The organism is Brevundimonas sp. FV2ps16 (genome assembly GCF_058681075.1).
The window spans coordinates 3198371-3309283 of sequence record NZ_CM178728.1; the positions used below are offsets into that span (position 1 = coordinate 3198371).

The following is a 110913-nucleotide window of genomic DNA, read 5'->3' on the forward strand; positions in this document are numbered from 1 at the left end:
CCCGTACGAGCAGGACTATCACTTCGTGGACCTGATGGCCCGGCGTCAGATCACGCCGAACCTGACGGCGACCTTCAAGGTGCAGAACCTGTTGGACAACTACACCTACTTCTACACCTTCGGTGAAGGAAAGGGCGGCGTCCGCGACTACATCGAGAACGGTCGTTACCTGAGCCTGAACCTGAACTGGCGGCTCTGATCGCGCCTGCCGCTCGCGGGAGATCTCCCGCGAGCGGCGCCTTTTCCTGACATCGAGGATACTCCATGCGCCTGTCCCTGCGCCTCGCCGCGACCCTGTCCTGCAGCGCCCTGGCCTTCGCCGCCATCCAGACCGCCCCGACGCAAGCCCAGACGCAAGCCCAGACGGCTTCCCTGCCCGAACGCGTCATCGTCAATCTGACCGAGACGCCGTCGACCAGCCTGGCCTTCAACTGGCGCGCCGAAGCGGGCGCGGGCGACGGCTTCATCGAATATGCGACCCTGACGCCGGGCCCCGCCTACCCTGCCCAGGCCGTTCGCCAGCCGGCGCAGCGCACGCCCGCCGCCTTCACGACGCGAGACGAACAGAACGTCGCCGCCGACTATTACAGCGTCCGTCTGACCGGCCTGACGCCCGACACCCAGTACGTCTATCGTGTGGGCAAGGAGGGATCCTGGTCCCCCTGGCGCCAGGTGAAGACCGCCGCCGCCGAGGGCCGTCCCTTCACCTTCCTCTATATGGGCGACGTCCAGAACGACATCCGCTCCATGGGCGGCCTGGCCGTGCGCCGCGCCCTGCGCCAGACCCCGGACGCGGCCTTCATGCTGTTCGCCGGCGACCTGATCAACCGGGCCGACAACGACGCGGAATGGGGCGAGTGGTTCGATATGGACGCCCACCGTCTGGCCGAGACCCCATCGCTGATGACGCCGGGCAACCACGAATACATGAAGCCCCAGGGCTCGACCCCGCAGCTGCTGGCGCCCCAGTGGCGGCTCCAGTTCACCCTGCCCGAGAACGGCCCGTCCGACACGCTGACCGAGACCGTGTATCGGGTCGATTATCAGGGCGTGCGCATCATCTCGCTCGACGCCGACATGATCGACGAAGACCCGCAGGCGGCACAGGATCAGGTGGCCTGGCTGGAGCGGCAACTGGCCGACAACCCGTCGCGCTGGACGGTCGTCTTCCTGCACTACCCCCTCTATTCCACCGCCCGGGGCCGCAGCGGCGAAGAACTGCGCGCCGTGCTGCAACCCCTGTTCGACCGCTATCACGTCGACCTGGTTCTGGCCGGCCATGACCACACCTATGGACGCGGCCGCCCCCACGATCAGGGCCCGGTCTATATGGTCTCCAACGTCGGGCCGAAGCAGTATCCGCTGGGCGACTTGAACTGGACGGAGCGCAAGGCCAGCGGCGTGCAGGTGTTCCAGCAGGTCGAGGTCTCTGCGGCCCGACTGACGGTGCGGGCCTTCACCATGGACGGCGCGCCGTACGACGCCTTCCAGCTGGACAAGCCCGGCGCGGGTCCGGCGCGTCTGACCGATCTGAAGCCGGCGACGCCGGAGCTGATCCTGCGGCGCGAGGACCAATAGTGATCGCGCGCACCGCGATCGTCGGGCTGCTCGCGGCATGGGCGGCGGGGCTGGCGGCGACGCCGGCCCTGGCCGATCCGGTCTGCGGGGAAACCGCCGTCATGTCGCGCCTTCAGGCCGAGCTGGCGAAGCCGCGCGGCGCCCTGCTGATCGCCGCGCACCGGGCCGGCCATCTCGAGGCGCCCGAGAACTCGCTGGCCGCCATCGACGAAGCCGTGCGGGCCGGCGCGGACATCATCGAAATCGACGTCAAGGTTTCGGCCGACGGCGTCCCCTTCCTGATGCACGACCAGACCGTGACCCGCACCACCGGCGGCATCGGCGAGTCCGAAAGCCTGACCTACGCCCAGGTGCGGGCGCTGCGGCTGGAAGACAGTTCGGAGCCGCCGCCGACCCTGGTCGAGGCGCTGCGCACCGCCTGCGGACGCGTGCTGGTGGATCTGGACCTCAAGACGGACCGCGTCGCCCCCATTATCGCTGCGGTGGAGGGGCTGGGCATGACGGACCAGGTCCTGTTCTTCGACTCCGACAGCGAAGTGCTGGCGCAGGTGCGGCGGTTGGCGCCGAAGGCCATGGCGATGCCGCGCATCAGCCGTCCGGACGGCCTGACGGCCGCCATGCGTGGGCTGGCGCCGGTGATGGTCCACGGCGATCCGGAGTCGCTGGCGCCGCAGTTGAGAGCGGACATTCGGGCCCTGCCAGCGCGCGTCTGGGTCAACAGCCTGGGCGATGTCGATACAGCCGTCGCCTCAGGCGCGCCCGATGTCTGCGCCCGACTGGAGGCTCTGCTCGGCTTGGACGCCAATGTGATTCAGACCGACCTGCCCCAAGACCTGCGACGCACGCTGTCGGCCTGCGGCCTGGAGGCGGCGCAGTGACGCGGATGTTCCAAGGCCGGGACATTCAGGCGGCGTTTTCCATCGAAGGTCCGTTCCTGTCTTGCGGCAGCCGGTCGCCGACGCCGCCCCTCCCCCTCGCGATCCAGGAAAGGCTCGATTTCGACCAGGGTCTTTTGATACTGGATATTCGCAATGACGGGCCGGACGAGGCGGTGTTCCACCTGTACGACGGCCTTGCGGTTTCGCCCCCGGCGCATCGCTATCGTCTGAAGGCCGGCAAGGCGCTGTCGCTAAGCTGGCCGGCCGACCCCTATGATCTTCACATCGTCGCGCCCGACGGCCTGTACAGGCGCTTCGCCGGCCGCTCGGCTGACGACGGCGCCACTTCGGCCAAGCTGGTTCCGGCGCGCCGGGGCCTGGGTCTGATCCTGGGCCTGACAAGTGCAGAGACCGCTTGGTTCTGCGTCATCGACGAGACCGGCGGGCGAGCGGCGCGGCGTTCGAGAATCCGCGCCGGCGACCGTCCCCATATCCGCGTGCCGGTGCAGCCGGACGGCTGGTACGACGTATCGATTTCACGGGTCGGCGGCGCTTTTCGCCGTCGTTTTGCGGGTCGGGTGCGTATGCCGCAGGACATCAGCGAGGCCTAGCGCCGCCGCCCGACGCTGGACGTATCGAAGGGCGGGGCCTTACGACCCCGCCCTCGAACCTTCGGTGAGCCTGGGCTCGATCAGAAGTAGAAGCGCACGGCTGCCGTGATCGTCCGGCCTGGCAAGGTGCGGCCTAGCGCAACGCCGGTAGCCGGCAAGGTTGGCGCGGCGACCTCAGTGAGCGCGATCTCATCCAGCAAGTTGGTCGCGTAGAGGGACACCACGACCCGCTCTCTCGGCCGCACTTCCATGAAAGCATTCACCGTGGTGTAGCCCGGCATGACCAGCTGGTTGACGTCCTGAGAGAAGCTCTCGGTCGTGCCGACGAGGCTGGCGCCGACCGTGAACAGGTTCGTCTCGTACTGCGGCATCATGGCGAAGATCATGTCCGCCTGACGACGCGGTGCATTTCCGATCAGGGCGGGATCCGCCGCTTCGGTGATCTCGGCGCTGGTCAGGGTCGCGCTGCCCGTCAGGCTGAAGGGGCCGCGCCGGATCCCGCCTTCAAATTCGGCGCCGATCGCCTCATAGCCCTGGGTGACAAGGAAGAACGCCGTCTGACCGTTGGCGTCCGGCCGCAGTTGTTGATTGGTCTCGCCGACTTCGGCCCAGAAACCGGTCAGGTTCGCGAAGAGCCCCGGGGTCCGGAACTTCACCCCGACCTCGGCCTGGTCGACCGGGTCGTAGGAGATGTCCGTATTGGTCAGACCGCCCGTCACCGGATTGATCGCCGTCGTACGCAGAATGCGCTCGCCAGCCGCTCGGCCACCGCTGCTGTAGCGGGCGAAGGCCGAGGAGCTCTGGGACAGGCGGTAGTTCGCGCTGATCGAGTAGGAGGTGTAGTCGTAGTCATAGTTGACTGGAATACGGCTGGCCGTCTGTCCGAAGGTTTGCTCGGCCTCGGAAAGCACGCCGTCGCCGTTGATGTCGATCGCCCGGGACGAGGTCGGGGTATTGCCGAAGGTCTCGCCACGCACTTCACCCGTCTCGAGCCGCACAGACCCCCCCAGCGCCAGTCGCCCGATGCGGTAGTTGAGCGACGCGTAGGGCGCCAGAATGCGGTACTCCACATCGGTCCGGGCATTGCTGGCCCAGCTATAGACGCCATCCTGAGTACGGCGAGTGCCGTCGGTATTGATGATGTCCACCAGCGCCGAGTTCCCACCGTCGACAACGTCCTGGAAGGCCGTGATCTGCTGGCGATCGAAGCCGATGTCCTGGGTGGCGTTATAGACGCCGAGGGTGGTGGTCAGGTCGCCGCCGCCGACGGCCCATACGCGGCTTGCGCGCAGGTCATTGGTGAAGTTGTTGAGGCTGTCGACCTCGCTATTGACCAGACTGGCGATGGCGATGAGGCCATTTCCATTCAGGCTCGCAGGATCGGAGATCGCCTGCCCACGCTGCGGGCCCGACGCATAGGCGATCGTTCCAGACCGGCCCCCGAAGGCCAGCGGCAGGGACGCGGCAGGGGCCAGCCCGGCCGGGAAGTTGAAGAACTGGTTGCCCGACTGATCCGAGAACCGCATATGTTCGGAGATCGTCCAACCGCCAAGATTGAAGCGGGTCTGGAAGCCGATTGACCGGACCAGAGCATGGCTGCCGTCTTGAATATCGGTTTCAGCCACCGTCCCGTCGGGGGTCATGTAGGGAATGACGCCGATGTTCCGCGACGTGAGAGTGCCCTCTCGGATCGAGAACCCCGGGAGATCGCCATAGGACGGATCGTCATTTGTGCCGCTCACCGCGATTGGAACGGACTGGTAGACGGGCACGCGGTCATCGAGCAGTTTGCCCTCGAGGCGGAAGAAGCCGCCGTCAAAGTCCTTGGTCACATTGAAGCGAAGTTGCCCGCCGCGATGGCCTTCAAAGCCGATGTCGCGAACTCCCTCGCCTTCGCGGTAAAAGCCCCCGACATGGAAGCGCAAGGTGTCGGAGAGGTGTCCGCCGTAGCTGAAGTCCACGCGCTGGCTGTCATAGTCCAGACCGGTCGAGACCTGCACCGACCCGCCCTCGACTTCACCCGTGTTCGAGATCAGGTTGATCACCCCGCCGGGTGCGTTGGAGGCGAAGGTCGAGGCCGAGCCGCCGCGGATCGACTCGATCTGGGCGACGTTGAAGTCGAAGCGCATGAAATGGTCGGGTGTGAACGCCACAATATCGCCAAGCTGAAGCACCGGCAGACCATCTTCCTGGAACTGCAGGTACTTGGCGCCGGTGCTTACCATCGGCAGCCCACGAATCGTGTAGTTGCCGAGCGTCTCGCCCGAGCCGGCCTCGGCCCGGATGCCCGGAATGGTGCGGAAGATGGCGTTGATCGAGGTATTGCCGATCCGCAGCACATCAACGTCATCAATGGAACTGGTGGAAGTGGCGCTGTCCAGACGGTCCCGCGCCTTGGCGACGCCGGTGACGACGAGGTCGTCATTCGCCCTAGTGCGACTGGCCTCCCAGGCCGTCTGGCGCGCCGGAGCCTGTTCAGTTTGGGCGAACGAGGGGGTAGCGATTAACAAGGGCGCCAGCGCAACGCTGAGATAGAGAAATTTCAAGGCGACTCTTCCCGTATTTATTGGACGAATATTTGGAATAGCATGCAGATCATTCAGTAACGTCAATTCGTAATCTGCGATCTTTAGCTTGGTCACTTAAATACGGCAAACTACCCTTCAGACCTTATAATGAGATCATAAGCAATTTTACTGACTGGATTAGCGGCCATATTGACGTGGCGGAAGCCCATCGTGGCTGCGACTCGAGGGTCGCATTTGTGAGATCGTCAGAAGCTGCGGCTGATCGCCAGCGTCACGGTCGGCCCGGTGCGAATATACTCGCGCAAGTTCTCAGAACCCGAGCCAAAGGTGTACCAATAGGTATGGCTGTTCAGGAGATTACGTATCTGGATTGACGCCAGACCGTCGTCGCCCAGCCGCCTGCGCAAGCTGACGTCCACGAAACTGTAGGGCTGCTCATAGGGATCGTTGGCGAAACTATCCATGCCCTCGAGGAAGCCGGCCTGGCGGCTCCAGCCAACCGCCGCCTCCCAACCGCCCCCCTGCCAGAACAGCTCGACGGCGGCCAAGGTCTCCGGGGTTTCCGTAAACGGAAGCACGTCGCCCGCGCGCCAGGAGATGTTGGCGTCGGCGCGACTAACCTGCCAGGTCAGATTGGCGGTGAAGCCCAGGCCGTCCAGCGGCGCCGGGGCCCAATCGAAGCCGTGGCGTATCGCCAGTTCCACGCCGCTGATCCGCGCCCGTCGTCCGTTGACATAGGCCCGAACCGGTACTCCGTCTTCATCGCCCCGATCCTCCAGGCCGCCATCCCGGATCGAACTGGTCGAGGCCCTGTAGAGGAAGTTGCGAATGTCCTTGTGGAACAGGGCCGCCGACCAGGCCGTCGATCGTCCGTAATGCTCAATTGAGAGGTCGTAGCCGATCGCCTCCATCGGCTGCAGATCGGGATTGCCCTCGCGAACCTCCAGCAGCACCCAGTCGGTCTTGGGATTGGTCTCGCCGTCGTCGTCGGGGTCCTGATCATAGACATACTGCCGCGCCGTGGTCATGCGGGCGATGTCCGGGCGGGCGAGACTGGTCCAGACGGCGGCGCGAAGCACGGCCTCGGCGCCCAGGGCGCGTCGCAGATGGAGCGACGGCAGGACATTGACGAAGCTGTTGCGGCGATGGGCTCGTCCGTCGCCGCGGATCGCGTCGAGAACCGGGAAGCCTACGTTCGAGCGGGTGTGCTCGACCCGCACCCCGCCCGTGAGTTCAGTGTCGGCCCAACGGCCCGTCGCCATCACATAGCCGGCCGCCACCTGTTCCTTCAGTCGGAAATTCTCGGGTTCCTCGTCCGCCTCGAACTCGGGATCGACAATGAAATAGGGGCTGTCGCCGCGATAGACGCGTTCAATCTCGGCCAGCATCCGACGGCTGTCCAGCACGACGCCGAGCTGATGGTCGCCGGTGTAGCGGCCGTCGAACAGATCGGTCACCGTCGCGCCGAACAGCCCCTGAAGGTCGGCCATTGTCTCGGGGCCGATCAGATCGGGACGCGCGCCGGCGGCGCTGCGGCGATCCGAATACATGTAGCGCCCGCCCAGCTTGACCGATTCCAGCGGTCCGCCGCCCGTGGCGTAGGCGAGGTCGAACTGCGCCTGCGCCAGGTTTTCCGAAGTCTGTTCCCAGCCGTTGGTCAGGTTTCTGAAGTCATAGGCGGCAGGATCCTGCACTGCGGCCAGCCCCGCAGAATTTAGCCCCCACAGCCGAAAACGCGGGTCGCCGGTCTCGATCACCTCGACGCCGCGGTTGCCCAGCCATTCGACGGCGTCGGTCCTGAATTCCAGGGTCGAGCCGTTGTCTAGATCGTCCTGTGATCGGGACAGAGAGAGGTCATAGTCGATCCGCCAGGGACCGCCCCAGCTTCGCCCGCCCAAGGTGACGGACGACAGCAGGCCGGATTCCTGCGTCGCCTCCCAGAACCGCCGGAGCCGGAACCCCATCGGATCCCACACGCCCGACGCGCCGGCCAGACTGTAGATCGAGCGGACGGCGCGATCCGCGTCGGTGATCCGCCCGTCCCCGTCAGCGTCCTTCACCTGAGCGGTCGTATAGCCGTAGATGCGGCCCAGTTCGGGATCGGACCCGACCACCATCTCGTCCGGTTGGGCCAGATCAGCCAAGCCGCTGTCCACCGGGACCAGACGCTCCGTCCCCGCCAGGCCGTCGTTGCGGAAATTCAGACGGTTCCGGTACTCGTCGCCTTCATAGCGATTGTACTGGACACGAAGGTGCAGGTCGTTTTGGGCGCCGCGCCAGTCCAGACTGCCGTTCAAGCCGAGGCGTCGGACCTGGGTTTCGCCGACGGCCAACTCCATGCCGCGCATGACGAAACGGTCGAAGTCCCACCCCGTCGAATAGGTAGTTTCGTACCAGACCGGCGGCAGGTCGTCGCTGTCGCCGCCGACCATCTCGAACTTGGATCGCGCATCGCTCCAGTTGGCGGAGAGGAACAGGCCCAGTCGATCCGAGAAGCGATGCGACACCGCCAAGGCCAGCTTTTCAGAGCCCGGCTGATCGAACCGCATCAGCCAGCCGGTCTCCGCCGAAAGCCGCACATAGTCGCGCTCGGCGTCGAACGCCGTGGGGGTCAGAATGTCGATGAGACCGCCCAAGGCGTCGCCGTCCAAATCAGGCGTCAGGGTCTTGCGGACGATCAGGCTCTGTACGCCCTCAGGCGGTAAATAGCTGAGGCGGACGCCGCGATAGAATTTGTCCGCCCGCGACCCCGCGCCGCCCAACCGCACGCCGTTGATCCGGTAGGCGTTCCACTCGGTCGACATGCCCCGGACCGTCAGGCGGTCGCCTTCCCCGGTCTGGTGGTTGCGCACGGCGTTGACGCCCGGCAGTCGCGCCAGGCTCTCGGCGATATTGCTGGTCGGCAGCAGGCCCTGGTCGTCGGCGCTGACCACGTCGCTGACGCCGTCATAGTCGCGCTTGATCTCCAGCGCCTCCTGGATCGCCCCCGGGCGGCCCAGAACCACGACCTCCTCCAGCTCGGCCGAAGGCGGCGGCGGCGAATCCGACGTCGGCGCGGCGCGCTCGACGATCAGGGTGTCGCCCACCATGCGACTGCGCAGGTCGGGATTGCCGGCCAGCAGACCGGCCAGGGCGGCCCGTGCCGTCGTTCGCCCCCTGACGTCGCGGGCTGTGCGACCGCGCACCAGGTCGGCGTCGGCGATGACCGCCACCCCCGACTGCCGCGACAGGTCGCGCAGCGCCTCCGCCAGCGGACCGGCCGAGATCTGGAATCGCCGCACCCCGCCCGACAAAGGCTCCGCCGTTGCGCTCGTGACCCAAACCGCCAAGCCCGCCAGCACCGCTGCGCCCAGAACAGATGCCCGCCCCGGTTTCACGCTCAGCTCACCGGTCGATCAGAAGACGGCCGGAGGCGTCCTTGCGCAGCGTCAGCCCCTGCGTCTCCGCAACCACTGTCAGCACTTTTTCAGGCTGGGCGGTCTCGAACCGACCGCTGATGCGGCGTTTGCTCAGGTCAGGATCGGCGAAATCCGCGCGGAATCTCGGCGACTGTCGCCTGAGCTCCACCAGCAAATCCGACAAGGTCATGTCTTCGGCGTCTATCCACCCCTGGGTCCAATCCGGCTTTGTGGTCGCCGGATCAAGGCGAGCGACGGCGACGGACCTCAGCCCATCCTGCTGCGCCAGCAGACGCCCGCCGGCGCTGAGCACCCTGCGCTGATCTGGGTGTTTCAACGCCGTAACCTCGACCCTCCCCTCCAGCACGCTGACCTCGACCGCCCCGCCGCTGCGTTCGTCGACATTGAAGCGCGTGCCGAGGGCCGTGATCCGGTGTGTCGCCGTAATGACCGAGAAGGGCCGCTTCGCATCCTTGGCGACCGAAAAGAAGCCTTCGCCCTTCAGATAGACTTCGCGACGGCCGGCGCCGAAAGCCGTTCGCACAGTGCTGTCGCCGTTCAGTTGCACCGAAGACCCGTCCTCAAGGGACGCCTGAACCGTTTGGCCCGCCGTCGCCGCAAGCGTCTCGTGGACAAAGCCCTTCTCCGAAGGCCAGACGAGCACGGCGACGATCGCCGCAGCAGCGACCGCGCCTAACCCCGTCGCCGCCCAGGCCGGCCGAGCCATTGGTCGCCAGACCTTGCGGGTTGGTCGCAAGCCGTCAACGGCCACTATCCGCATCGCAGCCGCCAGGGCGGGGTCGGCCAGCACCCTCCCATGCAGATCCAGCATTTCAAGGCGTTCCGGCCCGGCGGCAAGCCAGTCGTCGAGACGACGAGCTTCATCCGCATCAAGCGGGCCACGTCTAAGACGGTCCGCCCACAGCGCGGCCTGTTCCTCGGTTTCGCCCAATCCATCTCTCATCAGGCGCGCTCCGTATCCATGGCGCGACGCACGTCAATGACCGCCCTGCTGAAGTGTTTTTGTGCGGCCTCGACGGAGATGCCGAGGCGGTCGGCGATCTGCCCATAACTCAAGTCGGTGGATTGGCGGAGGACAAAGACCTCGCGCCTGAGACGCGGCATGGCCCGCAAGGCGCGGGCGTACTGGTCGGCTCTCTGCTTCATGTCCAGAACCTCGAACGGAGAGGGATCGGCCGAGGCCATGTCGTCGGCGATTTCCTCTTCGCCGCCTCGCGCGCCCGACCGCCCCTTGTCGCTGAGCAGATTGAGCGCGACGCGAAAGGCGTAGGCCACAGGGTCCTTCAACGGCGCGCCGCGAGAGCGCGCCAGGACGCGGGCGTAAGCCTCCTGGCTGATGTCGTCGGCATCGGCGTCGTTACGGACGCGGCTTCTGACGAAGGCGCGCAGCCGCGGGGCGTTCTTCGCCAATACGCCTTCTGCCCCTGGATCCTGAACCGCCATTCGCCCCCCGCTGGATGGGGCTTTACGGCTCAACAGTGACGTTCAGAAAACAGTCGTACGAAAAACCGAAGGACTCGCTGAAGAAACAACGCGGTTCTAGAGAGCGGCGATTCGAGCCGTATCTTTAGTTGCAGAACAAGCCTGGTGCGGGCGGCCGGGATCGAACCGGCAAGGACTTTCGTCCGGCAGATTTTAAGTCTGCTGCGTCTACCAGTTTCGCCACGCCCGCGAGCCGGTCCGGCTCTATAGCCAGAACCGACCCGCGGGGCCAAGCGGCTCAGTGCGCAGGCGCGGCCGTAGCGGGGCGCATCGCGCGGAAATCGACGTCGGAGTCGGCGATCAGCCAGACCAGGCCCGCCCAGGCGGCGACATTCTGGGTCAATTGGGCCGGATCGATCTTGTCCAGAGTGTCGTTGGCGGTGTGGTGCAGGTCGAAATAGCGGGTTCCGTCCTGGGCCAGGCCGAAGAACGGCACGCCGAGCGGGCCCAGGGGGCCGACATCGACGCCCCCAAAGGTCTCGATCCGGTCCGACGCCAGAACGCCAATCGGATACAGAACCCGATCAGCCGCCTTCTGGAATTCCGACCCCTGTGCGCCGGCCGGCAGTCGCAGCGCGTAGACCCGGTCGGCGCCGAAATCGCTTTCGCCGGCGATGATGTGCTTCTCCGCCGCCGCGCCCAGGCTGCGGGCGTAGACCCCGCCGCCGTTGCCGGTCTCAGGCGTCGGCTGGGCCACTTCTTCGGAGCCGTAGAAGATGACCCGGATGGTGCGGGCGGGACGGCGGCCGCTGTCGGCGATAGCCTTGGCCGCTGCGACCGTGATGGCGCTTCCCGCCCCGTCGTCGATGGCGCCGGTGCCCAGATCCCAGCTGTCCATGTGCGAGCCCAGCACAATAACCTCGTCCGGCCGGGTCGCGCCCGGCAGGTCGCCGATGACGTTCTGGCTGTGGGTCACATAGGTGTGGGCGGTCGAGGTCAGGCGCATTCTCATCGGTTCGCCCAAGGCGATCAGACGGCTGACCTGGTCGGCGTCCGGCGCGGACAGGGCGAAGGACGGGATGGTCGGCTTGCCGTCGACATAGCGGGTGGTGCCGGTGTGGGGCATGCGGTCCTCGTCCGAGCCGACCGACCGCATGACGAAGGCCGCCGCGCCCTTGGCCGCCGCCACGCCCGGACCGGCGCCGCGCACGCCGGTCTGGGGCCCATAGCCCGAACCGTCCTGCATGGGGTGCATCTGGCCCAGATCGACATAGACGATCTTGCCGCGAACAGTGGCGTCGGGCGCCGCCTGAAGGTCTTCAAGGCTGGAGAAACGGACGACGTCCGCCTCGACCCCGCCCCTCGGCGTGGCGGGCGAATGGCCCAGGGCGGCGGCGACCAGCGCCTGGGCGTTCTTGCCGACAATCGCGGCGGAGCCTTCGCCCCGCTCCCAGCCGACCAGCGGGAATTTCTCGACGCGGACGTTCTGGAAGCCGTGAGCGCGCAGATAGTCGGCGGCCCAGGCCGCGGCGTCCTGCTCGGACTTCGAACCGGCCGGCCGCGCGCCGAAACGGGTGGTCAGCTGGGTGACGTAATCCAGGGCGATGTTCGACGACAGGGCGGCGTCGCGGATCGCGATGGCCCGCTCCACGGTCACGGCGTCCTGGGCCGAAGCCTGGGGTGCGAGGGCGACAAGGCCGAGCGCGAGGGCGCTGACGGACAGCAGGCGAAGGGACATCGGCAGACTCCGGACTGGGGAAGGCCGCGACCCTAGAAAGACTTAGCCGTTCTGGAAATAGGGTTCGACCGGACCCTGCAATTTGACGGTCAGAGCCTTGCCCTTGCGGTCCACCCGATTGCCCAGCGCAAGCCGCACCCAGCCCTCAGAGACGCAATATTCCTCGACATTGGTCTTTTCCTCGCCCTTGAAGCGAATGCCGACGCCGCGTTGCAGCACGTCCGCATCATGGAAGGGGCTGGACGGATCGACGGAAAGGCGGTCGGGGGGCGTGTCGGACATGATCGTTCGGCGGCTCGAATATCGGGAAGGCGCGGTGATAGCCGCGCCCGGCCCGTATGCCAACCGAAACCGCCGATCAGCGGCCTATGACCATCTGGGTGGCCAGGGCCGCGAACCAATAGATCGCGCCGAACAGACCCATGATCAGGGGCCGCCGCAGGCGGTGAGCAAGATAAAGAAATTCGCCGATCATGTCGGACCATCCACCATGAATTCGCCCTCTGACGGGGCATAGGAGGATAATCCGCTAGAATGGTTAGCTTGTCGGTTAAGCCGGACTAGGGGTGAGTCCGGATGCGACCTATTGCACCGTCTGACGCGGCTGGGCGTTGTCCCCGCCGGGGGGCTGATAGGCCTGCGGCCCCGCAGCGGCGGGCGTTGCGGCCGGGGCCGCCGCAGGACGGGCGGGGCGGCGCGCCGCCGGACGGGGCGTCTGACGCGCCGGGGCTGCAGCAGGCGCAGCGACGGGCGTAGCGCTCGGGGCGGCCGTCTGGCCGGGGGCGGGGTTCTGGGCGTCATGTACAGCCGGCGGCGTGGCGGCTTCGGCGGCGGCGGCGCGGGCGGCCATCTGCTGAGCCTGGAAGCGGGCGGCCAGTTTTTCGGTCAGTTCCTTGGCCTGGGCCGGCGTCATCTGGGCCATAATGGCGGCCAGGGTGCGCGGGCGCATGGCGGCGGCGACCGGCAGGCGCACACGATCGTCCAGCGTCGCCAAGACCGGGGCGGCCTCCTTGGGTCGCATGGCGGAGTAGACCTGGACCAGGCGGTCGATCTCGGCCTTCTCGCGCTCGTCGACCTGCCCCAGCATCTGCTTCATCTCGGCCTTCAGCGCTTCAAGCGCCTTGACCTTCGCATCGAGCTTCTGTTCGGCGGCGACCATCAGCGGCAGGGTGGTGGCGAAGTCCTGATCGCGGGCGTCCAGCTCGGTGCGGCGCGCCGACAGCGACTGGATGATCTTCAGTTCGGCCGGGGAGATGCCCGCCTGCTGGGCCAACTGCTCCGGCGACAGGGCGCAGGTGCCCGGCAGGGCCGGCTTGGGCGGCGCGCCCGCAGCAGCCGGCGCGGCTTCCTCAGCCCAGGCCTTGGCGCCCTCAAACAGGCCCGGCGCGACGCCGATGGCGCGCACCGCGACGACGCCGCCAATGGCGACGGCGATCAGGGGCAGAAGGCGGGGGATACGGGCCATGGACGAGGGTTCCGGACTCAGGCGGCGAACAGATCGTCGTCGAGATTACGACGCGCGGCGTTGAGGCTTTGTTTTGCAGTGTGGTTAGCGGAGCCGGCGGCCGTCAGGGCCTGGACGATGGCGGCGACATTGTCGCGCCCGCCCGGCGCCGCCGTCCGCCGTCCGCCGGTTTGGGCTTTCGCAGCAGGCTTGGACATGCCCTGGATCCGATCGGCGAGCGCCGCCATGCGGCGGGCGCGTTCCTCGTCGTCATTGACCAGCGCGGTCGAGACGCCGACGGCCGGCGCCAGCTCCAGCTCCAGGTCGCGTTCACGCGCGAGGGCCGGCGCTTCAACCGGCGCAGAGACCGGCGCGCGGGCGATCAGGCTCTCCAGCTGTTGCTTGACCTCACGCGCCTTAATGATGCGGTCATGAAGGAGATCCGTCTCCTGACCCGAGGCGCGCAGGGTCGCCAGCGCCGTCTCGGCTCTTCCGGCGGCCGTGTTCAACTCGCTCACCGCCTGGGCGAAGGCGACCTGGCCCGCGCGCAGGGTCGCCAGCTTGCGTTCCAGCTTGATCCCATAGCCCACCGCAGCGACGAGCAGCAGCATCAGCACCGCATCCATGATCATTCCGGTCATCAGCGGGCTCCTCTTATACGGGCGGCGCTTTCGGGATTGACCGGCGCCTCGATACGCACCGCGATATGCTGGCCCTTTCGGCCCATGCGTCCCGTCGTCAATGGGATCGAGCCCGCCCGGATCGAGACTTCCGAATCCGGCGTGGCGTTCAGCATCATCGTGTCGCCGACCTTCAGGTTCAGCACGCTGGACAGGGGCATCATCTGCTCGTCCAGCACGGCGCGCACCTCGGTCTCGGTCGTCCAGAGCTCGGTGGCCAGGTGGCCTTCCCAGATGTTGTCGCGGCCGAATTTCTCGCCCATGAACTGCTGCAGCAGCATTTTCCGGATCGGTTCCAGCGTCGCATAGGGCAGAAGAAGCTCGATTCGGCCGCCGCGGTCTTCCATGTCGATGCGCAGCTTGATCAGAATGGCCGCATTGGCCGGGCGCGCGATCGCCGCGAACCGCGGATTGGTCTCCAGCCGGTCCAGGTTGAAGCTGACCGGCGTCAGAGGCTCGAACGCCTGGCGGGCGTCGTTCAGCACCACCTCGACCATCCGCTGCACCAGCACCCGTTCGATGGTGGTGTAGGGACGCCCTTCGATCCGCAGGGCCGCCGTGCCGCGACGCCCGCCCAGCAACACGTCGACGATCGAATAGATCAGGTTGGAATCGACGGTCAGCAGACCGTAGTTGTCCAGTTCCTCGGCCCGAAACACCGCCAGGATCGCCGGCAGCGGGATGGAGTTCAGGTAGTCGCCGAACCGGATCGACGAGATATTGTCCAGCGACACCTCGACGTTATCAGAGGTGAAGTTGCGCAGCGAGGTCGTCATCAACCGCACCAGGCGGTCGAACACGATCTCGAGCATCGGCAGACGCTCGTAGGAGACGAGCGCCGAATTGATGATGGCGCGAATGCCGGATTTTTCGTTGCCGTCGTCATCGCCCAGATCGAAACCCAGCAGGCTGTCGATCTCGTCCTGGTTCAGGACGCGTTCGGCGACGGCGTCCGCAGGATCACCCATGCCGCCGAAGGACTCGAGCGATGTGTCGGTCATGCCTACTGAACCAGCATTTCTTCGATCAGCACGGCGTCGACCTTGCCCGGCGCGGCGACCAGGTTGATGCGGCGCAGCAGTTCGGCGCGCAGCTGATAGGTGCCGGCCGAACCGCTCAGATCCTCGGGACGAAGCTCACGCACGAATCCGGTGAACATGTCCTGCAGACGCGGCAGTTCGGACTGAAGCTGGGTCGCCAGCTCGGCGTCATGCATCTCCAGCGTAAGCTTCAGTTTCAGGAAGGTCGCCTTCCCGTCGGGCGACTGAATGTTCATGACCATGTCCGGCAGGGTGTAGAAGGTGACGCCGTCGGGACCTTCGGCGATCTTGCCCAGGGTCGGATCGGGCTCGCCGCCTTCCGCAGGCGCGCCGTGCCCCCCGCCCTCTTCCTTCTTCTCTTCCTTGCCATGTCCGCCGGCCTCGGCCTTTTCCTCGCCATGCCCCGCCGCGGCTTCCTCGCCGTGACCTTCCGCCGGCGCTTCGGCTGCCGGCTTGGGCTTCATCATGAAGAAGGCTGCAGCGCCGCCTCCCCCCAGCACCAGCAGGGCGACCGGGGCGATGATGAACAGAATCGGCAGCTTCTTTTTCTTGGGCGCGCCCTCTTCGCCCTCGGCGCCTTCCGCAGCGGGCGCTTCGGCTTCAGCGTTCGGATCGCCCTTCTTCTTGCCAAACTTCAACATGCGCTCGCCCCGGAGAATCTCACTGGGAAGATCGACCCGGCTTGGTTAACGCCACGTTTACAAACGGCAGATTTTGCCGAGCTAAGGGGAGGCCCTTAGGGCGCAAACCCGCATTCCGCCTCGATTAACCCTATTGGCACGGCCGTTGCGAGGCGGATGGGCGAAGGAGCACGCCTCTCGTGGAAAACGCCGCCTATATCGGATTGTCTCGTCAGATGACGCTGCGCCGCGAACTCGACATCGTGGCCAACAACGTCGCCAACGCGAACACCACCGGATTCAAGGTCGAACAGCTGATGGTCGGCACGGAAGTGGGCCAGCGCGCCCGCAACGACTCCATCCGCCCCTCGGCCAGCTTCGTGCTGGACAACGGCGTGGGCCGCGACTTCGGTCAAGGCTCGATGTCCGAGACCGGCCGTCCGCTCGACTTCGCCATCGCCGGCGAAGGGGCCTTCTTCACGGTCCGCGACGGCGCAGCCGGCGAGGCCTACACTCGTGACGGCGCCTTCACCCTGGATGCCGAAGGCCGTTTGACCACCAAACAGGGTCAGGCCGTACTAGGCGGCGGCGCGGAAATCGTGCTCGACCCGGCGCTGGGCGAGCCTTCGGTCGGCGCGGATGGAACCATCACCCAGGACGGGCAGATCACGGGCCGGCTGTCCGTCGTCCGCTTCGACACGCTCGGCGTGCTCGAGAAGGGCGGCGACGGACTCTATCGCAATGGGTCCAACACTCAGCCGGTCGAGGCCAACGACGTCCAGATCCACCAAGGATCGCTCGAGGCGTCGAACGTCAACTCGCTGACCGAAATCACCAATCTCATCGAGATCAGCCGGGCTTACGAAAGCATCACGCGGATGATCGAAAACACCACCGACCTTAGCCGTCGCGCCGTAGAGCGCCTCGGCAAGGCCGCTTAAGGGAGAGCCGGACAATGCGCGCGCTCAGAACCGCAGCCTCGGGCATGGCCGCCCAACAGCTGAACGTGGAGGTCATCTCCAACAACATCGCCAACATGAACACGGTGGGCTTCAAGAAGCAGCGCGCCGAGTTCCAGGACCTGCTCTACCAGAACGTCGAACGGATGGGCGCCCAGTCGTCCAGCCAGGGCACCGTCGTCCCGACCGGCATCCAGATCGGCGCGGGCGTCAAGGCCGGGGCCGTCTATCGCGTGACCGAACAGGGCACGCCGGCCCAGACCGGAAACGACTATGACATGGCCATCGACGGCGAGGGCTATTTCCAGATCACCCTGCCCTCGGGCGAGATCGCCTATACCCGCGCCGGCAATCTGCAGGTCAACCAGGAAGGCCAGATGGTCACCGACGACGGCTATGCGCTGGAGCCGGCCATCACCATCCCGCAGGACGCGGTGGACGTGACCATCTCCAAGTCGGGCCTGGTCCAGGTGACCCAGGACGGTCAGACCGCGCCGACCACGGTCGGCCAGATCGAACTGGCCACCTTCTTCAACGAGGCGGGGCTTGAAGCCATCGGTGACAATCTGCTGCTGGAAACCGCCGCATCAGGCGCCGCCAATATCGGCACGCCGGGCGACGCCGGCTTCGGCAGCATCCTGCACGGCTACACCGAGGCGTCCAACGTCGACGCCGTGTCGGAGATCAGCTCGCTCATTATCGCCCAGCGGGCGTACGAGATGAACTCCAAGGTGATCTCGACCGCCGACGAAATGCTGTCGGTGACCGCTCAGGTGAAGGGCTAAGCCATGATCGCGATCCGCCGCACCCTTCTTCTCGCCGTCGCCTTCAGCGGCGCTCTCGCAGGCGCCGCCTGGGCCGGCACGGTCTCGCTGAAATCGAACCCGGTGGACGACGACGGCCGCGTCACCCTGGGCGACATCTTCGACAACGCCGGCGCGGCCGGCGATGTCGTGGTCGCGCAACGCGTCGGCCCCTCGGTCGTTCTCGAGGCCGGCCAGGTCCAGGCCCAGGCGCGTCAGGCCGGATTGAGCTGGGACAATCCCAATGGACTGCGCCGCATCGCGGTTCGACAGTCCTCCGGCCCAGTCCAGGCTATGCAGGTCGCGACGGCCAGCCAGCCCGCCTCCTCCCAGCTGCGTACGGCCGCTCCTCCCGTGGGCCAGCCGGTCATCGCCCGCAACGACATGGTGCGCGTCACCTACCAGGTCGGCGGCGTGAACCTGAGCGTCATGGGCAAGGCCATGCGCAACGCCGCCATCGGCGAACCCGTGGCGGTCCTGAACACCAGTTCCAACCGGATGATCGACGCCGTCGCTTCCGGCCCGGGACAGGCCGTCGCTGGTCCTGCGGCTGACATGGCCCGCGCCAACACCCACCAACTCGCCGCCCGCTAGGGAAACCTCGTCATGCGCAATATCCTGATCGTCGCCGCCGTCGCCGCCTCGCTGGGCGCCTGTTCCACCGCCGTCGAGGCCGTGCGGGGCCCGCAACTGGCGCCCATCGGCTATCCCGCCGCCCTGATGCCGGTTCAGCAATCCTATATGGCCGGCCCCGGAATGCGGGGCGAAGCCACCCCCGCCAGCGCCAACAGCCTGTGGCGGGTCGGCGCCCGCACCTTCTTCGGCGACCAGCGCGCGCGTCATGTCGGCGACATCCTGACCGTCAATATCGACATCGACGACAGCGCCCAGACCCAGAACTCGACCACGCGAGCGCGCTCGAACGACTCCTCCGCAGGGGTGTCCAACCTGTTCGGCCTGGAAAGCAGCCTGGGCCGTATCCTCCCCGGCGGGTTCAACCCCGCCAGCATGGTGAGCATGGAGGGCGAAACGAACGCCTCTGGTTCGGGCTCTGTCTCCCGCTCGGAAAAGGTCTCCCTGACCGTCGCCGCCGTGGTGACCGAGGTGCTGGCGAACGGCAATATGGTGATCCAGGGTCGGCAAGAAGTGCGCACCAACCGCGAGGTCCGCGAACTGACCGTCGCCGGGATCGTTCGGCCGGAAGACATTTCGTCGGCCAACGCCATCAACCACACCCAGATCGCCGAAGCCCGCATCTCCTACGGCGGTCGCGGCGACATCAGCCGGATGCAGGCGACCCCGGCGGCCCAGAGCCTCGTGGAGCGTTTCAGTCCGTTCTGACCTGATGCCCGTGATGCTGAGGCGCCACGGATGGAATTCGTTGAAGCGGAGCCGTGAACCCTTAACGTGTAACCGCGTTTGCTGGTCAGACGCGAGTACTGACATGTTCAAGGTTCTGATCCCCGCCGCCGCCTCCATCGCCCTGGTCGCCTTCGCCGCCAGCACCCAGTCGGTCGAGTCCGTCGCTGCCGAGGCAATGCCGGTGGCCTCCCCCGTTCAAGCCCCCGCCATGGGTTGGCATCTCAGCCATGAAGGCGCGATGGCGAAACTGGCCTATGGCGTGGAAAATTCCGACCAACTGGCCCTGATGGTCACCTGCTCGCCCGGCGACTCCACCGCTGTGGTCTATGGCGACGTCCAGCCGGACACGCCGCGCTTGATCGCGGCTTCGCACGGACCGACGCCGATCGATCCCATCAGCGGCGGGGACGCGACCGAAACTCGACTGCCTCTACGAGACGCCAGCCTCATGGGCCTGGCCTCGCAAGGCGTCCTGAACGTTCAGGGCGACGCCGGAACCTTCGCCCTGCGCGCCAGCGCCGACGAGCGTCGGATGATCGCAGGTTTTCTTACCTATTGCGGATCGTCGCGCGCTTGACGAAATGGATGGGGGCGCTGTTTCGCGCCTGACCGTCAGCGGGGGCTGATCGATGAGCTTCATCCTATCGGCCGCGCTGGCGCTTGGTCTTCAGTCCTCAGGGCCTCAGGCGCCTGCAGCCTGGACCTGGACGCTGTACGAGGGCGACGGTCCGATCGTTCTCGCCAACGAACGGCCCGACACCCCTGATCTGAAGGCCACCCTCCAATGCGCGCCGGGATCCAGCGTCGTCGATGTCGCGGTCTATGCGCCGGACGGCCGACGGTCCCCCGCCCCGTCCGGTTTCGCCCGCCTGACCTCGGGCGCCGTAACGACCACGAGCGAGGCCCGTGTCGGCAGGGGCGGTCGGGTGGAAATCACCTTGCGCACCGACCACCCCCTGTTCGCGGCCTTCGTCGGCTCGGGCGACATGACGGTCATGGCCGGCGACCAGACCCTCGCCGTCAAGGTGGACCGGCCCCATCTTGCCAAGCTGCGCCGCTTCGCGGATCGTTGTGCGGGATAGGGGAAACCGTTCATGCATTTATCGAAAATCCTGGCGTCGGCGTTCGCCCTGTCGGCCCTCGCCGCCTGCGCCACGCCAGGCGGCGCGCCTGACACGACGCCTGTAGTGAGCTCTGGGGCGCCGGCGCCTTTGCCGAACTACGACTGGCATCTCAGTCTTGAACCGCAGGAAGCGGGGCTGGCCTATGGCGTGGCCAACAGCGACGAGGTTAAGCTTCAGCTGCGCTGCGCCCCCGGCTCGGGCGCGCTCGACTTGGCCGCCCTGCTGGAAAAGCCCTCCCGCCAATTGCATCTCGAATCGGGCGGCGACACCGAACGCTATCCCGCTGAGTCCGAAGACGCCGGCATCACAGACGGCGCCTATACCGAGGCTGACGCCAAGACCAAGGATCCGGTCTTCCAACGCTTCCGCCGCTTAGGCTGGATCGCCGTCTGGGACGGTGAAACGCGGCGGACCTACGTCGCCCATCCGCAGTCGCAGGGCGACATCGAACGCTTCTTCGTCGCCTGCAAATGAAACGCGCGGCTTGACGCCCCCCTCCCGCTCGGCTTGCCTGAGCATTCTGTTCCGGAGGGGTGTCATGAAGTTCCATTATCTGGCCGTCGCGGCTGTCATCGCCGCCACGCCCCAGGCGGCGGCGTGGGCGCAATCGCGTCCCGCGACGCCCCCCGCCGCCGTCTCCGCGAACCCGGCCGAGCGGGCGCTGGACGCCGTGATCGCCGATTACGAGACCTATCTGAAATCCGTCGACCCGATGGCCGCCTCCAGCGAGGGCGACGTCGAGGCCATGGCGCGCGTCCCGGATCTGTCGCGGTCGTTCGAACTAGCCCAGCGCGCGCCGCTGCAAGCCTTCGTCGATAGGCTCAAGGCCATAGACCCGGCAGGTCTTTCCCAGGCTGCGGGCATCAACCACGCCTTTCTGCTCTACACCCTCAACCGCAGTATCGAGGGTCTGGACTACGACATTTCGCGCCTGGCCTTCGACAGCGAGGGCGGGCCCGGAACCTGGGCGCTGTACGTCGGGGGCGGCACGCGCTTGAACTCGGTCGCGGAGGCCGAGGCCTATATCCGGCGCATCCAGGGCTTCGGCGGCCTCTACGCCCAGACCACCGACAACGCCCGGCGCGGCCTGGCGACCGGCATGGTCCAGGCCCGATCCGTGACCGAAAGCGCCCTGGCCAATGCGCGTAACGACGTGGCGATCACGCCCGACGCCGAGCCTCTGCTGAAGCCTCTGACCACCCTGCCCCCGACTGTATCTCAGGCCGATAAGGACCGGCTGACCGCCCAGGCCGCTTCGGCCGTCGCCTCTGCCATCGTCCCGGCGCGTCGGGCCTGGCTGACCTTCCTTGAGGCCGAATACCTGCCCAAGGCCCCGGTCGAACCGGGTCTGGGGAACCGCCCCGGCGGCAAGGAAATGTACGCCTATCTGGTGCGGGGCCACACCACCACGGACCTGACGCCGGACCAGATCCACCAGATCGGCCTGTCCGAGGTCGCCCGGATCCGCGCCCGCATGGATGTGGAGATGAAGGCCGCCGGCTGGACCGGCGACTTCGCCGGCTTCCTGGCCTTCCTGCGCACCGACCCGCAGTTCTACGCCCCCACCCGCGAGGCCCTGATCGAAAAGGCGTCGGAGATGGCGAAACGCGCGGACGGCGGCCTGCCCGCCCTGTTCGCCACCCTGCCCCGCCTGCCCTATGACGTGCAGCCGGTCCCGCCCCAGATCGAGGAAAACTACACCACCGGCCGTTACAACGGCGGCTCGATGCAGAACGGCGTCGCCGGCCATTATGTGGTCAATACGTCGAAACTGAACCAGCGGCCCCTGTACGAATTGCCGGCCCTGACCCTGCATGAGGCGGTGCCGGGCCACCATCTCCAGATCGCTCTGCAGCAGGAGGCCGAGGGCCAACCCTATTTCCGTCGCCAGGCCAATGTGACCGCCTTCACCGAGGGCTGGGGTCTGTACGCCGAATATCTGGGCGAGGAGATTGGTTTCTACCGTACCCCCTACGAACGGTTCGGCCGCCTGTCCTACGAGATGTGGCGCGCCTGTCGTCTGGTGGCCGACACCGGCCTGCACTGGATGGGCTGGAGCGAGGAACAGGCCCGCGCCTGTTTCCGCGACAACTCGGCCCTGGCGCCCCACAATATCGAGACTGAGCTTCAGCGCTACATCGGCTGGCCGGGCCAGGCCACGGCCTACAAGATCGGCGAGATTCGCCTTCGCGAAATCCGCGCCCGGGCCGAGCGCGAACTGGGCTCCAAGTTCAACATCCGCACCTTCCACGACGCGCTTCTGACGGAGGGCCCGCTGCCGCTGGCGCTGCTGGACCAGCGCATGGACGGCTGGATTGCGATGGAGAAGGCGAAATAACGACAGCGGTTCCTCCCCACGGCGTGGGGAGGAACCGCTTGCCTGCACGCTCGGTGGCCGGCTCAGAGGTCGATGATCAGCTTGCCCTTGGCTTCGCCTGCTTCCAGCTTGCGATGGGCGTCCGCCGCCTCTTCCAGACCAAAGCGCTGCGGGTCAAGGCGAGGCATAAGCTTGCCCGCCTCAACAAGCCGGGCGATCTTTTCGAGCATTTCGCCCTGCTGCGGCCGTGCCGTGCCAAACATGATCGGCACGAGAACCAGGACCATGTGCAGGTTGGCGCCCTTCAGATAGAGCGGCGCGAGGTTGTGGCTGGCGGCGCCGACCACGGTCACTACGTCGCCTGTCGGCTTGACCATCTGGAAGGCTGCGTCGAGCGTGGCGCCGCCTACCGTATCGAAAATCAGGTCGAAGCCCTGACCATCAGTATGCTTTGCAACGATGTCTTGCGGGTTGGTGTCAGCCAGATCAACGCACGCTTGTGCGCCGGCGAGTATCGCAGCTTCGGCGCTCTCCGCTGACCGCGTCATGGCGACGACATGAGCGCCGGCAGCATGGGCGAGTTGTACGGCGGGATAACCGACGCCGCCCGCCCCGCCCGTGATCAGCACACGGCTGGCCGGCGTGATCTTCATCTTTTCGAACAGGGCGATCCAGGCAGTGGTCGCTGTGAGCGGCAGAGCGGCGGCCGTCCGGAAGTCTACATTTCTGGGCATCCTGGCGATGAGGTCCGCGTCCACCACCGCATATTCCGCAAGCGCGCCGGGAACATCGCCCTCGGGGCCGCGAAAGCCGCCGGCAAAGCCGTAAACATCATCCTCCGGACAAAAACGTGCGCCGCCTGGCCCGACGGCCTCAACGGTGCCGGCGAAGTCCGTGCCCAGCACCGCAGGGAAGGAGGCCGGCGTCATCGGCAGCTTCGCCTTTCGCACCTTGGTGTCGATCGGATTGACGCTCGTCGCTCGGATTCTCACAAGAACCTCGCCAGCGCCGGGTACCGGTTTCGGCAAATCGACGAGGCGAAGCACGTCCGGGCTTCCCTGTTCGGTCGCGACCACAGCCTTCATCGATTTCGCCTTTTCATTCTCAGATGACGGCAGATTATTCATCCATTCCGGGATAACAATGCGATTAAAATTCAGGAGACTTGTTCCGCATGGTCAGCAATAGGCATCTGCAGCACAAGACCTCCGGGATCGAGGAATTCCTACGCGTCGCAGAAGCGCTGAGTTTCAGTCGGGCTGCGAAATCGCTGGGACAGGCGCCATCCGCCACCTCGAAATCCGTCGCCCGGCTGGAAACCCGGCTTGGTGTTCGCCTGTTTCACCGCACCACACGCAGTGTGAAACTGACCGACGAAGGGGCCCTGTTCTACGCGCGGGCCAGCCGGTGGGCGGATGAACTCGACGATATGCAGAGCGCCCTTCTGAAAGACCCGGAAGAACTGAGTGGCGTGATCCGACTGGAAATGCCGGTATCGCTCGGGCGTGCGCTCATTCTTCCATTGCTGGGTCGCTTCCTTTCAGATCATCCGAAGCTCAAGGTCGAGGTCCGCATGAACGACCATCATGTGAATCTCATCGCGGAAGGTGCAGATATGGCTTTGCGGGTGGGGCGCCTTGCACGGGAGGATTTGGTTGCAACCCCGCTCGGTCGACTACGCCAGGGAACCTATGCCTGTCCCAAAAGCCTCTCACGCCATGGGCATCCCAGGGTTCCAGAAGACCTCCGCTCGCATCGGCTGATCGCCTTTCTGCCGCCCTTGGGCCGGCATAGACCCATGATCTATGCGAGCGCCGGAAACGATATTGCGATCGACACAAGCGCGGCGGTCGCAACCTTCACCAATGGCGAGGCGCTGATCGACGCAGCGATCGCGGGGATCGGCATCGCTCAAGCCCCACAGATTTATGCGAGAGATGGCGTGCGCGCGGGGGCGCTGGTGCAGGTCTTGACCGGCCAGGACGCGCCCGGCGCCCCGGTCCAACTTGTTTATCCGCCTCGAAGGCAGTTGCCCCGACGTGTCCGCGCCCTGATGGATTTTATCGTTGACGCGCTCGCAAACGAAAACGCTTCGGACGATGACCGGATATTGCTCGAACCCGAGCCTTTCGGTGAGCACGATGATGGCACGAAATCGCTGGTCTAGACCCACCCCGGAACCGGCAGTCCCTTCGACGTCAGGAACGCCGGGTTGAACAGCTTGGACGCATAGCGCGAGCCCGGATCGCACAGGCAGGTGACGATGGTCTTGCCCGGCCCGATCTCGCGGGCCAGCCGCACGGCGCCGGCGATATTGACCCCGGCCGATCCGCCCAGCGACAGGCCTTCGTACTTCACCAGATCGAACAGGATCGGCAGGAACTCCGCGTCCTCGATCCGATAGGCGTGGTCGGGTTTGAACCCTTCCAGATTGCCGGTGATCCGCGCCACCCCGATCCCCTCGGTGATCGACGAGCCCTCGCCCGTCATCTCGCCCTTGGTGAACCAGTTGAACAGGGCCGCGCCGGCGGGGTCGGCCAGGGCGATGGTCACCTCGGGCTTCTTTTCGCGCAGATAGGCGGCGACGCCCGAGATGGTGCCGCCCGACCCCACGGCCGAGACGAAGGCGTCGATCTTGCCGCCCGTCTGCTCCCAGATCTCCGGCGCGGTCGTCGTATAATGGGCGTCGCGGTTGGCGGTGTTGTCGAACTGGTTCGCCCAGATCGCCCCGGTCTCTTCGCTCTCGTTCAGTTCAGACGCCAGACGTCCCGAATAATGGACGAAATGGTTGGGGCTGGAGAAGGGGGCGGCGTCCACCTCGACCAGGCGCGCGCCCAGCGAACGGATGGCCGACTTCTTCTCCTCAGACTGGGTGCGGGGCATGACGATGACCACCGGATGGCCCAAGGCGGCGCCGACCAGGGCCAGGCCGATGCCGGTGTTCCCCGCCGTGCCCTCGACGATGGTCCCGCCGGGCTTCAGCGCGCCGGACGCCCACGCGCCCTGGACGATGGACAGGGCGGCGCGGTCCTTGATCGAACCGCCGGGGTTCATGAACTCGGCCTTGCCCAGGATTTCGCAGCCCGTCTCGTCGGACAGGCGGTTCAAGCGGACCAGCGGCGTATGGCCGATCAGGTCGATGACAGACGGTGTGACGGACACGTTTCAGCTTTCAGGCGAGGTCGAACGGGAGGGGGATCAGGCCGCGACCTGACGCTTGCCTAGGTGGATGCCGCACTCGACCTTGTCCATCCCCGACCAGCGTCCGGCCCGCGCCTCTTCGTCGTCCTGGACCGCGCGGGTGCAGGGCCAGCAGCCGATGGAGCGATAGCCCTGCTCAACCAACGGGTGACGCGGCAGGTCGTGCGCCTCCAGCCAGGCCTCGACGTCCTCGGCGTCCCAGTCCGCCAGCGGATTGATCCGCAGCACCCCGTCCAGCACCTCGAACGGCTTCAGCGTCGCCCGCGTGGAGGCCTGATAACGTTTGCGCCCGGTGATCAGGGCGTTGAATCCCGCCGTGGCGCGGGCCAACGGCCGCACCTTCCTCAGGTCACAGCAGGCGTCGGCGTCGGTCCGCCACAGGTCGTCGCGGGCGTCCAGGCTCGCCTTCTCATTCGCATCCGGCGTCACCAGCCGAACGTCGCTCAGGCCCAGGGCCTTGGTCAGTTGGGTACGATAGGACAGGGTCTGGAGGAAATGCTGACCCGTCTCCAGAAACACCACCGGCACGTCCCGGTCCGTCTCGGCGACGATGTGCAGCAGGGCCGCCGATTCCGCCCCGAACGAGGATATGGCCCCGACGCGCAGGCCCAGGGCCGGGTCCAGCGCCGCCTTCAGGATCTCCGACGCGTCCTTGCCCGCCGTCTCGCGGTTCAGCCGGTCGGCCAAACCTTGAAGGTCAGGGTCGTTCGACGCCGCCCGCCGTCTCTGCCAGATGGTCGGCGCCGGATCGACCGCCGGCTGATAGGACCCGCTGAACGCCTGATCCATCCGGGCCCAGGCCGCCGTGTCCGCGCCCGGCGCCAGCTCGACCGCGTCGAAGCCCGACCGCCGCAGATGCCGCGCCTGGTCCGGCAGGACCTTGCCCGCCGCGATCAGACGTCCGGCATAGCCCCGCTCGCGCAGCACCGCCGCCAGCGAAAAGCCGCGCCCGTCGCGAAAGGCGTCGAACTCCAGCACCAGGACGTCGGTCGCGGCGGCGGCCGCCTCGACCTCCTCCAGCGGCGTGGTGACCGACAGCCGCGGTCCGTTCTGAACCCCTTCAAGCGTTTGCAGCATCGAGCGTCTCATAGATGGCGTCGCGGAAGGGATCGGGACCGACGCGGCGCACCGTGTCGATGAACCGCTCGCCCTCGGCGCGGATTTGCAGATAGCGGTCCAGGGTCCGCTGGATGGCGGGCGCGACCTCGTCGGCCGGCAGGCTCTTGCCGACGATATCGCCGAGCGCCGCCTGTTCGTCGGGCGAACCGCCGACGGTGATCTGGTAGTATTCCTCGCCCTTCCGGTCGACGCCCAGCACGCCGATATGGCCGACATGGTGGTGGCCGCAGGCGTTGATGCACCCGCTCATATTGATCCGGACCGGCCCCAGCCGCTCCTGATAGTCCATGTCCGCCAGCCGCTTCGACAGGGCCTGGGCGACCGGGATCGACCGGGCGTTGGCCAGGCTGCAATAGTCCAGACCCGGACAGGCGATAACGTCGGTCGCCAGATCGGCGTTGGCCGTCGCCAGCCCCGCCTCCAGCAGCGCCCGCCAGACCGTCGGCACATCGTCCAGCTTCACATGCGGCAGGACCAAATTCTGCTCATAGGCGGCGCGCAATTCGTCGAAGGCGTAGCGCTCGGCCAGATCCGCCACCGCGTCCATCTGGTCCGCTGTGATGTCGCCCGGCACCCCGCCCACCGGCTTCAGCGACACCACCACCGAGGCATAACCCGCCTGGCGATGACGCCGCACATTGTTCCTCGCAAACCGGGCGAAGTCCGGGTCGGCCAGCAGGGCGCGGTCGAACGGGGCACTGGCCTTGGGCAGGTCCTCGAACGGCGGCGGGGCGAAATAGGCCTTGATCCGCTCGGCCTCGTCCTCAGGGATCCGCAGGTCTTCGTGGCGCAGGGTGGCGTAGTGCTTGTCCACCTCCTCGCGGAAGGCCTCCAGCCCGACCGAGGCGACCAGGATCTTGATCCGCGCTTTATGGATATTGTCGCGCCGCCCCAACAGGTTCCAGGCCCGCAGGATGGCGGTCAGATAGGCCAGCAGGTCGGCCGCCGGCACGGCTGAAGCGATCTCCTGGCCGATATGGGGCAGACGCCCCTGCCCCCCGCCGACAAAGACGCGGAAGGCGGTCCCGCCGTCCGCGCCACGCACGATCTGAAGGCCCACATCATGGGTCCGGATCGCCGCCCGGTCCTTCTCGGCCCCGATCACCGCGATCTTGAACTTGCGCGGCAGGAAGCTGAACTCCGGGTGGATGGTCGACCATTGGCGGATGATCTCGCACCAGGGACGCGGATCCTCGAGCTCGTCGTCGGCGGCGCCGGCGAAGACGTCGGTCGTGGTGTTGCGGATGCAGTTGCCCGAGGTCTGGATGGCGTGCATCTCGACCTCGGCCAGATCGCTCAGGATCGCGGGCAGGTCGGTCAGTGCCGGCCAGTTGTACTGGATGTTCGTCCGCGTGGTGAAATGGCCGTAGCCCTTGTCATAGGTGCGGGCGATATGGGCCAGCTGGCGCATCTGCCGACTGTTGAACGTCCCATAGGGAATGGCGACCCGCAGCATATAGGCGTGGAGCTGCAGATAGACCCCGTTCATCAGCCGCAGCGGCTTGAACTCGTCCTCGCTCAGGGCGCCGGACGCGCGGCGCGCCACCTGGTCGGAAAACTCCTCGACCCGTTCACGCACCAGGGCGTGGTCGAACTCGTCATAGCGATACATCAGGCGGACTCCCGCACCAGGCTGTTGCCCACGGTCGGTCCAGTCGCGCGGATACGCTCCTTCAGCCGGTCCCGGCCCGAAGGCGTATGGTCCTCAACCTCGAACAGATAGGGGTTCACGAAGATGTCGGGTCGCGCGGCGACCTCGGCCAGCACGATCTCCGCCGTCGCCTCATCCAGGACCGAGGCCTGGGCCAGTTGCTCCACCGGCTGATTGTCAGCGCCCGCATAGATGACGCGGCCGTCCGACAGGCGGTTCGCCGTTAGGATCTTCACGCTGCGACCTCGTCTCGCGCGTCGATCTGAACCGTCGAGAACGCCGCCGTCTCGCCGACGAACAGCAGAGCGGGCCCGCTCAGGTCTGCGCCCCGCACCAAGGCGCCCAGCCCGTCCAGCCGGCCGGTCAGAACCCGTTCGTCCGGCCGACTGCCGTTCTCGACGACGGCCACGGGGGTCGACGGGGACCGCCCGGCGGCCATCAGACGATCTGCCGTCTCTTCGGCCCGGTCCGTGCCCATATAGATGGCCAGGGTGTGGTTCGGCCCCGCCAGTCGCGACCAGTCGGCCTCGACCCCAGCGGGCTTGGCCTGAGCCGTCACGAAGGTCACCGCCTGGGCATGGTCGCGGTGGGTCAGCGGAATCCCCGCCGAGGCCGCGCAGGCCAGGGCCGCCGTCACGCCCGGCACCACGAAGACCGGCACGCCCGCCGCCCGCATGGCCTCCAGCTCCTCGCCGCCGCGACCGAAGACGAACGGATCCCCGCCCTTCAGCCGCACGACCCGGTGGCCGGCGCGAGCCTCCTCGATCATCAGGGCCTCGATCTGATCCTGGGGCACCGAATGTTCGCCACGCGCCTTGCCGACATACAGGCGTTTGGCGTCGCGCCGCGCCCGCTCCAGCACCGCATCCGGCACCAGACGGTCGTGAATAATGACGTCGGCGTCCTGCAACACTCGCAGCGCCTTCAGCGTCAGCAGCTCCGGATCGCCCGGCCCCGCCCCGACTATGTGGACCACGCCCTGTTCCGGCGCGGCCGAATTCAGCAGACGCAGCATCTCGCGCCGCGCCTCAGCCGTGCGGCCTGCCGCCGCCAGATCGGCCGCCGGTCCCCGGAAGGCCTTCTCCCAGAACCGCCGCCGGGCCATGAAGTCCGGCACATTGGCCTTGACCGTGTCGCGCAGCTCGCGCGCCAGCCGGGCGACATTGGCCAGACCGGCCGGCAGCACGCCTTCGATCCGCGAGCGCACGTCCCGCGCCAGTATGGGGGCCGATCCGCCGGTGGCGACCCCGATCACCACCTCGTCGCGGTCGATCAGGGCCGGGGTCTGGAAGTCGCTCAGATGGGGCTTGTCCACCACATTGACCTGAGCCCCCGCCGCCCGGGCAAGCGCGCCCAGCCGCGTCAGCTCATCCGCATCGTCCAGCGCCATGAAGACCAGCCGCGCGCCCGCCAGGTCCCCGGCGTCCGGCGACCGCAGCAGCGGCGTCGGCGCGGTCAGGGGCGTCTCCATCCGGGGCGGCGCCCCGTCCGGTGTGAACCACAGCAGCTCGGCCGGGGTGTTCAGAAACAGTCGCAGCTTCGCGAGCGCCGGCTCGCCGCCGCCGATGATCACGATCTTTGCGGCCTCCAGCGGGATGGCGGCGAGAAATACACGCATGGGTCTTGCTTTCAGGGTCGCCGGGAGAGGAAGAAGGGACGACGGCAGGACGCGAACCATCGGCTTCCCCGCCCAGACCCGCAAACCAGATTGCCTTTGGCGCGCTGATAGGATTTCTAACGGCGATGGCCCGTTCCCTGCTCCCGCTCAACGCCCTTCGCGCCTTCGAGGCCGCCGCGCGTCACCTGAACTTCTCGCGCGCCGCCGACGAACTGGCCGTGACGCCGGGCGCCGTCAGCCAGCAGATTCGCCTGCTCGAGGACATCGTCGGCGGCCCCCTGTTCGTGCGCGAGGCGCGCGGCCTGCAACTGACCGACCTCGGCCGCTCCTCCGTCCCCCTGCTGCGCGAAGGGTTCGAACGGCTAATGGACGCCTCGGCCCTGCTCCGCGAACCGCCGCGCCGTAAACAGGTCTCGATCAGCGTGGCGCCCGGCTTCGCCTCCAAATGGCTGATGCCGCGCATGGACGACTTCCACGCCGCCCATCCCGAGATCGAGCTGTGGATCTCGGCCGACATGGAGCCGGCCGACCTGACCGAGGGCAAGGTGGACCTCGCCGTCCGCTACGGCCCCGGCGACTATCCCGGCCTGACCGTGGACCGGCTGATGACCGAAACCGTCCTGCCCGTCTGCGCCCCGTCGCTGATGGACGGCGAACACCCGATCCGCACACCCGCCGACCTGATGCGCCACACCCTGCTGCACGACATGTCCAACGACGGCGACCCCAGCCGCCCCGACTGGGCCATGTGGCTGAAGGCGCGCGGCGTGCGCCACCCAGACCCGCGCCGGGGCTCGCGCTTCAACCAGTCGGGCCTGTTGATCGAGGCAGCCATGGCCGGCCGCGGCGTCGCCCTGGCCAAACGCACGCTGGCCCAGGCCGACCTCGCCTCCGGCCGCCTGGTCGCCCCCTTCCCCGACGGCTCCGAAGCCGTCGGCTTCGCCTATTCCGTCGTCCAACCCCGCGACCGCCGACCCTCGCCCAGCGCCACCGCCTTCGTCGCCTGGCTGAAGCGACAGGCCGTCGATCACGACAATACGATGGGTCAGCTCTAAGGGATCCGCCGCCTCGCCTCACCAGGCGGAGGGCCAGATCTTGTTGCTGCGTCGCCCCTCCCGATCGCTGTTGTCACCAACGCGCCAGCCCTTGGGACAGGGGCCGAGCCGCACGTATCGCCTCTGCTGGACGAATATCTCGGGCGGACGCGCATTCAGCCGTTCCGTGCGAAAATCGACGGTGAACCTGTCTGCGGAGCCTGTTTTGCGCGTTCGCACCAGGAATTTCTGGCCGGACAGGGTGCAGGTCTGGATCTTCCCGCCCTCGATCTCGACCGGCGCCCGCGTGATTTCACAGGCCTGCCCCTGAACCGAAGGCGTCAACTCGGCGAAACCGTCGCTGAGTTTCCGGTCGGCGCAGATCCGCACCGGCCGAGCGCCCCCGTCCGACGTCTCGACCTGCCACAGCGCCGGCGGATCCACGGCCGCCTGCCGGTCCAGCCAACGGTTGGTATCGGCCTCGCAGGCGGTCAGCATCAAGACCGCGACCAGGCCGCTCACACCACGTGTCGCCGCAATCAAACAGGCCTTAAGGCGCATGACACCCCCAATAAGTTACAAACGTAATTTGTTTTACATTTGTAGTTCAGTCAAGCCTGTCCTTTGCAGTTTCAACGCGTCTGCACCGGCGGCAACAGTCGAAGATTGAGCACGGTCTCCGGCCGCACGCGCTGGACCTCGGGCGTGGGCGGTTGCAGCCGCCAGGCCGCGCCCGCCGCAACCGCCAGCACCGCGACGGTGAACAGCAGTCCGGCGCTGGACGGCGACCAGCAACTGAGCCGCAGCGCCTGGAGTCGCGCCTCCAGCGCCGCGACGCCGCCCTGTGTCCACCCGCACCCGATCGGGCCGGCCGACGCCGATCCCGCCTTCAACAAGGCTTCCGCATAGAGCCGCCGTCGCCCGGGCCGTCCCGCCATCACCGTGGCGTCGCAGGCCAGTTCCTGGTCGAACCGCAGCAACCCGGCGCCGACATGGGCGAACGGATTGAACCAGAACAGACACACAAGCCCCGCGATGACGGCATTGACCCTCAAATCCCCCCGATCGCGGTGCGCCCGTTCGTGGGCGCGGATCAGGGCGACTTCGTCCTGCGACCATCGACGGTCCGCGTCGGCCGGCATGACCAGTCGCCCGACCAGCACGCCGACAAGGGCGGGGCCCGCCTCGCCTCGTCGCTCAAGCGCGGCGAACCGGCGCTGAGCGCTGACCATCGCCAAGGCGCTGACCAGAACGCCGGCGAACCAGGTCGACGCCAGACCGATCTGGACCTCCCGTACCGCAAACAGCCCCAGGCCCGCCGCCCCCGCAAGCGCGCCTTCCCGCGGAACACAGACCGCGACCAAGGCGACGGGAACCGCCCACCACAGTCCATAGGCGGCGCGGGGCCCGAACCGCCGGCGGAAACCCCCTCGAAGACAGACAACCAGCCCGACCGCGCCCGCCAGAGCCAGGTTCAGCTCCAGCAGCAGACCGATCAGGTCACGCATCGTCGTCCAGCCGGTCGATCAGCGCCTTCAACCGCTGACGGTCCTCGGCGCTCAGCGTCTTACGGTCTGCGAACTGGGCCACGAGCGGCGCGAGCTGCCCGCCGAACAACCGGTCCAGCAGGGTTTCGCTCTCGGCCTGCACATAGTCCGCCCGTTCCAGCACCGCCTGATAGCTGTGCCGCCCATTGGCTCGCTCGGATCGAATGGCGCCCTTTCGAAGCAGACGGTTGATCAGGGTCTTGACCGTCGCCTCGCCCCAGCTCGCCTCGGACAAGACCGCGGCGATCAGATCCTCTGCGGACAGCGGCTGGCCCCGCCACAAGGCCTCCATGACCGTGAACTCGGCGTCGGTGATCTTCATAGTCGCAGGGCTCTCGCGTGAATGTACGTTTGTAATACAGCTTTCAGCAAGCCGTGCAATCAGACTTGAGCAGGCTAACATCCTGCGCAGCCCAAATGGGACGGCTTTGTGGCGCGGGTCTTGATAGAAGGCTTGGCGCAATGCGGCGTCGCCGCTTAGAACGTCCCATAATGTTACAACCGTCTCGCAGAAGATCGAAGATCAAGAAGGCCGCCCCCCGGAGCGGTCGCTGGTTCGCGCCGGCGATCCTGGCCCTGGGCGCCGCGGTTTCCGTCTGCGCTGCGCTCTTGGCCGCCAGCCTGACCTGGCCCGCCATTCCTTTTCCGTTCGGACTCGCCGCGCATCATGAAAAACGCGCCGACCTGGCCTTGAACTCAGTCGGGGCGAGGCCGCTCGCTCTGGAACGCGCCGCCTTTGAGAATGAGCGTACGCTGGCGTCCTCGCCGGCGACCGCGACCGCCTGGCTGCGCGCGGCCTATATTCGCCAGCAAAGCTCGGGTACGCTCGACGCCGACAGTTTGCGATATATCGAGACCTCCTATCGCGTCGCTCCCCTCGGCCCCGGCGTCAGCCCCTGGAGAGTGCTTTTCGTCTTCGAAAACTGGGAGTTGATGACGCCCGGCATTCGGTTGGCGGCGCTGGCGGAAATTCGGACATTCGCCGCGTCCAACAAAGGCGCGCGCGCCCTCGTCGATACGATCAGGAGCCCGGCGGGGCGCTTGGCCGCCAGACTTGCGATCCGCAAACCTTACTACAGCCAAGCTAAAACGCAGCGTTATGCGAGCTCTACGCTGCGGTAGACCGACGAGACCGTAACATCGATCTTTAACTGTGGCCTTTTGCCAGAATAAACGTTATATTCACCAACAATGAACGCGTAGACCGCTCGCGGCTCACGTGTGAAGGGGATAGTCATGAAGAAGTTCAAGCTTGGCCACGCCGTGATCGCGGTTGCGGCATTGGCCCTGGTGGGCGGTCCTGTGACCGCCGCCGTCTGGAGCGCCGCTGCACAGGACGCCCCGCCCGCCGCCGTGTCGGCGGCCGAGCTGACCGTTCAGTTGAAGGCGGCCGTGACGCAGACGACCGCTGGCTTGGCAGGTCGTACGGTCACCCCCGCCGAGGCTCAGGCAGCCTACTCCACGGCGCTGGAGGGCGTGGTCATCGCCAGCGGCGCTGCGCCTGAAGTGGTGGTTGAAGCAATGGAGGCTGCTCTGGCCGAGCTTCGCGCCGCCGGAGCCCTGCCCCCCGCCGCAGAGGCTGCGGTTCGCCAATCGCTTGAGCGTATCCGCGCTGTAATCCAGAACGCGCCTGCAGCCACCGGCGCCGAAAATGGTTTGCCCGCCTTCGGCGCGCCCCCGGTTTCGGGTGCGGGCGGCGGCGGTCCGGATTACAGCTCTGCAGCCTAAAACGGCTGAAAACTAGACTTCAGCCGACCCTCCCCGGTCTGGCGACCTCAAGGACCTGAAGATGACGCGCATCAAAAGCAGCCAAGCCTTTCTGCGCGCCGGCGCGGCCTCGATTGCGGCCCTCAGCGTCGGCGCCGTCGCCACCGATGCGGCCGCGCAATCGGTAGCGGCCGCCCAAGCGCGGTCCGCAGACATGTTCGCGCGTGATCGCGGCGTCGGCGTGCGCGAACGCCCGAAGCCCGAATATGAAGCTCTGGGGATCAACTCCGGCGCCTTCGTGGTCTTCCCGAAGATCCAGTTCGACGCCGAGTACAACAACAACATCTTCGCCTCGGGCACGAATGAACAGGACGACGTAATCTTCCGCATCCGGCCGGAAGTGTCCGCCGAATCCGACTGGTCGCGCCACTCGCTCCAAGCCTATGCGCGCAGCGTGATCAGCCGCAACGTTGATTTCGACAGCGAAGACACGACCGACTGGACCGTGGGGGCCAGAGGCCGCCTTGATGTGGTGCGTGGCTCGTCCATAAGCGCCGGCGCCGACTATGGCCATTTCACAGAGGCTCGCACCTCCACCAACACCGCTCAGTCGTCCGCCAGTCCGATCGAATACGACCTGAGCTCGGCCTATGTCGGCGCCGTGCGCGCCAAGGGCCGTGTGCGCGTGTCCGGACGCGCCGACGTTCGCTCATGGGAATATGAAGACGGTCAGACCGCCGCCGGCGACATCATCGACCAGAGCGCACGCGACCGCACCGCCTTGTCCCTGGCGGGACGGCTTGATTACGCCCTCAGCCCCGCCACTGCGATTTTCGGCCAGATCACCGGCAACGAAAAAGACTACGACACCGGCACCGTCACCACTCCGGCGCGCGACTCGTCGGGTTATGAGGCCCTGGTCGGCGTCAATTTCGAGCTGGGCGCCGTCAGCCGCGGCGAAATCGCGGCGGGCTATATCAGCCAAAGCTACGACGACGCCGCCTATTCGGATATCGACGGCTTCGGCGGTCGCGCCCAGCTCGAGTGGTTCCCGACCGAGCTGACCACCGTCACGGCCTCAGTCTCCCGTACGATCGAGGACGCCGGAATCATCGGCTCGGCCGGCTACCTTAGCTCGGAAGTCGGCGGCAAGGTTGATCATGAACTGCTGCGCAATTTCATCGTCACCGGGCAACTCACCTACAGCGAAGACGCCTATAATGTGATCGATCGCGACGATCAGCGGCTGAACGCCTCCTTGGCCGGAACCTATCTGATCAACCGCAACTACGGCGTCACGACCACCCTGTCCTATCTGGACCTGAGTTCGGACGGCGCCCTGGCCGGGCCCAGCTATGATGTGACGCGTCTGTTCGTCTCGCTGGTCGCCCAGTTCTGACATCTGAGAACGGCGCGGGGATGGAAGCCGACATCGCTGTCGCGTCCGAAGACGGCCCTCCTCGCAATCGCACCCGGCGACGACACAGTCGCCCCCGCCCAGCCGCCTCTACGGCTGGGCGTCGCGCGGCCAATCTACGGCCGTCCGACTATTTTCTGCTGGGCGCCCCCCTCCTGATATTCAGCATCGCCCACCTTGTCGGCGGCGCGGCTGAACCAACATCGGCCTTGTGGTTCACGGCGATCATCGCGCTTCTGCTGCCTGCGACAGTCCTTTTGGGCGAGCGTCGGGATGAACTGGAGCTGATCTGGCCCGGCCGCACCATGGTTGGGCTGTTCCTCCTGGTTTTGGCCGTGGCGATCTGGACTCTTGTCGCTCCGGCGCGCGGCGCCTCGACCCCATGGGCGGTCATCAACGGCTCCGGCGCGATCACCCTGGACAAGTCCTCGACCACGGTCGAAATCATCAAGCTTTGCGCCCTGGCGAGCGTCTTCTGCCTCGGCTGTTTCGAAGGCGTTCGCAAACGCCGGGTCACGGGCGCGGTCCGCGTCATCATCGCGGTTGGCGCGGCATGGGCGGCCGTCGGCGCCGTCGTCATGCTGGCCGGTTCTACCGGCGTGCTGGGCGACCTTCATCTCAGCTCCGGCGGTCGTCTGACCGGCGGCTTCATGAGCGCCAACAGCGCCGCGACGGTTTACGGCGTTCTGCTGGTCCTCTCTGTCGCCAGTCTCGCCAGAGCAACCCGCAATTTCCGGCTCGGCCGGACCCCGCGGCGGACGTTCGCGCTCGGCGCCGCCGTGTTGTGCATTCTGCTCTTTACGACCTGCCTCCTGTCTACCGCATCCCGTATGGGCGTGGCGGCGACTTTAATCGCCGTTGTGGTGCTTCTCCTTTGGGAAACCCTCAGCCGAAAGGAAAAACCTTCGCGGCGACTGATCTTGCTGGCTCTGGCCGGCGCAACCGCCGCGGTTCTCGCGATAGGCGGCGCCGACGCCCTTTGGACCCGTCTCGAGAGCGTGGACTCCGACGCAGCAACACGCGGCGTGATATTCTCAGTCCATTGGAACGCCTTTCTTCAGTCCCCTCTGTTCGGGCACGGGCTGGGCAGTTTCAGCGCCATCAACGCCCAGCAGATGACACCCGAGAATTTCGGCGCCCTGCGAACGATCGGCGCCACCCACAATGTCTACATCCAGTGGCTCGAGGAAGCAGGCGTCCTGGGCGCTCTGCCGATGTTCGCCCTGATCGCCCTGATCATCGCCACGGCCATACGACGCTCGTCCCTGCAGGATACCGGCGCCACCCTCCAGCGGGGCCTGATCGCCGCCAACCTGGTCCTGCTGATCCATGGCGCGACGGACTATGCGATCCAGGTGCCGTCTATCGCCGCCTTCTGGGCCTATCTGCTTGGGCTGCAGTTCGCCTATGGCAAGGCGCGCACGGGCAAGTCTTCCGCCTGACACGAACCGACTGGGGCCATCCGGCTTGAAATCAAGGTTTTTGCGGGCGCCGCCGCCATGAACCTTGACTCCCGCCCGCCCCGGACCGACACGACCGGCCCATGATCACCCGCTATTCCCGCCCCGCCGCCGCCGCCATCTGGTCGCAAGAGACCAAGTACAAGATCTGGTTCGAGATCGAGGCCCATGCGGCGACCAAGATGGCCGAACTGGGCGTCATCCCCCAGGACGCGGCGGACGCCATCTGGGCCAAGGGCAAGGACGCGACCTTCGACGCCGACCGCATCGACGAGATCGAACGCACCACCAAGCACGACGTCATCGCCTTCCTGACCCACGTCGCCGAGATCGTCGGTGACGAGGCGCGGTTCCTGCACCAGGGCATGACCTCGTCCGACGTGCTGGACACCTGTTTCGCGGTCCAGCTGGCCCGCTCGTCGGACCTGCTGATCGACGGCGTGGACCGCGTCCTGGCGGCGCTGGAGACCCGCGCCAAGGAGCATAAATACACCCCGACCGTCGGGCGTTCGCACGGCATCCACGCCGAGCCCGTGACCTTCGGCCTGAAGCTGGCCGGCTATCACGCCGAATTCCAGCGCGCCAAACGCCGCCTGATCACCGCCAAGGAAGAGATCGCCACCTGCGCCATCTCCGGCGCCGTCGGCACCTTCGCCAATGTCGATCCTGCCGTCGAACAATATGTCGCCGACAAGATGGGGCTTCAGGTCGAGCCGGTCTCGACCCAGGTCATTCCGCGCGACCGCCACGCCGCCTTCTTTGCGGCCCTGGGCGTCGTCGCCAGTTCGGTCGAACGCCTCGCCGTCGAGATCCGCCACCTGCAGCGCACCGAGGTGCTGGAAGCGGAAGAGTTCTTCGACAAGGGCCAGAAGGGCTCGTCGGCCATGCCGCACAAGCGCAACCCGATCCTGACCGAGAACCTGACCGGCCTGGCCCGTCTGGTCCGCTCCGCCGTGACCCCGGCGATGGAAAACGTCGCCCTGTGGCATGAGCGGGACATCAGCCATTCGTCGGTCGAGCGCGGCATCGGGCCCGACGCCACCATCCACCTGGACTTCGCCCTGCAGCGCCTGGCCAATGTGGTCGAGCGGCTGAACGTCTATCCCGAGAACATGCAGGCCAACATCGACCGCCTGGGCGGTCTGGTGCATTCGCAACGGGTCATGCTGGCCCTGACCCAGGCCGGGATCTCGCGCGAAGCCGCCTATGCCGCCGTGCAGGAGAACGCCATGAAGGTCTGGCGCGGCGAAGGCGCCTTCCTGGACTTCCTGAAAGCCGACGAACGCGTCACCCTTCCGGCCGAGCAGCTCGAAGCCCTGTTCGACCTCGGCTATCACACCAAGAATGTGGACGTCGTGTTCAAGCGGGTGTTCGGCGAGGGGTGAGCCCCCAGCCGCAAGACGACCGCCGCATCGGCTTCCTCCCTGTCGTCGATGCGGACACCCGCCTGCTGATCCTCGGCAGTCTGCCCGGCGACGCGTCTTTGAAGGCGGCGCAATATTACGCCCATCCGCGCAATGGGTTCTGGCCCCTTATCGGCGGCTTGCTGGATGAGCCCATGGCCGCCCTGCCCTACGCCCACCGGCTGGACCGGCTGAAGGCGCGCGGCGTCGGCCTGTGGGACGTGATCGCCTCGGCCCAGCGATCCGGCAGTCTGGACGCGGCGATCCGGTCGCACGAGGCGGCGGATCTGCTCGGTCTTGTGGAGAGCTTACCCGAACTGAGGGCCGTGGCCTTCAACGGCGGTCTCGCGGCCAAGCTGGGACGGCGAATCCTAACGGGCCTCGACGGCGTCATCTTGGTCGATCTGCCGTCTTCCAGCCCCGCCCATGCAATATCCTTGTCGGCAAAGGCGGTGAGCTGGGCCATACTGGGCGACTTTCTCCCGGATAAGCCTGCCGCCTGATGATCCTGACCCTTTCCTGCCCCGACCGCCACGGCATCGTCGCGGCCGTTTCCGCCTTCCTGCTGGAGCGAGACGCCAATATCTCGGACGCCCAGCAGTTCGGCGACGCCTCCAGCGCCACCTTCTTCATGCGCGTGGTGTTCGAGCCGCGCGAGGGCGACGCCCATGAGGCGATCCACGCCGCCTTCGCGCCCCTCGCGGAGCGTTTCGCCATGGACTGGACCCTGCGGGGCCCTGCGCCGCGCAAGGTGATGATCCTGACCTCGCGCTTCGACCACTGTCTGGCGGACCTGCTGTACCGCTGGCGGATCGACGAACTGCCGATGCAGGTGACGGCCGTCGTCTCCAACCATCCGCGAGAAATGATCGGCCATGTCGATCTTGGCGACCTGCCCTTCCATCATCTGCCCGTCAGCGCCGCCGACAAGCCGGCGCAGGAGGCGGAACTGCTGCGCCTGATCGAGGAGACCGGCACGGAACTGGTCGTTCTGGCGCGCTATATGCAGATCCTGTCCGACGACCTCAGCAGCCGCCTGACCGGGCGGTGCATCAACATCCACCACTCCTTCCTGCCCGGCTTCAAGGGCGCCCGCCCCTATCACCAGGCTCATGCGCGCGGGGTGAAGGTGATCGGCGCCACCGCCCACTATGTCACGCCCGACCTGGACGAGGGCCCGATCATCGAACAGGACGTCGAACGGATCAGCCACCGCGACACCCCGGAAGATTTGATCCGTAAGGGTCGTGATATCGAGCGTCGCGTTCTGGCTCGAGCGGTTCGTCGGCACCTCGAGGATCGCGTTTTGCTGCACGGCACAAAGACCGTCGTGTTCGAAGACTGAATGGCCAAGCTGCGTCCTCTTGTCACGCCGCACGCATCCTTTAGGTGAACTCGAACGTAACCTTGTCGTGACCGCCACAGCGCGGGCCAACAGGGAACGAAACACCATGACAAATCTTCGCACGCTCATGCTCGTCGCCGTATCCGGCGGGGCGCTGATGGCGCTCGGCGCCTGCAACAACAACGAAACCACCACGCCCGCGGACTCCACCGCCATGGCGCCGGCCGAAGGCGCGGCCATGGCCCCCATGGGCGCCGACCCGATGGTGGGCGGCGCGGCCATGAGCCCGAACGAGACCATCGTCGCCAACGCCTCCAAGGCGTCGAACCTGTCCACCCTGGTCGCCGCGGTCCAGGCCGCAGACCTGGTCGAGACTCTGCAGGGCCCCGGCCCCTTCACCGTCTTCGCCCCCGACAACGCCGCCTTCGAGAAAATTCCTGAAGCCACCCGCACCGCCCTGCTGCAACCGGCGATGAAGGACGACCTGACCAAGATCCTGACCTATCACGTCGTCGCCGGCCGTCTGACCGCAGCCGACATCGCCAGCCAGGCCCAGGCCAACGGCGGGACCGCCACCCTGGAGACGGTTCAGGGCGAGGAACTGAAGGTCGCGGCAGGTCCGAACAACACCTGGGTCATCACCGACGCCAAGGGCGGCACGTCCACCATCACCCAGGCCGACGTGGCCCAGTCGAACGGAATGGTCCACGTGATCGACACGGTGTTGATGCCGTAAAAAAATATCAGTCCGGTCGGAACGGGCTGAAACCAAATCGGGCGTCTCGTGTTCTTCAAGGGCGCGAGACGCACAGTACGCCGGGTCAGACATCCCCCAACGTCCCCGGCAAAAAGAAAGGGCCGCACTTTCCCCCGGGTGCGGCCCTTTCGACGTCTGGCGTTCAGGCCCGAAGGCCGATGTCTCTGATGATTATTCGCTGCGCGGCTCGCCGGCGCGAATCTGCTCGCGGGCGATGGAGGCCAGCTCGTCGATCTTGGAGCGGATCTCGCCTTCGGACACCGACAGGCCCGAGGCCTTGAAGTCGCCGGCGACCTTGCGGAACACGTCCTCGTCGCCCGGCTGCTCCATGTCGGCGCGCACGATGGCGGCGGCGTACTGGTCGCTGCTTTCGGCCGACAGGCCCATTTTCTCGGCAGCCCACAGGCCCAACATCCTGTTGCGCCGGGCGATAGCCTTGAATTCCTGCTCCTGATCGAGGGCGAACTTGGCCTCGAAGGCCTTTTCCCGATCGTCGAAGGTCGTCATGTCGCCAGCATAGCTCCGCACGCCCCGCTAACCTCGGGGCAAGCGCCGTCTATAGCTGGACCGCGCCTGAACGCAACATGACTTCCGTCGCACCCTCGCCGATCGGCTTTCCGGCTCCGCCTTATTTGTATCGGGAGCCGCCTTAAGCTAAGGAGACCGCGAACGAGATTGACTGCCCGAACGATTCCGAAACGCGCCGCCAGGACCGGGTCTTCCCCTTTCCACCATGGCCGCGCGATTTTTGTTTCTGGAGGGCGCCCGTAAGCCGGGACCGGATTATGAACAGCAAGCGCAAGAAGATTTACGAGGGCAAGGCCAAGATCCTTTACGAAGGACCCGAGCCCGGCACCCTGATCCAGTACTTCAAGGACGACGCCACCGCGTTCAACGCTCAGAAGAAGGCGGTCCTCGAAGGCAAGGGCGTGGTCAACAATCAGATCAGCGAATTCATCATGTCGCGCCTGAACGGCATCGGCGTGACCAACCACTTCATCAAGCGCCTGAACCTGCGCGAGCAGCTGATCCGCGAAGTCGAAATCATCCCGCTGGAAGTCGTCTGCCGCAACATCGTCGCCGGCTCGATGAGCCAGCGCCTGGGCATCGAGGAAGGCACGCCCCTGCCCCGCTCGATCATCGAGTTCTACTACAAGAAGGACGAGCTCAACGACCCGATGGTCACGGAAGAGCATATCACCGCCTTCAACTGGGCCTCGACCCAGGAACTGGACGACATCCTGGCGATGACGGTGCGGGTGAACGACTATCTGTCGGGCATGTTCGGCGCGGTCGGCATCACCCTGGTCGACTTCAAGATCGAGTTCGGCCGCATCTGGGAAAACGACTTCAGCCGCGTCATCCTGGCCGACGAAATCAGCCCGGACAGCTGCCGCCTGTGGGACGCTACGACCGGCGAAAAGATGGACAAGGACCGCTTCCGCCGCGACCTGGGCAATGTCATCGAAAGCTACACCGAGGTCGCGCGTCGCCTCGGCATCATGAAGGGCATGCCGACGGTGATTCAGGGCGGCCTGCACTAATGACGGGCGTCGCGGAAGAAGGCGGCGAGTTCCGGCGGGCCATTGATCTGGCCGGAACCAGCCGCTTTCGCCGCATCGCAGGCGTCGGGCCGGTCTATGAGGTGACCGCCATCATCGGAGACCGCGTCAGGGCCTGTATGATCGACAACGACGAGGCCTTCGACTATCCGCTGGCCGACGCCGAAAACGACCCCCTGGCCTGATGTTCGCTATTTCCTTCGATCTGGACCTCAACGAGACGACCGCTATCCATCCCGCCGGGGTGAGGCAGGCGTATCGCGAGATCGAACGGACCCTGAAACGCTATGAGTTCCACCGCGTCCAACAGAGCGTCTATCTCACTGAGATCCCGGACCTCGCTAATCTGACCCTGGCCATGACCGCCCTCAAGGCTCTGCACTGGTTCCCCCAATGCGTGAAGGACGTTCGCGGCTTCCGCGTCGAGAACTGGTCCGACTTCACTCCCTTCATGAAAGGCAACGGCTGATGGCCAAAATCAAGGTTCACGTCTTCCTCAAACCCGGCGTCCTGGACGTCCAGGGCAAGGCCGTCGAAGGAGCCCTGCAAGGTCTCGGCTGGGCCGGCGTGTCCAACGCTCGCGTCGGCAAGCTGATCGAGTTCGACCTCGCCGGCGCTGAAGACCCCCAGGCCGAGGCCAAGAAGATGTGCGAGCAGCTCCTGGCGAATACGGTGATCGAAGGCTACCGCATCGAGGCGGCCTGAGACGCACAGGACTAAGGTCCGACCCTGCGCCGCCGGCGCTAAGATACCGAACAATGACAACTTGAGGTTGACCCAACCTCAATTAAAGATCATCGTTCTCTCAATCCTTGGGAGAACAACCAATGACGTTCACCGATATCCAACAGGCCCTGAAATCTCAGGGCTTCGATCCCGGTCCGATCGACGGCGTCTGGGGGACGCGGACCGCCGCGGCGGTTCGCGCCTTTCAGGCCAGCAAGGGCCTGACGGTCGATGGCATAGTCGGCCCGCGCACAGCTGCGGCCTTGGGGCTCGACGCCACGGTGACCAACCCCCTGGTGGACCCGTCGCTGGTCTGGTTCCAGGCCGCTTGGCGTCTGCTCGGCACAAAGGAAGCGCCGGGGACCGCCAACAATCCCGACATCCTGCAATGGGCGTCGGCCCTGGGCATCCCGTACAAGGGCGACGACGTCGCCTGGTGCGGTCTGTTCGTCGCCCACTGTATCGGCTCGACCCTGAGCGCCGAACCCCTGCCGAACAACCCGCTCTCCGCCCGCAACTGGTTGAAGTTCGGCGTCCAGACGACCGGGCAAACCGGGGCCGTCGCCGTCTTCTATCGCGGCGATCCGAACGGTTGGCTGGGCCACGTGGCCTTCTACATGGGTCAGGACAATGAGGCCTATCATGTCCTGGGCGGCAATCAGTCGAACGCCGTCAGCGTGGCCCGTATCGCCAAGGATCGGCTCCTGGGCTTCCGCTGGCCTTCGACGGTCCCGCCGGGATCCGGCAAGCCCGTCCTTCTGACCCCCGGCGGGCAGCTGTCGACGAACGAGGGCTGAGCTTTCCGTTCGGGATCAGGATGACTAGGTTTGGCCTCCCTATCGGAGCGCCCCATGACCTTCACCCTCACCTCCACCGACATTCAGGACGGCGGCGTCCTGCCCGACGCCCAGGTCCACGCCAAGGGAAACACCTCGCCCCACCTCGCCTGGTCCGGCGCGCCCGAGGGCACGAAGAGCTACGCCGTGACCTGTTATGACCCCGACGCCCCGACCGGTTCGGGCTTCTGGCACTGGACGGTCGCCAACCTGCCCGCCGACGTGACCGAACTGGCGACCGGCGCCGGTTCGCCCGACGGCCACCTCCCGCTCAGCGCCGTCCAGGGACGCACCGACTACGGCAAGGCCGGCTTCGGCGGCGCCGCCCCGCCTCCGGGCCACGGCCCCCACCGCTACATCTTCACCGTCTTCGCCGTGGACGTGGACCGGCTGGACGTGACCGCCGACGATTCCGGCGCCGTCTTCGGCTTCAACCTGCATTTCCACACCCTGGCCAAGGCCTCGATCACGGCGACCTACGAAAACCTGGGCTAATTCGTCGGTCGTCGCCCTTGTGGCGACACGAACCCTGACTATGTTGCGGCGCACAATGACAGACGCCGCACTCTCCCACGCCCCGCCCGCCCGTTCGCGGGCGGCGGTGGCCCTGGTGCTGATCGCCCTGGCCATGGGCGGGTTTGCGATCGGGGTGACCGAGTTCGCGGCCATGAGCATCCTGCCCGACTTCGCCGCCGGCCTCGGCGTCGACGCCCCAACGGCGGGCCATGTGATCAGCGCCTATGCCGCAGGCGTCGTGGTGGGCGCTCCGATCCTCGCGGTTCTGGGCGCGCGCAGCCCGCGCTGGCTGCTGCTGATCGGCTTCATGGCCCTGTTCGCCATCGGCAACGGCCTCTCCGCCCTCGCCCCGACCTATGAATGGATGCTGGTCTTCCGCTTCCTCAGCGGCGTGCCGCACGGCGCCTATTTCGGCGTGGCGGCCCTGGTGGCGGCCTCGGTCGTACCCCTGCACCTGCGCACCCGCGCCGTCTCGACCGTCCTAATGGGATTGACGGTGGCGACCGTGATCGGCGTGCCCTTCGCCAATCTGATCAGCCAGGCCTTCGGCTGGCGCTGGACCTTCGCCATCGTCAGCGTCCTGGCCGTCGTCACCATGGCTCTGGTCGCCCTGTTCGCCCCGCGCGATCCGGCCCACGCCGACGCCAGCCCGATGCGCGAACTGGGCGCCCTGAAGCGGAGCCAGGTCTGGCTGACCCTGGGCGTCGGCGCCATCGGCTTCGGCGGCATGTTCGCCGTCTACGCCTATCTGGCCTCGACGCTTCAGGCGGTGACCGGCGTGGGGCCGGAGATCCTGCCCTGGGTCTTCGCGTTCTTCGGCGTCGGCATGTTCCTGGGCAATATCCTGGGCGCCTGGGCCGCCGACCGGATCGGCTTCCCCGCAGCGGGCGGCCTTCTGCTCTGGAGCGCCGCCGCCCTGGCCCTCTACCCGTTCGCCGCGCCGCATCTGTGGGGGGTCATGGTCGTGGTCTTCCTGATCGGCGGTGGCGGCGGCCTGGGCTCCATCCTCCAGACCCGGCTGATGGACGTCGCCGGCGACGCCCAGACCCTTGCGGCCGCCCTGAACCACTCCGCCTTCAACACCGCCAACGCCATCGGCCCCCTGCTTGGCGGCATGGCCATCGCCGCCGGCTACGGCTGGACCTCGACCGGCTGGGTCGGTGTCGGCCTGTCTCTGGGCGGGTTTGCGATTTTTGTGGCGGCGTGGGTGGTGGGACGGAGACGCGCCGCGTCCGAGCGTTTGGCGTAACCACAGTTTATGGTAGTATGGGCTTATGGCCGACGTCACCAACGACCTCATCTACGAAGTGCTGAAGTCCATGCAGACGCGCCTGGACCGGATCGACGGCAACATCGCCGACGTGAAGGGCGAACTTCAGGCCATGCGCCTCCACCTCAACGGCCTGAACCAGGACGTCTCCAACCTGTATCAGGTCGTTGATCGCCAGGACGCCCGTCTCGGCCGGATCGAGACCCGCCTCGGACTTCTTGAACCCGCGCACTGACATTTCCTGAAAACGGTGCTAGAGGCCCGCGCCATGAGCGCAGCCGTCATCGTCTTCCCCGGTTCCAACTGTGACCGCGACTGCAGGGTCGCCGTCGAACGCTCCACGGGCGAGCCCGTCTCGATGGTCTGGCACGCCGAGACCGAACTGCCCCAGGGCCTGGACCTGATCGTCATCCCCGGCGGCTTCTCCTACGGCGACTATCTGCGCTGCGGCGCCATGGCGGCCCAGTCGCCGGTCATGCAGGCGGTCAAGAAGGCCGCAGACGACGGTGTCGCCGTGGTCGGCATCTGCAACGGCTTCCAGATCCTGTGCGAGGCAGGAATGCTGCCCGGCGCCCTGCTGCGCAACAAGGGGCTGAAATACGTCTGCAAGCCCATCGCCCTGACCGTCGCCAACGGCCAGACCCGCTTCACCGCCGGCTATCAGGGCCAGCGCGAGGTGACCATGACCCAGGGCAACGGCGACGGAAACTTCTTCGCCGACGCCGAAATCCTGGCCCGGATCGAAGGCGAGGGTCAGGTCGTGTTCCGCTATGTCGACAACCCCAACGGCTCGGTCAACGACATCGCCGGCATCCAGAATGCGCGCGGCAATGTCCTCGGCATGATGCCCCACCCGGACCGCGCTTTCGAGGCCGAACTGGGCTCCGCCGACGGCGCGACCCTGTTCCAGAGCATCTACGCGGCGGCTTGACCACTTAAAAACCCGCGTTCTCTCGCGCTTGTGACGCGCGATGATCGCGTTCTCCGCTAACCTGAAGATGCATCAGCGTCTTGGGGGCGATCATGGCGACTATTATCGACCCACTGCCCCAGGCGGTCCGCGACGACCTGGATCGGCTAAACGCCCTGCTCGACGCCGTGCCGCCCAAGACGGCCGGCGACAATCTGCTGATGGCCACCTGGAACATCCGGGGGTTCGGCAGTCTGACCGAGAAATGGGAAAGCGAGGAGGGCGACAGCCCCCGCCGCGACTTCCACGCCGCCGTCCTGATCGCGGCGGTGCTCGAACGGTTCGACGTCATCGCGGTGCAGGAGGTTAAGGCCAATCTGCGCGCCCTGCGCCATGTGCTCAAGAAGCTGGGGCCCGACTTCGGCTTCCTGATGACCGACGTCACCTACGGCGATCCCGGCAATGACGAGCGCCTGGCCTATATCTACGACGCTCGGCGGCTGAAGCCGTCCGGTCTGGCCTGCGAACTGGTGGTGCCCGAGGATCTGGACACGCCCTACGCCACCCCCGCCAACGCCTTTCAGCGCCAGTTCGTCCGCACCCCCTACGCCGTCAGCTTCAACGCCTCCGGCAAGACCTTCGTCCTCGTCACTCTGCACATCGTCTATGGCGAGAAGGGCGCGGACCGTGTCGCCGAACTGACCGCCATCGCCAAATGGCTGCGCCACTGGGCCGAGTCGATGGACGACTACGGCCAGAACCTGATCTGTATGGGCGACTTCAACATCGACCGCCACGGCGACCCGCTGTGGCAGGCCTTCACCTCGACCGGCCTCGTCACCGCGCCCGGTCTGGAAAAGGTGCCGCGCACCCTCAGTTCCTCGCTCGAGAAGCCCGACCTGGCCAGCTTCTTCGACCAGATCGCCTGGTTCGAGCGGCGCAAGGACGGCAGACCCTATCTGTCGCTGAAGTTCCGCAAGTCGGGCGGCCTGAACTTCCAGGGCGTGGTCCTGCCCCACCTGACCCGCACCCAGTTGTCCTGGCGAATCAGCGACCACTATCCGCTGTGGGTCGAATTCGGGCTGGACTGACTGCGCTCAGCGCCCCGACGTCAGGGTGCAGTCAAGCGCCGGGCTGTCCACCGGCGTCACTTCGTGTCATCGACGCCCTGAACGGCGAGGCTCTCGTCCAACTCGTCATCCTCATCCGCGATCGCGGATACGCCGTTCTCGAGTTCCTCATCCTCGTCGGCCGTAACGACGCCGCCCGGATCGCGTTGGGCCGCCAGTTCGCGGGCGCCCACGCCCTGACCCTGTTCTATCGCGTGATTGGCCTCGACCTCGTCGGTCTCGAAGCGGGGGGTGTCATCGTCACGGTCGGCCATTTCGGTCTCCAGTTCGTGCTGGTCTGACAACCAGCCGCCGCCCCGCCGGTTCCGCTAGCGACCGAAGAAGGGATCCAGACTTGCGCGCGACAGCGGACGAAACACCAGGAACTGCCCCGCGACGCTGACCGTCGCCTCATGCGCCTGCGGGCGCTGCAACACCGCCGGATCATCCAGCGACACCGCCCGCCCAGAGGCCAGGTCGCGCACATCCAGCGTCGGCATGACCGGCCGCCCATTCCCCGTCGCCAAGGCCGCCAGAAAGGCGCGAACCTCCAGCGCCTGTTGCTGCGGCGTCAGGGCCTGCCGCACCCGCCCCCACGCCGCCTGGGCCGACGCCGTCAGCACCACCGTCTGTTCGGTTGGTGTCGTGGTCTGGGCCCGCCCGGCCGTCGCGACCACGCACCCCGTCGTCGCGACCAGAACCAGGATCAGACGTGCGGTGGATTTCCTCATGCCCGCAGCCCAGCACGCCGACCGCGCTCACGGCAAGCTTCACATTTCACGCGATACGGTGAACCTTCCGGCTTCCCGGCGCGTACACTCAACCTGACCGCCGCCGTATCGGAATCCGCATGTCCTCGATCCTCCGCCCCACCCCCGCCCAGTGGACCCGCCGTCTGGTGGTCCTGGCCGCCACAGTCTTCGCCCTGGCCGTGCCTATGGTGCAGAACCTGGCCGGTCTGGGCCTGACCCAGGCCGAGTTCGCGGCGGATGGACACTCGACCCTGCGCGTCGCCGGCTACGCCTTCTCGATCTGGGGCCTGATCTATCTGGGCCTCATGGCCTACGCCGTCCGTCAGGTGCTGCCCCAGACGGGCGAGAGCACTCTGATCAACCGGATGGGCTGGCCGTCGGCCGTGGCCTTCTTCGGCATCGGCATGTGGATCGTCGTCGCCGCCCTGAACCTGAAGGCGGCCAGCGTCATCGTCATCTTCGCCTCCCTGATCGCCCTGCTCGCGCCGCTGGTGGCCTATTCCGGCTCCATCCGGGCGCTCAGCCGGACGGATCGCGACCGACTGCTGCTGGTCTGGCCTCTGGCGGCGCTCGCGGGCTGGCTGACGGTGGCGGCGCCGCTGAACCTGATCACCACCCTGACCGCCTTCGAGGCCCTGCCGGCCGCCCTGTCGCCCGAGGTATGGGCCATCCTGGCCATCGTCGTGACCACCGGCGTCGCCCTTGCCGTCACCGCCAGCCTCCGGACCATCGTCTATCCCCTGCCGACCGCCTGGGGCCTGCTCGGCGCCTTCGTCGCTGAACAGGCCGGCAAGCCCGCCGTCGCCTTCACCGCCTTGGCCGCAGCCATCGTCCTGCTGGTCGGAGGAGTGTTCCTGGCCTTCCGCCTGAAACCGGGGGTCGAGCGCTAGGAGTCCTTGGCCGGCGGCACAGGCGTATCGACCACCGCGTCTTCCCCGGCGCCGACGTCAAACGCGCCGGTCTCCTGAAATCCGACGCTGCCGATCCCGGTCGCCTGTCCGGTCAGCCGCTGCCGGCGGCTGATCATCGCCTGCTCGGGCGCGGCCTTGTCCATCTCGCGCGTCGTGGCCGGATCATTGGACCGATCCATCTGCTGGCCGGTGGCCGGCGTGACCTTTGTCGAGGGGGTGGAGGACATCAGATGCCCGCCCCTTCATCTTCAACTTCATCTTCATCTTCCTTCTGCGCCCGCTCGGCCATGGCCGAGGCGCCGGCGTCGTCGGCCGCAATCTCGGGCAGGTCTTCGTCTTCCGGCGTCGCGGCGGGGTCGATGGGGGTGTCGGTCATGGTGAACTCCGTGGTGGCTACACACGAAATGACGCCCAGCCTCTGGACGTTCCCCCCTACTCAGATCGTGATCGCCGCGTCCGTCTTCGAAAACTCCTCGCCCTTGAACAGCAGCGGTTCGCCACTGCTCAGGCTCAGCGCATAGGCGAAACAGTCGCCATAGTTCAGCCGCGCCGGATGACGCCCCTTGCCGAACCGCACCATGGCCTCGCAGCCGATCCGCATCTGCGCCTGATCGACGGGAACCAGGTCCAGCCGGTACTCCTCCGCAAGACGCCCGAGCACGGGCCGGGCGTCCACGCCGAGCCGGGACGTCAGCACCGCCGCCAGTTCCACCCAGGTCGCGACACTGACCCGGCGCGTCGTCGCCGAACGGATCCGCTCATCGAACGCGGCCGCTTCCGGCTCTCTCAGAACAATGGCGACGAAGGCGGAGGCGTCGATGACCATCAGCGCGGCAGACCGTGCTCGTCGTACATCTCATCGTCGATTTCCTGAAGAGAGCGGCCGTCGCCGGGCGGCAGGGTCCGCAGATAGGCGAACAGGGCCTCGCGCTTGCTCGCCCGCTCCGCCGCCGCCGCCTCATCGGCGGTCAATTCCTTCCAGGTCTTGTCCAGGGCGATGTCGATGGCCTCGGTCAGGCTGACCCCCAGCCGCTCGGCGACGGCGCGCGCCTTGCGCTCCGTCTCGGCGCGCTTGATGCTGAGGCCCATTCTAGAACTCTCAAAATGCTGTCTAGAATATAGCCTATCGGCCCATCACCGGCTAGAAGCCCCCGCCATGAGCGCTCCCCAGAAGACCCCCGCCAAGACGATGGCCGAACTGGCCGCCGAATACGGCCTGGCCCCAAACGAATATCAGGTCGTCCTCGACCGGCTGGGCCGCGAGCCCAACCATGTCGAACTGGGCGTCTTCTCGGTCATGTGGTCCGAGCACTGCTCATACAAATCCTCCAAGATCCACCTGGGCAAGTTCCCGACCACCGGCGACCGCGTCATCTGCGGCCCCGGTGAGAACGCCGGCGTGATCGACATCGACGACGGCGACGCCTGCATCTTCAAGATGGAGAGCCACAACCACCCCTCCTACATCGAACCCTATCAGGGCGCGGCGACGGGCGTGGGCGGCATCATGCGCGACGTCTTCACCATGGGCGCCCGGCCGGTGGCCCTGCTGAACGCCCTGCGCTTCGGCGATCCCAGCCACGAGAAGACCAAACGCCTGGTCAAGGGCGTCGTCTCCGGCATCGGCGGCTACGGCAACTGCGTCGGCGTGCCCACCGTGGCGGGCGAGACCAATTTCCATGCCGGCTACAATGGCAATATCCTGGTCAACGCCATGTGCGTGGGCCTGGCCAAGGCCGACAGCATCTTCTATTCGGCCGCCCCCTCGGCGGGCCTGTCGGTCGTCTATTTCGGCTCCAAGACCGGCCGCGACGGCATCCATGGCGCCACCATGTCCTCGGCCGAGTTCGACGACGAGTCGGAATCGAAACGCCCCACCGTCCAGGTCGGCGACCCCTTCGCCGAGAAACTGCTGATCGAGGCCACCCTCGAACTGATGGCCTCGGGCGCCGTCGCCGCCATCCAGGACATGGGCGCGGCGGGCCTGACCTCCTCCTCGGTCGAGATGGCCGGCAAGGGCGGCGTCGGCATCGAGCTGAACATGGACGCCGTGCCCCAGCGTGAAGAGGGCATGACCGCCTATGAGATGATGCTGTCGGAAAGCCAGGAGCGGATGCTGGCGGTCCTCAAGCCGGGCCGCGAAGCCGATGGCGAACGCATCTTCAAGAAATGGGGTCTGGACGCCGCCACCATCGGCGTCACCACTGATACCGGCCGTCTGGTGCTGAAGCATCACGGCGAGACCGTGTGCGACGTGCCCCTGGCGCCCCTGTTCGACGACGCGCCCTTGTACGACCGCCCCTGGGTCCAGCCTGAGTTGCAGCCCAGGCTGAACCCTTCCGACATTCCCGCGCCCGAAAACTGGGCCGATGCGGTGATGAAGGTGATCGCCTGCCCCGACATGGCCTCCAAGCGCTGGATCTGGGAACAGTACGACCGCCACGTCATGGCCGACACGCTGCAGGACTCGGCCACCGGCGCCGACGCCGGCGTGGTCCGCGTCCACGGCACGGACAAGGGTCTGGCCGTCACCAGCGACTGCACACCCCGCTATGTCCAGAACGACCCTTACGAGGGCGGCAAACAGGCGGTGGCCGAGGCCTGGCGCAACCTGACCGCCGTCGGCTCGCGTCCCATCGCCATCACCGACAATCTGAACTTCGGCAACCCGCAGCGCCCCGAGATCATGGGCCAGATCGTCCGCGCCATCGACGGCATGGCCGAGGCCTGCCGCGAGCTGGTCTTCCCGGTCGTGAGTGGGAACGTGTCGCTCTATAACGAGACCAACGGCGTCGCCATTCCGCCCACCCCGACCGTCGGCGCCGTCGGCCTGCTGGCCAACTACGACGTGGTGACCAACTTCTCGACCATGGCCGCGGGCGATGCTCTGGTCCTGATCGGCCAGACCGTCGGCGAACTGGGCGCCTCCATCTATCTGCGCGAGGTTCTGGGCCGCGAGGACGGCGCCCCGCCGCCCGTCGATCTGAAGCTGGAAAAGAAGACCGGCGACTTCGTGCGCGACCTGATCGAGGCCGGCGATCTGACCGTGGTCCACGACCTCTCGGACGGCGGCCTGATCGGCGCGGCCGCCGACCTGGTCCTGGCCTCAGACGTCGGCGTGACCCTCGACGCCTCCAGCGCCGCCCACGCCCACATCTTCCTGTTCGGCGAGGATCAGGCCCGCTACCTGGTCGCCGTGCCCGACGCCGACGCCCTGATCGCCAAGGCCCAGGCTGAGGGCCTTCACGCCTCGGTCGTCGGCCACGCCGGCGGCGACGCCTTCGGCTCGAAGGGCGACAAGGGCGAACTGTTCAGCATCCCCGTCGCCCATCTGCGCGAATGGCACGAAGGCTGGATGCCGGGCTGGCTCGGCGACGCCGCATGATCCGCACCGCCCCGCCGATCGCGTTGCTCCTCGTGCTAGGGGCCTGCGACGGCGGCGGCGATCCGGTGCAGCAGGCGCTGCGTGAAGCGTCGGCCGCCAACCAGGCGGCGGCGACCCGAACGACAGCGGAAATGCAGGCAGCGGCTCAGACTGCGGATCAGGCCTATGTCGCCAAGATGATCGCCCATCACGAAAGCGCCGTCGCCACGGCCCGGGTCGCCCTGCGCGACAGCCGCGATCCGGAAATCCGGCGCATGGCCCAGATGGTCATCGACACTCGAACGCGTGAGATCGCCGAAATGAAGACCTGGGCGCCGACCGCCCCTAAGGCGAACTGAACTTGGCTAAGGGATCCTATCCCGGCGGCGGAAAACGGGCGCGTCCTCCCGGTTCCAAAACTGCGCCGACGGGACGTCTTGCCGAGCGGAAGCCGGGCCGGCCTGCCGCACGGACGCCGTCCAAGCCTTCACAGATCACGAGAGACGAACTGAAGCACTTCAGTTTTCGCGGTCGATCCAAAGAGGCGTTTCTGGATGAGCTCGATCCGTGGCTCCGCGCCTGTTTCAAGAACGGCTTCACCCGGCCCAACGAGATCGCCGGCCTTCTGAACAAATTGCGGAAGACAACCGCCTGCGGCCAACCGTGGACGCCTCACCTTGTCTGGGGTCTGCAACGCTTTCTGTTCGAGCGGCGCGAAAAGCGCAGAGCCGCTCAATCGGGTGAAGCGGCCCCGGTTTTGAAGCCCGCAGCCTCAGGCCAGGGCTCGAAGGATTTGAGTGCTGAGGATATGGCGCGGCTGCTCGGCGCCATCGGCAGGGCGTCGCCTTCTCGTTGACGTCGTACTGGTCCACTATGCTTCATGAACGCTTGCACCAGATCGCACGTTTTAGGGACGACGCGCCCGGCTGACGGGCGATTTGAACAGGAGCGGCTTATGGACGCGACGACGGCCGACACCATCTTCCGCCCCGCCATCCCGCCCCGTCGCACGGGCGGTCCCCTGCCCCTGCTGCCCTTCCTTTGGATCAGCTGGCGCGACCCGATCCGCATGTGGTCAGAGCGGCATTTCACCGAGCCGCAGTTGCACGGCAACAGCGCTTTCGGCGAGATCCTCGTCGTCAGCCATCCCGAGGGCGTCCGTCACGTCCTGACCGAAAACGCCGCCAACTACGTCAAGGGCGACCTGCAACGCCGGGTGCTGGGCCCCATGCTGGCCGAGGGCCTGCTGCTGACCGAGGGCGACACATGGCGTCGCGCGCGCCGCATCCTGGCCCCCCTGTTCACCCCCGCCAAGATGGCCACCCTGAACGCCCGTATGGCCGAGGTCTGTCAGGCCCGCGTGACCGGCTGGTCCCTGTCCGCGCGCGGCCGGGTGCTGGATATCGACAGCGAGATGTCCGGCCTGACCTTCGACATCCTGTCCGCCACCATGTTCTCGGACGAGTTGGGCGGCGAGGCGCGCGGCTTCGAGCGCGCCCTGAACCAGTTCCTGGCCAATGGCGCGCGCATCGATCCGCTGGACGTGCTGGGCGCGCCGGACTGGGCCCCGCGCCTGGGCCGTCTGGCCAGTTTCCGCTCGGCCCGCTTCTTCGAGCAGCGCGTCACCACACTGGTCGAGGCCCGCCGCGCCCGGATCGAGGCCGACGCCGACGCTCCCGACGACCTGCTCAGCGCCCTGCTGCTGGCCCGCGACGAGAACGGCGGACCCGGCCTGTCTGACGAAGAGGTCGCCTCCAACATCCTGACCTTCATCCTGGCGGGACATGAGACCACGGCCCGCGCCCTGGGCTGGACCCTGCACCTGCTGTCGCGCCAGCCCGAATACCTGGCCCGCCTGCAATCCGAGGCCGACGCCTTCGACGTCTCCGATCCCAAATGGGCCGAGGCCCTGCCCTGGACCCGCGCCGTGCTGGACGAGACCATGCGCCTGTTCCCGCCCGCCCCGACCATGGCCCGCAAGGCCCTGGCCGACGACGAGATCGGCGGCCAGCCGATCAAGGCCGGCGCCACCGTCATCATCTCGCCGTGGATCCTGCAACGCCACAGCCTGCTCTGGGACGACCCCGACGCCTTCAAGCCGGAGCGTTTCCTGCCGCAGAACCGCAAGTCCATCGACCGCTATGCCTACATCCCCTTCAGCGCCGGTCCCCGCGTCTGCATCGGCGCCGCCTTCGCCATCCAGGAGGCGATGATCGCCCTGGCCTCCGTCCTGCGCGTAGCCGAGGTCGAGGCTCTGACCACGGTCGAACCCCGCCCGGTTCACCAGATCACCCTGCGCAGCCGCGAGCCCATGCGCCTGCGACTGCGCGCGCGACGGCGCTGACCGTAACGGCGGATCGGACCGACGTTACAAACCCATCGCGGAGGCGACGCAAACCGCCTATAGGCGGCGAAAGTCTCTTTTCGGAAGTCCCGTGCGCACCGCCGTCCTCCTGCCCCCCGGCTGCCGCTTTTCCGAAGCCCAGCCCAATTCGATGGAGACGGTGGTCCGGACCCTGCTGACCGCAGGAGGAGAAAACGAGACGCGGGTCTTCTGTTGCGAAGGCGACGAGGACCCGCCGCCGCCCGGCGTCGTCGCTCTGCCGGACAGCGGCCGTCAGCAGGCCCTGTTCACCGCCCTCAACGACTACAAGCCGCACCTGATCGAACACCACCAACAGGTCAGACAGGCCCTCGCCGTCTCCTCGCGTTTTCCCGACGCCGCCCACCTGCTGTACCGGCACAACGCCTTAAAGCCGGCCCGCCATATGCTGGACCGCTGGCGCTATGCCGCGCGCTTCGCCCGGATGGACGGCTTCATCTTCGTCAGTGTCGCCGAACGGGACGCCTTCGCCCGCGCCTATCCCCACCTCGCCGACCGCGCCCACGCCCTGCCTAACCCCATCGACGCCGCACCCTGGTTCGCCTCGCCCGACGATCGCCAGCCGGTGATCGCCTTCGCCGGCCGGGCCATGCCGGAAAAGGGATTGGACGTCCTGTGCGCCGCCCTGCCCGCCGTGCTCGACGCCCATCCCGACTGGCGCGCGGTGCTGATGTTGAACGACTGGGACAGGCACGCCGCCTGGGCCGGGCCGCATCTCGCCCCTCTGGCGCGCTACGGCGCTCGGGTCTCCGTCATTCACTCGGCCCCCCTGTCTCAGGTGCGCGACACGATGAAAATCGCCGCCATCGCCCTGACCCCCTCGGTGTGGGACGAACCCTTCGGTCTGACGGCGGTCGAGGCCCATGCGGCGGGCGCGGCCCTGATCTCATCCGGCCGGGGCGGCCTGCGCGAGGCCAGCGGCGACCACGCCCTCTATGTCGATGACGTCACGCCCGGAAGCCTGACGGCGGCGATGGAGCGCTTGATCATCCATCCAGAAGAGCGCCTGGCCTTGGCCCGCGCGGGTCAGCGCTATGTGATGGCGACTCACACGCCGCAACAGAGATCCGCTGAACTGGAACAGATCCGCAAAACCGTCCTCCTGTCGCGCCGCCGCCTCGCCGCCTGACCTGCGACACAGCGCCCCCGCGCCCGGCCGCGGCGGCTCGAAAATCTGTCACATCGCGGCGATAGAGCCGGGCTCCAGTTCGGGGATATTCGATGACCACGCTCGCCCTCTCGCGCCGTTCCATGTTGGCCGCCTTCGGTGGAGGCCTGGCGCTGTCGCCGACCGGCCCCGCCCTGGCCCAGGCCGTTTTCGACACCAACCCGTTCCGGCTGGGCGTCACGGCCGGCGACCCCCTGCCCGACGGCTTCGTCATCTGGACACGCCTGGCCCCTGACCCCGTCGCCTACGGCTCCGGCATGCCCCGTGCGCCCATCGCCGTGAAATGGGAAGTCGCCGCTGACCGCGGCTTCAACACCGTCGTCCGATCCGGCGAGGTGATCGCCCGACCCGAACTGGGCCATTCCGTCCACGTCGAGGTCGAAGGGCTGGAGCCCGCCCGCCTCTATTTCTACCGGTTCCAGTGCGGGACCGAGCGCAGCGGCGTCGGTCGCGCCAAGACCGCCCCCCTGGCCGGCGCCTCCGTCTCGGCGGTCCGCTTCGGCGTCGCCGGCTGCCAAGCCTATGAGAGCGGCTATTACACCGCCCACCGCAAGATGGCGGAAGAGGATCTGGATTTCATCTTCTGCTACGGCGACTACATCTACGAGGGTCGCGGCAACCCCATCTATCAGTCGGGCGCCGGCCCCCAGGACAATACCCGCGTCCACCTGGGCGGCGAAATCTACAGCCTCGACGACTATCGCCGCCGCTATTCCCAGTACACGATGGATGCGGACCTCCAGGCCTCGCGCGCCTCGGCCGCCTGGTTCTGCACCTATGACGATCACGAGATCGACAACAACTGGGTCGGCGACATCGATCAGGACGGCGTCTCGCCCGAAATCTTCAACCTGCGCCGCGCGGCGGCCATGCAGGCCTTCTACGAGTTCATGCCGATGCGGAAGTCGGCCTTCCCGCGCGGCGTCGCCATGCAGGCCTATCGCCGGGCCCAGTATGGCGACCTGCTGGACATCGCCTTCCTCGACACCCGCCAGTACCGCACGGACCAGCCATGCGGCGACCGCTACAACGCCACCTGCCCCGGCATAGAGGCGACGGCGGCCCAGGTTCTGGGCGACGCCCAGGAGGCCTGGCTGCTGACCAACCTCGACCGCTCGAAGGCCCGGTGGAAGGCCCTGGCCCAGCAGATCATGATGATGGATCTGAACCGCAACACCTCCGGCGGCCAGGGCGTCAACACCGACAGCTGGGCCGGCTACCGCGTGCCCCGCAACCGCCTGCTGCGCCACATCCGCGACCGCCGCATCGACAATGTCGTGGTCCTGACCGGCGACGAGCATCAGAACTACGCCGGCGGCCTGTGGCTGGACGGCAGCCAACCCGAAGGCGCCCCCATCGCGGTCGAGTTCGTCTCGACCTCGATCAGCTCGGGCGGCAACGGCTCGGATCGCGGCTCGGACTACGACCGCTTCCTGTCCGCCAATCCCCAGCTGAAGTTCCGCAACACCCAGCGCGGCTATCTGGTCTGCGAAGCCACCCCGAACCTCTGGACCACCCAGTTCAAGGTCCTGGACAAGGTCTCCGACCGTTCGGGCGAACTCAGCGTCCGTCAGACGATGGTGGTCGAGGCCGGATCGAACACCCTCACCGCCGCCTGATCCTTCAGGTAAAGCGCAAGGCGTTCGCGATCACCTTCGAAGAGACGATCGACGAACGCTTGAACCTCAAGCTCGAGATAGTTTGCTCGGCTCACCTGGGGAACATAGACCAGAATTCCTGACGTCCTGTCCGATCGGATGATGTCCTTGTGCATCAGCCGGTTCAGCAAGGTCTTGATGGTGGCGTCGCCCCACGACTGGTCGCGCCTGACTTCGTCCAGCAAAGCCTTCGGCGACAAAGGCCCCCGCCGCCAAAGCGCCGCCATGACGGCGCTCTCAGCTTCGGTGATTGCAATACGGAGCATCAGGCGCTCAGGACCGCGCGATCTATACGAGCATCGACCGCCCAGTTGCACGCCACCGCCACCACCCCGACGAGAAGCCCGAGCACCAGCACCAAGGTTGCCTCCGCAAGCCCCGGCGCCAGCACCTCAAATGGAACCGGGCGCCCGAGACCTGCTATGGCGAGGAATCCCCAGAAGGCATTCAGACCAGCCCCCAACAGACCCAACAGAGGACCGGCGAGACGCAGTGCGGACAGATAGGCGGAGCCGCCGCTGATACCCGGCGACAGCAGTTTGCGGCCCGCGATCAAGATCGCAGCGACCATCGACGCGCAAAGCATAACGATCATCAGCTTGATCGGAACCGCCGCATCGAAAAACACCGTCGCCGCCGTAAACTCAGAGGCCGCGAAGGCGGGCGAAGACAGGCCGATCAGCGGAAAAGAAGCCAGCAAAATAGGATAGGCACGAGACATAGCGCTCTCCAAGATTACGTTCGTAATCTTTTTAAACTACACTCGTAATCTGACCCGTCAAGCTACAAAACAGGCACTGCCTGCGACAGCCGCCCGCCGACCCGGATCGGCTCGACCCGCGTCGCCAGCCCCGTCCTGTCGTCCGTCTCCACGAAGACGCCGCACACCGTCGCCGGACCGGACGCGGGCGTATAGCGCCCACCCGACAGCCGGGTGGTGAAGCGGCGCAGCGGCTCTTCCTTCTCGTTGCCGATGACGCTGTCATAGTCGCAGCAGCCGCCGGCGTCGGTCTGATAGGCCGTGCCGCCCGGCAGGATCTGGCAGTCGGCGGTCGGGACGTGGGTATGGGTGCCGACCACCAGCGACGCTCGCCCGTCGCAGAAGTGGCCCATGGCCATCTTCTCGCTGGTCGCCTCGCAGTGCATGTCGACGATCACCGCGTCGGCCACAGCCCCCATGGGCGCCGCCGCCAGCTCGCGCTCCACGGCCCCGAACGGATCGTCCATCGGGTCCATATGCACCCGGCCCAGCACATTCATCACCAGGACGGTGCGGCCCGTGTCGGTCTCGAACAGATTGGCCCCCGCGCCCGGCGCATCCATCAGCCGCGGATAGTTGGCCGGCCGGATCAGGCGCGGCTCGCGCACGATATAGGTCAGGGCCTCGCGCTGGTCCCACGAGTGATTGCCCAGGGTCAGGCAGTCCGCCCCCGCCATGAACAGCTCGCGCGCCGTATTCTCGGTGATGCCGAACCCGCCGGCGGCGTTCTCCGCATTGATCACCACGAAGTCCAGCTTCAGGTCGCGCTTCAGGCCCGGAAGATGATCGCTGATCCCGTCACGGCCGGACTTGCCGATGACATCGCCGAAAAATGCCAGTCTCATTCGTGTACGCCTTTAGCACGATCCGACCAGTCCTCGACCCTCAGGCCGGGAACGCGCTCGAACTCGCCAGTGTTGCGGCTGACGACAGTCAGCCCCCGACTGCGAGCATGACCCGCAATCTGATAATCATAAGGTCCGATAGGGCGTCCTTGACGCTCCAAATCCGCGCGGATGGCCGCTGTATGCCGCGCCGCATCTTCGTCAAAGGCAAGAATATCCAGTCGCGCCAGAAACGCCTCGAGCCGTTCGGCGCGACGAGAGTCAGCCAGCTTGCTGGGACCGACCGCCAACTCCATGACGACCACCGTCGAAACGTGAAGCGGCTCGTGCTCGGTTCTTAGGCGCGCACCCAACGCGGCGCTGCGCCCCCGTAGAATGTCGATACAGATGCTGGTGTCCAGCATATAGCCGGTGCTCACCAGTCCTCCCGCTTCTGCATCTCGGGCTGATCGCGATCTGGCCAGTCCGAAATGCCGGGTTGGTCGAGAAAGTCGTCCCACAGCGCATCCACCGGCACCAGGCGCAAGCTCTTGCCCTCCTTGATGACGCGAAGCTCCTTCACGTCATCGGGAAAGGCCACGGCCTTGGGCAGTCGCACGGCCTGCGAGCGATTGGACTTGAAGACCGTGGCTTTCAGCGGGGCGCTCATGGCCTCCCTATCGGCTTGCCGCACGTATATGTCAACGGCATATCCCTCAGAACGCCCGATACCCGGCCTCGGTAAGCACCCCGTGCAGCCGCATGTCGTGCGCTTCCAGCGTAAGAACCTCGACCGCCTGTCCCGCATAGGCGAAGCCGATCCGGATCACATCGGGCCGCGCCGCAAAGGTGCGGTCGTAAAACCCGCCGCCCTGCCCCAGCCGCCCCCCGACCGCGTCGAAAGCCAGCAGCGGCGTGATGATCAGATCCGGCTCCAACACCTCGGCCAGCGGCAGGGGCGCGGGACAGCCGGCGGCGTCCATCTCCAGCGGCTCGCCCGGCGACCAGGCGCGAAAGACCATTGGCGCGTCCCGCTCCAGCACCACCGGCAGGCACAGCCGCCGCCCCGCCGCCTCTAGCGCAGCAGCCAGGGCCTCGGTGGCCAGCTCGGATCCCATGGCGCGATAGAGGGCCACGACCCGCCCGGGCGGCAGGGCCTCCGCATGATCGGCGGCGCGCCGGGCGGCCATCGGATCGGCCTCGGCCAGAGCCTTGCGCCGCGCGCGGGCGGCCGACCGGAGTTCATGCTTCTCAAGGGTCATGACGCGGGCTTACACGCCCCATCCGGTCCCGCACAGAGACCATGCACCTCGTATGCCCGACTCGCTCAAGCACCGCGCCGCCGCGCGGCGAGCGGCAGCGCAACAATCGCTCAAGCAGCGAGCGACCGCGTCGCGAGCGGTAGCGATAAAAATCGCTCAAGCAGCGAGCCGCCGCGCGGCGAGCGGTAGCGACAAAAAGAAAGAAGTTGGCGGCGCCGCAAGAACCGTGAAGGGCGTTTAAATCCTCTCGAACCTGGGTAGCCAGGTGGGCTCCATATGCCCAGGCCCTCGAGCCCGGACAGGGACAGATCCCTTTGAGTGAATTAAGGTCGCGAGGAAATGTATGCCTTCGACGAGGGCCGCAGCAGGACCCGCCGTCAAACAAGATAGGCGCTGCGCCCCGCCTTCTCAAGCGCCGGGATCAGATTGATTGCGCGATCTTCTCGATCCGCGCCGCCACGGCGTTCAGCGCCTCGGCCACCCCGTCGCTGGTCGGCGGCGCGGCGGCTGTCTGCGGCGCAGGACCCCCGCCCCCGTTCAGCCGCGCCTCGTGCAATTCGTCCGACAGGATCAGGGCCGACATCAGGAACAGCCGCAGGTCCCCCACATGACCCACGTCCTGGGCCACCTGGCGCACCTGGTTGTCGAACTGTTTCGCCAGGATGCGGACCCGCTCCTCCTGCCCGTCGGCGCAGCCCACCGCATAGGGGCGGCCGTTGACCTCTACCGTCACCGTCGCCATCAGCCGGCCTCGCTTTCGGTCTCGTCGTCGTCTTCGGTCAGGTCGTCCTGATCCAGCACCTCGCGCACCGCCGCCGCCGCCCGCGCCAGGGCCTGCGACGCCTCGCGCCCGGCGGCCTCCAGCTCGGCCACGCGCGCCGTATCCGCCCCGTTCCCAGCTCTGGGCGCGAACAGGTCGTCGTCGGCGATCGCCGGCGCCGAGGCCGGACGGGCCTTCAGCTCCAGGATCTTGCGTTCAAGTTCGGCCAGGGCCCGGTCGATACGGGCCCGTGCGGCCGTGGTGGCGTCTGCCATCGGTCGCTCCTTATAAATTCCGTATAGAACCCGAGGACGCGCCGGGGTAAAGCGGCGCGCTTCTGAATTTCCGCTTCCGCCGAAAGGTCTTCCCCCGTGACCGACGTCAAATCCGCCCCCAAGGCCACGCCCCAGCAGATGGCCAACGCCATCCGCGTCCTCGCCATGGACGGCGTCGAACAGGCCAAGTCGGGTCACCCCGGCATGCCCATGGGCATGGCCGACGTCGCCACGGTGCTGTTCTCCAAGTTCCTGAAGTTCGACGCCAGCCGCCCCGACTGGGCCGACCGCGACCGCTTCATCCTGTCGGCGGGCCACGGCTCGATGCTGATCTACGCCCTGCTGCACCTGACCGGCTACAAGGCCGCGACCAAGGAAGAACTGTCCAACTTCCGCCAGTGGGGCTCCAAGACCGCCGGCCACCCCGAATACGGCCACATGCCCGGCGTCGAGGTCACCACCGGCCCCCTGGGCCAGGGTCTGGCGACCTCGGTCGGTTTCGCGATGGCCGAACGTCACCTGGCCGCCAAATACGGCGACGACCTGGTCGATCACCGCACCTGGGTCGTCGCCGGCGACGGCTGCCTGATGGAGGGCGTGTCGCAAGAAGCCATCGCCCTGGCCGGCCGGTACAAGCTGAACAAGCTCACCGTCCTGTGGGACGACAACGAGATCACCATCGACGGCAAGGTCTCCCTGTCCGACGCCACCGACCAGAAGGCCCGCTTCAAGGCCGCCGGCTGGGCGGTCAAGGCCATCGACGGCCATGACATGGACGCGATCAAGTCCGCCCTCAAATGGGCGACCCGCCAGGACAAGCCGACCCTGATCGCCTGCAAGACCAAGATCGGCAAGGGCGCCGCCACCATGGAAGGCAGCCACAAGACCCACGGCGCCGCCCTGGGCGCCGCCGAGATCGCCGCCACCCGCCTGGGCCTGGCCTGGGATCACGAACCCTTCGAAATGCCGGCGACCATCGCCGACGCCTGGGCCAAGGTCGGGCGTCGCGGCTCCAAGGACCGCAAGAAGTGGGAGGCCCGCCTGGCCGCCTCCGGCCAGGCCGCCGACTTCACCCGCGCCATGAAGGGCGACCTGCCGGAGGGCGCCTTCGACGCCCTGAACGCCAAGATCGCCGAACTGATCGAGACCCAGCCCGCCCAGGCCACGCGTCAGTCCTCGGGCGCCGCCCTGGACCAGGTCTTTGCGTCCATCCCCGAACTGGTCGGCGGCTCGGCCGACCTGACCGGCTCGAACAACACCTTCGTCGCCGGCACCCCCATCCTGGACGCGCCGTCGTATGAAGGCCGCTACGTCAACTGGGGCATCCGCGAGTTCGGCATGGCCGCCGCCATGAACGGCCTGGCCCTGCACGGCGGGATCATCCCCTATGCCGGCACCTTCATGGTCTTCTCGGACTACAGCCGCCCGGCCATCCGTCTGGGCGCCCTGATGGGGGTCCGCGCCATCCACGTCCTGACCCACGACTCGATCGGCCTGGGCGAGGACGGCCCGACCCACCAGCCGGTCGAACACCTCGCCGCCCTGCGCGCCATCCCCAACCTGCTGGTCTTCCGCCCCGCCGACACGATCGAGGCCATGGAGTGCTGGCAGATCGCCCTGCAATCCAAGACCACCCCCTCGGCCATGGCCCTGTCGCGCCAGAAGACCCCGGCCGTCCGCACCGCCGCCTCGACCGAGAACCTCTCGGCCAAGGGCGCCTATGAGATCAAGCCCGCCTCGGGCGAGGCCAAGGCCACCCTGTTCGGCACCGGCACGGAACTGGCCCTGGCCCTGAAGGCCGCCGAAACCCTCGAGGCCGAAGGCGTCCCGACCCGCGTCGTCTCCGTCCCCTGTGTCGAACTGTTTGAACAACAGGACGCCGCCTACCGCGCCTCGGTCATCGGCCGCGGCACGATCCGCGTCGCCGTCGAGGCCGCCATCAAACAAGGCTGGGAAGGCTTCATCGGCGAGGACGGCGCCTTCATCGGCATGACCGGCTTCGGCGCCTCCGCCCCCGCCGAGGTTCTGTACGACAAGTTCGGCATCACCGCCGACGCCGTCGTCGCCGCGGTCAAGGCGCGACTGTAATCTTCGTCATCCTCCGGCAAGCCGCGAAGCGGCGCAGACCGGGGGACCCAGCGGCGCGCGAGAGCGCGAACCTGTCGCGCACGCTGGCCGTTGGTCTTGTTGAACCATTTCGCCTTCGGCGCCGCTGGGTCCCCCGGTCTCGCTGCGCTCGCCGGAGGATGACGAAAGGAACACGTCGATGAAACTCGGCACCCCCCTCTCCGACACCGCCGTCCGCGTCATGCTTCTCGGCTCGGGCGAACTGGGCAAGGAGGTCGCCATCGAGCTTCAGCGGCTGGGCGTCGAGGTGATCGCCGTCGATCGCTACCCCAACGCCCCCGCCATGCAGGTCGCCCACCGCAGCCACGTCATCCCGATGACCGACCCCCAGGTGCTGAACGGCGTCATCCTGGCCGAGGCCCCGCACATCATCGTGCCCGAGATCGAGGCCATCGCCACCGAGGTCCTGGCCGACATCGAGGCCGCCGGCTTGGCCGTGGTCATCCCCACCGCCCGCGCCGTGCAACTGACCATGAACCGCGAGGGCATCCGCCGCCTCGCCGCCGAAGAGCTTGGCCTGCCCACCAGCCCCTACGCCTTCGCCGGCAGCGCCGAGGAACTGGCCGCCGGCGCCGAAACCGTCGGCTATCCCAACTTCGTCAAGCCGGTCATGTCCTCGTCCGGCAAGGGGCAATCCTTCGTCGAAAGCCCCGACGAAATCGCCGACGCCTGGACCTATACGCAGGACAGCGGCCGTGTCGCCGGCGCCCGCGTCATCGTCGAGGGCCGTATCGACTTCGATTTCGAGATCACCCTGCTGACCGTCCGCTCGCGCGCCGCCGACGGCTCGACCCGCACGGACTTCTGCGCCCCCATCGGCCACCGCCAGGTCAAGGGCGACTATGTCGAAAGCTGGCAGCCCCAGGCCATGACCCCCGCCGCCCTCGCCGCCTCGCAAGACATCGCCGGCAGGGTCACCGACGCCCTGGGCGGCCCAGACAACAAGGGATGGGGCGTCTTCGGCGTCGAACTGTTCGTCAAGGGCGACCAGGTCTGGTTCTCCGAGGTCTCGCCCCGCCCCCACGACACCGGCCTAGTCACCCTGGCCAGCCAGACCCTGAGCGAGTTCGCCCTCCACGCCCGCGCCATCCTGGGCCTGCCCGTCGACGTCACCCAGCGCGAACCCGCCGCCAGCGCCGTCATCTACGGCGGCATGGAGGCGCAAGGGATCGCCTTCGAAGGCGTCGCCGAAGCCCTCTCCGTCCCCACCGCCGACCTGCGCCTCTTCGGCAAGCCCGAAGCCTTCGACCGCCGCCGCATGGGCGTCGCCGTCGCCCGCGGCGCCGACACGGACGAAGCCCGCGACCGCGCCCGCGAAGCGGCGAGCCGCGTGAAAGTCGTGCGAGGCTAAAACAGACCGCCACAGGTTCACCTCCCCGGTCGCGAAGGCGAACGGGGAGGACAGGCGGGAGCGTCAGCGAACGCCAGGCGGGGGCGACTCGGTGTCTGAAGCTGGTCCGGTCATCGCCCCCTCCTGGTCGCAAGCGCGACCTGTCCTCCCCACGCGCTCCGCGCGCGGAGAGGTGACGCCAGCCTCCCCCTCTTTCGTCATTCCGGGCGAAGCGCAGCGGAGACCCGGAACCCAGCGGCGCGCGAGAGCGCGAACCTGTCGCGGACTCTGGCCTTCAAGCGTCGTGCGGCGGCCGCATCGCCTTCGGCGCCGCTGGGTTCCGGGTCTGCGGGCCAAGCGGCCCTTCGCCCGGAATGACGAAAGATGGGATCGAGCGCGCACAATGACGCTGCCTCCCCTTCAACAATTCCAACCCCTTACAAGAATCTCACCCCCCTCTTCTAATCACTCCCCAAAACCCCCGCAAAATACCCCCGGTCTCGTCGCTAGGAGGGCTCGTAAGGCCTGCGACCTTGCGGCGGCGGGAGCGTAGGGATCAGGGGCGGGGGTGGGATCCCCCCGCGCCGCATGACGGTGCATCGGTGGGCTCATCCCGCGCAGAAACGTCGGCGGAGGACTCGGGGTTAGGAACCCGGTCGCACTCGGGACGGTCCTTCGCAGGGATCGCCGACCTGACGCAGGCCATGGGGAAGAGGCATCACAACTGCCGCTTCAACCTCCCCGGCCGGTAGAAACACCCTGCGCGCGGAGCGTCTGTCTTCGTCGAAACGGTAAAAACTATTCACTCCGGGCGAGGCCCGGCGCTCCGTCCCGCCCTCCGAACTTCGCAGCGAAAGCGCGTCGGCGCCGCCGCTTGACCTGTAGCCTTCCGCCGCCCGAACCCTTAAATGCCGTCCCCTGACGAAAGACCCGCACCGTGAGCCCCGACGACTTCGACCTCGATCTCCCGCAAGACCTTCAGGACGGCCTGATCGCCGTCGGCGAGGCCGCGCGCGATCTGGATCAGCCGTGGTGGATCTTCGGCGGGGCGGCCATGGCCCTGTACGGCCTGCCCGACCTGCATGTGCCCGACATCGACGTCCTGTGCGCTCCGCGCGACGCCCGCGCCCTGCTGGCGGCCCTGGACGGACAGATCGTGCCCGATCCGGGCGAAGGCCTGTTCCGCTCCACCGTCTTCGGCCGCGCCCCGGACCAGCCGATCCTGGTCGAGGTCATGGCCGGGCTCGAGACCCGCGACGGCGCCGAATGGCGGCCGGTCGCCTTTACGTCGCGCCGTCCGGTCTTCATCGACGACGTCCCGCTGTTCGTGCCCGACATCCGGGACCATATCGCCCTTTACCGCCTGTTCGGCCGCCCCAAGGATCTGGCGCGCGTCGAGCAGCTTGAACGACTGATCGCCTGATGCCCTTCCCCTTCGAGATTTCCGCCAAAGAGGGCCGCGCCCGCACCGGCGTGCTGAAGACCGCGCGCGGCGACATCCGCACCCCCGCCTTCATGCCCGTCGGCACGGCCGCCACGGTCAAGGCCATGACGGTGGATCAGGTCAAGGCGACCGGCGCCGACATCCTCCTGGGCAACACCTATCACCTGATGCTGCGCCCCGGGCCCGAGCGGATGGAGCGTCTGGGCGGCCTCCACAAATTCATGGGCTGGGACAAGCCGATCCTGACCGACAGCGGCGGCTTCCAGGTCATGTCCCTGGCCGGGATTTCTAAGGTGAAGGAAGAGGCCGTGACCTTCTCCTCCCATATCGACGGCTCCAAACACGTGCTGACGCCCGAACGCTCGATCGAGATCCAGGCCGACCGGATCGGCGCCGACATCTCGATGCAACTGGACCAATGCGTCTCCTGGCCGGCGGAACGCACCGCCGCCCAGAAGGCGATGGAGCTGTCGATCCGCTGGGGCGCCCGGTCCAAGGCCCGGTTCGGCGAGCGGGAGACCCAGGCCCTGTTCGGCATCCAGCAGGGCTCGACCTATGAGGACCTGCGCCGCCAGTCGTCGGACCAGCTTCAGGAGATCGGCTTCGACGGCTACGCCATCGGCGGTCTGGCCGTCGGCGAGGGCCACGACGCCATGTGCCGGGTGCTGGACTATGCGCCCGAAATGCTGCCCGCCGACCGTCCGCGCTATCTGATGGGGGTCGGCAAGCCGATCGACCTGGTCGAGGCCGTCTGGCGCGGCGTGGACATGTTCGACTGCGTCCTGCCCACCCGCGCCGGCCGCCACGGCCAGGCCTGGACCTGGGACGGTCCGCTGAACCTGAAGAACGCCCGTTTCGCCGAGGACCAGGATCCGCTGGATCCCGCCATCGACGGGCCGTCATCGCAATATTCGAAGGCCTATCTGCACCATCTGATCCGCGCCGACGAAATCCTCGGCAAGGTCCTGCTCAGCTGGCACAATATCGCCTTCTACCAGGCCCTGACCGCCGCCATGCGCGCCGCGATCTCGGAAGGCCGCTTCGAACAGTTCCGCCGCGACTTCCATGCGCGGCATGTGTCGAACTGACCCCCGGAACCATTTGATGCGTATCGAGAAGTCAGGCTTCCACGCCTACAACACCTATCTGGAGGAGCCGCCCCGCGACGCGGGGAACGAGACGGCCCTGCACCGCCACGTCATCATCATCGGCGGCGACAAATATTCCTTCTTCGCCCACTGGTCCGGCAAGTTCGCGCACAAGGGCGAACGGATCTCCTTCACCTGGGACTGGGACCGCACCGGCGAGTTCCGCAACATCGACAAATCCTCCTTCGAGGCCTTCGCCAAGGACGGCGCGGTTCAGATCAGAGGCGATCGCACCGACAAGCGCCGGCCTGCCGGCAGACGTTAGATCCTGTCGGTCGTGGGTCGAACGGCCGAGCCGCCCCTACCGCTTCGGCCGGAACCAGCTCGGCGCCGCCGGGGGAGCGCAGTTCCTCTGCATGCCGATCCCCTTCAGGAAGGCCCGCCGCATCCGCCCCGACTGGATGGTCGACTGGACATGACGACTATGCTGTTCGGCCCCGCTCAGTTGGCGAATCCAGCTGCGGCCCGGAATGAAGTCGGTGGTCGTGCCGCGGATGGCGTCCAGCGTCGCCTTGGCCGCCGCATCGGCCGCCTGTTCGCTGCGATAGGAGCCGTCCTGGCGCGGCGGTTCATCGGTGTCGGGCCCCAGGGCCTGGTCCAGCCGCGCCACCTCGGCGCCGATGGTGGTGCACTGGTTCAGATTGCGCAGATCATAGGGATTGGCCTCCGCCTGCAACAGCACCGTCGGAATCAACTGGCGCCGCAGATTGAAGTCTTCCAGCGGCGCGGTGACCGCTTCGCCAAATCCAGCGCCCACCTGTTCCGCCCCGCCCATGGCGGACCGACCGGCGTTGCAGCTGGACAGGACGAGGGCGGCCGCGAGGACCGGCAAGGGGATCGGCTTCATCCGGCCTTTAGAGCACGCAAGCCGCTCCGATCAAAACATCCGGGCCAGGCCTGCGACCATGACGCCCCAGGCGAGCAGGCTGAACACCAGGCCCAGGGCCAAGCCTCCCGCGAAGTCGAATTCGTGATGTTGATCGTGTCTCATACTCGCTCCCTAGGGTCTTTTTTGTTTATCCCCGGAGCTAATCCCAAAATGGGCCGATCTGCAATCAGGCTTCTTACGGATTATCCATCACGAAACCGTCGTCTTCGCCCGCAGTCGGCCCGGCAGGGGTCAATTCACCACATCCCGCGCCATCAGCATGGCCCCGTCCAGCCCGGCGTGCTCGCGCTCGGCGGCGACCAGATAGCCGCCCTCGCCCATCACGACCGCTGCGCCGTAGCCGTTCATCCGGCCTCGCGCCGCCGCCTCGACCTCGGCGATCAGCCCAGGCGTGGACATCACGCCGCCGCCCATGACGATTCGGTCGGGGGACCAGGCGAACACCAGGCCGGCGACCAGCTGCCCCAGATAATCGGCGGTCACGGTGCGGACCTCGTCCGCCTCTTCCAGCCGACGCCCCGCCAGCCGGGCCTGCACCGCCGGTCCCGCGGCCAATCCTTCGGCGCAATCGGGATGGAAGGGGCAGGCGCTGGGCTGGACGTCGCCCTCGGCCCGACGCACGAACATATGTCCGATCTCCGGGTGCAGCGCCCCCTTCAGGGTCCGGCCGTCCACGCACAGCCCGCCGCCGATTCCGGTCCCCACAGTGACATAGGCCACGGCCCGGGCGTCGCGCCCCGCCCCCAGTCGCGCCTCGGCGACGGCGGCGGCGTTGACGTCGGTATCCACGGCGAAGGGCGCCTCGAAACGCTCCGACAAGGTTTTCGCCAGATTGAACCCGGTCCAGCCCGGCTTGGGCGTCGCCAGCATCAGGCCCCGGTCAGGCGAGGCCGGATCGACCACCAGCGGGCCGAAACTGGCCACGCCCAGTCCCGCCACCGTCCGGTCGGCCACCGCCGCGATAAGGGCCTCCACTGCGGCCTCGGGCCGACCTGTGGCGAATCGTCCTTCATCCAGCACGGCGCCGGCCGCGTCCTCGATCCGCCATACGATCTTGGTCCCGCCGGTCTCGACCGCGAAGAAGACAGGCTGGCTCATCTGGGGCCCCAAAAAAGGAGAAAATGGTACGTCCTCTCGGGCTCGAACCGAGGACCCTCTGATTAAAAGTCAGATGCTCTAACCAACTGAGCTAAGGACGCACCGTGCGACGTCCGGGGCTGGCCCGAACCGTCGAAGGGCGCCTTCTGTTGCAATCCGCCCTTCCGGTCAAGACCAGGTCTGCTACTCGATGCATATGAAACCGCTGAACGGACTTCGCATCCTCGAATTCGACGGCCTGGGCCCCGTCACCTTCGCGGGCATGATGCTGGCCGACCTGGGGGCGGAGGTGCTGCGCCTGACCCGTTCGGCCTCGGCCGGCGCGTCCGCCTTCGACGAGGTCGGCGGGGCCCTGCTGCACCGGGGCCGGACCGCCGTTCCCGTGGATCTGAAATCCGAATCCGACCGCGCAGCCGTTCTCGCCCTGGCCGACCGCGCCGACGCCGTGATCGAAGGCTTCCGCCCCGGCGTCATGGAACGGCTTGGCTACGGCCCCGAGGCGCTCCAGGCGCGCAATCCGACCCTGGTCTACGGCCGGGTGACCGGCTGGGGCCAGACCGGGCCGCTGGCGAACCAGGTCGGCCACGACCTGAACTACATCGGCCTGACCGGCGTGCTGCACGCCATGGGCGAGGCCGACCGCCCCCCTTCCCCGCCGCTGAACCTGATCGGCGACTATGGCGGCGGGGCCATGATGCTGGTCGCGGGCGTACTGGCGGCCCTGCTTGAGGCGAAGACAACGGGTCGAGGCCGGGTTATCGACGCCGCCATGACCGACGGGACCGCCCTGCTGGGCGGCCTGTTCCAGGCCCTGCGCAGCCAAGGCGTCTGGAGCGACCGCCGGGGCGCCAACCTGCTCGACGGCGGCGCGCCCTTCTATCGCTGCTACGCCTGTCGGGACGGCGGCTTCGTCGCGGTCGCAGCGCTGGAGCCGCGCTTCTACGCCGCCCTGTTGCAGGGTCTGGACATCGAACCGTCCGCCGCCCCCCAGTACGACACCGCCGCCTGGCCTGCGCTCCAGGCCCGTTTCGCCGCCCTGTTCGCCACCCGCGACCGGGACGACTGGGCCGCGCATTTCGCGCAGACTGAAGCCTGCGTCACCCCCGTTCTCAGCTTCGCCGAGGCGCCGAACCACCCTCACAACCTGGCCCGCGCCACATTCGACCAGGGCCTGCCCGCCCCGGCGCCCCGCTTCGACGGCGCGGCGCCGCAGACCGCCGCAACGCCCCCTCTCGTCTCGCTGGACGACGCCCTGTTCGCCTGGCGCCCGGAGGCGGGATGACCCCCGGCGTTTTCGGCGCTATGGAACGAGACGACGCTCAAGGCGTTGAAACGGCCGACACCCCGGGGACCTGGTTTGATGAGACGCTCGATTTTCGTTCTGGCCGCGACCGCACTCGGCGTGCTGGCGCTTGCGGGCTGCGACGACTTCCAGTCGGGTTCGCAGGACGACTACGCCGATGTTCCGCCGATCGAAGAACAAGCCCCCTCTGCCGAGGACTCGGCCGAACCTGTCGTCGCCCCCGAGGTGACCGATCCCGCCCCTACGCCTACGACGCCTCTCCCGCCGGAAGAGCGGACGTCCGAACAGTCGGTTCAGCCCGAAAGCGAAACCTTGTTCTATTGAGGCGCGCCACGTCGTCGCCACATCGGCACGCCAGGGCCTATACCGGCGCCGACTTGGAGTCCGCGCCCTTGACGAAAGCTAGAGTTTGACGTTCCGGCCCACCCTGTTTCTCGCCGCCCTGGCGACCTGCAGCCTCGCCGCCCAGGCCGCCGCCGCCGACCCGCGCGCCGCCATTCGCGGCGACATGGACGCCGAACTGCGCCGTCTGCTGGAACGGGCGGTGGGCGAGGTGGACGGCGCGCCGGAAAGCCGCTTCGAAGCCCGCCGACGCGCCCAGGGAGCCCTGTCCGCCGCCGAGGCCTTGCTGCCCTCTGAAGCCTATTACCAGCCGGTGCTGGAAGATGTCGTCGAGGGCGAGGACCGACCGTCGGCCATCGTCGCCGTCCAACCCGGCCGTCGCTTCCTGCTCACACAGCCGACCATCTCCTGGATCGAGACCGCTCCCGACTCCGACAGCGCCGCCGACGCTCTGGAGGCGATCGGCCTTAAGCCCGGCGATCCCGGCCGTGCGGTGGACGTCATCGCCGGCGAGGGCCGGGCCGTGGCGACCCTATCCCGCAACGGCTACGCCGACGCCAAGGCCGAAACACGCCGCGTCGTGGTGGACCACGCGGCCTTCACCGTCGCCCCTGAATACCGCATCAACTCCGGCCGGCTGGTGCTGCTGGATGGGGTCGTCCTGCAAAGGGCCGGACGCACCAATTCCGCCTGGGTCGCCGGACTGGCGCCCTGGACGGAAGGCGAGCGTTACGACCCGGAAAAGGTCGCCGAACTGGAGCGCCGTCTGCTGGACACCGGCGTCTATGACGGGGTCGGCGTCGCCCTCAGCCCGATCGATCAGACCAATGCCGACGGCCACCGGCCCGTCATCGTCAATCTGACGGACCGTCCCCGGCGCGTCATCGAGGCCGGCGCCACCTGGTCGACGGCCGAAGGCGCGGGCGTCGACTTCATCTGGACCCGACACAATCGCTTCGGCCGTGCCGACACCCTGCGGCTCGAGACCCGTTGGGCCGACATCGACAGCCGCATCGGCGCCGACCTGTCCCTGCCCCACTGGCGCAAGCCTGGCCGGACGCTGAAGCTCAGCGCCGGCGTGGTCCAGGAAGACACCGACGCGTATGAACGCACCGCCCTGGTGCTGGCGGCGGAACTGCAACAGCGGATCGGCCGGACCTCCTACTTCAACTACGGCCTCGGTCTGGACGCCGGTCAATACAACGAGAACCGCTACGACTACACCTCGGTCCCGCCCAGCGCGGTGACCTTCGACCGCGACCTAGCCATCGTCACGGGCCGGACCAGCGCCTATATCGACAACTCGAACGACCCGCTGAACCCGACCAAGGGATGGCGAATGACGGTCTCGGTCCAGCCCACCGCCGTGGCGGGCGAGGACACCATCCTGTTCCTGCGCAGCGAGAGCCAGGCCACCGCCTATCTGCCGCTTCAGGACCAGGCCCGCACCGTCCTGGCCGGCCGCGTCCGCATCGGCGCCATCATCGGCGGCGACGAACTCAGCGTGCCGTCCGACCGTCTGTTCTATTCGGGCGGCGGCGGCTCGGTGCGCGGCTACTCCTATCAGGGCGTCAATCCGGAACTGCCGGACCAGACCCCTCGCGGCGGCCTGTCGCTGTTCGAAACCTCGCTGGAGGTGCGTCATGACATCGGCCAGAGTTTCCAGGCCGTCGCCTTCGTCGACGCCGGCGCCGTCGGCTTCCAGGAAACGCCGAACTTCAGCAATATGCGCTACGGCGCCGGGGTCGGGGTGCGCTACAAGCTGCCCTTCGGTCCGATCCGCGCGGACATCGCCGTGCCTCTGGACAAGCGCGACGGCGACTCGGCCTTCCAGATCTACATCAGCATCGGGCAAGCGTTTTGACCGAAGCCCCGCCCGAGACTCCGACTGAAACCGCAGCCGCCGTGCGCAAAAAGCGCAGCCTGGCGCAGCTGCTGGCCCTGATCGCCGGCGGCGTGGTCGGCGGCCTGCTGGTTCTGCTGGTCATCGCCCTGATCGGGGGCCGGATGTACATCGTCTCCGACGCCGGGCGCGAACTGGTGACCGGCTTCGTCCAGGGCCAGAAGATCAGCCGATATGGCCGGATCAACGTCTATGGGCTGAAGGGCGACCTGTTCGACGACTTCACGCTGGACCGGGTCACGGTAACCGACCGCGACGGGGTCTGGTTGGACGCCCGCAACGTCCGGGTCGACTGGTCTTACTGGCCCCTGATCACCCGCCGGTTCCACGCCACCGAGATCAGCGCCGGCGTGATTCAGGTGATCCGCCGCCCCATCCTCGACGCCCCCAGCGGCGAGCCCGGCGGCCCCCAGCCTATCGATGTCGATATCGACCGCTTCTCCGCCCGGGTCGAACTGCTGGAAGGCTTCTCCAAGGAATACGGCCGCTGGACCCTGGCGGGCGACGTCAGCCTGCCGCGCCGGGGCGCCAAGAGCGCGACGGTCAACGCCGATAGCCTGAACCGTCCCGGCGACTATCTGCGGCTCACGGCGACCTTCGGCGGCAAGCTGGAAGAAACCCGCGTCAACCTTCGCGCCAACGAGGCCGACGGCGGCCCCTTGGCCGGCGCCATGGGCTATTCGCCCGACGAGCCGTTCTCGGCCGTCGCCCTGCTGAACGCCGATATGGTCCACGCCAAGGTCCAGACCGGCCAGTTCGTCCCGCTGACCGTCGACGGAAAATTCGGCGAAAACGGCTCGCGCGTGTCCGGCTATTTCGACTTCAGCGGGTCGGACCTGTTCGCCCCCTTCATCGAACGCGTCGGCCGCACCGCCCGCTTCGACTTCACCATGACGCCCACCAGGGACGAGGCCTATCAGCGGGTGGGCTGGAAGCTGACGTCCGACAACATCGCCTCCGAGGCGAACGGTCTGATCCGCATGTCCGACCGCAGTTCCCCAGAAGGGATCCAGCTCGAGGTTCAGGCCGCCTCGCTCAGCAAGCTGGTCGGCTCGGACGTCGCCGGCCCCGCCGCCTATTCCGGCCTGTTCAAGGGCGACGCCGAGACATGGACCCTGCAAGGCCAGGCCACACTGTTGAACGCCAACCTGGCCAGCTATCGCGCCACCCGCATCGCCGGACCGCTGAACGTCCAGGTCAAGAAGGGCCGCATGGATCTGGACGGCGACATCCGCGCGAACGGCGGGTCGACCGAGGGCCTGATCGGCGGTCTGCTCGGCGCCGCCCCGCGCGTGCAACTCGAGGCCGCCCGGATGAAGGATGGGGCCATACTGCTGGAGAAGGTCGATCTGCAAGGCCAGGGCCTGACGCTGAAGGGCTCCGGCTCCCGCAACCTACTGGGCGGCATGGGCTTCCGCGGCGACGCCCAGCTGACCGACGCCTCGCGCGTTCTGTCGGACGCCAGCGGCGCCTTCGGCGGTCCAATCCGCGCTTCGTCAGCGAAGACGGGCGCGCCCTGGGTGCTGAACTTCGACGGTCGCGGCCGGAACCTGACCGTGGGTATGGATGAGTTGAACCGTCTGCTGGGCCGCACCCCTCGCCTGCAACTGGCCGGCAGGCTGAACGGCGGACGGATCGAGGTCGAACGGGGCGAACTGACCGGCGCCGCCGGCCGCGCCGGCGCCAAGGGCCTCATCCAAACCGACGGTCGGCTGGGATTGGCGCTGAACTGGAACGCGCGCGGACCGTTCGCGGCAGGCCCGGTCGAGATCGACGGCGACATGAACGGGCAAGGGGCCCTGACCGGAACCCTGTCCCAGCCGCGCGTCGATCTGACCGCCGGCTTCGACAAGGTCACGGCCGGCGGTCTGACCCTGACTGACGCGGACCTGATCCTGAGCTTCCGCCGCGGCGCCGACGCCTCCGACGGCCGGATCACCGTGACCAGCGGCTCGAACTATGGTCCGGCGCGCGCCTCGGGGAACTTCTTCCTGGGCGGCGACCGGATCCGGTTGACCGACCTCGACGTCAACGCCGGCGGCGTCACGGCCCAGGGCGCGGTGGCCCTGTCGGACAATATCCCCTCCAGTGCGGACCTGACCTTCACCGCCCGCACCGGCGCCTTCCTCGCCGCAGGCGAAGCCAATGGCCGCATCCGCCTGACCGAGGGCGGGGGATCGGACAGCGCCATTCTGGACGTCTCCGGTCGCAACATCCGTCTGGCCGGCCAGAGCTGGAACATCCGCACCATCGATCTGGACGGTCGAGGCACGCTGGACAACCTGCCCTTCAGCCTGGCCCTGGACGTCGGCGGTGCAAACCCGGCGCAGTTCAACGGCACGGGCGTCTATTCGCGGCGCGACGACGCCCAGACCCTGACCCTGCGAGGCGGAGGCCGGGTGCGGGAAGTGGCCTTCACGACCCGCAGCCCTGCGTCGATCATCCTGGACGGCGCCACGCGGACCGCCCACCTCGACCTCGGCGTCGGCAGCGGCGTTCTGCTGGCCGATCTGCGTCAGGACGCCCGCACCGCAATCATCCAGGCCGACCTGACCAGCGTCGATCTGCAGACCCTGTCGCCGCAACTGCGAGGCCGCGCCACCGGCCGCGTGGCGCTGCGCGGCGCTGGCGACGACCTGTCTGGGTCCGCCAATGTCACCCTGGAAAACGTCCGCAGCATCGACGCCCCGCGCGGTCTGGCCGTCGATGGCCGGTTGGACGCGACCCTGATCAACAACAGCCTGACCATCAAGGCGACGGCTACGGACGAGGATGCCGTCCAGGCTTCCGCCGACCTCGTCCTGCCGGTCGAAGCCTCGGCCGCCCCCTTGCGCCTGGCCATCGCCCGCCAGCGGCCGATGTCCGGCGCCGTCTCGATCAATGGCCAGATCCAGCCGATCTGGGACCTCTTCCTCGGCGGCGAGCGCAGTCTGGCGGGACAGGTGGCGGGTCAGGCCACGATCGCCGGCACCCTTGCGGCGCCGCGCCTGAACGGCCGGTTTGACCTGACCCAGGGCTCCTATCGTGAAAAGAGCGTAGGCTTGATTCTCGGCGACCTGAACCTGCGCACCAGTTTCGACGACACCGTCGCCCAGATCGAGACCTTCACCGCCAACGACACGGCCGGAGGAACCGTCACGGGCCAAGGACGCATCGGCCTGCGAGAAGGCTCTGGATCGACGGCGCGGCTGACGCTGAACCGGTTCCGCGTGATCGATAACGACATCGGCGAGGCGCGCGCCTCGGGCCCGATCACCATCGTTCGGGGCCAGGACGGCAATATCCAGCTGTCGGGCGAGATGACCATCGACGAAGCGCGTATCGAGCCTGAGGTTCCGGGTTCGACCGGGATCGTCTCCATGGACGTGGTTGAGATCAACCGCCCCGGCGGCGATCCGGAGGAGACGGTGACTCGCCGAACCGGTCCGCAGATCGGCATGGACATCAGCCTGCGTTCGACCGGCGGCAAGGTACGGGTCAGCGGGCGCGGCCTGAACGTCGTGCTCGACGTCAACGCCCGGGTGCGCGGCACCATCGCCCAGCCCCAGCTGAGCGGCACGGCCAATGTGGTCCGCGGCGACTACGAGTTTGCGGGCAAGCGGTTCATCTTCGACGACACCGGCCGTGTCACCCTGTCCACCGATCCGAAGCAGATTCGCCTCAACCTGTCGGCGACGCGGGAGGACACCTCCCTCACCGCCTCGATCAATGTGACGGGCACGGCGGACCAGCCGCAGATCGCCCTGACTTCGACCCCCGCCCTGCCCCAGGACGAAATCCTGTCGCAGGTGCTGTTCGGCCGCTCGGCTTCTCAGCTGTCGCCGTTCGAGGCGGCCCAACTGGCGGCGGGCGTCGCGGCCCTGGCGGGCGGCGGCGGGTTCGACGTGATCGGGAACCTGCGCGAACTGGCCGGGCTCGACCGCCTGTCCTTCGGCGGCGAGGCCTCGGCCGTGACCGTCGCGGGCGGCCGCTACATCACCGACGATGTCTATCTGGAGGTCATCGGCGGCGGTGAAGGCGGCGCGGCCGTCAAGGTCGAATGGCAACCGCGCCGCAACCTGGCCATCAGCTCGCAGTTCGGCGGCCAGGGCGACACCAGCCTGTCGATCCGCTGGCGCCGCGAAAGCCGTGAGGCCGGCCAGCGCGCTGACCGTCGCCCGAACCGAAACTAAAGCCTCAGCAGCCCGACGTGCCGCCCGCGACCTTCACCTTTGGCCCCGCGACGGCTAGGGTCCGCCGATGCGGATTCTGACCTCGGACCAGGCCGTCCTCGACCACGTCGCCGCGCGACGCGAGGCGATCATCGGCCGCACCATCGATTGGGCCAATATCAACTCCGGCAGCCGCAACGCCGCCGGACTGAACGCCGTGCTGAACGCGCTCGAGGCCGAGGCGAAGACCCTGCCCGCCGTCGTCGAACGCATCCCGACCCAGGGCTCGACCACCGTCGCCGACGACGGCTCGGTTCGGACCGAAGCCCACGCCGACGCCCTGAAGATCACCGCTCGTCCCGAAGCGCCGATCCAGGTCGTCCTGACCGGCCACTACGACACCGTCTTCCCTGCCGACAGCCGTTTCCAGACCGTCACGACTCGCGCGGACGGCGCCCTGAACGGCCCAGGCGTCGCCGACATGAAGGGCGGGATCAGCGTGCTGCTGGCCGCTCTGGAAGCCTTCGAGACCCACCCCGATCGGCACGGCGTCGGCTGGACCGTGCTGCTGAGCCCCGACGAGGAGATCGGCTCACCCGCCTCCGCTCCCCTGCTGGCCGAACTGGGCGCGCGCGGCCATGTCGGCCTGACCTATGAACCGGCCCTGGCGGACGGCACCCTGGCCGGAGCGCGCAAGGGCAGCGGCAACTATCACCTGATCGTCACCGGCAAGGCCGCCCACGCCGGCCGCGCTTTCGAAGAGGGCCGCAACGCCGTCGCCGGCGCCGCCATGATCGCCGCCGCCCTGCACGGGCTGAACGGCCAGCATGAAGGGGTCACCGTCAATGTGGCCAAGATTTCGGGCGGCGGGGCCCTGAACGTCGTCGCCGACAACGCCGTGGTTCGGTTCAACGTCCGCGTTCCGGACAAGGCCGCCGCCGACTGGATCGACGCCTCGGTCCGCGCCATCGCGTCCGCACCGCCGTTCGAGGGTCTGACCCTGGACCTCCACGGCGGCTTCACCCGCGCCCCCAAGCCCATGGACGCCGCCCAGACCGCCCTGTTCGAAGCGGTGAAACAAGCCGGAGCCCTGCTGGGCCAGCCCATCGCCTGGAAGCCCTCGGGCGGCGTCTGCGAAGGCAACAACCTCCACGCCGCCGGCCTGCCCAATATCGACACCCTGGGCGTCCGGGGCGGCGAGATCCATTCGGACCAGGAGTTCGCCTGGCCCGACAGCTTCGTCGAACGCGCCCAGCTCAGCGCCCTGATCCTGTGCAAGATCGCCTCGGGCGAGATCGACGCGGCCAAACTCAAAGCCCTGCGGATGGAAACCCTCTGAATGCTCGTCGTCCGTCCCGCCGGCCCTGCCGACCTCGACTATCTGCTGGAACTGGCCATCCTGTCCGGCCCCGGCTTCACCAGCCTGCCCGAAGATCCCGACGTCCTGTCCGATCGGCTTGAACTCAGCCAGGCCAGCTTCCGCGGCGAGGTCGCCTGGCAGGAGGCCTGGTACACCCTGATGCTGGAAGACGGCGACACCGGCGACATCGACGGGGTCGGCTCGGTCAAGGCGACGGTGGGCCTGAAACGCCCCTTCTTCTCGTTCCGCGTTGTGAACAACACCGCGTCCTCACCGTCCATCGGGGTCAAGCTGGATCACCAGACCCTGGTGCTGGTCAATGAATGCACCGGCTGGACCGAGGTCGGCTCGCTGTTCCTCAAGGCAGACCGGCGCAAGGGCGGCGCCGGCCGTCTGCTCAGCCAGTCGCGCTATATGCTGATCGGCGCCCAGCCTGAACTGTTCGCCGAGAATGTGCTGGCCGAACTGCGCGGGGTCTTCACCCCCGACGGCGCCTGCCCGTTCTGGGATCATGTGGCGCACAAATTCTTCCCGATGGAGTTCGACGACGCCGACCGGATGACCGGTTCGACGGACAAGCAGTTCATCCTCGACCTGGCCCCGCGCCACCCCATCTATACCGAGCTTCTGCCCGAGCCGGCCCGCGCCGTGATCGGCAAGGTCCACCCCCAGGGCGTGCCCGCCATGGCCTTGCTGGAGAGCGAGGGCTTCCGCCCCAACGGCCTGGTCGACATCTTCGACGCCGGTCCCACCGTGTCATGCGGGCGGGACAATATCCGCACTGTCCGCGACGCCCGCCGCCTGACAGTCGAGATCACAGACCGGGTCGAAGCGGAACTGCCGGCCCTGATCTCGACCGACAGCATCGCCGCCTTCCGCGCCGTCCGCGCCAAGGCCGACATCGACGGCGACATCGCCCGCCTGACCGCCGAAACCGCCGCCGCGCTGAAGATCAAGGCCGGCGCCATCGTCCGCGTGAAATCATGACACTGTTCAAATCCACCGACCCCGCCACCGAAGCGACCAACTGGGAGGGCGAAGCCGCCAGCCCCGCCCAGGTCCAGGCCGCCGTTGACGCCGCCCGCGCCGCCTTCCCCGCTTGGGCCGACGCGCCTCGGGCCGAGCGGATCGAGGCGGTCAAACGCTATCAGGCCGTGTTGAAGGACCGCGCGCCCCAGATCGCCGAGGCTATCGCCCGCGAAACCGGCAAGCCGCTGTGGGAAACCAAGACCGAAGCGGCCGCCATGATCGGCAAGGTGGACATCTCCATCCGCGCCTATGACGAACGCACCGGCGAACGGACCAGCGACACCGCCTTCGGCCGCGCGACCCTGCGCCACCGACCACATGGTGTGGCGGCGGTGCTGGGCCCGTTCAACTTCCCCGGCCACCTGCCCAACGGCCATATCGTCCCGGCTCTGCTGGCCGGCGACACCGTCGTGTTCAAGCCGTCGGAGGAGACACCCCTGGTCGGTCAGGTCATGGCCGAGGCCCTTGCCGCCGCCGACCTGCCGACCGGCGTGGTCAATGTCGTCCAGGGCGGCCGCGAGACGGGGGCGGCCCTGCTGGACGCCGGGATCGACGCCCTGATGTTCACCGGCTCAGGCGCGGCCGGCGCTCACTTCCGCCGCAAGTTCGCCGACGATCCGCACGTCATCCTGGCGCTGGAGCTGGGAGGCAACAATCCGCTGGTCGTCTGGGACGCCACCGACGCGCAGGCCGTGGCGGGTATCGCGGTGCAGTCCGCCTTCATCACCACCGGCCAGCGGTGTTCCTGCGCCCGTCGCCTGATCGTGCCGGAGGGCGCGCAGGGCGACGCCATCATCGAAGCCATAGCCGCCCTGTCCGACCGCCTGGTCTTCGGCCCGTGGGACAGCGACCCCGAACCCTACGCCGGACCGCTGATCTCGGCCCGCGCGGCGGAGGCGGCCTTGAAAGCGCTGCAGGAACGGATCGACGCCGGAGCCAAGGTCATCCGCGCCTCGGGTCCTGTCGCCAACCTGCCCGGCGCCTTCGTCAAACCGGCCATCATCGACGTGACCGGGATCGACGTTCCCGACGAGGAGATGTTCGCCCCCTTCCTGTCGGTAATCCGCGTCCCGACCTTCGACGCTGCGATCCAGGCGGCCAACGCGACCCGCTACGGCCTGTCCGCCGGTCTGGTCAGCGACGATCCAGCCAACTGGGACCACTTCATCCGCCGCATCCGCGCGGGCGTGGTCAACTTCAACCGTCCCACCACCGGCGCCGCCGGCGACATGCCCTTCGGCGGCCTGGGCGCCAGCGGCAACCACCGCCCCAGCGCCTACTACGCCGCCGACTATTGCGCCTATCCGGTCGCCAGCTTCGAGGCCGACGCGGTCGCGAACATCGAAGGCGAGATCAAGGGTTTACGGTCGTGATTCCTTCTCCCCTTGCGGGAGAAAGTGGCCCGCGCAGCGGGTCGGATGAGGGGTTTCTCCCTGCCGGCCGCCTGCGTGACCCATCACCCGCTCGCGCCAGGACGACGGCTTGCGCCGTCGTGCGCGATCTCCCTCTCCCGCAAGGGGAGAGGGCCGAATGACCCGCGCCGTCGAAGCCAATGCCGACGGCCTGATCGGGCCGACGCACTCCTACGCCGGTCTGTCGCCGGGCAATCTGGCCTCCAGTCTGAACAAGGGCGAGGCGTCGAACCCGCGCGCGGCGGTGCTGCAGGGACTCGACAAGATGAAGAGCCTGGCGGACCTGGGCCTGCCCCAGTTCGTCCTGCCCCCGCATGAGCGGCCCAACATTCCCTTCCTGCGCACCCTGGGCTTCACCGGATCGGACGCCCAGGTATTGGAACAGGCCTGGAAGGATGCGCCGTCGTTCGCCGCCGCCGCCTGCTCCGCCTCGCCCATGTGGGCCGCCAACGCTGCGACCGTGACCCCCAGCGCCGACGCCGCCGACAGGCGGGTGCATTTCACCCCCGCCAATCTGATCACCAATCTGCACCGGTCGCTGGAGCACCAACAGACCAAACGGGCGCTGGACGCCCTCTTCCCAGACGCCGACCGGTTCGCCGTTCACGACGCCCTGCCCTCGGTCGCGCATCTGGCCGACGAGGGCGCCGCCAATCACGTCCGCCTGTGCGCGGAACACGGCGCGGCGGGCGTCAATCTTCTGGTCTGGGGTCGAGAAGCGTTCACGCCTTGGGACGGTCCCTACCCCGCCCGGCAAACCCGCGAAGCCTCGCAGGTCGTAGGCCGTCGCCATGGGGCGAGCGGCGTCGTCCTGGCCCAGCAGTCGAAGGCCGCCATCGCCGGCGGAACCTTCCACAACGACGTGGTCTGCGTCGGGGCGCTTGACACCCTGTTCTTCCACGACCTCGCCTTCGAGGACACGGCCGCAACCCAGGACGCCATCCGCCGCGCGGCCGAAGGCCTGTTCGATCCGATTTTCGTCCAGGTGTCTTCCGCCGATCTGCCTCTGGCCGACGCCATCAGCTCCTACCTGTTCAACTCGATGCTGATCCAGATTCCGGGCGAGGATCGTCTGACCCTGATCTGTCCGACCGAGACCCGCGACAACCCGCGCAGCCATGCGGTGGCGCAGTCCTTGGCCGCCTCCAACGGTCCCATTGGTCAGGTGCGGTACGTCGATGTGCGCCAGTCGATGCGCAATGGCGGCGGTCCGGCCTGCCTGCGTCTGCGGGTCGTCTTGAACGAGGCGGAACTGGCGGCGACCAATCCGGCCATGCGCTTGACCGACGCTCTACACGCCGAACTCTCGGCCTGGGCGAACCGCTGGTACCGAGACGAACTGCGCCCTGCGGACTTGGCCGATCCAGCTTTGCTGGACGAAAGCCGAGGCGCGCTGGACGCCCTGACCGGCATCCTGAACCTGGGCGGCGGCTTCTATCCGTTCCAGAGGACTTAGGCCGCGAACCGCCCCCCCTTGGCCGCATAGGACTGAGTCCCACGCGTGAAGACCTGGTCGGTCGGCAAGACGGTCTCGATCGGCAGGTCCGCCTGACCCTTCAGGGCGTCATAGACGGGGCCGAAATCTCTCAGCGTCTCGTCCTTCAGCGCTTCCAGGCTGTCGATGACGAAATAGACCTGCTGGAAGTCGTCGATCCGGTACAGGGTCCGCATCACCCGCTCCAGGTCAAAGCCCAGGCGGTTCGGCGACGGGTCATCCAGGGCGAAGACGCTCTCGGTCGATGACGAGACGATGCCGGCGCCATAGATGCGCAGGCCGTCGGCCTCCTTCATCAGGCCGAACTCGACCGTGTACCAGTAGAGCCGCGCCAGGTTCGGCAGCATGCCCAGGCCGGCGGCGCGCTGTCCGCCCTTGCCATAGGCCTCCATATAGGCGGCGAAGTCGGGATCGGTCAGCATGGGCACATGGCCGAAGACGTCGTGGAAGATGTCAGGCTCTTGCAGATAGTCGAGCTGATCCGGCTTGCGGATGAACTGGCCCGAGACGAAGCGGCGGTTGGCCAGGTGATCGAAGAAGACCTCGTCCGGCACCAGACCGGGCACGCAGACCACGGTCCAGCCGGTCAGGGCCTGAAGCTTGGGATTGATGACCTCGAAGTCGGGAATGCCGCCGGCGTTCAGGTCCAACGAATCGAGCCCGCGCAGGAAAGCGTCGCACGCACGGCCGGGCAGGATCTTCATCTGACGGGCATACAGCGTGTCCCACGTCTGATGTTCAACTTCGGTATAGGCGGCCCAGTTCTGGGGGATGGTCCAGTCGGCGGCCGCGCCTTCGGGCGGCTGTTCGAAGACGTGTTCGAAGTCGGACATGGGACGCTCCTCTTTTGCCCCATCCTAACGCCCGGTCAGCGCCCATTCAAAGGCCTGGTCAGTGAATGGCTTCGTGCAGGGGGGCGTGATGGCCTTGAGCATCGATGGTGAACCAGCGTTGGGCGTCATCGGGCAGCAGGACGGATTGACCGTCCTCCAGCACGCCCTCAGCCGCATAGGCTACGAAGCCGCCGTCCTCGCCCAGGGCGAAGACGCGGTAGAAGGGTTGGTGCGGCGAGACCGCACCCGTGTCGATCGCCGGGCCGTCGTAGGCGGGGTCGACGTCCATCACCACGCCCCGGAAGGCGTCGTCGCGGTGGCGGACGATCTGGCCGATGGCGAAACGGGCTGTGTGAACCTGAGTCATGGGACCTTGATACGCCTGGCCCGATGACCCTGATCCACGCAGACCTGTTCATCTTCCTGACAGAATGGCTTGGCGCGGATGATCTTGGCGGGCTAGGTTGATCGGGACGGGCGCCGCTTTGGACCGCCCACATCGGAATGACGGCCCATGCCGGAGACCCACGGCGCGCCCCGAAGGCGCGACGAGCGGTCCCAGCCTTCCCGCGAGCGGGATGCGTCGGGTCGGGATGCGCAACTCTATGGCGCGCTCGATCTGGGGACCAATAATTGCCGGCTGCTGATCGCGCGGCCGTCCCGCGACGGCTTTCGGGTGGTCGACAGCTTCAGCCGCATCGTCCGGCTGGGCGAAGGCCTGTCCCGCACGGGACGGCTGGATCCTCGCGCGATGGACCGGGCCTATGACGCCCTGGCCCTGTGCGCCGACCGGATCGTCAGGAAGGGCGTGGAGTCGGTCCGGCTGAGCGCGGTCGCCACACAGGCCTGCCGGGCGGCCGAGAACGGGGCGGAGTTCATTGATCGGGTGCGTAAAGGCACCGGGCTGAGGCTGCGGATCATCGATCCGGCGGAAGAGGCGCGGCTGGCGGTCGAGGGCTGTCTGAACCTGATCGATCCCCGGGCCGAAGGGGTGGTGATCATCGACGTGGGCGGGGGGTCGACCGAACTGTCCTGGCTCAAGCGCGAGGGGTCGGACTGGAAGACCACCGGCTGGATGTCGGCGGCCCTGGGGGTCGTCACCCTGGCGGAGCGGCACCCGGAGCCGGAGGGCGCGGGCGAGGCCCAACAGGAGCAATGGTACGAGGCCATGGTCGCCGATATGGGCGCGGCCCTGGCCGGCGGCGGGATCGAGGACCCGGGCATGCTGGACCTGCTGCGGCGGGACCGGGCGCATCTGATCGGCACCTCGGGCGCGATCACCAGCCTGGCGGGCATCCATCTGAACCTGCCCCGCTACAATCGCGACCGGGTCGATGGCCTGTGGATGACGCGCGGAGACTGCGAGGCGGCGGCGGAGCGGCTGAAGGCCCTGGGGCCGGACGGGCGGGCCAAGGAGGCCTGTATCGGGCCGGACCGGGCCGATCTGGTCCTGGCCGGGGCGGCGATCCTGGAGGCCATCCAGCGGGCCTGGCCGTCGGAGCGGGTGCGGGTCGCTGATCGGGGCCTGCGCGAAGGTCTGCTGTTGCAGCAGATGCGTGAGGACAAGAAGCCGCCCAAACGGCGCAGGCGGCGTCGGGGTCGCGGCCGGGGACCGGCGGCGACCTAACCTACTGTTTGTTTAGATAATTCAGAAAAAATAAGGGCTCAGCCCGGCGTCGCCATCCGCACGGGCACGTCGATGTCGCAGACCGAGAAGTCTGCGCCCTTGGCCTGGCGCGCCTGGTCGATCAGAGCGCGGAAGGTCGGCGATGTCGTGTTGAGCATCTGCACCGCCGGGCGTTCGGCGGCGGGCAGGTCGGAGGCCAGGCGGACGCGGGTCATGCGGTCGGGGTCGGCGACGACGCCGCTGGGCTCGGGGCTGGCCTTCAGGGCGCGGACGACCTCGAGCCCCACGACCACGCGGCCCCAGACGGTGTAGCGCTTGTCCAGGGCGGGATAGGCCTGGCGCATCAGGAAGAACTGGCTGTTGGCGGTGTCATTGCCCTCGTCGCGGGCCATGCCGGCGACGCCGGGGCAATAGAGGCCCCAGCCGTGGACCTTGCGGTCGGCCGTGCCCGCCATAAGGGCGTCGGGCTGGGTCTGGACCGGGACGGAATGATAGAAGCCGATCAGGGCGCCGGCCGGCGCGGCGGCGGGGGTGAAGGCCATGTCCGGGCCGCGCCGGAAGGTGAACTCGGCCTTCAGATCGGGATACCAGCTCTGGCCGTCGCCGGTGCCCAGGGGGTCGCCCGTCTGGGCCATGAACCAGTCGATGACCCGGTGCCAGGCCAGATTGTCGTAGAAGCCGCGCGAGGCCAGAAGCTTGATCCGCTCGACATGGGCCGGGGCGATCTCGGGGGCCAGCTCGACCAGGATCCGCCCCTTGGTCGTGTCGATGACCAGCAGATTATCGGGGGCCACGGCGCGCCATTCGGTCGGACCGGGCGGGGGCGGCGGAACGGCCGCCTGCTGCGCCAGGACGGGGCCGGACACCAGAGCGGTCAGCCCCGCCGCGATCAGTGCGTTTCGAACCTTCATAGCCCCTGCCCCCTCATGAAATCCCTTAGCCGCCGACGACCTCGGCCACCGGCTGGACGTCGCAGATGCTGAAGCCGCCGCCGCGTGCGGTGCGGGTGGCGGCGATCCGTTCGGCGAAGGCGGCGCTGGCGGGGTTCAGCACCCGCACGGTGGGACGTTCGCCCTCCGGCAGGGCCGAGGCCATGCGGACCCGCGTCATGACGTCGGGGTTGGCGACCTTGCCGTCGTCGGCGTCGGAGCCCTTGTTCAGCTTGTTGACCACATCCAGGCCCGAAACCACACGACCGAAGGCGGTATAGACGCCGTTCAACTGATCCCGGTCGCCCATCATCAGGAAGAACTGGCTGTTGGCGGTGTCGGGCGCGCCGGCGCGGGCCATACCCAGGACGCCGGGGCAGAACAGGCCGTGGGCGCCGACCTTGAAATCGGCGGTGATCATCATCTGGGCGTCCGGCTGGGTCTCGACCGGCAGAACGCCGACCAGACCGCGCACGCCCTGTCCGGCGTTCGGGACGGCGACGAAACCGGCGTCGCGGCCGCGACGGAAGTTGAATTCGGCCTTCAGATCGGGGAGTTCGCTGCCGCCCTCGCCCGTGCCCTGGGGATCGCCGGTCTGGGCCATGAAGTCGGGGATGACGCGGTGGAACTTCAACCCGTCATAGAAGCCCTGGTTGGCCAGAGTGCGGATACGTTCGGCGTGGGCGGGCGCGGCGACCGGCGTCAGCTCGACCAGGATCCGGCCCTTGGGCGTGTCGATGACCAGCAGGTTCTCGGGCGCGACGGTGCGCCAGTCCGTAGCGGGAGCCTGAACCTGGGCTGGGGCCTTGGCCTGAGCCACAGCCGGAGCCGGAGCCTGGGTCGCAACCGACGCCAGAAGAGCGGCGGCGGCCGCCGCGATCACACCAAGACGCATTGACGCACTCATCCTCTGTTCTTGACCTTGTCCCGCACGCGCGCGGCGATGGCGGGGCTGACGAAACTGTCGATCGCGCCGTCCAGACGGGCGATTTCCTTGACCAGCCGCGAGGCGATGGCCTGATGCCGCGGATCGGCCATCAGGAATACCGTCTCGATGTCCTGATTGAGGCGCTGATTCATAGCCGTCATCTGGAACTCGTATTCGAAGTCGGCGACCGCGCGCAAACCGCGAATGATGACATTGGCGTTCAGCTCTTCCGCGAAATGCATCAGCAGGGTCGAGAAGGGCTGGACCACGATGTCGCCGCCCAAGTTCGCCACCTCGGCCTGGAGCATCTCGACCCGTTCGGCCGTGGTGAACAACGGCCCCTTGTCGTCGTTCTGGGCCACGCCGATAACCAGTCGATCCACCAGCTTCAGCGCCCGCTTGATGATGTCGGTGTGACCGTTGGTCACCGGATCAAAGGTGCCCGGATAGAGTCCGATGCGCATGGCGTGTCTCCCCAGCCTGTCGCCTGCTGTTCGGCGTGACTTAGCAGGTGCGAAAGGTTCGGCCTAGCAGCCGGTTGGCATAGTGGCGTGTCGCAAAAACAGGGTGACAAAGCGCCAAAGCGCCAATGCAGGCGGGTGGGACGGCGGGGCGGGTTTTAGCGTCACGTCTGTCATTGCGCGACTTTACACCCGCCGTAAACCCAGGCGCGCTGATTGCTGAGTTCGCAGACGGAGATGCTGAATTCGTTAAATTTTTCTTGCAGAATTAGGAGTTCTGGACCGTCAAAGGCAGCGGATCATTGGCGGCCCAGGCGGTTTCGATCGCCGTCAGCAGGGTCGGATCGACGGCGAAAACCGTGTCGTCAATTGCAGTGATGGGACATGCAGGCGTGGCGCTGTTGCACAGGAATGCGCCATCGAAGCCCGCCATTTCGGACACGTGCACCGGGCGGGTCTGCGACGATAGGACCAGCCCGGTCAGCCCCCGCGCGATCAGGACTTGGGTCACGCCCGCCAGCATCGGCGCCTGGGGCCAGACGATGCGGTTTCCCTCGATGAAGCCGATGTTCCAGGTGACGCCCTCGGACACATGACCCTGGTCATCAACGAACAGGGCGTCGTCGAAGCCCGCCGCCCGCACGGCCCGGCGCACGCGCGTCTGACCGAATGTGGCGACGTGTTTCAGGTGGGGCGTTTCGCGGCCATGAGCCACGGCCGTCACCCGCATTTGGGTCGCCAGCGGCGGCGGGGGCGGCGAGACGACGGTCATCACCTTGGGTCGGCCGACGAAGGACGGATTGCGATGGCCGATCTCGGGCGAGAACAGGCTGACGCGTATCCATGACTTGTCACGTCCCTCAACAGCGAGAGCCAAAAGACGCCGGAACTCGGCCTCGCCGGGGCTTTCGCCGAACAGTTCGACGGCGGCCTGGTCGAGGCGGGCGAGATGCAGGTCCAGGCCCCGGACCCCGCCATGCTCGACGCGGAAGGAGGTGTAGGCGCCGTAGTTGACTAGGGCTTGGTGCGCGAGGTCGTCAGGGGTGGCGGGGAGGCCGTCGATCAGGATCGACATGATCGGTATGTACCTATATATAAAGTTATATAACTTTGGAGTTGCCGATATGTCGGTTTACGCCCCTCTGGAATACCGCCTCGCTCAGACAAAGCAAAACGCCCTCACCCTGTCGTTCGAAGAGATCGAAGCCCTGCTGGGTCGGAAGCTTCCCCAATCCGCCTATGACGAGCGGATCAAGCGTCAATGGTGGGCCAATACCGACACCCATGTTCAGGCCAAGGCCTGGCTGAAAGCGGGCCGCAAAGCCAAGCTTAACTCCGCTCGGAACGAGGTCACCTTCGTAAAGGAACAGACCGACACTGTGGTAGAGGGCGCCCTTATATCCTTGGCGGCCCTGACGCCCGCTGCGCGCAGTTTAGTCGAGCGCACCTGTCAGGAGCGCGGCGTCGATCTTGGAACCGCCGTCACCCTCCTGCTGAATGAAACCGCACGAAGCCGGAACGAGGCGTTTCTGGACAGGATGGACCAGTCGCGCGGCCGCTCGACCTATTCCAGCGTCTCCAGCGTCGATCTGATCCGGGAAGATCGCGATGGCCGATGAGGTGGTGATCGACGCCTCGGTCTTTGCGGCGGCCGTGTTCGACGAGGAACATTCCGCCGCCGCCAGACGGTTTCTGGGCGATTGTGTAAGGACCGAGCGGATCATGATCGCATCCGACCTGATGCCGCTCGAAATCGCCAGCATAGCGGCGAAGAAGGTCTGGCGAGGCGAATGCTCGGAGCAACTCGGGGCGGAAGCCGTTGATACAGTGCGTGGCATGATGGCCATGCCGGTATCACTGCCAAACCTGTTGAAGCGCGCCTATGACCTGGCCGTGCGTCACAGGTTTTCCGTCTACGACGCGACCTATATCGCGTTGGCGGAAGGGCGAGACAGCCAGGTCGCGACGCTGGACGCACGACTGGTTCGACGCGCCGAGGCGGAAGGCTTCGCCGACCGCCTCGTCCTTGTCGCCTGATCAGTCCTCGCCGCCCTCTTCACCCGCGGCGTCCGCCTCATCCGAACCGCCGCTTTCCGGCAGGCGTTCGACCGAGACGACCTTTTCGTCCTTGCCGGTGCGGAAGATGGTGACGCCCTGGCTGGAGCGGCCGACGATGCGGACCTGATCCATCCGCGTGCGGATCATCTGACCGCCCGAGGTGACCAGCAGCAGGTCGTCGGTTTCCTCGACCGGGAAGGCCGCCGCCAGGCGTGTGCCGGCGCGACCGCCCAGACCGTGAGCCGTCAGGCCCTGGCCGCCGCGACCGGTGCGGCGATACTCGTAGGCCGAGGATCGCTTGCCGAAGCCGGTCTCGGTGACCGTCAGGATGAACTGTTCGGCGGCGCCCAGTTCGGCGATCCGTTCCACGGTCAGGGCGGCGTCGGCGACCTCGTCTTCAGCCTCGGCCGGAGCCGCGACATCCTCTTCCGCCTCCGCGCCGGCCAGGGCCTTGCGCATGGCGTTGGCGTGTTTGACGTAGGCGGAGCGTTCCTCGGGCGTCGCATCGACGCGGCCCAGGATGGCCATGGAGATGACCTCGTCGCCGTCTTGCAGGCGTACGCCCCGGACGCCGGTCGAGTCCCGGCCCTTGAAGACGCGCACATCGTCGGCCTTGAAGCGGATCGCGCGGCCCAGGGCCGTGGTCAGCAGCACGTCGTCATCGGCGGTGCACAGGCCGACGCCGACCATGCGGTCGTCACCTTCCAGCTTCATGGCGATTTTGCCGGCGCGGTTGACCGTGGCGAAGTCCGACAGCTTGTTGCGGCGCACGTCGCCCGAGCTGGTGGCGAACATGATGTCGTAGTCGCCCCAGGTCGTCTCGTCCTCGGGCAGGGGCAGGACGTTCATGATGCTGTCGCCCGGCTCGATGGGCAGCAGGTTGACGAAGGCCTTGCCGCGCGACTGCGGATTGCCCAGCGGCAGACGCCAGGTCTTCAGCTTGTAGGCCTTGCCGTTGGTGGCGAAGAACAGGACCGGGGTGTGGGTCGAGGCGCTGAACACGCCGGTGATGGCGTCCTCGTCCTTCATCGACATGCCCGAACGGCCCTTGCCGCCGCGATGCTGGGTCCGATAGGCGTTCAGGGCGACGCGCTTGACGTAGCCGCCGTGGGTGACGGTGACGACCATGTCCTCGCGCGGGATCAGGTCTTCGTCCTCCATCTCGCCGTCGCCTTCCCCGATCAGGGTGCGACGCGGGACGGCGAACTTGGCCTTCACGTCGATCAGGTCGTCGCGAATGATGGCCAGGACGTTCTTGCGGTCAGACAGGATGGTCAGGTGGCCCTGGATGGTGTCGGCCAGGCCGTTCGCCTCGCCGAAGATGTCGTCACGGCCCAGGCCGGTCAGGCGCGACAGGGTCAGGGCCAGGATGGCGCGGGCCTGTTCGTCGGTCAGTTGCAGGCTGTCGCCGTTGATGACGACGCTGCGCGGGTCGGCGATCAGTTCGACCAGGGCCATCATGTCGCCGACGGGCCAGGGCTTGGCCTGCAGGCGTTCGCGCGCCTCGGTCGGGTCGGCCGAGGAGCGGATGATGTGGATGACCTCGTCGATATTGGCGACGGCGACGGCCAGACCGACCAAGACGTGGCCGCGGTCGCGGGCCTTGTTCAGTTCGAACTTGACGCGGCGGACGACGACTTCCTCGCGGAATTCGAGGAAGATCTGCAGCAGGTCGCGCAGGCCCATCTGTTCGGGTCGGCCGTGGTTCAGCGCCAGCATGTTGACGCCGAACGAGCTCTGCATGGCGGTATAGCGCCACAGCTGGTTCAGGATCACGTCGCCGGAGGCGTCGCGCTTCAGCTCGATGACGATCCGCATGCCCTGGCGGTCGGATTCGTCGCGGACGTCGGAAATGCCTTCCAGACGCTTTTCGCGCACCATTTCGGCGATCCGCTCGATCAGGGTCTGTTTGTTGACCTGATAGGGCAGTTCGGTGACGACGATGGCTTCGCGATCCTTGCGGATCTCTTCGACCGAGGCGCGACCGCGCACGACGACCGAGCCGCGACCGTCGCGAAGCGCATTGCGCGGCGCGGTGCGGCCCATGATCTCGCCGCCGGTCGGGAAGTCGGGGCCGGGCACGATGTCCAGCAGGGCGTCGTCGGTGACGTTGGGATCGTCCAGCAGGGCCAGGGCCGCATCCACGACCTCCCCCAGATTATGCGGCGGGATGTTGGTCGCCATGCCGACGGCGATGCCGCCGGCGCCATTGACCAGCAGGTTGGGAATCCGGCTCGGCAGGACGACCGGCTCCAGTTCCTTCTCGTCGTAGTTCGGCTGGAAATCGACGGTGTCCTTGTCGATATCGGCCATCAGAGCGACGGCGGCCGGGGCCATCCGGGCCTCGGTGTAACGCATCGAGGCGGGCATATCGCCGTCGACCGAGCCGAAGTTCCCCTGGCCGTCGACCAGCATCAGACCCATCGAGAAGGGCTGAGCCATCCGCACCAGGGCCATATAGACCGAGGCGTCGCCGTGGGGGTGGAACCGGCCCAGCACGTCGCCGACCACGCGGGCGCATTTCGAATAGCTGCGCTCGGGCGTCATGTTCAAGTCGTGCATCGAGTACAGGATGCGACGGTGAACCGGCTTGAGCCCGTCACGGGCGTCAGGCAGGGCGCGGCTGACGATCACGCTCATGGCGTAGTCGAGGTACGAACGCTTCAGTTCGTCCTCGATCGTGATCGTGGAAATATCGGAGCCGCCGCCTCCCGGAACGATGGGGGTCGCGGCGTTTTCGTAGCTGTCGTCGGTCAATGAAGCGTGGCTTTATGCGGCCGGAATCGGAACGTGATCCGCTGTGACGATTTCTAGCATTCCAGGGCCTCGGTGGCAAAGCGACGTCGCCGTGAAAGCCCGTCTCTGAAAGGACTTTCCACATGCGCGCAAACCACATCGCCGCCGCCCTCCTCCTCGCCTCCCCTCTGGCCCTGATCGGGGCCTGCGCTTCGACCGCCGACGCGGCCCAGATGCAGGCCGAACGCGCCCCCGTCGGCGCCACCGGACAGGCCGTCCTGGTCAATGCCCAGGGCGCCAATATCGGCCGGGTCGATCTGCGTCAGGGCCCGACCGGCCTGGTGATCAAGGTCGAGGCCTCGGGCCTGACGCCCGGCTGGCACGGCATCCATATTCATGCGACCGGCGAATGCGCCGCGCCCTTCACCTCGTCCGGCGCCCATATCAACCACGGCGAACCCAAGGCGCCGCACGGCCTGCTGAACGCCGCCGGTCCCGATGACGGCGACCTGCCGAACGTCTACGCCGGCGCCGACGGCAAGGTGAACGCCGAACTGTTTTCGACCCGCGCGCGGATTTCCTCGGAAGGGCCCGGCCAATGGCTGTGGGATACCGACGGATCGGCGATCATTATCCACGCCAATCCCGACGACCACGCCAGCCAGCCCATCGGCGGCGCGGGCGACCGGGTGGCCTGCGCGGCGTTGAGCGCGAGCTGACGCCTCACTCTCTCCGTCATACTCGGGCGGGAATTCACCGGCACCGATTGCTCGCGGTGACGATCCGAATGTCTCGCTTCGGCACCTGCGTGATGGCAGTGCGCGACCCGTTTGCGAAGTTACAAGGGTCTGATTGTTGGGCGACGGCGTGCAACGATCCGTCCGCCAGACTGCTTGCGGGAAACCCTCGTCGCTGAGACTTTACCGCTTGCCCCGTCCTCAGGGTCCGATCCCACAGGAGGTGTGGTTTAGAGGAGGATAGCCTGACATTGCGTTGGTTTGGCCCGGCGGAAATGGCTGATCGGCTTGGAGGCGCAGGACATCGATACGCCGACGGACTAGCGGCTGGCCAAGGGGAAGATGCAGTTGGTCCCGCCGCCTCAGTAGGCCGCTTGGGCGTTGAACGCCCGCGTTTCCTCAACGGTCAGGAAGTGGGGATTGGTCGCGGAGTCGTACTGGAAGCCGGGTGTGACCCGCTCACCGACTTCCCCAAGCGCGTTGTTGCCGAAATCGGCCTGTATGTTGTGGAAGCGGATGGTAGGGGCGATCACATAGTGGTCGTCGAAAACGTAAGTCAGGTGTGAGTCGTCGGTCGGGCACATGACTTCATGCAGTTTCTCGCCCGGCCGGACGCCCACGACGTGCGTGGGCATGCCGGGGGCCAACGCTTCGGCCAGATCGGAAATTCTCACAGAGGGAATCTTCGGAATGAAAATCTCCCCCCCCTGCATCCGCTGAAAATTGGTCAGGACGAACTCGACTCCTTGACGCAGCGAAATCCAGAACCGGGTCATGCGCGGATCTGTGATGGGCAGGGACTCCACGCCTTCGGCGATCAGCTTTTCAAACAGCGGCAGGACCGAACCACGCGACCCCACCACGTTGCCGTAGCGAACCACCGAGAAACGCGTGCGGTGGCTGCCCGCCATGTTGTTGGCGGCGACGAAGAGCTTGTCCGAGACGAGTTTGGTCGCCCCGTAGAGGTTGATCGGGCTGGCCGCCTTGTCGGTCGACAAGGCGATGACGCTCTCGATGTCATTGGCCAGGGCCGCCGCAATGACGTTCTCGGCGCCGCTGATGTTGGTGCGGATACATTCTGTCGGATTGTATTCCGACGCCGGCACCTGCTTCATCGCCGCCGCATGGATAATGAAATCGACGCCGCGCGTGGCCTGTATCAGCCGATCCCTGTCACGCACGTCGCCGAGAAAGAAACGCATGCGCGGATCGGAAAACTCGTGCTGCATCTCGAACTGCTTCAGCTCGTCGCGCGAATAGACAATTACCCGCTTAGGATCGTAGCGCTCCAGGATGGTGCGGACATACATCCGCCCGAAGGAGCCCGAGCCTCCCGTGATCAGTACCGATTTGTCGTCGAACATGGCGATTTCTGGTGCCCTAAACTAATGCTGCGCGCAGACCGGCATCCGCAGCGCCGACGCGTCTGAAGAGCGCCCGGAAGGCTCTAATGCAAGTTTTCGCATGTCCTGAGCAGCATCAGCAACACTCTCCAAGGCGCCGAGAGCCTCCCGCGATCGCCCCATGGTCTGTCAGTCCAGCAATGACCAGACCAGCGGGGTGCCCTTCACAGCGTCCTGTCGCAATCTGCGCCCGAGGAGCTCGCGATAATGCCGGGGGTGGAGGCCGTCGCCGGGGCGGACGGAACGAAGGTTCTCGGGCGTCAAAGCCTCCCCCTTCTTCATGTCCATCGCGATAAACAGTGATCGGCCGAAGCGGCGGTTGACCAGGGCCTGGCCCGTGGGTCCAGACTGGACGCCGCCGATGGCTTGTTCCGCGATCCTGACGCCCTTGACCAGGCCGGCGAACTCGTCCGGCGTCAGCGAGAAGCTCGCGTCAGGCCCGCCGATGGCGCGGTCGAGAATGAAGTGCTTCTCGATTACCTGGGCCCCCAGCGCCACTGCGGCGATGGCGACCGCATTCTCGGTCGTGTGATCCGACAAGCCCATCCTGAGGCCGAAGGTCTTGGCCCAGACCGGTATCGTCGCCAGATTGGCGTCCGACGGCAGCGCCGGATAAGCCGAGGTGCATTTCAGCAGGGTGATGTCATGGTTGCCTTGCCGATGACAGGCCGCGATCGCCTCCTCGATGTCACCCATATTGGCGATGCCGGTGGAGATGATCATCGCGCGCCCCTTGGACGCCGCATGTTCGATCAGCGGGATGTCCGCGATCTCGAACGAGGCGATCTTGAAGATCGGCACGTCCATCTCATCCAGGAAGTCGACAGCCTCGAGATCGAACGGCGACGAGAAGAAGGTCAGACCCAGGCGATGGGCCTCCGCCTGGATCGGCGCATGCCATTCCCAAGGCGTTTGAGCCTCGAGATAGAGGTCGTGCAGGGTCGCGCCGTCCCACAGGGTTCCGTCATTGATCTGGAAAGGCGTCGTCTGGCAGTCAAGGGTGATCCCGTCCGCCGTGTAGGTCTGGACCTTGATCGCATCGGCCCCGGCGGCGGCCGCGGCGCGCACGGTCTCGAGGCAAACCTCAAGCGAACCGCCATGGTTGGCCGAAAGCTCCGCCACCATGAACACATGGTCCGGGTAGGTGAAGCTCATGCCGCATCTTCCTTGAATACGCTCGCCATCAAGGCCGCCCGATCAGAAGGCCAGTCGTCGGCCAACCGCGCCATACAGATGATATCCTGCAACTCGCCATCCTTCAGACGCGCTTTCGCAAGCAAGCCTTCGCGGGTGAAGCCAAACCGCTCGTGCAGCCGGACGACGCCGCCGTTGAAGGCGAACACCTCGCAGCACAGTTTGCGGATTCCGACCGGCCCGAACGCCTCGTCCAGCGCGAGCAGTTCCATGGCGGCGCCCGATCCGCGCGGCGTGTCCGTCTCACCCAGATAGAAGGCCCAGTTGGCGCCGCCATGGGTCCGGTCAATTTCGGTGAAGGATACGAAGCCGACCGGTCGGTCGCCGTATTCAAATATGCGATAGACGGCGGATCGGTCGGCCAGGCTCCGATCGAACCAACGGGCATGCTCGTCGACCGTGATGATGTGGTCGCTGTACATATTGGCGCGGATCCGATCCTGATTGCGCCACGACAGGACGAGGGCGCGATCCCCCTCCGCCATCGGCCGCAATCGGCAATCGGCATAACGCATCAGACGCGCTCCTGAACCATGGACCGTTCGAGATGATCGAACAGACGTCGAACCCCCTGCCCATCGACCACGCCTGCGGCTCTGGCGCCGATGTCTTGTCGCACGACGGGATCCCGCAGTTGAGCCATCGCCGCCTTCACGCGCGCCTCGAGGTCCGCAGCGTCCCAAACGCCCGCGACAATATAGCCGCACAAGGCCGGCCAGTGATCGAGATTGGCCTTCTGGTTGGCGGCGATTCCGACGAGGATGGCCGGCGTTCCACACCGGGCGAGTTCGAACACCGTCTGCCCCGCACCGCTGATTGCGATGTCCGCCTCCAGCATCAGGGACGCTATGGCGGCGGCGTCGATCGCCTGATGCACGGACACGCCGGGCATCACGGGCGGCGCCGGCTGGCCGGCGCCCAGCACCAGATCGATCCTCCCCGCAGGGTAGGCCTGCTGGGCCAAACGGGCCATGGGCACGCCGAGCCCGTGCAGGTCGCCTCCGCCGAAGATCACCAGAATCCTCTCGATGTCGGGCCGCGCGGGCAGGCGCTCCGGCAGATCCCAGAACGGCGGACGCAAAGGCTGCCACGACGGACCGTTCAGCACCCATTCGTTTTCGGAGGTCTCGGAGACCGGCCGATCGGGGGCCGGATGAACGACCACGCCCGACGGATAGGACGAGCCCAGGTCATCGATGAAGACTGTGACGTCAGAATTGGATGCGATCGTCTCCATAGCCTCGGCCGAGGCGGCATAGCTGTCGATCAGAGCGATGCCCGCCCGCAGACCGCTCGGGCTCTGCCCGTCCTCCTGCCAGCGACGCTGGATCACGTCCTGCCCGGAGCCGATCGCGGCGACAGCGACCGCGTCACCGTCCAGAATCCAGCGAACCTGTCCGCCTCGCAGCAACCAGCCTTCCGCATATGCGCTGCACCGACTGACGTGGCCGAGGCCCCGGACCCGATCGCCTTCGGTGAACACTATAAGCAATCCCGGCGTAGTCATCGCGATGCGCCGGAATGAGGCACACTTTGTTGGCGTTCGGTCAACCGCCAATCCACCTTGGCGTCCATGTCCTGAACCTCGATTTCGACGTGGGTCATGGCGTTAATGTCCCCGCGAAAAGGTTCGGCCGGGTTGTCCTCTCGCCTAGCTACGCGATTTGCCGCTGCGATGCACGACTATTGAACTGACAATACAGTCTCAATAAGCCATCGCGACGATCGAAGTCGCCGCACTAAGACTCTGACCATACAGTCGCCGCCTCCGAGAGAAAAATCGGGTCAAGAACTCGCACCTGCCAATCCGACTACGAGAACAGCTGCAACAGGCCTCAAATCCCTGGCCTCCGCCCAGCGATTCCTCACCACCCACGCCGCAGTCTGCAACACCTTCAACGTCTAGCGCCACCTGATCAGCCGCCCTACCCTTCGCCACTTACGCGCCGAGGCAGACACCGCATGGTCGGCAGCGACCGCTTAAATCGGCTGGGGTAGGGCGAACTTCATCCGTCGGCGATTAAGCTGACAGCGCCGACGGACGGCCTCGGCTCGCAACGGCCAAGTTGAACAATCGTGAGCTCAAGATGGTTGCTAATGATTCGATCCCGCGCGTGCTCGAGGCTGCTGCGCAGCCAAGTCACTGAAAGTGCGGATCTCATGCTGCGGTCCTTACGCTTTACTTGCCGGTTAAGTTGACCGCACCCGGCATCTAAAGTTAGCCTTCACGGTCGTTTCGTAAGCGACCGATTCGCGCGGAGTTTTAAGCATGGCGGGCGACAGTGGCGCATTTCATCTTGCCTCAGAAATCGTACGCGAGATCGTTCCCGCAGCGCGTCCCCGCCTCCCATCGGCGGACGCTCTTCTGCCCTATCTGCGGCGGATAGACGAGAGCCGCAACTATTCGAACTTCGGCCCTCTGCTGACCGCGTTCGAAACCCGATTGGCGGAGCGGTTCGAGGCGGACTCCCACGTCGTCACCTGCGTCAACGGCACCCAGTCCCTGACCCTGACCCTCCAGGCGCTGGACCTGCCGAACGGCAGTCTGGTCGCCCTACCCTCCTATACCTTCGTCGCCACCGCCCATGCCGTGATCGCCGCCGGGCTCGCGCCCTGGTTCCTTGATGTCGACGCCGAGGACTGGATGCTGCACCCTGAGACGGTGCGCGCCGCACTTGCCGCGGCGCCAGGCCCGGTCTCGGCGGTCATCGCCGTTGCGGCCTTCGGCGCCATGCCAGACCTCGACGGCTGGAGGGCCTTGCGCGACGACACCGGCCTGGTCGTCGTGCTGGACGCCGCCGCCGCGTTCGATCAGGCCCACGCGGCCGACATTCCCACCGTCGTCAGCCTGCATGCCACCAAGGTCGTGGGTATAGGCGAGGGCGGGTTTCTCGCAACCCTCGACGCCGATCTGGCCGCGCGGGTGCGTCAGCTGACCACCTTCGGCTTTCGCGGCTCGCGCGCCTCGCAAGTCACCGCCACCAATGCCAAGCTCAGCGAATACGCGGCCGCAGTGGGTTTGGCCGCTTTGGACAGCTGGGACGCCGACCGACTCCAATACCTCCGGACCGGGCGGCTGATGCGCGCCGCCATGACCTTCCTGCCCCAGGTGCGATTCCAAGCCGGATGGGGCGTCCAATGGGTCACCAGCGCCTGTTCGGTGCGCCTGCCGGACGGATCGGCCGGTGGGCTGGAAAAGGCTCTGGCGGCTCAGGATATCGCGACCAGGCGCTGGTGGGATCGGGGCTGCCACGCCAATCCCGCCTTCGCTCAGTGTCCACGTGGTGATCTGTCGGCGACCGACTTGCTGGGGCGCTCCGTGCTCGGCCTGCCCTTCGCCGTCGACATGGACGAGCGTCAAATTTCCCGCATCTCGTCGGCCCTCGCCACGGCGCTCGTGGACCTGTAACGCTGGCCAGCGAGTGCGCCGCCGCGACAGTTCGTCCTCATATTTCCGACGCTGTCCGCCGGACAGGTACACTGCGCCCCGTTCCCAAGGACGGTGCCGACGTGGCGACCGCGTGGCGTGGTAGACACCGCTCGCGGTCGCGTCGTATGCGATGACGGGATCACGATAGCCGCATGGGCCCGGCGCGTCATAAACTTTGTCTCGTTGGTGTGCGACTTCGACGAGTCCTATCGAACGTCCGCTCGACGCGACGGGTCAGGCGCGCCGAACGAAGAGGCATCCGCCCGCAACGAACGCGCGTGCGATGCTGCCGCCCCAACGCTCCAGTAACGCGTCCCCGGCGAGCTTGGGTCCATCGCCGTAGCGCCAGCAGTAGTCGTCGATCGCAACCCACCCTCCCGGGCCCACCAGCTGCGACCAGAGCGTAACGTCCTCCGCCGCGCAGGCCGCATCGTGATTTCCGTCGATATGTAGCAGGGCGATGCATCCCGAGGGCTTCAGCTCCGGACGTGACTTCAGGAGGCGCACCGCCTCCCCGTCCGCGTTCCCGCTGTAAATCGCGTGGCCCAAGACGGACGGTGTACGATAGGCTGTCATCGTACCCGGCGGGGCCAGCGCCGCGAATGTCGCTTCAAACGCCAGCGCGACACGTTCCAAGCTGGCCGCCCGCGTATAGTCCTGCATGATTTGCGGCAAATCCTTCTGCGCGCCGGCCTCCGTGCTCCACGGATCGAAGACGAACAGGGGCCGCTCTGACTTGCCCAGCGACCGGCCGGCCAGCAGAACGCTCGCGGAGCGGCCGAATAGCGATCCGATCTCGACGATGTCCCCTTGCGGCGCATCGAGCAGACAGGCCAACAGCGCAGCCAGCTTGTCGTCGTAGGATTCCCCGAACAGATCGAAGGCGATGCGGATGGTACCGGCCAAGAACGCCAGGTCCGGCAGAGCCTGGCCGGGTGCGACCTTGGCGATGAAGCGCTGCCACTGTTCGGCACGCGCGAAGATGTCGTCCCAGCGAGCGAACTCCTCCTCCAGGGCGGACCGATTGATGATCCGCAGGTGGGTCAAGTCATGTTCGCGCAGCACGTCGCCGAGCGCTGCATGGACCATGTGGGCCGAGGCGTGGATCTGAGTGACGCCGTGCGTCTGGACGAGGGCCAGGAAGGCGGCAGGGAATTCGGGATCGTGCACAAGCGGCAGCCGCGTCCAGGGCACCGTGCCGTCAGTCGGGTCGCTCGTGTCAGATGACGCGCCGACAACCCGCTCCCCCCGATCCAGCGCCTGTTTGAGGTAGGCGAGACCGCCCGGTGTCGATACCGGAAACACTAGGGTCACTGACATCTCGTTCATCCAGCAGCGCGGGGGCATATCTAGGAGCGACCATGGTCGGAAGATGGTAAACAGCAGCCTTAGATCATCCCCAGGCAGGCTCTCAACGTCGGCGGGCCGGGCAGGCCGCGCCGGACCCGTTAACCATTCGATGTTTTTCGCTCGATAGACTCTCAGTTCTGCGAATCAGGAGCACAGCATCCTCATCCTAGTCGCCAGTCTCGGCCTCGCTCATTCGCGCCTCCCAAGGTCGAAGCCCTGTCTCGGTGGCGGCGCACCGGATCAGCGAAGGGTGGAGCCTATGCAGTGACCAAGCAGAGACTGGTCGTCATAGGCCCTGGCCTGATGGGTCTGAATCACATCGAGCTGATCCTGAAGAACCCGCGCTGCGAGCTGGCCGGCATCGTCACGCCCGTGCGACAAGTCTTCAACGATGTGGGCCAGCGGCTGAACGTCCCACTGTTCCATGACCTGGAAGAGTGTCTGAACGCTCTCGCACCGTCGGGCGTGGTCATCTCTTCGCCCAACGAGTTCCACTACGATCAGGCCCGCCTGTGTGTCGAACGAGCCATCCCCGTGCTGATCGAGAAACCGATCACGTCGGACTACGAAGATGCCGTGCGTCTGGTGGATCTCGTCGAGCGGCGCAAGGCCAAGGCGATCGTCGGTCATCATCGGGCGCACAGCCCCCTGATGGCGAAGGCCAAGGCCATCATCGACGAGGGTCGGCTGGGCCGCCTTGTGGCCATCCAGGGCAGCGCGATTTTCTACAAGCCGCCGGAGTATTTCGACGCCGGCCCGTGGCGGCGTGAGCTGGGCGGCGGACCGATCCTGATCAACCTGATCCACGAAATCGGGATAATGAGAACGCTGTGCGGCGAGATCTCGGCCGTCCAGGCGATCATCTCCAATACACTGCGCCGGTTCCCCGTGGAGGACACGGTCGCGATCAATCTTCAGTTCCGGAACGGTGCGCTCGGAACCTTCGTCCTGTCGGACACCGGCGCCTCGCCGCGGAGCTGGGAACAGACCTCACGGGAAAATTCCATTTATCCCACCTATGCCGACGAGGACTGCTACAGCATCACCGGAACGTCAGGCTCGCTGGACTTTCCCACAATGCGACTAAAGTCGCACCCGGCTCCGCAAGCCGCCTCTTGGCATAGACCGCTCGTCGAGGAAGTGATCCCCGTGGTTCGAGAAAACCCGCTGGAACGCCAACTCGACAACTTTCTGGACGTGATCCTGGGCGTCGCCGCCCCCGTTGTGACCGTCTTTGACGGCGCGCAGAACATGAGGGTCGTGGAGGCAATCCGCCGCTCGGGCGAAACGAAGTCACTGATCGAGCTCAAGGACTAGAAGGTTCGACATGCGCTGCACGAAGGACCAGTCGGACGATGGATAGGGTCATCCTGCTCGACACCAATATATCATCGGCGCCCATCCACCAGTACCTCGTGGATGTGGGGCTTGAGGTCCATGTCGTCGGGCGCAATCAAGACGACTTCCTCGCCAAGACGGTGCCAAACTACATCAACCTCGACTATTCCGACGTCGAGGCGACGCGGATGCTCTTGGAACGGCTGGGGGCGAAATACCTGGTCCCCGGGTGCAACGACCTTTCCTACGACACCTGCGCCGCGATCAGCGCGGGCCGCCCGTTTCCGGGGATCGACCCGGTGGAGGTCGTCCGCACCCTGGGCAACAAGCAGGTTTTCCGACGTTATGCCGCGCTTCACGGCATTCCTGCGCCTCGCCAGATCGACGAGGCGGATGCAGTCGCCGGTCGACCGGTCATCGTCAAGCCCGTAGACGCCTATAGCGGTCGCGGCGTCACCGCCCTGAAGGCGCCGACGGTGGGCGAGATCGGCGCGGCGCTGGCCCTGGCCAAATCGTTCTCGGCGACCGGCGACTGCCTCATCGAGGAGTTCGTCGAAGGCCAACTCTACAGCCACACCGCCTTCCTGGGATCTGAGGGGGTGGTCGCCGAGTTCATCGTGGAGGAGCACGGATCCATCAATCCGTTCACGGTCGATACCAGTTGCCTAGTCCCTGATTTCGCACCGGCGCTGTTGGGCAGGGTGCGGGCGTCGATCGAACAGATCGCCCGCGACCTCAAGCTGACGTCCGGCCTGATCCACACCCAGTTCATCGCCGACGGCGATCAGTTCTGGATCGTGGAGATCACTCGCCGCTGCCCCGGCGACCTGTACAGCCTGCTGATCTCGCTTTCGACCGGCTTCGACTACGCGGAAAACTATACCCGACCGTTCATAGACAAGCCTTTCAAGGACAGCGCGCGGCGCCATGGCGCAATCATGCGCCACACCATCACATTGCGGCAGGCGCAGGTTTTCGGGTCGCTCCAGTTCCACCGGCCGATCCAGATCGAACACTTCTTCCCGCAAGCGCGCGTCGGCGACCACGTCGCACAGGCTCCGTTCGCCCGGATCGGCATTCTCTTCGCTCGAACCGCGACCGCCTCGGCGCTCGACGAACTCATGGCAAGCACTCTGTGCGGCGATCTCTACTCGGTTCTGAGCTAGGGGGCGGTGAAGCGATGACCAAACAGGATTTCAGGACAACCGTGAATGCCGCGATCAGCGCGGCGCCCGCCAACCTTCACCTGGCTCGGACGCTGCTGTCGGGCGCTTTCACAGGTCCGTGCTTCGTCGTTGGTCGAAACGAACAGGCCTTGGACCTGATCGGCAAACTCAGGCTGGACGGCGTGCTGGACGACTTCGCCGAGCCAGGGTCAGTCTGGCATGGTCTTCCTGCCGTCTCTACTGAGCAACTTCCCGCGGGTGCGATCGTCATTAACTGCTCGACCTCGATCAGCCCCGTCGCCGTCGAGCAGAAGATCAGGTCCGTCGGCCGCGTGTCGGTCGTCTCGATCCACGACCTCATCCACGCCGCTGGGGGCGCGATCGACCATCCCCAGTTCGTACGGGACCAACGCCATGACTGGCAATCGTTCGAGGCGGAATGGGCCGACATCTTCGACAGCCTGGAAGACGCGCTGTCTCGCCAGACCCTGCTGGATCTCGTCCGCTACCGCCTGACGGCAAACGTTGAGATCATGCGCGACTATGTGGTCCGCGTGAAGGACCAGTACTTCGAGCCGTTCATCCACCTGCGCTCTGAGGTTTTCGTGGACGCGGGCGGCTTTGACGGCGACACGACCGAGGAGTTCTGCCGCCGGTGCCCCGACTATCGGCGGGTGCATCTGTTCGAGCCGTCGCAACAGAATATGGGTGCGGCGAAGGTCAGGCTCGCGGGCTATCGGGACATCGTGTTCCACACACAGGGACTGTCAGACGCCGCCGGCAGCATGACGTTTAACGCCGGAGCCGGATCGGCGTCCTCTGTCACCTCCGGTATGGGTGAGGAGGTACAGATGACGACACTGGACCTGATCGTCACCGAGCCCGTGACCTTCATCAAGATGGATCTCGAAGGTTGGGAGCTGACGGCTCTGGCCGGATGCGAGCGGCGCATCCGTGCAGATCGTCCCAAGCTGGCCATCGCCGTCTATCACCGCGCCAGTGATTTCCGAACCGTGTGGCGTTACGCCCGCTCCATCCACCCAGATTACAAGGTGTATCTGAGACACTACACCCAGGGTTGGTCGGAAACCGTGATGTTTTTCGTCTGACGGCGCAGCACCGCCCTGGCCTCTCTTCGATCGGAACCGCCATGAACCTTGATCCTTCAGCGCCAACCCTCGGCCTCATCGAAAGCCCCGCCGAACTGTTGGCGCGCTTCGAAAGCCGTACGTCCGGCCTAATCGTGATCAAGCCCAAGGTCGTGTTCATGAAGATCGAGGCGAGCGATCCCATGCCCGTCTCGATGACGATCAACGTGCCATCGAGCGACATCGGCAGCGTCACCTTGCTAGAAGCCTCGGTCCTCGTGTCGCTGGTCAGGCTGGTCAAGCCGCGCAAACTGTTCGAGTTCGGGACGTTCCTGGGCTATTCCACCTCTCTGTTCGTCGAAAACTCAGCCGCCGACTGCACCGTCTATTCGCTCGACCTCGGCGATAACCATGTCAGCGACAAGCCGCTCGAGTCCTTCACCAGGGCTGCCCTGAGAAGCGACGGCAATATCAACGACGAATATCTACGCGGGGCCCAGGGCGCGCGTGGCCCCCACTACACCACCGCCCTCTCGGCCGCCGATCAGTCCAGGCTTCACCTTCTCCAGCAAGACAGCCGACAGTTCGATCCGGCCGCCCACGGACTGGAAGGCGCGGTCGACGTGGTGTTCGTCGATGGAGGACACGATACCGCAACCGTAACAATCGACACCGCGAACGCTCGCAAGATGGTCGGGGACAGCGGAATCATCGTCTTTCACGACTTCAGTTCGAACATCCACAGCGACGTGACGAGCTTCGTGAATGGTCTGGCCAGCAATGAGGTCGTTGTCTGTGTCCAACACACGATGCTGGCGATCTTGCTGATCGGGCCGCTAGGGCGCGATTTCCTGAAGATCGGCGCCTAGTCTCGATGGCCGACATCGACAGCGCAATCGACGCTCGAAAGCTCCTCGGTCGAGAAGCCTATCGAAGGCTGTCATCAAAGCGGGACGGACTGGCGGCCACACTTCTGCTGGCTCGAGCGGCTTACCACGTCACGCTTCTCGCGTGCGGCAATCTCCTGTTTTCGACAGGCCATGCCATCCCTGCCCTCCTGCTGCTGATCCCACACTTCATGGCCTGGTCTTTTCTGGGCTGGGCCGGGATCGGCCATGAGCTCTTTCACCGCTCCGCCTTCAAGACGCGATGGCTGAACCTCGCCCTATTCCGGCTCTTTTCGATCCTAACCTGGAACAACTACGGCTACTTCGAGGTCACTCATCCAGCGCATCACCGCGGCACGCTGCGGGACGGCGACCTGGAGGCCGACCCACAAGGACGGCTGACGCTACTCGAAACCTTGGCGTTGCTGACCGTGGACGTCGGTGCACTACTGCGCCGGCTCCGGATCCTGATACTAAATGCCGTCGGTGTCGCCCCGGAAGGCGCAGCCGGCAAGGTGTTTGTCCCCGGTAGCCAGGCGTTCGCCCAGCTGAGAACGGGCGCGCGCGCAGTCCTGGCTGGGCAGGCACTGCTGATAGCGACCTGTCTGGCGTTTCATTCGCCATTCCTAGCGCTGGCGATCTCGCTCGCGCCGTTCTGCGTGACCTTTCCCAACCGGACCTTGGCGTCGCTGCAGCACTTCAACCTGTCGGCGGACGAGACTGATGGGGCCTATGAAAACTCGACCCGCACCGTGGTGCTCGACCCGATCACCGGGTTCTTCTACGCGGACATGAACTACCATCTCGAACACCACTACTTTCCGGCCATCCCGCACTACAACCTGCGCGGTGTGCACGAGGCGTTTCGACGGGGCGGCAAGCACCGTCACATCGAGATCGGGTATTGGAGCGGGTTGAAACTGCTGGCGCGTGAAGGCTTTTTCACGGGCAGGACGACGCGCGTTCCCGGTTCGAAAGGCCTTTAGGCCGTGGTCGCCCAACGAGCGAACATCTCGCGGTAGGCGCCCTCCAGGATGCGCGTGAAGCCGGCTTCGTCACGGTAGGACGAGGCCTCGAACGCCGGGCGTATTCGCGAGCGCAGCTGGTCCAGAGCTTCAAAGTCGGCAGTCAGGTCGAGCGCGCGCTGGACGTAATCATCCCAGTCGTCGGCCACCAACTCGGGAATGCCCAAAGGCAGCACCGTACAGGCCCCGCTGCGTGCATAGTAGTTGTCCCCCATGTTCGACAGCACTGGCACGCCGTTGCCGAGCGCGTCATGGGTCGTGGCCCCACCGATGGCCGGCGAAGGATCAAGGGCCAGGTCGATGTCCTGGAACTCACGCAGGTAGTCGAGCCCCCTGCTCTCGCCCCGGAATTCCAGCTGGCCCGGGTTTGCCCCGTACCCGGCGAAGCGCGCCTGCGTCACTCTCTGAAGCACCGGGTCGATAAAGTAGCCGTATTTGAGGATCAATTTGGAGTCTGGCCGTTTCCGCAGAATCCGCGACCAGGCCGCGACCGTCTTCTCGTTCAGCTTGGCCGGGTTGTTGAACGATCCGAAGGTGACATAGCCGTTCTTAAGGGCGGGCGTTGGGATCGGATCCGGCCGGTCAGACGCCGGCCGGCTCGGACTCATCAGCTCCCCCAGGCTCCAGATCTTCTCGGTGAAAAACGCTTCCGTTCCAGGGACGGCCATTCCATCGCAATGGAAAACATAGTCCATGCACGGCAGGCCGGTGCTTTGTAGGAAATTGATCCAGGCGACCTGAATAGGAGCAGGGCGCAGCGAGAACACGGGCAGGCAACTGCCCGCGGTGTGACCCCAGATATCGACCAGGATGTCGATCTGGTCGTCACGGATCATCGCCGCAACATCCTCGCTCGGAAGTTTCCCGATCCTGCGCAGCTTGCAGGTCGCGGGAAGCGGCCCTTCGGTCTCCGGATCGGCGCAGTAAAGATGGACATCGACCGCCGAGGGATCGTGCGCCTCGATAACCGGCAACAAGAACTGGGTCACCTGATTGCGCGTGAAGGTCGGACCGATATAGCCGATGCGCAGGGGCCGGTCGATGTCGCGCGAGTTCGCGAAAGCGACAGAGTTCGAAGTCGCCGGGCGCGCATAGAGCTCGCCCCATTTGCGGGCTTCTTCGGCCATCTGCGCGAGGCTGAACTGGGCGATGAACACCGGACACAGCATGAACTCGTGGATGATCGGACTGGCGAACGTCTCGGCTGCGAGGCGAAAGACTTCCATCGCCCCCTCAAGCCGGCCCTGATGCTGCATGGAGAGACCGTAGCTGAGCATGAGGGTCTGATCGGGATTGTCCAAATCCAGCGCCGTGCCAAACGCCAGGGTCGCCGGCCCCATCAACTTGGCTTGATACAGCTGCATGCCCAGGGCCCCGCAATAGGCGGGATCGGTACGGAAGCGTTCCATGTCGCCGCCAACCGAACGGATCACCATCACCGCATGCAGGTTGCGGGCGTCGTCCAGGGTCGGACCCGCGATCTCAAGATGCCCGGACGCGACCAAGGCGCTGTAGAGCCAGTAGCGACTTTCGCAGTCGGCTGGCTTGGCCTGGCTGATGGCATAGAACAGTTCTACCGCCTCGCCCGCATCTCCCCGCGCCAAGGCGGCGCGCCCCTTTTCCATCGTCGGGATGTCGGCGAAAGCGTCGCTGGCATGAACGGCAGACATACGGGCGGCTCCGATTGAATGAGGAGAGACTGGGCTGCACCGCTGAATGAGGCGTTAACTAAGCCTGCCTTTTGGACCGACCAGTGATTTAACTCCGGTTAAGCTCTGCCCACGATCCTGTCGCAAATAGGAGAATCGGCATGTCCTTCGCGACCCGCCCAGGCTTGGTTCAGCAGACGATCACGAATGCCCTGGTTTCCGACGGGGCCTACCTGTTCGACACGCCGCTCGACCCCGCCGCAGCTAGCGATCTGCTCAACCGGATCAAGGCGGTCCGCAGGTTCGATCACAGCCTATTCCTCGACCAAGCCGCCTTCGATCACACCCCGCAGTACAAGGGTGTGAATCCGCGGCCCGGCCGCAATCTCCTGGATAGGTTCGAGCCGCAACTGGCCTTTGTCGAACACGATCCGCAGGTGGTCGCGGCGCTGACCGAAATCCTAGGCGGGGACTACTATGTCATGGACCGCAAGGTGGTGTGCGGCGTGCCCGTCCGATCAATCCCGGATTGGCTGAAGGCTCGTATTGACGGCCAGCCGGTCAATAATCTGGGCCCCTATGTGAAGCCCGAATATCGCGACGTCACCTATTTTTACGGGATCGACTTCCATCAGGATATCATCGACTTCAAGGATCGGGACGCCGATTTCCTGACCCTCTATGTCTACCTCCATCCGGTGGGTCGAATGGATGCACCGCTGTTCCTGCTGGAAGGCAGCCATAGTCTTGGTGCGACCATATTTCCGCATTCGCTCGAGCGCGCGAACACCGATACCTGGCGTTACCGGGGCCCCAACGATCAGGCGATCACCGTGCGCCAAAAGGTCTTGACCGGCGGAACGGGTTTCGCTGCCCTGTGGCACCCCTTTACCCTCCACGGCACACAACCTGATGCTGCGGATCATGAGCGCATCTCGCTGCGCTATCTGATCGGCCGGCGATCCGCCGGGGCGACTGGCTTGGACGCGGTCAACGCCACCATCCGCGGCCCCTTGCGGCTGCAGACAACCCGCGTGGACCTTGCGGCGAACGGCGCAGCTCAGATCAGGTCAAACGTGGTCCGCCAGGTCGATATCTGATCCGTTGAGGTGAGTGGTCCCCCATCGCGCTGCCAGGTTAGCTTCGCGAAGTCTAAAACGCCCTACCCTGCGCCATTAACGGAAAAGCCATCGCCCATGATGCTTGTCCGACGCCGACGCTGAGCGCTGCGCATCTTCAGAGTCCTCGTGACCAGATAGTCTAATCGCCCGCCGCTCCCTAGCAAGATTACCCGTTGCGCCGTCGCCGCACAGGGGTCGCTCGCAAGGCCGCCCGCCTGGTCCCGGAGGAATTGGCCGAGGCGGGGAAAGATCACGTTAACCCCGTTTTGCAACTATGTTCCGATCGAGGAGATAGTTGGTGAACCGGCTCAAAGATTCCGCATCACGACCGCGCCCGATCCTCGAAGGGCTTAAAGGGGATTCGGCTCTATCGGACTCCCTCGCCCGCCTCATAAAGGCGCAGGAAAAAGACAGCCGCGGCGGCGCCAAGCTTTCGGCCAAGGCGCAGGCGAGTCGGCGAAAGACCCTGATCCGGTTGAAGACCGGTCTGGAGGCGCTGGCTCGGCAGGACTATGTCACCGCCTCGACGCGTCTTCAGCAGGCGCTCGAGTTGGACGACAGCAATGCCTTGGCCTGGCGGATGCTGGCCGTGGCTTTCGACAAACAGGGCGAGTTCGCCAAGGCGTTCACCGCCTATGAAGCCGCCGCTCGGCTGGCCCCCGATGATCTCTCCGTGGTGCGCGAAGTGGGTCAGCTGGCCTATCGCCTCGGCAAGCTGGAGATCGCCGAGAGGCTGTTCCGACGCTTTCTGGCGGGCGAGCCAGGCAATGAAGAGGTCGCCGACGGCCTGGCCTGCGTCTTTCGCGACCAGAACCGATATGATGAGGCGTTCGCGCTGCTGCGCGACAGCATCAACGGCAATCCCGAACGCCCGGTTCTATGGAACACCCTCGGCACGGTGTTGAGCGAGAGCGGCGATATTGCCGGAGCGATGGTCTATTATGACGAGGCGCTTCGACTGGATCCAGGCTTCCACAAGGCCCGCCATAACCGGGCCTACTGCCTCACCGTTCTCGGCGAATCCGAAAGGGCGCTTCAGGACATGGACCTTGCCTCGCAAGGCCTGACCGACCCCCGCGAAATTGCCTCCATCCGCTTGGCGAAGGCCTTCACCCAGTTGCTGACCGGCGACCTGGTCGGCGGGTTCGACAGCTATGAGGCTCGGTTCGATGCGGCCTCGGAAGGCGCCTTTGTCTTCACCGAATTCGGCAGGCGGTGGGCGCTTGACGACGACCTGCGCGGCAAGAGCCTGCTGATTTACGGCGAACAGGGCCTGGGTGATGAAGTCCTTTTCGCCAATATCATAAGCGACACCCTGGACGCCCTCGGCCCAGATGGCCGGCTGATCATCGCTGTCGAACGAAGACTGGTGACCCTGTTCCAGCGCAGCTTTCCGCGGGCAGACGTGCGGCCGCACAAGACCGTCCGTCAGTTCAACACCCTGTTTCGGACGGTCGATCTGGGCGATCAGCCCGCGCCGATCGACTTCTGGACTCCCATGGCCAGTCTCTTCCGGCGTTTCCGGACCAGCCTCGCCGCCTTCCCCCGCGATCCGGGGTTCCTGGCCCCCGATCCGCAACGCGTGGCGCACTGGCGTCAGGTGCTCGAAGACAGCGGACCCGGCCCCTATGTCGGCGTGCTGTGGAAGAGCATGAAGATGGGCGGGTCGCGCCAGCGCCACTATTCGCCGTTCACACTGTGGAGCCCCGTTCTCGAAACGCCAGGCGTTCGGTTCATCAACCTTCAATATGCCAATGCCGAGGAAGACCTGGCGGCGGCCAGGGCGCGCGGGTTCGACATCTGGACGCCGCCCGGCATCGATTTGAAGATGGATCTCGACGACCTGGCGGCGCTCTGCTGCGCGCTGGACGCCGTCATGGGGCCATCCACGGCGACGACCAATATCGCAGCGGCGGTGGGCGCGCGGGTGTTTGTCAGCGCCGGTCCGGGTTCGTGGACGGGGTTCGGTTCGGATCAAGCGCCCTGCTATCCTTCCGCCCGCGTCTTCCACGCCACACAGTTCGATCAGTGGGAGCAGGTGATGCAGCAGATGGCCGAGGCCCTGAGCGAGGAGCTTCTGTCGGATCGCACGAG

Annotated in this window: 113 protein-coding genes, 2 tRNA genes and 1 other RNA gene (2 of these 116 only partly in view); 64 read left to right on the forward strand and 52 right to left on the reverse strand. The window is 66.5% G+C overall.

Going from position 1 to position 110913, the window contains the following annotated elements:
- The 4 genes from ACW170_RS15485 to ACW170_RS15500 form a co-directional block, all read left to right on the forward strand.
- A protein-coding gene (locus ACW170_RS15485) for a TonB-dependent receptor (RefSeq protein ID WP_492087516.1) crosses the window boundary here: on the forward strand, positions 1-199 show its end. 2702 nt of this gene lie to the left of the window's left edge; only the last 199 of its 2901 coding nucleotides appear in the window; the start codon falls outside the window, past its left edge; its stop codon occupies positions 197-199.
- Between the two features lie 65 nt (positions 200-264).
- On the forward strand, positions 265-1578 hold the full coding sequence (locus ACW170_RS15490) for a purple acid phosphatase family protein (protein ID WP_492087517.1): 1314 nt from the start codon (positions 265-267) through the stop codon (positions 1576-1578).
- Positions 1578-2456 (forward strand): glycerophosphodiester phosphodiesterase family protein, encoded by an 879-nt coding sequence (locus ACW170_RS15495; protein ID WP_492087518.1) that lies wholly within the window; start codon positions 1578-1580, stop codon positions 2454-2456. Before ACW170_RS15490 ends, ACW170_RS15495 begins: the two co-directional genes overlap by 1 nt.
- A 5-nt stretch (positions 2457-2461) precedes the next feature.
- Positions 2462-3067 (forward strand): phospholipase domain-containing protein, encoded by a 606-nt coding sequence (locus ACW170_RS15500; RefSeq protein WP_492089197.1) that lies wholly within the window; start codon positions 2462-2464, stop codon positions 3065-3067.
- Between the two features lie 80 nt (positions 3068-3147).
- Here ACW170_RS15500 and ACW170_RS15505 read toward each other — a convergent pair whose 3' ends face one another.
- From ACW170_RS15505 to ACW170_RS15555, 11 genes are all read right to left on the reverse strand, one after another.
- Complete coding sequence (locus ACW170_RS15505) at positions 3148-5613, reverse strand: TonB-dependent receptor (protein WP_492087519.1); 2466 nt, start codon at positions 5611-5613, stop codon at positions 3148-3150.
- Between the two features lie 227 nt (positions 5614-5840).
- On the reverse strand, positions 5841-8972 hold the full coding sequence (locus ACW170_RS15510) for a TonB-dependent receptor (RefSeq protein WP_492087520.1): 3132 nt from the start codon (positions 8970-8972) through the stop codon (positions 5841-5843).
- A gap of 7 nt (positions 8973-8979) precedes the next feature.
- Positions 8980-9957 (reverse strand): FecR family protein, encoded by a 978-nt coding sequence (locus tag ACW170_RS15515; RefSeq protein WP_492087521.1) that lies wholly within the window; start codon positions 9955-9957, stop codon positions 8980-8982.
- The gene (locus tag ACW170_RS15520) at positions 9957-10424 is read right to left on the reverse strand and encodes an RNA polymerase sigma factor (RefSeq protein WP_492087522.1); all 468 of its coding nucleotides are present in this window, start codon (positions 10422-10424) and stop codon (positions 9957-9959) included. The genes ACW170_RS15515 and ACW170_RS15520 overlap by 1 nt, the downstream gene beginning before the upstream one ends.
- Before the next feature lie 175 nt (positions 10425-10599).
- Positions 10600-10686, reverse strand: a tRNA-Leu gene (locus ACW170_RS15525).
- 48 nt (positions 10687-10734) lie between these two features.
- Positions 10735-12174 carry a M20/M25/M40 family metallo-hydrolase gene (locus tag ACW170_RS15530; protein ID WP_492087523.1) on the reverse strand — a complete coding sequence of 480 codons (1440 nt, stop codon included), beginning with the start codon at positions 12172-12174 and terminating at the stop codon, positions 10735-10737.
- 42 nt (positions 12175-12216) lie between these two features.
- Positions 12217-12456, reverse strand: coding sequence for a DUF3297 family protein (locus ACW170_RS15535; RefSeq protein WP_492026161.1), 240 nt, complete (start codon positions 12454-12456; stop codon positions 12217-12219).
- Positions 12457-12757: 301 nt separating this feature from the next.
- Positions 12758-13639 carry a MotE family protein gene (locus ACW170_RS15540; protein WP_492087524.1) on the reverse strand — a complete coding sequence of 294 codons (882 nt, stop codon included), beginning with the start codon at positions 13637-13639 and terminating at the stop codon, positions 12758-12760.
- 17 nt (positions 13640-13656) lie between these two features.
- Positions 13657-14259 carry a DUF6468 domain-containing protein gene (locus ACW170_RS15545; RefSeq protein ID WP_492087525.1) on the reverse strand — a complete coding sequence of 201 codons (603 nt, stop codon included), beginning with the start codon at positions 14257-14259 and terminating at the stop codon, positions 13657-13659.
- Positions 14259-15299: a flagellar motor switch protein FliM gene (gene fliM / locus ACW170_RS15550; protein WP_492087526.1), complete on the reverse strand. Its 1041-nt coding sequence runs from the start codon at positions 15297-15299 to the stop codon at positions 14259-14261. The genes ACW170_RS15545 and fliM overlap by 1 nt, the downstream gene beginning before the upstream one ends.
- A 2-nt stretch (positions 15300-15301) precedes the next feature.
- Positions 15302-15979, reverse strand: a complete 678-nt coding sequence (locus ACW170_RS15555; RefSeq protein WP_492087527.1) for a flagellar basal body-associated FliL family protein — start codon at positions 15977-15979, stop codon at positions 15302-15304.
- A gap of 179 nt (positions 15980-16158) precedes the next feature.
- On the opposite strand from ACW170_RS15555, the gene flgF reads away from it, so the two are divergent.
- The 8 genes from flgF to ACW170_RS15595 all read left to right on the forward strand — a co-directional run bounded on the left by flgF (position 16159) and on the right by ACW170_RS15595 (position 22544).
- Entirely contained in the window at positions 16159-16899 is a 741-nt protein-coding gene (gene flgF / locus ACW170_RS15560; RefSeq protein WP_492087528.1) for a flagellar basal-body rod protein FlgF, read from the forward strand.
- Between the two features lie 14 nt (positions 16900-16913).
- On the forward strand, positions 16914-17702 hold the full coding sequence (gene flgG / locus ACW170_RS15565) for a flagellar basal-body rod protein FlgG (RefSeq protein WP_492087529.1): 789 nt from the start codon (positions 16914-16916) through the stop codon (positions 17700-17702).
- Between the two features lie 3 nt (positions 17703-17705).
- Positions 17706-18314, forward strand: coding sequence for a flagella basal body P-ring formation protein FlgA (locus tag ACW170_RS15570; RefSeq protein ID WP_492087530.1), 609 nt, complete (start codon positions 17706-17708; stop codon positions 18312-18314).
- A 12-nt stretch (positions 18315-18326) separates the two neighbouring features.
- Positions 18327-19061 carry a flagellar basal body L-ring protein FlgH gene (flgH, locus tag ACW170_RS15575; RefSeq protein ID WP_492087531.1) on the forward strand — a complete coding sequence of 245 codons (735 nt, stop codon included), beginning with the start codon at positions 18327-18329 and terminating at the stop codon, positions 19059-19061.
- Positions 19062-19164: 103 nt separating this feature from the next.
- Entirely contained in the window at positions 19165-19659 is a 495-nt protein-coding gene (locus tag ACW170_RS15580) for a hypothetical protein (protein WP_492087532.1), read from the forward strand.
- Between the two features lie 52 nt (positions 19660-19711).
- The gene (locus ACW170_RS15585; protein ID WP_492087533.1) at positions 19712-20164 is read left to right on the forward strand and encodes a hypothetical protein; all 453 of its coding nucleotides are present in this window, start codon (positions 19712-19714) and stop codon (positions 20162-20164) included.
- A 12-nt stretch (positions 20165-20176) separates the two neighbouring features.
- On the forward strand, positions 20177-20680 hold the full coding sequence (locus ACW170_RS15590) for a hypothetical protein (protein ID WP_492087535.1): 504 nt from the start codon (positions 20177-20179) through the stop codon (positions 20678-20680).
- Between the two features lie 64 nt (positions 20681-20744).
- Complete coding sequence (locus ACW170_RS15595; protein ID WP_492087536.1) at positions 20745-22544, forward strand: DUF885 domain-containing protein; 1800 nt, start codon at positions 20745-20747, stop codon at positions 22542-22544.
- Positions 22545-22606: 62 nt separating this feature from the next.
- On the opposite strand, the gene ACW170_RS15600 is transcribed toward ACW170_RS15595, so the two are convergent.
- On the reverse strand, positions 22607-23650 hold the full coding sequence (locus tag ACW170_RS15600; protein ID WP_492087537.1) for a zinc-dependent alcohol dehydrogenase family protein: 1044 nt from the start codon (positions 23648-23650) through the stop codon (positions 22607-22609).
- Between the two features lie 47 nt (positions 23651-23697).
- Between ACW170_RS15600 and ACW170_RS15605 the strand changes: the two genes are divergently transcribed.
- Positions 23698-24690 carry a LysR family transcriptional regulator gene (locus ACW170_RS15605; RefSeq protein ID WP_492089198.1) on the forward strand — a complete coding sequence of 331 codons (993 nt, stop codon included), beginning with the start codon at positions 23698-23700 and terminating at the stop codon, positions 24688-24690.
- Here the strand turns inward: ACW170_RS15605 and ACW170_RS15610 are convergent.
- The 5 genes from ACW170_RS15610 to cysG are packed head-to-tail and all read right to left on the reverse strand — an operon-like array spanning position 24687 to position 30112.
- The gene (locus tag ACW170_RS15610) at positions 24687-25685 is read right to left on the reverse strand and encodes a cysteine synthase A (protein WP_492087538.1); all 999 of its coding nucleotides are present in this window, start codon (positions 25683-25685) and stop codon (positions 24687-24689) included. The genes ACW170_RS15605 and ACW170_RS15610 overlap by 4 nt on opposite strands.
- Positions 25686-25721: 36 nt before the next feature.
- On the reverse strand, positions 25722-26801 hold the full coding sequence (locus ACW170_RS15615; protein ID WP_492087539.1) for a phosphoadenylyl-sulfate reductase: 1080 nt from the start codon (positions 26799-26801) through the stop codon (positions 25722-25724).
- Positions 26785-28455 (reverse strand): nitrite/sulfite reductase, encoded by a 1671-nt coding sequence (locus ACW170_RS15620; protein WP_492087540.1) that lies wholly within the window; start codon positions 28453-28455, stop codon positions 26785-26787. The genes ACW170_RS15615 and ACW170_RS15620 overlap by 17 nt, the downstream gene beginning before the upstream one ends.
- Positions 28455-28730, reverse strand: coding sequence for a DUF2849 domain-containing protein (locus ACW170_RS15625; RefSeq protein ID WP_492087541.1), 276 nt, complete (start codon positions 28728-28730; stop codon positions 28455-28457). The genes ACW170_RS15620 and ACW170_RS15625 overlap by 1 nt, the downstream gene beginning before the upstream one ends.
- Positions 28727-30112: a siroheme synthase CysG gene (gene cysG, locus ACW170_RS15630; protein ID WP_492087542.1), complete on the reverse strand. Its 1386-nt coding sequence runs from the start codon at positions 30110-30112 to the stop codon at positions 28727-28729. Before cysG ends, ACW170_RS15625 begins: the two co-directional genes overlap by 4 nt.
- 125 nt (positions 30113-30237) lie before the next feature.
- Between cysG and gcvA the strand changes: the two genes are divergently transcribed.
- The gene (gcvA, locus tag ACW170_RS15635) at positions 30238-31167 is read left to right on the forward strand and encodes a transcriptional regulator GcvA (RefSeq protein WP_492087543.1); all 930 of its coding nucleotides are present in this window, start codon (positions 30238-30240) and stop codon (positions 31165-31167) included.
- Positions 31168-31185: 18 nt separating this feature from the next.
- Here the strand turns inward: gcvA and ACW170_RS15640 are convergent, their stop codons facing one another.
- From ACW170_RS15640 to ACW170_RS15650, 3 genes are all read right to left on the reverse strand, one after another.
- Positions 31186-31668, reverse strand: coding sequence for a hypothetical protein (locus tag ACW170_RS15640; RefSeq protein WP_492087544.1), 483 nt, complete (start codon positions 31666-31668; stop codon positions 31186-31188).
- Between the two features lie 110 nt (positions 31669-31778).
- The gene (locus ACW170_RS15645) at positions 31779-32654 is read right to left on the reverse strand and encodes a M56 family metallopeptidase (RefSeq protein ID WP_492087545.1); all 876 of its coding nucleotides are present in this window, start codon (positions 32652-32654) and stop codon (positions 31779-31781) included.
- A complete protein-coding gene (locus tag ACW170_RS15650; RefSeq protein WP_492087547.1) occupies positions 32647-33015 on the reverse strand; it encodes a BlaI/MecI/CopY family transcriptional regulator in 369 nt (122 codons plus the stop codon). Before ACW170_RS15650 ends, ACW170_RS15645 begins: the two co-directional genes overlap by 8 nt.
- 170 nt (positions 33016-33185) lie before the next feature.
- Between ACW170_RS15650 and ACW170_RS15655 the strand changes: the two genes are divergently transcribed.
- The 8 genes from ACW170_RS15655 to ACW170_RS15690 all read left to right on the forward strand — a co-directional run bounded on the left by ACW170_RS15655 (position 33186) and on the right by ACW170_RS15690 (position 40761).
- Positions 33186-33815 (forward strand): hypothetical protein, encoded by a 630-nt coding sequence (locus ACW170_RS15655; protein WP_492087548.1) that lies wholly within the window; start codon positions 33186-33188, stop codon positions 33813-33815.
- Between the two features lie 114 nt (positions 33816-33929).
- Positions 33930-34421 (forward strand): hypothetical protein, encoded by a 492-nt coding sequence (locus ACW170_RS15660; RefSeq protein ID WP_492087549.1) that lies wholly within the window; start codon positions 33930-33932, stop codon positions 34419-34421.
- A 61-nt stretch (positions 34422-34482) separates the two neighbouring features.
- Positions 34483-35799, forward strand: coding sequence for an outer membrane beta-barrel protein (locus ACW170_RS15665; RefSeq protein ID WP_492087550.1), 1317 nt, complete (start codon positions 34483-34485; stop codon positions 35797-35799).
- Between the two features lie 227 nt (positions 35800-36026).
- Entirely contained in the window at positions 36027-37259 is a 1233-nt protein-coding gene (locus ACW170_RS15670; RefSeq protein ID WP_492087551.1) for an O-antigen ligase family protein, read from the forward strand.
- A 101-nt stretch (positions 37260-37360) separates the two neighbouring features.
- Positions 37361-38662: an adenylosuccinate lyase gene (purB, locus tag ACW170_RS15675; RefSeq protein WP_492087552.1), complete on the forward strand. Its 1302-nt coding sequence runs from the start codon at positions 37361-37363 to the stop codon at positions 38660-38662.
- The gene (locus tag ACW170_RS15680) at positions 38659-39183 is read left to right on the forward strand and encodes a DNA-deoxyinosine glycosylase (protein ID WP_492087553.1); all 525 of its coding nucleotides are present in this window, start codon (positions 38659-38661) and stop codon (positions 39181-39183) included. Before purB ends, ACW170_RS15680 begins: the two co-directional genes overlap by 4 nt.
- On the forward strand, positions 39183-40025 hold the full coding sequence (purU, locus tag ACW170_RS15685; RefSeq protein ID WP_492087554.1) for a formyltetrahydrofolate deformylase: 843 nt from the start codon (positions 39183-39185) through the stop codon (positions 40023-40025). The genes ACW170_RS15680 and purU overlap by 1 nt, the downstream gene beginning before the upstream one ends.
- Positions 40026-40131: 106 nt before the next feature.
- On the forward strand, positions 40132-40761 hold the full coding sequence (locus ACW170_RS15690) for a fasciclin domain-containing protein (RefSeq protein ID WP_492087555.1): 630 nt from the start codon (positions 40132-40134) through the stop codon (positions 40759-40761).
- Between the two features lie 192 nt (positions 40762-40953).
- Here the strand turns inward: ACW170_RS15690 and ACW170_RS15695 are convergent, their stop codons facing one another.
- The gene (locus tag ACW170_RS15695) at positions 40954-41289 is read right to left on the reverse strand and encodes a DUF1476 domain-containing protein (RefSeq protein ID WP_492087556.1); all 336 of its coding nucleotides are present in this window, start codon (positions 41287-41289) and stop codon (positions 40954-40956) included.
- 278 nt (positions 41290-41567) lie between these two features.
- Between ACW170_RS15695 and purC the strand changes: the two genes are divergently transcribed.
- The 10 genes from purC to ACW170_RS15745 all read left to right on the forward strand — a co-directional run bounded on the left by purC (position 41568) and on the right by ACW170_RS15745 (position 47693).
- On the forward strand, positions 41568-42326 hold the full coding sequence (gene purC / locus ACW170_RS15700) for a phosphoribosylaminoimidazolesuccinocarboxamide synthase (RefSeq protein WP_008263270.1): 759 nt from the start codon (positions 41568-41570) through the stop codon (positions 42324-42326).
- Complete coding sequence (locus ACW170_RS15705; protein ID WP_492087557.1) at positions 42326-42529, forward strand: hypothetical protein; 204 nt, start codon at positions 42326-42328, stop codon at positions 42527-42529. The genes purC and ACW170_RS15705 overlap by 1 nt, the downstream gene beginning before the upstream one ends.
- Complete coding sequence (locus tag ACW170_RS15710) at positions 42529-42813, forward strand: virulence factor (protein WP_492087558.1); 285 nt, start codon at positions 42529-42531, stop codon at positions 42811-42813. Before ACW170_RS15705 ends, ACW170_RS15710 begins: the two co-directional genes overlap by 1 nt.
- Positions 42813-43049: a phosphoribosylformylglycinamidine synthase subunit PurS gene (gene purS, locus ACW170_RS15715; RefSeq protein ID WP_292123064.1), complete on the forward strand. Its 237-nt coding sequence runs from the start codon at positions 42813-42815 to the stop codon at positions 43047-43049. The genes ACW170_RS15710 and purS overlap by 1 nt, the downstream gene beginning before the upstream one ends.
- A 122-nt stretch (positions 43050-43171) precedes the next feature.
- Positions 43172-43867 (forward strand): NlpC/P60 family protein, encoded by a 696-nt coding sequence (locus ACW170_RS15720; RefSeq protein WP_492087559.1) that lies wholly within the window; start codon positions 43172-43174, stop codon positions 43865-43867.
- 54 nt (positions 43868-43921) lie between these two features.
- Positions 43922-44401 carry a YbhB/YbcL family Raf kinase inhibitor-like protein gene (locus ACW170_RS15725; RefSeq protein ID WP_492087560.1) on the forward strand — a complete coding sequence of 160 codons (480 nt, stop codon included), beginning with the start codon at positions 43922-43924 and terminating at the stop codon, positions 44399-44401.
- 55 nt (positions 44402-44456) lie between these two features.
- Positions 44457-45671 carry an MFS transporter gene (locus ACW170_RS15730; protein WP_492087561.1) on the forward strand — a complete coding sequence of 405 codons (1215 nt, stop codon included), beginning with the start codon at positions 44457-44459 and terminating at the stop codon, positions 45669-45671.
- Between the two features lie 25 nt (positions 45672-45696).
- Complete coding sequence (locus tag ACW170_RS15735; protein WP_492087562.1) at positions 45697-45927, forward strand: hypothetical protein; 231 nt, start codon at positions 45697-45699, stop codon at positions 45925-45927.
- Positions 45928-45960: 33 nt separating this feature from the next.
- Entirely contained in the window at positions 45961-46623 is a 663-nt protein-coding gene (purQ, locus tag ACW170_RS15740) for a phosphoribosylformylglycinamidine synthase subunit PurQ (RefSeq protein ID WP_492087563.1), read from the forward strand.
- A 92-nt stretch (positions 46624-46715) separates the two neighbouring features.
- A complete protein-coding gene (locus ACW170_RS15745; RefSeq protein ID WP_492087564.1) occupies positions 46716-47693 on the forward strand; it encodes an endonuclease/exonuclease/phosphatase family protein in 978 nt (325 codons plus the stop codon).
- Positions 47694-47749: 56 nt separating this feature from the next.
- Here ACW170_RS15745 and ACW170_RS15750 read toward each other — a convergent pair whose 3' ends face one another.
- Together ACW170_RS15750 and ACW170_RS15755 are read right to left on the reverse strand one after the other, a co-directional pair.
- Entirely contained in the window at positions 47750-47986 is a 237-nt protein-coding gene (locus ACW170_RS15750; RefSeq protein WP_492087565.1) for a hypothetical protein, read from the reverse strand.
- A 54-nt stretch (positions 47987-48040) separates the two neighbouring features.
- The gene (locus ACW170_RS15755; RefSeq protein ID WP_492087566.1) at positions 48041-48442 is read right to left on the reverse strand and encodes a hypothetical protein; all 402 of its coding nucleotides are present in this window, start codon (positions 48440-48442) and stop codon (positions 48041-48043) included.
- A 119-nt stretch (positions 48443-48561) separates the two neighbouring features.
- Here ACW170_RS15755 and ACW170_RS15760 point away from each other — a divergent pair, with 119 nt between their 5' ends.
- Positions 48562-49353 (forward strand): TspO-related membrane protein, encoded by a 792-nt coding sequence (locus ACW170_RS15760; RefSeq protein ID WP_492087567.1) that lies wholly within the window; start codon positions 48562-48564, stop codon positions 49351-49353.
- On the opposite strand, the gene ACW170_RS15765 is transcribed toward ACW170_RS15760, so the two are convergent.
- Genes ACW170_RS15765 through ACW170_RS15780 form a run of 4 tightly spaced genes read right to left on the reverse strand, consistent with a single transcriptional unit; the run spans position 49350 to position 50463 of the window.
- Positions 49350-49601 carry a Tat pathway signal protein gene (locus ACW170_RS15765; RefSeq protein WP_492087568.1) on the reverse strand — a complete coding sequence of 84 codons (252 nt, stop codon included), beginning with the start codon at positions 49599-49601 and terminating at the stop codon, positions 49350-49352. The two genes, ACW170_RS15760 and ACW170_RS15765, sit on opposite strands and share 4 nt — an antisense overlap.
- The gene (locus ACW170_RS15770; RefSeq protein WP_492087569.1) at positions 49601-49750 is read right to left on the reverse strand and encodes a hypothetical protein; all 150 of its coding nucleotides are present in this window, start codon (positions 49748-49750) and stop codon (positions 49601-49603) included. The genes ACW170_RS15765 and ACW170_RS15770 overlap by 1 nt, the downstream gene beginning before the upstream one ends.
- A 60-nt stretch (positions 49751-49810) precedes the next feature.
- On the reverse strand, positions 49811-50200 hold the full coding sequence (locus tag ACW170_RS15775) for a type II toxin-antitoxin system VapC family toxin (protein WP_492087570.1): 390 nt from the start codon (positions 50198-50200) through the stop codon (positions 49811-49813).
- On the reverse strand, positions 50200-50463 hold the full coding sequence (locus tag ACW170_RS15780; protein ID WP_492087571.1) for a type II toxin-antitoxin system VapB family antitoxin: 264 nt from the start codon (positions 50461-50463) through the stop codon (positions 50200-50202). The genes ACW170_RS15775 and ACW170_RS15780 overlap by 1 nt, the downstream gene beginning before the upstream one ends.
- A gap of 67 nt (positions 50464-50530) precedes the next feature.
- Between ACW170_RS15780 and purL the strand changes: the two genes are divergently transcribed.
- The 6 genes from purL (at position 50531) to ACW170_RS15810 (ending at position 57908) form a co-directional block, all read left to right on the forward strand.
- The gene (gene purL, locus ACW170_RS15785; protein WP_492087572.1) at positions 50531-52759 is read left to right on the forward strand and encodes a phosphoribosylformylglycinamidine synthase subunit PurL; all 2229 of its coding nucleotides are present in this window, start codon (positions 50531-50533) and stop codon (positions 52757-52759) included.
- Positions 52756-53097: a DUF305 domain-containing protein gene (locus ACW170_RS15790; protein WP_492087573.1), complete on the forward strand. Its 342-nt coding sequence runs from the start codon at positions 52756-52758 to the stop codon at positions 53095-53097. The genes purL and ACW170_RS15790 overlap by 4 nt, the downstream gene beginning before the upstream one ends.
- A 2-nt stretch (positions 53098-53099) precedes the next feature.
- Positions 53100-53594 carry a hypothetical protein gene (locus ACW170_RS15795; RefSeq protein WP_492087574.1) on the forward strand — a complete coding sequence of 165 codons (495 nt, stop codon included), beginning with the start codon at positions 53100-53102 and terminating at the stop codon, positions 53592-53594.
- Positions 53595-53693: 99 nt separating this feature from the next.
- A complete protein-coding gene (locus ACW170_RS15800; protein ID WP_492087576.1) occupies positions 53694-55082 on the forward strand; it encodes a cytochrome P450 in 1389 nt (462 codons plus the stop codon).
- Positions 55083-55173: 91 nt separating this feature from the next.
- Complete coding sequence (locus ACW170_RS15805) at positions 55174-56250, forward strand: glycosyltransferase family 4 protein (protein ID WP_492087577.1); 1077 nt, start codon at positions 55174-55176, stop codon at positions 56248-56250.
- Positions 56251-56342: 92 nt separating this feature from the next.
- Positions 56343-57908, forward strand: a complete 1566-nt coding sequence (locus tag ACW170_RS15810; protein WP_492087578.1) for an alkaline phosphatase D family protein — start codon at positions 56343-56345, stop codon at positions 57906-57908.
- On the opposite strand, the gene ACW170_RS15815 is transcribed toward ACW170_RS15810, so the two are convergent.
- The 9 genes from ACW170_RS15815 to ACW170_RS15855 all read right to left on the reverse strand — a co-directional run bounded on the left by ACW170_RS15815 (position 57860) and on the right by ACW170_RS15855 (position 61828).
- A complete protein-coding gene (locus ACW170_RS15815) occupies positions 57860-58213 on the reverse strand; it encodes a BlaI/MecI/CopY family transcriptional regulator (RefSeq protein ID WP_492087579.1) in 354 nt (117 codons plus the stop codon). The genes ACW170_RS15810 and ACW170_RS15815 overlap by 49 nt on opposite strands.
- Entirely contained in the window at positions 58213-58668 is a 456-nt protein-coding gene (locus ACW170_RS15820; RefSeq protein WP_492087580.1) for a hypothetical protein, read from the reverse strand. The genes ACW170_RS15815 and ACW170_RS15820 overlap by 1 nt, the downstream gene beginning before the upstream one ends.
- 62 nt (positions 58669-58730) lie before the next feature.
- Positions 58731-59552, reverse strand: coding sequence for a TIGR00282 family metallophosphoesterase (locus ACW170_RS15825; RefSeq protein ID WP_492087581.1), 822 nt, complete (start codon positions 59550-59552; stop codon positions 58731-58733).
- On the reverse strand, positions 59549-59971 hold the full coding sequence (locus ACW170_RS15830) for a type II toxin-antitoxin system VapC family toxin (RefSeq protein WP_492087582.1): 423 nt from the start codon (positions 59969-59971) through the stop codon (positions 59549-59551). Before ACW170_RS15830 ends, ACW170_RS15825 begins: the two co-directional genes overlap by 4 nt.
- Positions 59968-60201 carry a type II toxin-antitoxin system VapB family antitoxin gene (gene vapB, locus ACW170_RS15835; RefSeq protein WP_221205100.1) on the reverse strand — a complete coding sequence of 78 codons (234 nt, stop codon included), beginning with the start codon at positions 60199-60201 and terminating at the stop codon, positions 59968-59970. Before vapB ends, ACW170_RS15830 begins: the two co-directional genes overlap by 4 nt.
- A gap of 46 nt (positions 60202-60247) precedes the next feature.
- A complete protein-coding gene (locus ACW170_RS15840) occupies positions 60248-60793 on the reverse strand; it encodes a 5-formyltetrahydrofolate cyclo-ligase (RefSeq protein WP_492087583.1) in 546 nt (181 codons plus the stop codon).
- Between the two features lie 208 nt (positions 60794-61001).
- Positions 61002-61164, reverse strand: a non-coding RNA gene (gene ssrS / locus ACW170_RS15845) — 6S RNA.
- Positions 61165-61214: 50 nt separating this feature from the next.
- Positions 61215-61535 (reverse strand): cell division protein ZapA, encoded by a 321-nt coding sequence (locus tag ACW170_RS15850; RefSeq protein WP_008263136.1) that lies wholly within the window; start codon positions 61533-61535, stop codon positions 61215-61217.
- Positions 61535-61828, reverse strand: coding sequence for a hypothetical protein (locus ACW170_RS15855; protein ID WP_492087584.1), 294 nt, complete (start codon positions 61826-61828; stop codon positions 61535-61537). The genes ACW170_RS15850 and ACW170_RS15855 overlap by 1 nt, the downstream gene beginning before the upstream one ends.
- A gap of 138 nt (positions 61829-61966) precedes the next feature.
- On the opposite strand from ACW170_RS15855, the gene tkt reads away from it, so the two are divergent.
- From tkt to ACW170_RS15880, 5 genes are all read left to right on the forward strand, one after another.
- Positions 61967-63916 carry a transketolase gene (tkt, locus tag ACW170_RS15860; protein WP_492089199.1) on the forward strand — a complete coding sequence of 650 codons (1950 nt, stop codon included), beginning with the start codon at positions 61967-61969 and terminating at the stop codon, positions 63914-63916.
- Between the two features lie 178 nt (positions 63917-64094).
- Complete coding sequence (gene purT / locus ACW170_RS15865; RefSeq protein WP_492087585.1) at positions 64095-65306, forward strand: formate-dependent phosphoribosylglycinamide formyltransferase; 1212 nt, start codon at positions 64095-64097, stop codon at positions 65304-65306.
- Between the two features lie 916 nt (positions 65307-66222).
- A complete protein-coding gene (locus ACW170_RS15870) occupies positions 66223-66708 on the forward strand; it encodes a hypothetical protein (RefSeq protein ID WP_492087586.1) in 486 nt (161 codons plus the stop codon).
- On the forward strand, positions 66705-67817 hold the full coding sequence (tgt, locus tag ACW170_RS15875; protein WP_492089200.1) for a tRNA guanosine(34) transglycosylase Tgt: 1113 nt from the start codon (positions 66705-66707) through the stop codon (positions 67815-67817). Before ACW170_RS15870 ends, tgt begins: the two co-directional genes overlap by 4 nt.
- Before the next feature lie 16 nt (positions 67818-67833).
- Positions 67834-68142: a hypothetical protein gene (locus ACW170_RS15880; RefSeq protein WP_267515844.1), complete on the forward strand. Its 309-nt coding sequence runs from the start codon at positions 67834-67836 to the stop codon at positions 68140-68142.
- A 36-nt stretch (positions 68143-68178) separates the two neighbouring features.
- On the opposite strand, the gene ACW170_RS15885 is transcribed toward ACW170_RS15880, so the two are convergent.
- The 3 genes from ACW170_RS15885 to ACW170_RS15895 all read right to left on the reverse strand — a co-directional run bounded on the left by ACW170_RS15885 (position 68179) and on the right by ACW170_RS15895 (position 69965).
- Positions 68179-68724, reverse strand: coding sequence for a hypothetical protein (locus ACW170_RS15885; protein WP_492087587.1), 546 nt, complete (start codon positions 68722-68724; stop codon positions 68179-68181).
- 273 nt (positions 68725-68997) lie between these two features.
- On the reverse strand, positions 68998-69864 hold the full coding sequence (locus ACW170_RS15890) for an ROK family protein (protein WP_492087588.1): 867 nt from the start codon (positions 69862-69864) through the stop codon (positions 68998-69000).
- 24 nt (positions 69865-69888) lie between these two features.
- Positions 69889-69965: transfer RNA gene (locus ACW170_RS15895), tRNA-Lys, on the reverse strand.
- Between the two features lie 89 nt (positions 69966-70054).
- Here ACW170_RS15895 and ACW170_RS15900 point away from each other — a divergent pair.
- The 8 genes from ACW170_RS15900 (at position 70055) to astB (ending at position 82820) form a co-directional block, all read left to right on the forward strand.
- A complete protein-coding gene (locus ACW170_RS15900; protein ID WP_492087589.1) occupies positions 70055-71146 on the forward strand; it encodes a CaiB/BaiF CoA transferase family protein in 1092 nt (363 codons plus the stop codon).
- Between the two features lie 78 nt (positions 71147-71224).
- A complete protein-coding gene (locus ACW170_RS15905; protein ID WP_492087590.1) occupies positions 71225-71491 on the forward strand; it encodes a hypothetical protein in 267 nt (88 codons plus the stop codon).
- Positions 71492-71576: 85 nt separating this feature from the next.
- A complete protein-coding gene (locus tag ACW170_RS15910) occupies positions 71577-73373 on the forward strand; it encodes an autotransporter assembly complex protein TamA (protein WP_492087591.1) in 1797 nt (598 codons plus the stop codon).
- Complete coding sequence (locus ACW170_RS15915) at positions 73370-77584, forward strand: translocation/assembly module TamB domain-containing protein (protein ID WP_492087592.1); 4215 nt, start codon at positions 73370-73372, stop codon at positions 77582-77584. Before ACW170_RS15910 ends, ACW170_RS15915 begins: the two co-directional genes overlap by 4 nt.
- A 67-nt stretch (positions 77585-77651) precedes the next feature.
- A complete protein-coding gene (locus tag ACW170_RS15920) occupies positions 77652-78902 on the forward strand; it encodes a hydrolase (protein ID WP_492087593.1) in 1251 nt (416 codons plus the stop codon).
- Positions 78903-79910, forward strand: coding sequence for an arginine N-succinyltransferase (locus tag ACW170_RS15925; RefSeq protein WP_492087594.1), 1008 nt, complete (start codon positions 78903-78905; stop codon positions 79908-79910).
- Entirely contained in the window at positions 79907-81325 is a 1419-nt protein-coding gene (astD, locus tag ACW170_RS15930; RefSeq protein ID WP_492087595.1) for a succinylglutamate-semialdehyde dehydrogenase, read from the forward strand. The genes ACW170_RS15925 and astD overlap by 4 nt, the downstream gene beginning before the upstream one ends.
- Before the next feature lie 157 nt (positions 81326-81482).
- The gene (astB, locus tag ACW170_RS15935; protein ID WP_492087596.1) at positions 81483-82820 is read left to right on the forward strand and encodes an N-succinylarginine dihydrolase; all 1338 of its coding nucleotides are present in this window, start codon (positions 81483-81485) and stop codon (positions 82818-82820) included.
- Here the strand turns inward: astB and phhA are convergent.
- Together phhA and hspQ are read right to left on the reverse strand one after the other, a co-directional pair.
- Positions 82817-83692 (reverse strand): phenylalanine 4-monooxygenase, encoded by an 876-nt coding sequence (gene phhA, locus ACW170_RS15940; RefSeq protein ID WP_492087597.1) that lies wholly within the window; start codon positions 83690-83692, stop codon positions 82817-82819. The two genes, astB and phhA, sit on opposite strands and share 4 nt — an antisense overlap.
- A gap of 58 nt (positions 83693-83750) precedes the next feature.
- Positions 83751-84059, reverse strand: coding sequence for a heat shock protein HspQ (gene hspQ / locus ACW170_RS15945; protein ID WP_492087598.1), 309 nt, complete (start codon positions 84057-84059; stop codon positions 83751-83753).
- Positions 84060-84206: 147 nt separating this feature from the next.
- On the opposite strand from hspQ, the gene ACW170_RS15950 reads away from it, so the two are divergent.
- On the forward strand, positions 84207-85319 hold the full coding sequence (locus ACW170_RS15950; RefSeq protein ID WP_492087599.1) for a Ppx/GppA phosphatase family protein: 1113 nt from the start codon (positions 84207-84209) through the stop codon (positions 85317-85319).
- A 38-nt stretch (positions 85320-85357) separates the two neighbouring features.
- On the opposite strand, the gene ACW170_RS15955 is transcribed toward ACW170_RS15950, so the two are convergent.
- From ACW170_RS15955 to ACW170_RS15970, 4 genes are all read right to left on the reverse strand, one after another.
- Entirely contained in the window at positions 85358-86230 is an 873-nt protein-coding gene (locus ACW170_RS15955; protein ID WP_492087600.1) for a peptidylprolyl isomerase, read from the reverse strand.
- Between the two features lie 25 nt (positions 86231-86255).
- Positions 86256-87143, reverse strand: coding sequence for a peptidylprolyl isomerase (locus tag ACW170_RS15960; protein ID WP_492087601.1), 888 nt, complete (start codon positions 87141-87143; stop codon positions 86256-86258).
- Between the two features lie 8 nt (positions 87144-87151).
- Entirely contained in the window at positions 87152-87640 is a 489-nt protein-coding gene (gene coaD / locus ACW170_RS15965; protein ID WP_492087602.1) for a pantetheine-phosphate adenylyltransferase, read from the reverse strand.
- Positions 87641-87905: 265 nt separating this feature from the next.
- Entirely contained in the window at positions 87906-88712 is an 807-nt protein-coding gene (locus tag ACW170_RS15970; RefSeq protein WP_492087603.1) for an aminotransferase class IV, read from the reverse strand.
- A 49-nt stretch (positions 88713-88761) separates the two neighbouring features.
- On the opposite strand from ACW170_RS15970, the gene ACW170_RS15975 reads away from it, so the two are divergent.
- Positions 88762-89256 carry a DUF7662 domain-containing protein gene (locus ACW170_RS15975; protein ID WP_492087604.1) on the forward strand — a complete coding sequence of 165 codons (495 nt, stop codon included), beginning with the start codon at positions 88762-88764 and terminating at the stop codon, positions 89254-89256.
- Positions 89246-89674, forward strand: a complete 429-nt coding sequence (locus ACW170_RS15980) for a type II toxin-antitoxin system VapC family toxin (protein WP_492087605.1) — start codon at positions 89246-89248, stop codon at positions 89672-89674. The genes ACW170_RS15975 and ACW170_RS15980 overlap by 11 nt, the downstream gene beginning before the upstream one ends.
- Here the strand turns inward: ACW170_RS15980 and gyrA are convergent, their stop codons facing one another.
- On the reverse strand, positions 89675-92452 hold the full coding sequence (gyrA, locus tag ACW170_RS15985) for a DNA gyrase subunit A (protein ID WP_492087606.1): 2778 nt from the start codon (positions 92450-92452) through the stop codon (positions 89675-89677).
- A 122-nt stretch (positions 92453-92574) separates the two neighbouring features.
- On the opposite strand from gyrA, the gene ACW170_RS15990 reads away from it, so the two are divergent.
- Entirely contained in the window at positions 92575-93150 is a 576-nt protein-coding gene (locus ACW170_RS15990; protein ID WP_492087607.1) for a superoxide dismutase family protein, read from the forward strand.
- Positions 93151-93530: 380 nt separating this feature from the next.
- On the opposite strand, the gene pseB is transcribed toward ACW170_RS15990, so the two are convergent.
- The 4 genes from pseB to ACW170_RS16010 all read right to left on the reverse strand — a co-directional run bounded on the left by pseB (position 93531) and on the right by ACW170_RS16010 (position 97248).
- Complete coding sequence (pseB, locus tag ACW170_RS15995) at positions 93531-94532, reverse strand: UDP-N-acetylglucosamine 4,6-dehydratase (inverting) (protein WP_492087608.1); 1002 nt, start codon at positions 94530-94532, stop codon at positions 93531-93533.
- A gap of 168 nt (positions 94533-94700) precedes the next feature.
- Positions 94701-95726 carry a pseudaminic acid synthase gene (pseI, locus tag ACW170_RS16000; protein ID WP_492087609.1) on the reverse strand — a complete coding sequence of 342 codons (1026 nt, stop codon included), beginning with the start codon at positions 95724-95726 and terminating at the stop codon, positions 94701-94703.
- On the reverse strand, positions 95723-96280 hold the full coding sequence (pseH, locus tag ACW170_RS16005; RefSeq protein ID WP_492087610.1) for a UDP-4-amino-4,6-dideoxy-N-acetyl-beta-L-altrosamine N-acetyltransferase: 558 nt from the start codon (positions 96278-96280) through the stop codon (positions 95723-95725). The genes pseI and pseH overlap by 4 nt, the downstream gene beginning before the upstream one ends.
- Entirely contained in the window at positions 96280-97248 is a 969-nt protein-coding gene (locus tag ACW170_RS16010) for a hypothetical protein (RefSeq protein ID WP_492087612.1), read from the reverse strand. Before ACW170_RS16010 ends, pseH begins: the two co-directional genes overlap by 1 nt.
- Before the next feature lie 786 nt (positions 97249-98034).
- On the opposite strand from ACW170_RS16010, the gene ACW170_RS16015 reads away from it, so the two are divergent.
- A complete protein-coding gene (locus tag ACW170_RS16015; RefSeq protein WP_492087613.1) occupies positions 98035-99174 on the forward strand; it encodes a DegT/DnrJ/EryC1/StrS family aminotransferase in 1140 nt (379 codons plus the stop codon).
- Between the two features lie 255 nt (positions 99175-99429).
- Here ACW170_RS16015 and ACW170_RS16020 read toward each other — a convergent pair whose 3' ends face one another.
- A complete protein-coding gene (locus ACW170_RS16020; protein ID WP_492087614.1) occupies positions 99430-100515 on the reverse strand; it encodes a class I SAM-dependent methyltransferase in 1086 nt (361 codons plus the stop codon).
- Between the two features lie 294 nt (positions 100516-100809).
- On the opposite strand from ACW170_RS16020, the gene ACW170_RS16025 reads away from it, so the two are divergent.
- The 5 genes from ACW170_RS16025 to ACW170_RS16045 all read left to right on the forward strand — a co-directional run bounded on the left by ACW170_RS16025 (position 100810) and on the right by ACW170_RS16045 (position 106010).
- Positions 100810-101862, forward strand: a complete 1053-nt coding sequence (locus ACW170_RS16025) for a Gfo/Idh/MocA family protein (protein WP_492087615.1) — start codon at positions 100810-100812, stop codon at positions 101860-101862.
- A 104-nt stretch (positions 101863-101966) separates the two neighbouring features.
- Positions 101967-103049 (forward strand): hypothetical protein, encoded by a 1083-nt coding sequence (locus ACW170_RS16030; RefSeq protein ID WP_492087616.1) that lies wholly within the window; start codon positions 101967-101969, stop codon positions 103047-103049.
- A gap of 14 nt (positions 103050-103063) precedes the next feature.
- Positions 103064-104158 (forward strand): FkbM family methyltransferase, encoded by a 1095-nt coding sequence (locus ACW170_RS16035; protein WP_492087617.1) that lies wholly within the window; start codon positions 103064-103066, stop codon positions 104156-104158.
- 41 nt (positions 104159-104199) lie between these two features.
- Positions 104200-105006, forward strand: coding sequence for a class I SAM-dependent methyltransferase (locus ACW170_RS16040; RefSeq protein ID WP_492087618.1), 807 nt, complete (start codon positions 104200-104202; stop codon positions 105004-105006).
- Positions 105007-105011: 5 nt separating this feature from the next.
- The gene (locus tag ACW170_RS16045; RefSeq protein ID WP_492087619.1) at positions 105012-106010 is read left to right on the forward strand and encodes a fatty acid desaturase; all 999 of its coding nucleotides are present in this window, start codon (positions 105012-105014) and stop codon (positions 106008-106010) included.
- Here the strand turns inward: ACW170_RS16045 and ACW170_RS16050 are convergent.
- A complete protein-coding gene (locus ACW170_RS16050) occupies positions 106007-107719 on the reverse strand; it encodes an O-linked N-acetylglucosamine transferase, SPINDLY family protein (protein WP_492087620.1) in 1713 nt (570 codons plus the stop codon). The genes ACW170_RS16045 and ACW170_RS16050 overlap by 4 nt on opposite strands.
- A gap of 140 nt (positions 107720-107859) precedes the next feature.
- Here ACW170_RS16050 and ACW170_RS16055 point away from each other — a divergent pair, with 140 nt between their 5' ends.
- On the forward strand, positions 107860-108798 hold the full coding sequence (locus ACW170_RS16055; protein ID WP_492087621.1) for a phytanoyl-CoA dioxygenase family protein: 939 nt from the start codon (positions 107860-107862) through the stop codon (positions 108796-108798).
- Positions 108799-109117: 319 nt separating this feature from the next.
- Positions 109118-110913 carry the 5' portion of a tetratricopeptide repeat protein gene (locus ACW170_RS16060; RefSeq protein WP_492087623.1) on the forward strand. 25 nt of this gene lie beyond the right edge of the window, so the window shows 1796 of its 1821 coding nt (coding positions 1-1796); it begins with the start codon at positions 109118-109120; its stop codon lies off the right edge, out of view.

Excerpts from the sequence above, each read along its gene's own strand:
- ACW170_RS15950 (WP_492087599.1), top strand. The coding sequence starts at position 84,207 with ATGCCGGAGACCCACGGCGCGCCCCGAAGGCGCGACGAGCGGTCCCAG.
- ACW170_RS15790 (WP_492087573.1), top strand. The coding sequence starts at position 52,756 with ATGATCCGCACCGCCCCGCCGATCGCGTTGCTCCTCGTGCTAGGGGCC.
- ACW170_RS15765 (WP_492087568.1), bottom strand. The coding sequence starts at position 49,601 with ATGTCCTCCACCCCCTCGACAAAGGTCACGCCGGCCACCGGCCAGCAG.
- ACW170_RS15840 (WP_492087583.1), bottom strand. The coding sequence starts at position 60,793 with ATGACCCTTGAGAAGCATGAACTCCGGTCGGCCGCCCGCGCGCGGCGC.
- ACW170_RS15990 (WP_492087607.1), top strand. The coding sequence starts at position 92,575 with ATGCGCGCAAACCACATCGCCGCCGCCCTCCTCCTCGCCTCCCCTCTG.
- ACW170_RS15705 (WP_492087557.1), top strand. The coding sequence starts at position 42,326 with ATGACGGGCGTCGCGGAAGAAGGCGGCGAGTTCCGGCGGGCCATTGAT.
- ACW170_RS15760 (WP_492087567.1), top strand. The coding sequence starts at position 48,562 with ATGTCCTCGATCCTCCGCCCCACCCCCGCCCAGTGGACCCGCCGTCTG.
- ACW170_RS15660 (WP_492087549.1), top strand. The coding sequence starts at position 33,930 with ATGAAGAAGTTCAAGCTTGGCCACGCCGTGATCGCGGTTGCGGCATTG.
- ACW170_RS15545 (WP_492087525.1), bottom strand. The coding sequence starts at position 14,259 with ATGACCGGAATGATCATGGATGCGGTGCTGATGCTGCTGCTCGTCGCT.
- ACW170_RS16050 (WP_492087620.1), bottom strand. The coding sequence starts at position 107,719 with ATGTCTGCCGTTCATGCCAGCGACGCTTTCGCCGACATCCCGACGATG.
- ACW170_RS15595 (WP_492087536.1), top strand. The coding sequence starts at position 20,745 with ATGAAGTTCCATTATCTGGCCGTCGCGGCTGTCATCGCCGCCACGCCC.
- ACW170_RS16035 (WP_492087617.1), top strand. The coding sequence starts at position 103,064 with ATGACCAAACAGGATTTCAGGACAACCGTGAATGCCGCGATCAGCGCG.
- flgH (WP_492087531.1), top strand. The coding sequence starts at position 18,327 with ATGCGCAATATCCTGATCGTCGCCGCCGTCGCCGCCTCGCTGGGCGCC.
- astD (WP_492087595.1), top strand. The coding sequence starts at position 79,907 with ATGACACTGTTCAAATCCACCGACCCCGCCACCGAAGCGACCAACTGG.
- fliM (WP_492087526.1), bottom strand. The coding sequence starts at position 15,299 with ATGACCGACACATCGCTCGAGTCCTTCGGCGGCATGGGTGATCCTGCG.
- ACW170_RS15880 (WP_267515844.1), top strand. The coding sequence starts at position 67,834 with ATGCGTATCGAGAAGTCAGGCTTCCACGCCTACAACACCTATCTGGAG.
- vapB (WP_221205100.1), bottom strand. The coding sequence starts at position 60,201 with ATGAGCGCCCCGCTGAAAGCCACGGTCTTCAAGTCCAATCGCTCGCAG.
- purC (WP_008263270.1), top strand. The coding sequence starts at position 41,568 with ATGAACAGCAAGCGCAAGAAGATTTACGAGGGCAAGGCCAAGATCCTT.
- pseI (WP_492087609.1), bottom strand. The coding sequence starts at position 95,726 with ATGAGCTTCACCTACCCGGACCATGTGTTCATGGTGGCGGAGCTTTCG.
- ACW170_RS15690 (WP_492087555.1), top strand. The coding sequence starts at position 40,132 with ATGACAAATCTTCGCACGCTCATGCTCGTCGCCGTATCCGGCGGGGCG.
- hspQ (WP_492087598.1), bottom strand. The coding sequence starts at position 84,059 with ATGACTCAGGTTCACACAGCCCGTTTCGCCATCGGCCAGATCGTCCGC.
- flgG (WP_492087529.1), top strand. The coding sequence starts at position 16,914 with ATGCGCGCGCTCAGAACCGCAGCCTCGGGCATGGCCGCCCAACAGCTG.
- ACW170_RS15980 (WP_492087605.1), top strand. The coding sequence starts at position 89,246 with ATGGCCGATGAGGTGGTGATCGACGCCTCGGTCTTTGCGGCGGCCGTG.
- ACW170_RS15645 (WP_492087545.1), bottom strand. The coding sequence starts at position 32,654 with ATGCGTGACCTGATCGGTCTGCTGCTGGAGCTGAACCTGGCTCTGGCG.
- ACW170_RS15600 (WP_492087537.1), bottom strand. The coding sequence starts at position 23,650 with ATGAATAATCTGCCGTCATCTGAGAATGAAAAGGCGAAATCGATGAAG.
- ACW170_RS15925 (WP_492087594.1), top strand. The coding sequence starts at position 78,903 with ATGCTCGTCGTCCGTCCCGCCGGCCCTGCCGACCTCGACTATCTGCTG.
- ACW170_RS15620 (WP_492087540.1), bottom strand. The coding sequence starts at position 28,455 with ATGTATCGCTATGACGAGTTCGACCACGCCCTGGTGCGTGAACGGGTC.
- ACW170_RS15570 (WP_492087530.1), top strand. The coding sequence starts at position 17,706 with ATGATCGCGATCCGCCGCACCCTTCTTCTCGCCGTCGCCTTCAGCGGC.
- ACW170_RS15855 (WP_492087584.1), bottom strand. The coding sequence starts at position 61,828 with ATGGCAGACGCCACCACGGCCGCACGGGCCCGTATCGACCGGGCCCTG.
- ACW170_RS15650 (WP_492087547.1), bottom strand. The coding sequence starts at position 33,015 with ATGAAGATCACCGACGCCGAGTTCACGGTCATGGAGGCCTTGTGGCGG.
- ACW170_RS15850 (WP_008263136.1), bottom strand. The coding sequence starts at position 61,535 with ATGGCGACGGTGACGGTAGAGGTCAACGGCCGCCCCTATGCGGTGGGC.
- purL (WP_492087572.1), top strand. The coding sequence starts at position 50,531 with ATGAGCGCTCCCCAGAAGACCCCCGCCAAGACGATGGCCGAACTGGCC.
- ACW170_RS15780 (WP_492087571.1), bottom strand. The coding sequence starts at position 50,463 with ATGGGCCTCAGCATCAAGCGCGCCGAGACGGAGCGCAAGGCGCGCGCC.
- ACW170_RS15535 (WP_492026161.1), bottom strand. The coding sequence starts at position 12,456 with ATGTCCGACACGCCCCCCGACCGCCTTTCCGTCGATCCGTCCAGCCCC.
- ACW170_RS15750 (WP_492087565.1), bottom strand. The coding sequence starts at position 47,986 with ATGGCCGACCGTGACGATGACACCCCCCGCTTCGAGACCGACGAGGTC.
- ACW170_RS15580 (WP_492087532.1), top strand. The coding sequence starts at position 19,165 with ATGTTCAAGGTTCTGATCCCCGCCGCCGCCTCCATCGCCCTGGTCGCC.
- ACW170_RS15815 (WP_492087579.1), bottom strand. The coding sequence starts at position 58,213 with ATGCTCCGTATTGCAATCACCGAAGCTGAGAGCGCCGTCATGGCGGCG.
- purQ (WP_492087563.1), top strand. The coding sequence starts at position 45,961 with ATGAGCGCAGCCGTCATCGTCTTCCCCGGTTCCAACTGTGACCGCGAC.
- pseB (WP_492087608.1), bottom strand. The coding sequence starts at position 94,532 with ATGTTCGACGACAAATCGGTACTGATCACGGGAGGCTCGGGCTCCTTC.
- ACW170_RS15905 (WP_492087590.1), top strand. The coding sequence starts at position 71,225 with ATGAGACGCTCGATTTTCGTTCTGGCCGCGACCGCACTCGGCGTGCTG.
- ACW170_RS15710 (WP_492087558.1), top strand. The coding sequence starts at position 42,529 with ATGTTCGCTATTTCCTTCGATCTGGACCTCAACGAGACGACCGCTATC.
- ACW170_RS15615 (WP_492087539.1), bottom strand. The coding sequence starts at position 26,801 with ATGCTGCAAACGCTTGAAGGGGTTCAGAACGGACCGCGGCTGTCGGTC.
- ACW170_RS15755 (WP_492087566.1), bottom strand. The coding sequence starts at position 48,442 with ATGAGGAAATCCACCGCACGTCTGATCCTGGTTCTGGTCGCGACGACG.
- ACW170_RS16020 (WP_492087614.1), bottom strand. The coding sequence starts at position 100,515 with ATGTCAGTGACCCTAGTGTTTCCGGTATCGACACCGGGCGGTCTCGCC.
- ACW170_RS15960 (WP_492087601.1), bottom strand. The coding sequence starts at position 87,143 with ATGCGTCTTGGTGTGATCGCGGCGGCCGCCGCCGCTCTTCTGGCGTCG.
- ACW170_RS15555 (WP_492087527.1), bottom strand. The coding sequence starts at position 15,979 with ATGTTGAAGTTTGGCAAGAAGAAGGGCGATCCGAACGCTGAAGCCGAA.
- ACW170_RS15695 (WP_492087556.1), bottom strand. The coding sequence starts at position 41,289 with ATGACGACCTTCGACGATCGGGAAAAGGCCTTCGAGGCCAAGTTCGCC.
- ACW170_RS15490 (WP_492087517.1), top strand. The coding sequence starts at position 265 with ATGCGCCTGTCCCTGCGCCTCGCCGCGACCCTGTCCTGCAGCGCCCTG.
- ACW170_RS16045 (WP_492087619.1), top strand. The coding sequence starts at position 105,012 with ATGGCCGACATCGACAGCGCAATCGACGCTCGAAAGCTCCTCGGTCGA.
- tkt (WP_492089199.1), top strand. The coding sequence starts at position 61,967 with ATGGCCAACGCCATCCGCGTCCTCGCCATGGACGGCGTCGAACAGGCC.
- ACW170_RS15540 (WP_492087524.1), bottom strand. The coding sequence starts at position 13,639 with ATGGCCCGTATCCCCCGCCTTCTGCCCCTGATCGCCGTCGCCATTGGC.
- purT (WP_492087585.1), top strand. The coding sequence starts at position 64,095 with ATGAAACTCGGCACCCCCCTCTCCGACACCGCCGTCCGCGTCATGCTT.
- ACW170_RS15590 (WP_492087535.1), top strand. The coding sequence starts at position 20,177 with ATGCATTTATCGAAAATCCTGGCGTCGGCGTTCGCCCTGTCGGCCCTC.
- ACW170_RS15530 (WP_492087523.1), bottom strand. The coding sequence starts at position 12,174 with ATGTCCCTTCGCCTGCTGTCCGTCAGCGCCCTCGCGCTCGGCCTTGTC.
- ACW170_RS15605 (WP_492089198.1), top strand. The coding sequence starts at position 23,698 with ATGGTCAGCAATAGGCATCTGCAGCACAAGACCTCCGGGATCGAGGAA.
- phhA (WP_492087597.1), bottom strand. The coding sequence starts at position 83,692 with ATGTCCGACTTCGAACACGTCTTCGAACAGCCGCCCGAAGGCGCGGCC.
- ACW170_RS15585 (WP_492087533.1), top strand. The coding sequence starts at position 19,712 with ATGAGCTTCATCCTATCGGCCGCGCTGGCGCTTGGTCTTCAGTCCTCA.
- ACW170_RS15970 (WP_492087603.1), bottom strand. The coding sequence starts at position 88,712 with ATGTCGATCCTGATCGACGGCCTCCCCGCCACCCCTGACGACCTCGCG.
- ACW170_RS15730 (WP_492087561.1), top strand. The coding sequence starts at position 44,457 with ATGACAGACGCCGCACTCTCCCACGCCCCGCCCGCCCGTTCGCGGGCG.
- ACW170_RS15820 (WP_492087580.1), bottom strand. The coding sequence starts at position 58,668 with ATGTCTCGTGCCTATCCTATTTTGCTGGCTTCTTTTCCGCTGATCGGC.
- cysG (WP_492087542.1), bottom strand. The coding sequence starts at position 30,112 with ATGCGTGTATTTCTCGCCGCCATCCCGCTGGAGGCCGCAAAGATCGTG.
- ACW170_RS15500 (WP_492089197.1), top strand. The coding sequence starts at position 2,462 with ATGTTCCAAGGCCGGGACATTCAGGCGGCGTTTTCCATCGAAGGTCCG.
- purS (WP_292123064.1), top strand. The coding sequence starts at position 42,813 with ATGGCCAAAATCAAGGTTCACGTCTTCCTCAAACCCGGCGTCCTGGAC.
- ACW170_RS15885 (WP_492087587.1), bottom strand. The coding sequence starts at position 68,724 with ATGAAGCCGATCCCCTTGCCGGTCCTCGCGGCCGCCCTCGTCCTGTCC.
- ACW170_RS15665 (WP_492087550.1), top strand. The coding sequence starts at position 34,483 with ATGACGCGCATCAAAAGCAGCCAAGCCTTTCTGCGCGCCGGCGCGGCC.
- ACW170_RS16015 (WP_492087613.1), top strand. The coding sequence starts at position 98,035 with ATGGCGGGCGACAGTGGCGCATTTCATCTTGCCTCAGAAATCGTACGC.
- ACW170_RS15955 (WP_492087600.1), bottom strand. The coding sequence starts at position 86,230 with ATGAAGGTTCGAAACGCACTGATCGCGGCGGGGCTGACCGCTCTGGTG.
- ACW170_RS16055 (WP_492087621.1), top strand. The coding sequence starts at position 107,860 with ATGTCCTTCGCGACCCGCCCAGGCTTGGTTCAGCAGACGATCACGAAT.
- ACW170_RS15975 (WP_492087604.1), top strand. The coding sequence starts at position 88,762 with ATGTCGGTTTACGCCCCTCTGGAATACCGCCTCGCTCAGACAAAGCAA.
- ACW170_RS15720 (WP_492087559.1), top strand. The coding sequence starts at position 43,172 with ATGACGTTCACCGATATCCAACAGGCCCTGAAATCTCAGGGCTTCGAT.
- pseH (WP_492087610.1), bottom strand. The coding sequence starts at position 96,280 with ATGCGTTATGCCGATTGCCGATTGCGGCCGATGGCGGAGGGGGATCGC.
- gcvA (WP_492087543.1), top strand. The coding sequence starts at position 30,238 with ATGGCCCGTTCCCTGCTCCCGCTCAACGCCCTTCGCGCCTTCGAGGCC.
- ACW170_RS15515 (WP_492087521.1), bottom strand. The coding sequence starts at position 9,957 with ATGAGAGATGGATTGGGCGAAACCGAGGAACAGGCCGCGCTGTGGGCG.
- astB (WP_492087596.1), top strand. The coding sequence starts at position 81,483 with ATGACCCGCGCCGTCGAAGCCAATGCCGACGGCCTGATCGGGCCGACG.
- ACW170_RS15775 (WP_492087570.1), bottom strand. The coding sequence starts at position 50,200 with ATGGTCATCGACGCCTCCGCCTTCGTCGCCATTGTTCTGAGAGAGCCG.
- ACW170_RS15890 (WP_492087588.1), bottom strand. The coding sequence starts at position 69,864 with ATGAGCCAGCCTGTCTTCTTCGCGGTCGAGACCGGCGGGACCAAGATC.
- ACW170_RS15900 (WP_492087589.1), top strand. The coding sequence starts at position 70,055 with ATGCATATGAAACCGCTGAACGGACTTCGCATCCTCGAATTCGACGGC.
- ACW170_RS15810 (WP_492087578.1), top strand. The coding sequence starts at position 56,343 with ATGACCACGCTCGCCCTCTCGCGCCGTTCCATGTTGGCCGCCTTCGGT.
- ACW170_RS15655 (WP_492087548.1), top strand. The coding sequence starts at position 33,186 with ATGTTACAACCGTCTCGCAGAAGATCGAAGATCAAGAAGGCCGCCCCC.
- purU (WP_492087554.1), top strand. The coding sequence starts at position 39,183 with ATGATCCTGACCCTTTCCTGCCCCGACCGCCACGGCATCGTCGCGGCC.
- purB (WP_492087552.1), top strand. The coding sequence starts at position 37,361 with ATGATCACCCGCTATTCCCGCCCCGCCGCCGCCGCCATCTGGTCGCAA.
- ACW170_RS15920 (WP_492087593.1), top strand. The coding sequence starts at position 77,652 with ATGCGGATTCTGACCTCGGACCAGGCCGTCCTCGACCACGTCGCCGCG.
- ACW170_RS15735 (WP_492087562.1), top strand. The coding sequence starts at position 45,697 with ATGGCCGACGTCACCAACGACCTCATCTACGAAGTGCTGAAGTCCATG.
- coaD (WP_492087602.1), bottom strand. The coding sequence starts at position 87,640 with ATGCGCATCGGACTCTATCCGGGCACCTTTGATCCGGTGACCAACGGT.
- ACW170_RS15745 (WP_492087564.1), top strand. The coding sequence starts at position 46,716 with ATGGCGACTATTATCGACCCACTGCCCCAGGCGGTCCGCGACGACCTG.
- ACW170_RS15800 (WP_492087576.1), top strand. The coding sequence starts at position 53,694 with ATGGACGCGACGACGGCCGACACCATCTTCCGCCCCGCCATCCCGCCC.
- ACW170_RS15770 (WP_492087569.1), bottom strand. The coding sequence starts at position 49,750 with ATGACCGACACCCCCATCGACCCCGCCGCGACGCCGGAAGACGAAGAC.
- ACW170_RS15825 (WP_492087581.1), bottom strand. The coding sequence starts at position 59,552 with ATGAGACTGGCATTTTTCGGCGATGTCATCGGCAAGTCCGGCCGTGAC.
- ACW170_RS16040 (WP_492087618.1), top strand. The coding sequence starts at position 104,200 with ATGAACCTTGATCCTTCAGCGCCAACCCTCGGCCTCATCGAAAGCCCC.
- ACW170_RS15725 (WP_492087560.1), top strand. The coding sequence starts at position 43,922 with ATGACCTTCACCCTCACCTCCACCGACATTCAGGACGGCGGCGTCCTG.